The organism is Streptomyces sp. Sge12, assembly GCF_002080455.1.
GTDB lineage: Bacteria > Actinomycetota > Actinomycetes > Streptomycetales > Streptomycetaceae > Streptomyces.
This window is the reverse complement of the sequence record NZ_CP020555.1, coordinates 6,458,227-6,557,500: the sequence shown is the minus strand read 5'-3', so window position 1 is coordinate 6,557,500 and position 99,274 is coordinate 6,458,227. Positions and strand designations below refer to the sequence as shown.

Sequence of the window (99,274 nt, the reverse complement as noted above, 5' to 3'; positions counted from 1 at the left end):
TGGCGCGGCTGCTGGGTGTGCCGATGCCGGGTGTGCCCGACAGCGACGAGCCGTACGTACTGATCGCGCGGGACCTGGCTCCCGCCGACACCGCTCTGCTCGACCCCGCGCTCGTCCTCGGCTTTGTGACCGAGGAGGGCGGGCCGACCAGCCACAGCGCGATCCTCGCGCGGGCCCTGGGCGTGCCGGCGATCGTGGCGCTGCCGGGTGCCGGTGAGATCGCCGAGGGCACGATGATCGCGGTGGACGGCAGCACGGGTGACCTCTTCGTGGACCCGTCCGCGGAGAAGCGGGCCGAGCTGGAGGCCGCGGCCGCCGAGCGCAGGGCGGCTCTGGCCGCCTCGTCCGGTCCGGGTGCGACGTCCGACGGTCACAAGGTGCCGCTGCTGGCCAACGTGGGCGGTCCCGCCGACGTGCCGGCCGCCGTCGAGGCCGGGGCGGAGGGTGTGGGTCTGTTCCGCACCGAGTTCCTCTTCCTGGACGACAGCAAGAAGGCGCCGACCGAGGAGAAGCAGGTCGAGTCCTACCGCAAGGTGCTCGAGGCCTTCCCCGAGGGACGCGTGGTCGTGCGGGTGCTCGACGCCGGCGCCGACAAGCCGCTGGACTTCCTGACCCCGGGCGACGAGCCCAACCCGGCGCTGGGTGTGCGCGGGCTGCGCTCGCTGCTGGACCACCCGGAGGTGCTGCGTACGCAGCTCACCGCGCTGGCCAAGGCTGCCGAGGGGCTGCCGGTCTACCTCGAGGTCATGGCCCCGATGGTCGCCGACCGCATCGACGCCAAGGCGTTCGCGGACGCCTGCCGGGAGGCGGGGCTGAAGGCGAAGTTCGGCGCGATGGTGGAGATCCCCTCCGCCGCGCTGCGGGCGCGTTCGATCCTCCAGGAAGTCGAGTTCCTGTCGCTGGGCACGAACGACCTGGCTCAGTACGCCTTTGCCGCCGACCGCCAGGTCGGCGCCGTGTCCCGACTCCAGGACCCGTGGCAGCCGGCGCTGCTCGACCTGATCGCCATGTCGGCGGATGCCGCCAGGGCGGAGGGCAAGAGCTGTGGTGTCTGTGGCGAGGCTGCCTCCGACCCGCTGCTGGCGTGTGTGCTGACCGGTCTGGGTGTCACCTCTCTTTCGATGGGTGCCGCTTCGATTCCTTATGTGCGGGCGACGCTCGCCAAGTACACGCTGGCCCAGTGCGAGCGTGCCGCGGCGGCCGCTCGTGCGGCGGACAGCGCCGAGGAGGCCCGTGTGGCCGCGCAGGCGGTGCTGTCCGGCGAGTAGCCGGAGGCGTGGGTGGTGTTCCGAGGGGCCTTCGCCGGTGGCGAGGGCCCCTCGGTCCGTCCCGGACCGGTGGGTCAGTGGTGAGGTCCGGGTGCGTCGACCTCGTACCCCGGGCAGTACTCGACGCCGGATTCGGGGGCGACGGGGTCTCCGGTGTCGGCGTCGGTGCAGTAGGCGTTGAAGACGGCCGCGGCCGAGAGGGCGATGAGGCGGCCGCGGTCCAGGCGCCAGCCGTGGACCCGGTCCCCCCGGCCCTCGGCGGTGCTGCGGACCACCAGTCCCCCGGGTCCGCCCAGGGCGAGCCCGGCGGCGAGGACCGTCACGAAGTCGAGGCCTTCCCGGCCCTCGACGCGTGGTGGGGTGTCCGGGTCGTCGGTGGTTTCGGCGTGCAGGACGGCGACGAGTTGCTGTGCCTCGGTCGGGACGCTGCAGACGAAGTGGTGGTGGCCGGGTGGGGCGCCGGCCACGAGCCGTTCGAGTGCGTCGGTGGCGCGCTCGAAGGAGGCCCGGCCGATGTCCTCGCCGCAGTCCGCGCAGCGGCCGACCTCGGTGAGGAGTCCGGTGGCGTACTCCCAGGTGGCCTGGCGGACGGCCTCGTCGACGAGGAGCGGGACGAGCTCGTCGATGGGCTGGCCGGTGTACGGGAGGACGGCGCCGCTGCCGGCCAGCTCGGCGGTGAAGCGGGCGCGGGTCTCGGCGGTGTCCGGGTCGAGGCCGTGCTCCCCGCAGTACTGGGCGTACTCGTCGGGGTCGAAGAGGGCGACGGTGGTGTGGATGCCCTGGGCCGCGAGGGACCGGAGCAGGCCGTCCACCTGGTGGAGGTAGTCCCGGTGGTCGTCGAAGGTGAAGCTGCGGTAGCCGCGCATGGCCGCGAAGTCCCCGGCGTCGGCCAGCAGGCCGACGGTGCCGGGGACCTCGCGGCGCAGCGTGCGGCGCCGGTCGGTGGTGCGGGTCCGGTGCGTACCGGTGTCATTGGTCTTGCGTCGCATGGCTCCCCCTGAGTGCCGCAATCACTTGCTCACTCAGAGTAATGAACGCCACTGACAGTGACCGTTTGCGGCCTCAGCCGCGGGTGCGGGCCAGCTCCTCGTAGAAGTGGAGGAGGTCGATGTTGTCGACGGAGCCGGGGTTGACCGCCTTGGCCAGCGGGGCTCCCTGCAGCAGGCGCTTGACCGGGACCTCGATGCGCTTGCCGGTGAGGGTGTGCGGGATGGCCGGGACCTCGATGATCTCGTCGGGGACGTGGCGCGGGGAGAGTTCCTCGCGGATCGTCGCCTTGATCCGGGCGCGCAGGTCGTCGTCGAGGGTCGCGCCGGGGGCGAGGTGGACGAAGAGCGGCATCCAGTAGCCGCCGTTCGGCTCCTCCAGGCCGATGACGAGGGATTCCTTGATCTCGGGGAGGCGCTCGACGGCCTCGTAGATGTCGGCGGAGCCCATCCGGACGCCCTGCCGGTTGAGCGTGGAGTCGGAGCGGCCGTGGATGATCACCGAGCCGTGGTCGGTGAGGGTGATCCAGTCCCCGTGGCGCCAGACGCCGGGGAACATCTCGAAGTAGGAGTCGTGGTAGCGGCTGCCGTCGGGGTCGTTCCAGAAGTGGATCGGCATGGAGGGCATGGGGTTGGTGACGACGAGCTCGCCGACCTCGCCGATGACGGGCTTTCCGGAGGGGTCCCAGGACTGGAGGTCCGTACCCAGGCAGGCGGCCTGGAGTTCGCCGATGTGCACGGGGAGGGTGGGGACGGCGCCGGCGAAGCAGCTGCACACGTCGGTGCCGCCGCTGACGGAGGCGATCCAGAGGTCCTCGGCGACCTCGTCGTGGAGCCAGCGGAAGCCGTCGGGCGGGAGCGGGGAGCCGGTGGTGGCCACGCACTTCACGGCGGAGAGGTCGAAGTCGCGGGACGGGTGGACCTCGGCCTTGCGGCAGGCCATGACGTACGCGGCGGAGGTGCCGTAGAGGGTGGCCCCGGTGCGCTCGGCGATGCGCCACTGGGCGCCCGTGTCGGGATAGCCGGGGCTGCCGTCGTAGAGCACGACGGTCGTGCCCGTGAGCAGTCCGGAGACGAGGAAGTTCCACATCATCCAGCCCGTGGAGGTGTACCAGAAGAACCGGTCCTCGGGGCCGAGGTCGCAGTGCAGGCCGAGCTGCTTGAGGTGTTCGAGGAGGATGCCGCCCTGCGACTGGACGATGGCCTTGGGGAGGCCGGTGGTGCCGGAGGAGTACAGCACCCAGAGCGGGTGGTCGAAGGGGACCGCCTCGAAGACGGGCTCGGTGTCGCCAGCGGTCAGGGCGGACCAGTCCAGGGCGCCCGCGGGGGCGGGGGTGCCGAGGAGCGGGATGTGGACGACGGCGCGCAGGGAGGGGAGGTCCGCGCGGAGCTCGGCGACGGTGTCGCGGCGGTCGTGCTCCTTGCCGCCGTAGCGGTAGCCGTCGACGGTGAACAGGACGACGGGCTCGACCTGCTGGAAGCGGTCGAGGACGCTGCGGGCTCCGAAGTCGGGGGCGCAGGAGGTCCAGACACCGCCGACGGCGGCGGTGGCGAGGAGGGCGACGGTGGCCTGGGGGATGTTGGGGAGGTAGCCGCTGATCCGGTCGCCGGGGCGTACGCCGAGGGCGCGCAGCTCGGCGGCGAGCGACCCGACCTGGCGGCGGAGCTCGGCCCAGGTGACGGGGACGGGCTCGTGGGTCTCGTCCACGTACAGCAGGGCGGGGTCGTCGGCGCGCGCCGGGTCCTCGGCGGCGCGCAGCGCGTGCTCGGCGTAGTTGAGGGTGGCGCCGTCGAACCAGCGTGCGCCGGGCATCGAGCGGTCTGCGAGGACGGACCGGTACGGGGTGGTGAAGCGGACGTCGAACCATTCGGCCACGGCCTGCCAGAAGGTGTCCAGCTCGTCGACGGACCAGCTGTGCAGCGCGGGGTAGCCGCCGTCGGCGGGGGCTCCGTGGTGCTCGGCGGCCCAGGCCTGGAAGGCGGTGATCCGGGCCGCGGCGATCCGGTCGGGGCCCGGCGCCCAGAGGGGTTCCGGCTGCGTGGCTGAGGTCATGGGTCGGCTCCCGGTCAAGTCTGCGGCTCGCGCTTCGTGTGCGTACGGTGCCACCGCGCGGGGGTGTGGGCGCGGCGGCTCACAGGGACCATGCCATGTGATCGTCCGCTGCACCAGGGTCGGCCTGGCGGGTCGGGTGATCGGCCCGGGGGTGCCGCCGGCGGGTGAACGGCAGTTGAACGCCGTCCCCTCGGCCGGGGGCCGGTGGCAGGGTGAGCGGCATGGACGGTCGTGATCTGGTACGTGCGGTGAAGGACTTGGGTTCGGAGCGCGGTCGGCGCGCGTGGCGCGCGGCCTGGCGCCATCGGCGCTCGGATGCGGTGGGGCTCCCGCGCCGGGGCGCGGAGCGGGCGCGTGTGCCGGGTCTGCTGACGGGTACGGAGGCCCGGCCGGGCGGGGGCGTGCTGCGGTTCGCGCGTTCGGAGCTGCTGGTACGGGTCATGGTGGGCGGCGCGGTGTTCTGGGGCTGGGACGGGGCCGGGCCGACGCCTTCGTACGCGGTGGTGGGCGAGGGGCCGGAGCCGGATCCGCGGGCGGTCCTGGAGCCGGACACCGGGGGCGGCTGGCGGGTGGTGTCGGAGCGGGTGACGGTGGCGGTGTCCCGGCACGGGGCGGTGGAGGTGCGCACGCCGGGCGGGACGGTGCTGCGCCGGGAGGCGCCGCCGCGGTGGTGGGAGCCGGTGGATCCGCGGATGGGCGGGGCGCGGTGGCTGCAGCGCAGCGAGGTGCCGGCGGACGCGCGGTTCTTCGGGCTGGGCGGGCGGGCCGCGGGGCCGCGGCTGCGGGACGGGGCGTACCGGCTGTGGAACACCGATCCGAAGGGGGGCTTCGGGCCGGGGACCGATCCCCTGTACCTGACGATGCCGGTGCAGATGGTGGTCGCGGACGCGGGAACGCATCTGGTGTTCCACGACAACGCGTGGGACGGCCGGGTGCTGCTGCGCGAGGGTGAGGAGGGCGCCGGCTCGGGGGCGGACCGGCCGGGGGCGAGCGAGCTGCGGATGGAGGGCGGGCCGCTGCGGTGCTGGGTGCTGGTGGGGACGCCGGCGCGGGTGATGCAGGGGTGGTCGGGGCTGACGGGGGCGGCCGCGGTGCCGCCGGAGTGGGCGCTCGGGTACCAGCACGCGCGGTGGGGGTTCGGGAGCGCGGAGGAGGTGCGGCGGGTGGTCGCGGGGTACGCGTCGCGCGGGCTCGCGCTGTCGGCCGTACACCTGGACATCGACCACTACGACGGGCACCGGGTGTTCACGGTGGACGCGGAGCGGTTCCCCGATCTGCCGGGCCTGGCGCGGGAGCTGGGCGAGCTGGGGGTGCGGCTGGTGTCGATCGTGGACCCGGCGGTGAAGGTGGGCGACGGGGTGCACGTGTCGGGGCGGGCGGTGGGGGCGCGGGGCGCCTTCGTGCGGGACGCGCGGGGCGAGGAGGTGCGCGGCGAGGTGTGGCCGGGTGAGTGCGCGTACCCGGACTTCACGGATCCGGCGGTGCGCGCGTGGTGGGGCGGGCTGTACGAGGAGCGGCTGGCGCAGGGCTTCGCCGGTTTCTGGCACGACATGAACGAGCCGGTGTCCTTCGCGCCGTTCGGGGACAACACCCTGCCGAGGTCGGCGCGGCACGCGCTGGACGGGGCGGGCGGTGACCACCGGGAGGGGCACAACGTGTACGCGCTGGGGATGGCGCGGGCGGGGTGGGAGGGGCTGGTGCGGCTGCGGCCGGCGGAGCGGCCGTTCCTGTTCTCCCGGTCGGGGTGGGCGGGGATGCAGCGCTACGGGGGCACGTGGTCGGGGGACGTGGAGTCCAGCTGGGAGGGGCTGCGGGCCTCGCTGGCGCTGGTGCTGGGGCTCGGGCTGTGCGGGGTGCCGTACTCGGGCCCGGACGTCGGCGGGTTCGGGGGTTCCCCGTCGCCGGAGTTGTACGTGCGGTGGCTGCAACTGGGGGCCTACCTGCCGCTGTTCCGGACGCACTCGGCGATCTGGGCGGGTCGGCGGGAGCCGTGGGAGTTCGGGCCGGAGGCGGCGGAGCAGGCCGCGGCGGTGATGGCGGAACGGGAGCGCCTGCGGCCCTACTTCGTGACGCTGGCCCATCTGGCGCGGCGGACGGGCGCCCCGTACGTGCGGCCGGTGTGGTGGGGGACGCCGGAGGAGCGGCAGCTGCGGGACTGCGAGGACGCCTTCCTGCTGGGCGACGCGCTGCTGGTGGCGCCCGTGCTGGAGTGCGGGGCGGACCGGCGGGCGGTACGGCTGCCGCGGGGCCGGTGGTACGACACCGCGACGGGGGCGGCGTACGAGGGGCCGGGCCAGATCCTGCTGGACGCGCCGCAGGGCCGGATCCCGGTGCTGGCGCGGGCGGGGTCCGTGCTGCCGGTGCGCTCGGCCTCCGGTGGCGGCACGGAGCTGGAGGTGTGGGCGCCGGCGCGGGGGCGCACGGGGGGCGGGGTGGTGATCCGGGACCCGGGGCCGGGCTTCGGGGCGGGCGAGGTGGAGCGGTACACGGTGCGGTGGGCGGGGGACGCGGTGGTGGTGGAGGACGAGTCGGGGAAGCCGGTGGAGGGGGTCACCGTACGGGGGCTGTAGTCGCGACCCGATCGTGCAACCATCGGTTGCACATCACCTCGGGGTGGACTAGCGTTATATGCAACCGAAGGTTGCGAAAGATGGGGACGGAGACGGCCATGGAGTACGGGAGCATCGAGCGCGAGCTGCACATCGACGCCTCGCCCGAGGTGGTGTTCGAGGTGCTCAGCAGCCCGGAGCACATCCGGGACTGGTGGAGCGCCGAGACCGCCTTCGAACCGGCCGCGGGTGCGACGGGCCGCCTCACGTGGACGGACGCGGACAGCGGCCGGCGCGAGTCCTCTGCCTTCACGGTGGTGGAGGCCGACCCGCCGCGGCTGTTCTCGTTCCGCTGGACCTACGACGAGACGGAGACGGAGGCGGCCGGTCCGGGGCCGGGCAACTCGCTCCTGGTGACCTTCGAACTCGTCCCCGAGGGCGCGGGAACCACGGTCCGCTTCCGCGAGAGCGGCTACCGCGAGCGGGGCTGGGAGGCCGCCGTGCTCGAAGCCCACTACAACGACCACCGGCAGGGCTGGGACTTCTACCTGCCGCGCCTGGTCGCGACCGCCCACCGGCTGGCGGCCGCGCGATGAGCACCGCCGTCGACGACGACCTCTGGTCCGCGATGGGCGACCCGACCCGGCGCCGCATGATCGACCTCCTGCTGGCCGACGGTCAGGGCACCGCGACGACGCTCAGTGCGCACCTGCCGGTGACCCGGCAGGCCGTGACCAAGCACCTGGCCGTGCTCGACCGGGTGGGACTCGTCCGGTCCTCGCCGTCGGGCCGGGAGAAGCGCTATCGGTTGGACGAGGCGCAGTTGGCCCGCGCCGTGGCCCAGCTGAACGCCGTCGGTGAGATGTGGGACGCCCGCCTGCGGCGCATCAAGAGCCTCGCCGAAGCGATCCAGCGGGACAGGAACCAGGACAGGAACCAGGACAGGAGCCGGGACCGGAACACGGAGAAGGAACCCGAGAAGTAGGGGAAAGCAGAGGAAGTAGGGAGATCGAGATGGTGGACATCCTGCACCGGGTGGGCATCAGGGCAACCCCGGAGAAGGTCTACGAGGCACTCACCACGGTCGAGGGACTCGCCGGATGGTGGACGACCGACACCAGCGGGAGCAGCGACGACGTCCTCCGGTTCCGCTTCGGCGACCTCGGCGGCTTCGACATGAAGGTTCTCGACCTGCGCCCGGACGCGCGGGTGCGGTGGGAGGTGGTCGACGGTCCGGCCGAGTGGCTCGCCACCACGGTGGACTTCGAGCTGTCCCGGGACGGGGAGTGGACGATCCTCCTCTTCGCGCACGCGGGCTGGCGCGAACCGGTCGAGTTCATGAACCACTGCAGCACCAAGTGGGCGGTCTTCCTGATGAGCCTGAAGTCGCTGGTGGAGACCGGCGCCGGCGCTCCGCACCCGCACGACGTGCAGATCAGCAACTGGCACTGAGCCGCCACGGGGCCCGGACCGGCAGCAGCCGGCCCGGGCCCTCGCCGCGACCGGCCCGCACGGGGACGGGCTCACGCGGCGACGGGCTCGGGCGGCAACGGGCTCAGGCGTACTCGCCCGCGAACCAGGACGCCGCCGCCCGGGTGTGGAGGGGGAAGGCCAGGGCCGACGGGGTGCGCAGGACGTGCCAGCCCGTGGTCTCGTCCGTCGGCTTCGATTCGGGCAGGTCGGCGGCCGGACGGGTCGGGAGGAGGCCGAAGAGCAGGAGGTGGCCCGCCGGGGAGCTGAGGGCGTCGGCCAGGGCGACCTCCGAGGCCCGGGCCTCGATGCCGGTCTCCTCGCGGAGCTCGCGGACGACCGCGTCGCGCCAGTCCTCGCCGAAGTCGATGAACCCGCCCGGCAGGGCGATGCCGCCGAGGGCCGGCTCGATGGTGCGGGTGATGACCACGAGGCCGGTGCCGTCCGCGTCCTCGACGGGCAGGAGGGTCACGGCCACCGGCAGCGGATTGCGGTAGGCGGTCGCTCCGCAGGCCGCGCAGATGCGGGGCCACTCGGGGGTGGAGTACGGCGCTCCGCAGCTGGAGCAGTGCGAGTCCTTCAGGTGTGCCGGCATCCGGCGATGGTATGCCAAGGGGCATGCGGATGAGGGTTGTTGCGGGGCCGACCACGGCAGCGCGACGCTTCCGGGGGGCCGCCCGGCGACTGTCGCCCCCGTGCGGCCGTGAGTACCGTGCCCGCATGACATTCAGCTCGTACGAGGAGTTCTGGCCGTACTACGTCGCGATGCACTCGCGGGCCGCCACCCGCTGGATCCATCTCACCGGCACGCTCACCGGTCTGGCACTGACGGTCTACGGGGTGGCGCGCGGCCGCAGGCGCTACCTCGCCGCCCTTCCCCTGATCGGGTACGGGACGGCCTGGCCGGCACACTTCCTGATCGAGGGGAACAATCCGGCCACCTTCGGGCATCCCGCGTGGTCGCTGCGCGGGGACGCGCAGATGATCGCGATGATGCTGGCCGGGCGGGACGCGGAGTTGGCGGAGATCGCGCAGAAGTGGCTTGCCGAGAACCCGTGTCAAGGATGCCCGCCCGTGGCAGACTCCTGAGGTTCCAGATTCCTGACGATCCGTCAGGTCACTGACCAGGGAGGGGCATCGTGGCACGCACACGCACACCCGTCGTGAGCGGGTGGTTCACCGAGGACGGGCCGGACGGCGGAGGATTCCGGCTGCTCGGCACCCGCTGCTCTGCCTGCACCGCGGTGTTCTTCCCGCGCGAGGACGCCTACTGCCGCAATCCGCACTGCCCCGGCGGCGGCGACCTCGCCGAGGTGGCCCTCTCCCCCCGCGGCCGGGTCTGGTCCTACACCGACGGGCGCTACCGGCCGCCCGCCCCGTACGTGTCCGACCCGGCCGCGGCCTGGGACCCGTACACGCTGGTCGCGGTGGAGCTGGAGGCCGAGGGGATGGTGGTGCTGGGGCAGGCCGCGCCCGGGGTGGGGGTGGCCGATCTCGCCGTCGGGATGGAGGTCGAGGTGGTCGGGGGCGTGCTGAACGAGGACGCCGGGACCGCCTGGACGACCTGGCAGTTCCGGCCCGTGGGGGGCGCCGAGTGAGCACCGACATCGCCGTCCTCGGGGCCGGCATGCACCCCTGGGGGAAATGGGGCCGCAGTTTCGTCGAGTACGGGCGGACCGCCGCGCGCGCGGCGCTGGCCGACGCCGGCCTCGGCTGGACGGACGTGCAGTCGATCGTCGGCGCCGACACCGTCCGCTCCGGATACCCGGGTTACGTGGCCGGCGCCACCTTCGCGCAGGCCCTCGGCTGGCAGGGCGCGCGGGTGACCAGCGTGTACGCGGCCTGCGCGTCCGGCGCCCAGGCCATCGGGGCGGCCCGCGCGCAGATCCTGGCGGGCCTGGCCGACGTGGTCCTCGTGGTCGGCGCGGACGCCGCGCCCAAGGGGTTCTTCGCGCCGGCGGGCGGCGACCGGCCCGACGATCCGGACTGGCTGCGGTTCCGGGTGCTGGGCGCCACCAACCCGGCCTACTTCGCGCTCTACGCCCGGCGCCGGATGGCCCTGCACGGGGACACCCTGGAGGACTTCGCACGGGTCAAGGTGAAGAACGCGGCGGCCGGGCGGCTCAATCCGCTCGCCCGCTACCGCAAGGAGGTCACCGCGGAGGAGGTCGCGGCCTCGGCCGTGGTCGCCGATCCGCTGCGGCTGCTCGACATCTGCGCCACCTCCGACGGGGGCGCGGCCCTGGTGCTGACCAGCATGGACTTCGCGCGGGCGCGCGGGGTGGCCGATCCGGTGCGGATCCGGGCCGTCTCGACGGTGACGCCCACGTATCCGCGGACGGTGCTGGACCTCCCCGACATGGCGACCGACTCGTCGGTGGCCGTCGCACCGGCGGCCGGGTCCTTCCGGTCCTCGATCGCCCGCGCGGCCTACGAGGAGGCGGGGCTCGGCCCGGACGACCTCTCGCTCGCCGAGGTGTACGACCTGTCCACCGCGCTCGAACTGGAGTGGTACGAGGACATCGGGCTGTGCGGGGAGGGCGAGGGCGCCAAGCTCGTACGGGAGGGGGCGACGGCACTGGGCGGCCGTGTCCCGGTCAACACCAGTGGCGGGCTGGCCTCCTTCGGGGAGGCGGTACCGGCGCAGGCCATCGCTCAGGTATGTGAGCTGACCTGGCAGTTGCGCGGTACGGCAGGGGACCGGCAGGTGCCCGGCGCACGCGCCGGGATCACCGCCAACCAGGGGCTGTTCGGGCACGGGTCGGCCGTCGTCGCCGTGCGCTGAACAGCGTGTGTTGTCCGAACGCTTGACGGCCCCCGGCCGCAGGTTCACACTCGCTCCACAGTCCCGCGCCGCGACCGGGACCCGAGACCCCCCGTGAGAGCTGCGGCCCGTACCCCAGTCGGCGGGGGTACGGGTCGCCTCCATGTCGGACGGGCGGGGACAGCGCCCGTACCGGGGCCCTGTCCGGCCCGGCCCGGGCCCTCTGTCAGGCGCCCGCCGAGAGGCTGCGGCGCCGCTCGCGCGCCAGGGACATCGCGTGTTCCACGACCCCCACCAGCACGTCCTTCACGGACTCCCGGTCCCGGGCGTCGCACAGCAGCACCGGGACCCCGGGGTCGAGGTCGAGTGCTGTCCGTACGGTCACCACGGGGTGCCGGTCGGCTCCGTCGAAGCAGTTGACGGCGACCACGAAGGGGATGCCGCGCCGTTCGAAGTAGTCGATGGCGGCGAAGCAGTCCGCGAGGCGACGTGTGTCCGCGAGGACGACCGCGCCGAGCGAACCCTGCGCCAGCTCGTCCCACAGGAACCAGAAGCGGTCCTGCCCGGGCGTGCCGAACAGGTACAGCACCAGGTCCTCGCGGAGCGTGATGCGCCCGAAGTCCATGGCCACGGTGGTGGTGCTCTTGCCCTCCACTCCCCCGGTGTCGTCGACACCGACGCCCGGCTCGGAGAGCCGTTCCTCGGTGCGCAGGGGTCTGATTTCGCTCACTGCACTGACCAGGGTGGTCTTGCCCACCCCGAAGCCGCCCGCGACCAGGATCTTCAAGGTCAGCGGCTCGACCGGCGACACCGCGTGCATGGCACCGGTGCGGCTAAAGCGCCCGAAGGCCATCGATCACCTCACGCAGAATGGATTCATCGGGCAGTTCTGCCGGCGGTACCGGCCTGGTCACGTGAACCAGTTCCTCGTCGACCAGGTCGCCGATCAGGACACGGACGACCCCGACCGCGAGGTCGAGATCGGCCGCGAGTTCGGCGACCGACTGTGGTCGGCCCCGGCACAGCCCGAGGATGTGGGCGTGTTCCGGGGAGAGGGTCATGTCCCAGACCGGATCGTCGGCCGCCGGTTCGGCGACGACGAGCGCGATCAGGTCGAGGCGGTGCTGTCCCGCATGGCTGGTCCGGCCGCGGGTCATGGCGTACGGACGGACGACGGGACCCGCGTCGTCGTCGAACCAGTGCGCGTGTTCGGGATCCGGGTGGGACGGGTCGTCGTAGGACGGTTCGCCGTACGACGGATCGCCGTAGGACGGATCGTCGGTGAAGCCGGCGGCAAGCTCGCCGGGGTGGTCCTGGCCTGGATCGCTCATGCCCTACGACTCACCCTCCGGCTGGCAGCCCGGTGCGCGGGGCGGTCGCCAGGTGGTCGCCGACGCGCTTGACCATGAGCGTCATCTCGTACGCCACCTGCCCGACGTCGGAGTCGGCGTCGGCCAGCACGGCCAGGCAGCTGCCGTCGCCCGCGGCCATGACGAAGAGGAACGCCTCGTCGAGCTCGACGACGGTCTGGCGGACCCGGCCGGAGTCGAAGTGCCGCCCGACGCCCTTGGCCAGGCTGTGGAAGCCGGAGGCGACCGCCGCCAGGTGCTCGCTGTCCTCGCGGGTCAGGTCCTTGGAGCTGCCGGTGGGCAGGCCGTCGCCGGAGAGGACCACCGCCTTGCGAATGGAGCCGACCCGGTCGACGAGCTCGTCGAGGAGCCAGTTGAGCGGGCCGGAGCCGCGGCCCCTGGTGTCGTTGCCGGTCTGCGGTGCGGTCATCGACCGTCCCCTTCGTTCTCGTTCGCGGGACCGCCGGCGGCGGAGGTGCCCGCCTCGGTCTCGGACTTCTGCTGTGCGTGCTGGTTGCGGCCCGCCGTCCAGCCACGCTGGAGTGCGGACATGCGCGTACGTACGTCTTCCGCGTCGCGGTCGGCCACCTGGTCGGGTGCGGCTTCGGCGGATGCGGCGGACGTGGACTTCTTGAGCTGGGGCGCCAGGCTGGCCTGGCGGACCCGGCGGGGCAGGCCGCCGATGCCGGGGGCGGGTGCGGCGGCCCCGGCATCGGATCCGGCCGCGGGGGCCGGGTCGGGCTGCGGGACCACGGACACCGGGCGGGGCTCCACCCGGCGGCCGTGGTCGGCGACCAGAGTCGGGGTCGGGCGGCGGCGCGGCAGCGGTACGGCGCCCTGGGTGCGGGATCCGTCCGGCCGCGAGGCCTCCATGCGCTGGGTGTCGAGCCGGACCGGGCCGGTGGGCGCCAGCGGCTCGCGGTCGCGGTCGCCGCCGTTGCGGGAACCCGGGCGCTCGGCGTGCCGGTCGGTGTGCGGCCGGTCCGCCGGACGCAGGCCCAGCAGGGCGCTGCGCGGGGTGCCGTTCGGCGGGGTCTCGTCGTCGAGGGTCGCCATGACCGGACGGCCGGCGGCGCCGGTGCGGCTCGTGATCGCCGTGGGGGCGTCGTCGAGCACCCCGGAATCGTCCAGGCCGTCGAGGCGGTCCAGGTCGTTCAGGCCGTTCGGACCGCCGCCCACGAGCGGGGCCTCCAGCTCGACCGGGCCGCGCAGTTCGGCCGCGGGCAGGGGGCGGCCCGAGGGGGTGCGCTCCATGACGGCGGGTGCGGAGCGCTCGGCCGCGCCCCTGCCCAGGTGGCCGGCCTTCTCGGACCTGCCGGGCTTGGCGGCGGCCCGGGCGCCGTCGAACCGCGCGCCGGCGCCGTTGGTCTCGGGGGCCTCGGTCAGCAGGGCCACGGGCAGGAAGACCACCGCGGTGGTGCCCCCGTACGGGCTGGGCTGGAGGACGACCTTGACGTTGTGGCGCTGCGCGAGGCGGCTGACGACGAACAGGCCGAGGCGGTCGGTGTCGGAGAGTTCGAACTCGGGGGTCTCGGCGAGCCGGAGGTTCGCGTCGAGCAGCGCCTCCGGGGTCATGCCGAGGCCGCGGTCGTGGATCTCCAGGGTGAAGCCGTTGGCGACGCGCTCGCCGTGCACCTGGACCGCGGTGTGCGGCGGCGAGAACACGGTGGCGTTCTCCAGGAGTTCGGCGATGAGGTGGGTGATGTCGGCGACGGCCGGGCCGACGATGCCCAGGCGGGTGAGCCGGCGGACCTCGATGCGCTCGTAGTCCTCGACCTCGGCGACGGCGGCCCGTACGACGTCCATCAGCTGGACGGGCTTGCGCCACTGGCGGGAGGGCGCGGCGCCGGACAGGATCACCAGGCCCTCGGCGTGGCGGCGCATGCGGGTGGTCATGTGGTCGAGGCGGAAGAGGTCGGCGAGCTCCTCGGTGTCCTCGGTACGGCGCTCCATGGTGTCGAGGAGGGTCAGCTGGCGGTGCAGCAGCACCTGGTTGCGGCGGGCCAGGTTGACGAACACCTCGGAGACGCCGCGGCGCAGGTCGGCCTGCTTGACGGCGGCCTCGACGGCGGCGCGCTGGAGGGTGTTGAGGGCCTGGCCGACCTGGCCGACCTCGTCCTTCTCGTACTCGAGGTGGGGGGACTCGGTCTCCACGTCCACCTGTTCGCCGGCGGCGAGGCGGCGCATCACGCTGGGCAGCCGGACGCCGGAGGCCTCGTGGGCCTCCTTGCGGAGCCGGGACAGGTCGCGGACCAGGTCGCGGCCGATGCGCACGGAGAGGATCAGGGACACGATCAGGGCGAGGAAGCCGAGGATGCCGGCCGCGGCGGCCTGGACCATGACGTCCCGGGCGACGGGCTCGATGCGCTCCTGGTAGCGGTCGCCGGCGGCGGTGTTCATGGCCGCCAGGTCCTCGAGGACCTTGCCCGCGGCCTCGTCCCACTGGGCGGCGGTGACGGTGCGCGGCTTGTTGACCGCGCCGCCGGCTATGAAGCGCTCCTCGGCGTCGCGCAGGGGCTTGGTCGCGGGGTCCTTCCAGTACTGCTCGAAGCGCTCCCGGTCGTCGGCCGGGAGGGTCACGAGGTTGAACTCGTAGAGCAGGGTGCGGTTGGCGGCGAAGTCGGAGACGTGGCGCACGTCGGGGGCGGTCACGTTGCGCGCGGCGAGCGCGGAGGCGATGACGGCGTCCTCGCGGGAGAGCAGTTCGCGGGCGCGGCTGATGCCGACGAGGGCGCGGCCTTCCTTGTCCACCTCCACGTTGTCCAGGCCGTGGAGGTTCATGAGGAAGTCGTAGCAGGGGTCGACCAGCCGGTTGTAGAGGTCCAGGGCCTGGCTGGGGTCCAGGGCGTTCTGGTCGACGGAGCGGCGCATGGAGCCGATGCCCTGGAAGGCGGAGACGATCGAGCGCAGGCGCTGGGCGCTCTGCGTGCTCAGCTCGTCGATGACCTTGGGGTCGCGGGCGCTGACGCTGATCGCCTCGACGGCTTCGTCGGTCTCGGCCCGGCGCTTGGTGAGTTCGGCCGTGGCGGTGGCGGCCCGGGGGTCGCCGAGGACGACGAGGGTCTGGCGCCGTTCCTTCTGGATGACGCGGGCGACGTCCTCGATCGGGTAGCCGACCTTGTCGATGACGTAGGCCACGTCGAAGAGTTGGATGGCTTCACGGCCGGTGATGACCGTGGCGAAGCCCCAGAGCGCGGTCAGGGAGACGAGCGGCACAAGGAGCAACGCCACGATCTTCCGGCGGATGGACTTCCCGCGAAAGCGCATGGCCTCCCCAGCCTCCCCCAGGTCAACCCCGTTACCGGGGGTCGGTGTTCCGTCATTTAAACGGCGTGAGCCTACTACTGCTGGGGAGCAGCTTCGAAGGCGTGTCCGGACGTTTTCGGCCTGCCTCCGGTGCGAAGATCACCAGTTGTCCGACACTTCCGGTCAAGTGCAGCCCGTTATGTGGCAGATGACACTTGGTGAGGCCTCCCTTCCTGCAACCCGATGGATGGCTGGAATTGTTCGTTCCGCGATCATTTCGGCTCGTGGAGGCATCCGCGATGCGGGAATCTCTCGGCACCGCCGAACGTCTCTCTGTTCGAGGGGGCACGTCGGATCCGGCGTCGTGGGTAGACGTCATGGGTGGACGTGACGAGCGACGTGGTGAGTGACGTGGTGAGTGGAAGCGACGCAAGGACATGGCGGACCGCGCGGTGGGGAGTGAGCGGACCATGAGCAGGTACGAAGTCGGCGGTACGGGAGCGGGAGCGGACGCGGGGGCGGGCGCGACCGGGCGGGGACTGTGGGTCGAGGAGCCGGCCCGGCGGCACCGGATGCCGGATCCGGTACGGACCAGCGCGGTGCGGGCGGTGCTGATCGTGTCCGTCACGCTGACCCAGGCGACGATCACGTTCTTCCTGACCCTGACCGGGTCGTGGCTGGCCCTGCCGATGGCGCTCGGCGCGATAGCGGGGACGATCGTGGCCACCTGGGGGGTGCTGGACGTGTTGATCACCCGCCAGATGTGGAACCAGCGCTACGGAGTCCTGTCGGAGCCGAGCAGCACGGCGCGCAGGCTCCGCCGTGAGGCCCGCCGGGCCTCACGGGCGGACCGGAAGGCCCCCAGGGCCCGGGAGGCCGCCGCGGGCCGAATACCCCGCGAGGACGGCCCTCTGGCGGCCTCCGGGCGCTACTCCACCCGCTGACGCCCGCCCGCGCGCGGCACCACCCGGGCCGCGCCCGCCGGGCCGCGGCGCCCGGACTGCGGCGCCCGGACTGCGGCGCCCGCGGGCGCCGCAGTCAGGAGACGCCGCTGCGGCGGAACATCCGGGTGGCCGTGATCTCGCCGTGGATGGTCTCCTCCTCGGGGGACTGCTGCGGCAGCCCCGGGCGCAGGTGTTCCTCGACGCTGATGTACTTCAGCCCGGCCCGCAGGTCCGCGTCATTGCGCAGCCGGATCACCAGCGGGAACTCGGCGAGCGCCGTGGTGTCGAACAGGCCCGTCGTGTACAGCAGTTGGACGCCGAGCGCGTCGGAGACGGCCCGCTGGAGCTCCAGCAGGTACGTGGCGTTCGCGCGGCCGATCGGGTTGTCCAGGAACAGCGTGCCCGCGTGCCGGTGCTTGTCGCGGCCGCGGTCGTTGCTGCGCAGCGCCGCCATCGTGCAGTACAGCGCGATCGCGGCGGTCAGCAGCTGCCCGCCGGAGAACACGTCGCCCATCTGCCCGACCGGCACCCGCTCGGCGCGCAGCACCGCGTCCGGCTTGAGGATCTCCACCGAGATGCCCTTGGGCTCCAGGGCCGCCTGGACACCCCGCAGCAGCAGGGACATGCCGTCACGGCGCCCCTCGCCGAAGGAGGCGCTGCTGTTCTTCTTCACGGCCGCGCGGGTCGCCTCGTCGATGACCTCACCGAGCCGCTCGGTCAAGGTGGCCTGGTCGGGCTCCTCGAAACGGATCCGCAGGAACTCCTGGCCCGACCATTCGCCGAGCCCCTCCGGCAGCTGCGAGAGCCGCTGCGCGGAGCGGAGCGTGGCCAGGGCCGACTCGACGAGGCCGCGCAGCCGGTCGACGATGCTGTCGCGGTTGCGCTCCAGCTGCGCCAGCTCGTCGGTGAGGACGCGCAGCCGGGGCGCGAAGGCCGCGGCCCAGGCCGCCGCGTGCTCGGGCAGCGCGGAGGCGGGCAGTTCGCGGATCTGCTGGCGCGCGGGGGTGCGTACCTGCTCGTAGCGGGTGGCGTTGGCGTGCCGGACCAGGATGTCGCTCGCCTCGCGCACCGCGGACTCGGCGGCGGAGAGGTCGGCCGAGCAGCCGCGCAGGGAGCGGCGGGCCTCGGTGGCCGACTGGCGGGCCTCCTCCAGGGTGCCCGGGTGGGGCACCGGCTCCTGCTCGTCGTCCTGGTGGGTGTGGTCGCGCAGCAGGTCCCGCAGCAGCGCCGCGGTCTCGTCGAAGCCGCCGGCGCCGTCCTCGGCGGTGCGGTGGGCGCGCAGCAGGTCCGCGTGGGCGGCCCGGGCGCTCTCCACGGCCGCGGTGTGGGCGGCGAGCTGGGCGGTGGCCGTACGCAGCAGGGCCTGGGCCTGCTCGACGTCTTCGGGGACGAGTTCCTCGGGCAGCTCGGTGTGCGCCTCCCCCTCGGCGGGGGCGTGCCGTTCGGCCTCGCCTCGGAGTCGGCCGAGCTGCTCGCTCGCGGTGGACGCGCGGGTCTCCAGCATCTGCACGAGCGCCTCGGCGCGGGCGGCCGCGGCCTGCCGGGAGGGGCCGTCGGCGCCGTCGGTGCCTTCGAGGAGCTGGGCGGCCCGGGTGCGGACCTTGTTGGTGAGGCGGTCCAGTTCGGCGAGGGCGGCGCTCTCGTCGCTCTCGGCGCGGGCCTGTTCGGCGCGCAGGTCGGCGCCGACGCCGACCTTCTCGTAGAGCTGGGAGGCGGCGCGGTAGGCCTCGCGCAGGTCGGGCAGGGGCGCGCGCGGGCCGTCGCCGTCGGGCAGCCGGTCGGGGGCGCCGGCGATCTCGGCACGTTCGGCGCGCAGGGCGCGCGCGGTGCGGCGGGCGTCGTCGGCGGCGCGCTGGGCGGCCCGGCGGTCCTCGTCGGCCGCGCGCGCCCGGTCCAGGCACACCTCGGCGCGGGCCTCGAACTCGGCGGCGTCGTCGGCGAGTTCGCGGAGCTTGGCCTGCCAGCCGGCGCGCTCGCGCAGCCGGAAGGCCAGTCCCGCGAGGGCGTCGGCGACGCGGCGGGCGCGCTGGGCGGTGTCCTGGCGCTCCTCGCGGACGCGGGCCGCGTCGGCGGCGGCCTCGTCGGCCTCGGCGCGCACGGTACGGGCCTCCGCGAGCTCGGCGTCGGCCTCCTCGGCGAACATCCGGGCGGCCGCGGCCGCTTCCGCGAGTTCGGTGAGGCGGCCGGGCGGGCAGCCGGTGCGCCAGGAGGCGAGACGGGCGGCGAGCTCGCGGTCGCCGCCGAGGCGGGCGGCGAGGTCGCGGATCTCGGTGTCGCGGGCGGCGGCGCGGGCCCGCAGCGCCTGGCGCTCCTCGTCGGCGGCGTGCTCGTCGTGCATGGCCGGGTTCGGCGGTACGAGGAACACCCCGGAGTCGGCGTCGTCGCCGGCCGGCGGCAGCGGGGCCAGCAGGGCGGCGGCCGTACCGACGGCGACGGTGGAACGGGGCAGCAGGGCGGCGCCGGAGAGGACCTCGCGGGCCCGGCCGTGGGTGTCGGGGTCGGTGATGACGACGCCGTCGACGAGTTCGGGACGGGCGGCGAGGACGGCGGCGTGGTCGGCGGGGTCCACGGACTGGGCGAGGTAGCGCCAGCCGGGCAGGGCGGGGATGCCGTGCTCGCCGAGGTACTCGACGGTGGCGAGGACGTCCGGGCCGGGCGGCAGCAGTCCGCCGTCGCCGAGCGCGCCGAGGATGCGGGCGTCGTCGGCGGCGGCGGTGCGGAGCTCGAAGAGCTGGCGTTCGGCCGCGGCGACCCCGTCGGTGAGCAGGGTGCGCAGGTCGTCGGCGTTGCGGTCGAGGTCGGCGACGGTCAGCCCGCTGCCGCCGGCGGCCACGGTGTGGCCGGGGGACGCGGTGGCGGTGCCGGGGTGTCCGGCAGCGCCGGAGGAGGTGGCCGCGACGGCCGCGTCGGCCTGCGCACCGGCGCGCGGGTGCGGGAGGAAGGCATCGGGGACCTGCGGGAGGCCCAGCAGCTCCGCCAGGCGCGGCGCGGCGGCGAGGGAGGCCGCGGCCCGGTGCTCCGCGCCGTGGGCGGCCTCGGCCGCGTCGGCGGCGTCCGCGGCGCGGGCGGCGGTGAGTTCGGCGCGGGATTCCGCTGCGGCGGCCTCGCGGGCGGCTTCGGCGGCGGCACGGGCGGCTTCCCGGGACTCGTCCCAGGCGGCAACGGCGCTCTTCTCGGCGTCGGTGGCGGCGAGGGCCGCGCGGGCCGGGTCGGCGTCGGGGGCGGTGTCGTCGAGCCAGCCGGCACGCACGGCCTCGGCGGTCTCCTGCTGGACCTCGGCGAGCCGCGAGCGCAGGTGCTCGGCCTCGCTGCGGGCCCGCTGGGCGGCCGTGGCGGCGGCGGTGGCGTCGCGGTGGGCGTCCTCGCCGGTGGCCTGGAGGGCGGCGGAACGCTCCTCCTCCTCGTTGGCGAGCCGCTCGCCGTGCTCGGCGGCGGTGTGCAGGGCGCGGACGAGCTCGCCGGCGGCGGTGGCACGGGCGGCCAGGGCCGGGGCGGCGTCCCGCTCGGCCTCCAGGATCGCGGCAGCGACCCGGGCGGAGCGGTCGGCGGCGGCGCGGTGGCGCAGCACGTTCTCGGCGGCCTGCCAGGCGGAGTGGAGCGTGCGGGCCTCGAGGAGCTCGCGGCGCTGCGCGGCGGCGGCCTTGTCGGCGACGGTCAGGGCCAGCGAAGCGTGCCGGTAGGCGAGTTCGGCGGAGACGGCCGCACTGCGGGTGCGGGCGGACTCGGCGGCGGTGACCTGGTGGGCGGCGCCGGTGACCTGCTGGGCGAGGTCGGCGGCCCGGCCGCGCTCCTCGGCGGCGCGGGCGGACAGCCGGCGGGCGAGGGTGCGCGTACGGCGTTCGGCGCCCGCGTGGACGTCACGCAGCCGGGAGCGGGCCTGGGCGGCCTCGACGATGCGGGTGAGCAGGTCCACCGAGCCGGCGGTGAAGTCCCGTTCGGCCATCAGCTCGGCGCGGCGGCCGAGCTTGTTGCCGAAGCCGTGGACGAGGTCGGCGAGGCCGTCCGTGTCGCGGGTGTCGGTGACGGCGCGCAGCAGGAGGTCGGTGAAGTCGGAGTCCTTCTTGACCGCGAAGAGGCCGGCCGCCTCGCCCTCGTCGGCGTTCATCTCTCGCTGGTAGCGGAAGAGTTCGGGGTCGAGGCCGACCTCGGTGAGGTGCTCGTTCCAGCGGTCGTGGATCTCCTCGAAGTACACCTCCAGGTGCGGGTACACCTTTCCGGCCTCGGTGAGGGCGTCGCGGAAGCCCTTCATCGTGCGGCGGCGCCCCTGGGCACCGGAGGCGCCTTCGACGGGCGGGCGTACGGAGGTGGCCTCGGCGACGGGCAGGCTGTCGAGGCTCAGGCCGGGGCCGGGACGGAAGGAGTACCAGGCCTCGGCGAACTTGCGCGGGTCGTTCGAGACCTGGCGGCCGCGCCATTCGCTGACCTTGCCGACGACGACGCACTCACCGGTCTGGGTGTGCTGCCACTCCAGGGCGACGTGGCCGCAGTCGTCGGCGAGCAGGAACTTGCGCAGGACGCCGGAGCTGGCGCCGCCGAGGGTGTTGCGGTGGCCCGGCAGCATCACCGAGAAGATCAGCTTGAGCAGTACGGACTTGCCGCCGCCGTTCTCCAGGAAGAGCACGCCGGCGGGCGCGGGGCGGCGCGGCGGCCCCGTGGGCTCGTCCTCGAAGAACTCCGCCTGCGTCGGCGCCGGATGGGGCACCGGCTCGCCGACTCCGCGCAGGTCGAGCACGGTGTCGGCGTAGCGCGCACCGGCGGGCCCGATGGAGTAGAGGCGGATCCGGGACAGCTCGTACATGGCGGCGGACTCTCGTGGTGTCTGGGTGAGGCAGGGCGTACGGGATCGGGCGCGGGGTGCGGGGCCGGGGGCTCAGGCGTGGAAGGGAAGTCCCGCGTCGGCGGCCAGGTCCAGGTCGTCGCCCTCGGGCGGCGGCAGCAGGGTGGCGGAGCCGTCGGTGACGGCGACCACGCCGAGCTCCAGCAGCTCGGCCATCGCCGCGCTGCCCGCCATGTCACGGACCTGGAGCTGGTAGCGGGGGGTGGTGCGGTAGGTGCCACCGGCCTCGTCCCCGGTGCGCTGGAGGAAACCGGAGTCGGTGAGGAAGGCGGCCGCCTTGCCGACGATGCCGGTGGTGGAGCCGGCGAGGCGGCGGGCGTCCTTGGTGGCGCCGGTCGCGCTGCGGCGGGCGTAGACGCGCCAGGCGGCCTCCAGGCCGGGGGCGTCGGAGGCCGGGTCGGTGTTCTCGCCGAGCTCCTCGGCGCGCTCCTCCAGGCGGCGGCAGGTCTGCCGGACGAAGGCGTCGACCCCGTTGACGGTGATGCGGCCGATGTAGCCGTCGTCGGCGAGGTCCTCGGGGCGCGGGAAGGCCAGGGCGGCGACGGCGAGGTTGGCGAGGCCGTGCAGGAAGCGGTCGGCGGAGTCGGCGGCGGTACGGCGGGCGTAGTCGCCCATCCGGACGGCGAAGACGGAGTCCTCGTCGGCGGCCACGGCCATGCCGGCGCGCGGGGACACCTCCAGGACGACGAGGCCGAGGCCGGTGGCGACGGCGTCGGCGAGACGGCCGAAGGCGGGGTCCTCGCGGTAGCGGCGGAGCAGCTCCGCGTACTCGGCGTCACGGGCGGGGAGCAGCTTGGGCTGCAGCCCGAAGGCGACGAGCCGGGCCGCGTCGGCGGCGTCGGCGGGGGTCACCGCCGCGACGGCGGCGGGCGCGGCGGGAGCCGACGGCGCGTCGGGCTCGCTCCACGCGGGGTGCTCGGCGTGGTGGTCGCTCACGGGTGCGTCTCCTCGGCGGTACGGGGCGTACGGGCGGTGCGTGCGGTGCCGCGTGGCGGTGCGGCGGCGGTCGGCCTGTTCAGCCTCGCCGGCGTTTGAGGCGCGGGGTCCGGGGCGGCGCCCCGGGAAACCCGGCTCCGCCGGGCACCGGGCTCCGCCCGGACCCGCGCCTCGAACGCCGGCGAGGCTGAATACGCAGCCGGCCGGGCTGAAGGCGGAGCTAGGGGGGCTGAGGGCGGAGCCGGCGGGGCTGAACAGGCGGTCCGGCGCGGCGGTGCGGGCTCGTGCACGGTCATGCCGCCTCCGCGCGGTCCGCCGCCATGCCGGCGGCGTCCAGCAGCGCGGTGCCGACGATGAGGTCGGCCCCGCCGAACTCGGGGTCGTCGAGCTGCGTGCCGTCGTCCACGGCGAACAGCAGCCGCTCCTCCCCCTGCCGGTAGGCCGTGCCGACGGCCGGGCTCGCCGCGTGGACGGCCAGCAGTGCCACCAGGTACGGCAGGTCCGGGTCGCTGCGGCGGGCCTCCGCGAGGAGGCCGGACAGTCGGCGCGGCGCGTCGTGCGGGAGGTCGAGGAGCTCCATCGCGGCGGCGAGCTGCTCCTCGCTGAAGCGGCTGTCGTCGGGGGTGGCGATGAGGTCCGGCTCGGGCATCTCCGCGCCGAGGTGCTCGCGCTCCACCGGCGGGGTCAGCAGGATCTCGACGAGGTCCGCGACCCGCACCGAGACGGGCGTGCGCAGTCCCGCGCCGGAGGCGAAGAAGGCGGCGGTCACCCGGCCGGCCTGCTCCAGCGGGAGCGGCAGGAGCGGCGCGACGAGCTGCCCGTACAGGTCGATGCCGGAGCGCGGCGCCGGGGCCGCGAAGGCCTGGCGGTCCTGTTCGGCGCGGAACAGCGGGCCGGCGTCCAGCAATCGGGACTGGAGTTGGGTGTGCCGGCGGATGCAGTCCTTGACGATGTCGACGAGCTCGGCGGCGCGGCGCTTGTTCTCCGGCTCCTCCGCCTCGTCGCGCGCCTTGCGGATGTTCGTCAGGATCGCGTTCTCGTGGCGGTAGCGGTCGGCGACGTGGTCCAGGGCCTCGGCGATCATGTCGGGCACGGCCTGGAGCCAGTCCACCGCCCGGACGTTGCGGCGCGTCGCGTCCAGGGTCCGGCGCAAGGTCTCGGCGTACTGGACGGTCCGGTAGCGGGCCTGTTCGGCGGCGAGCTGGGCGTCCGCCAGCCGCCCGCGGCTGATCAGCACCTCCAGCTTGACCTCGGCGGCGATCTGGGCGCTGGTGACGTCGGTGTCGAGGGCGCCGACCAGCACGTTGACGGCCTCGTCGGTGGTGCGCAGGTAGACCACGCCGCCGTGGCCGGGGACCTCTTCGATGAGCTTGAAGTCGTAGTCCCGGCGGACGTACACGCCGTCGGGGCCGAACGTGCCGTAGATCGCGCGGAATCCGCGGTCCACGCTGCCGACGTTGATCAGGTTCTCCAGGACCCAGCGGGCCACCCGCTCGTGCTCGGCCGCCGGGCGGGACGGTGCCTGGGCCGCGACGCGCGGCAGCAGCCTGGCCACTATCTGCTCGTGGTCGGCACCCGTGTCGAAGTCCATGTTGAGGGTGACCAGGTCGATCGCGGCCAGCGCGACCTCCGCCATCGCGTAGACCCCGTACTCGCCGGCCAGATTGGCCTTGCGGACGTCGAGGTCGTGCAGCGGGGCGGTGCAGGCGAGGGCGCGCAGCCGCCGGGCCAGGCCCTCGTCGGCGGCCGGGCCCGGCGCCGGGGACGGAAGGGTCTTCGCCGGGGCAGGGAGAGTCACGGACAAAGACTAGGTCCTGTTGCTGACAACATCCCAAACGGCATGGTTCGGCCGGATCGTCCCCGGCCTCGGGGCCGGCCCCCTGCTCTACGCTCGGCGCATGGCTTCCATGATCGCATCCGCTCCCGTGATCGACCTCAACGCCGACCTCGGTGAGGGCTTCGGACGCTGGACGCTCACCGACGACGAGGCCCTGCTGTCCGTGGTGACGAGCGCCAATGTCGCCTGCGGCTTCCACGCCGGGGACCCGTCCATCATGCGCCGCGTCTGCGAGCTGGCCGCGGAGCGGGGGGTACGGATCGGTGCGCAGGTGTCCTACCGCGATCTGGCCGGCTTCGGGCGGCGCTCCATGGACGTGCCGCCCGGCGAACTCGCTGACGAGGTGGCCTACCAGATCGGGGCCCTGGAGGTGTTCGCCCGGGCGGCCGGCTCCCGGGTGTCCTACGTGAAACCGCACGGCGCGCTCTACAACCGCACCGTGCACGACGCCGACCAGGCCGCCGCGGTGGTCGCGGGCGTCCGGCTGGCGGCCGGGTCCGGTGCCACCGGGGGCCTGCCCGTCCTCGGGCTGCCCGGGTCGCTGCTGCTCGCCGCCGCCGCGGAGGCCGGGCTGGCGCCCGTACCGGAGGCCTTCGCCGACCGTGCCTACACGCCTGCCGGGACGCTGGTGCCGCGCGGCGAGCCGGGCGCCGTGCTGCACGACCCGGACGCGGTCGTGGCGCGGGCCGTCCGGATGGCCGCCGAGGGGACGGTGGCGGCCGCGGGCGGGGCCGAGGTCGAGGTGGCCGCGCGCTCGCTGTGCCTGCACGGGGACACCCCGGGGGCGGCCGTTCTCGCCCGCCGGGTCCGCGAGGCGCTGGGCGCGGCCGGGGTGCGGGTGGAGGCCTTCGCGTGAGGACCCTGGTGGTGGGCGGCGAGGCGCTGCTGATCGAGCTGGACTCGGCGGAGCAGGTCGCCGCGCTCCATGCCGAGCTGCTGCGCCGCCGGGACGCGGGCGAGCTGGGGCCCGTACGGGACCTCGTGCCGGCCGCGCGAACGGTCCTGCTGGACGGGGTGGGGGATCCGGCCTCGCTGGGTGCCCGGATCGCACGGTGGGAGGTACCGCCGCTCGCGCGGGCGCAGGGGCCGCTGGTGACGGTCCCGGTGCGGTACGACGGCCCGGACCTCGCGGAGGTGGCCCGGCGGTGGGGGGTGACCCCGCAGGAGGTGCCGAAGATCGTCGGAGCCATCGAATTCCGGGTGGCCTTCTGCGGATTCGCGCCGGGCTTCGGCTACCTGACGGGCCTGCCGGAGCGTTTCCACCTGCCGCGGCGGGAGTCGCCCCGTGCGGCCGTCCCGGCGGGCTCGCTGGCGCTGGCCGGGGAGTACGCGGGGGTGTATCCGCGCTCCTCCCCCGGCGGCTGGCAGCTGATCGGCTCCACGGACGCGGTGCTCTGGGACCCGGAGCGGGAGCCGGCGGCGCTGTTCGCGCCCGGGGTCCGGGTCCGCTTCACGGAGGGCGACGGCCGTGGCTGAGGGGCTGGTGGTGGTGCGGCCGGGTGCGCTGACCACGGTCCAGGACGGGGGCCGCCCGGGGCACGCGCACCTGGGGGTCCCGCGCTCGGGGGCCCTCGACACGGCGGCGTACGCGCTGGCCAACCGGCTGCTGGGCAATGGGCCGGGCGCGGCGGCGCTGGAGACGACCCTGGACGGGGTCGTGCTGCGGGCCCTGGCTGCGACGGTCGTGGCGGTCACGGGCGCGCCCTGTCCGGTACGGGTATGCGGGCGCCCGGTGGCCTGGGGAGCGCCGGTCCGGCTCCCGGCCGGGGCGGAGCTGGAGGTCGGCCGCGCGGAGTCGGGAGTGCGCAGCTACGTCGCGGTGCGGGGCGGCCTGGGCGTCCCGCCGGTCCTGGGCAGTCGCTCGACGGACCTGCTGTCGGGCCTCGGGCCGCCGGTCCTGTCGGCCGGGATGCTCCTGCCGGTGGCTGCGGCGGGCCCGGATCCGGTTCCGGCGGCGGATGCCTGCGGGCTGCCGGGGGCGCCTTCGGAGCTGGTGCTCCCGCTGCGGCTCGGGCCGCGGGCGGACTGGTTCACGGGGGCCTCGCTGGCCGGGCTGTGGCGTGCGGCGTTCCGGGTGTCGGCGATGTCGAACCGGATCGGGCTGCGCACGGAGGCGGGCCCGGCGCTGGTCCGCGCCCGGGCGGGCGAGCTGCCGAGCGAGGGCATGGTGCTGGGTGCGGTCCAGGTCCCCCCGGACGGTCTGCCGGTGGTGTTCCTGGCCGATCACCCGGTGACGGGCGGCTACCCGGTGGTGGGCGTGGTCCCGCCGGGCCCGGCCCTGGACGCGGCGGCCCAGGCCCGGCCGGGGGTGCCGGTGCGGTTCTCGGCGGCCCGCTGAAACGTTCGAGGGGGCTGATGCCGGCCGTAGTGGGAGGGGAGGCGAGGGTTCTCGTTCGCACTCCTGCCGAACGAAGGCCACCCTTGCGCCCTGGCTGTGCTCCGCGGCCGCACGCCGTCACAGCACTCGGCCCGGCCCCCTCGTGTCAGGGGGCCGGGCCGAGGCGCGTGGTGGTGGGGGCCGGCGGGGCTACACAGCGGACTCCGGGGCGATGCGGCTGCGGACGGCCGACTGGACGTCCTCCTCCTCGGCCGGGTCGGTGGCCAGGCGGCGCAGTCGGGGTGCCACGCGGGCGTCGGCCGTCTCGGCGTGGTGGGCGGCCACCTCGCGGGTGGTCTCCTCACAGTCCCAGAGGCATTCGACGGCGAAGCCCGCCGCGAAGGTGGGGTCGGTGCTGGCCAGGGCCCGGGCGGCCCGGCCGCGCAGGTGGGACGAGGCCGTCTCGCGGTAGATGTGGCGCAGCACGGGGGCCGCGCAGCTGATGGCGAGCCGGCCGGCCCCGTCCACCAGGGCGAACAGGCGCCGGGTGTCCGGGCCCGCGCCGCGGACCGTGGACCGCAGGGCGCCCAGGACCAGGACGGCGTCCTCGGCTCCGCCGCGCGCGGCGAGGGTGGCCGCGGCGGCCTCACCGAGGGCGTCGGGGCGGTGGACCCAGCGTCGGGCCCGTTCGACGGCGTCGGGGCCGCACATGCGCTCGTAGGCGGCCACGGCGGGCTCGTCGGCGGCGGCTTCGATGAGGTCCAGTACGGCCGGGTTGTCCGGTTCGGCGAGGACCAGGTGGTGCAGGGCGGTGGCCCTGGCGGCCTCGCCGTCGGCGCCGGCGGCGGCCGCGAGGATCGCGGAGCGGTCCTCGGGCTGGGCCACGGCGGCCAGGCAGCGGGCTGCGGGGACGTGCAGCGGGGTGCCGCGGCGCAGGCCGTCGGCGGCCCAGTCGAAGACGGCCTGGACGCCCCAGCCGGGCCGGGGCCCGCTCGGGCTCATCTGGCGCTGCCAGCGGTCGAAGGAGCCCTGCTGGCGGGCGGCGCGCAGGCGCTCCCCGTACTGGGGGGTCTCCTCCCACAGGCACCACGGGCGGGGCTCGTAGGCGTCGCGGACGGCGGCGGCCAGCCGCGCCTCGCCCTCCGCCGTGGCGGGGAAGCGGGCGAGGACGGCCGCGGCCAGGGACCGCAGGCCTTCGTCGTCGTCGCGCAGGGCGAGCTCGTCGAGGGCCCAGGCCCAGTTCGCCCCGGAGGCCGCGTACCGGCGCAGCAGCATGAGCGCGTCGTCGCGGCCGTACGAGGCCAGGTGGCCCAGGACGGACAGGGCGAGGCCCGTGCGGTGGTCCTCCTCGTCGACGAGGTCGTCGGCGCTGAAGAGGTGGGCCTCGATCTCGCCCAGCGGACCGGCGAGGTCCAGGTAGAGCCGGGCGTAGTACAAGGAGCGGTTCTCGACCTGCCAGTCCTGGCGCGGATCGCGGAGCACGCACTGGTTGAGGGCCTCGAGGGCCTCCGCCCTGGGTGCCGCGAGTGCGTGCAGCGTGCCGTCGCCGCGGCCCCGCTGAAGGAGCCCGAGCAGGGTACCGCTCGGTGCTATGACTGGTTCGAACATGGGAATGGCCTCAAATCAAGCTGGGGACGCAACCGGGAATCGGGATTCACAGGGCCGCGTAACAGCATGTGAGGACGTCCGCCGTCATGTTCCGCTCGATGTAGACCATTGCCTTCTCACTCTCGTCGGTGCTTCGTGATCATGGAGGCCGGGCCGGCCTCGCACACCCTTCGTGTCTCGCTCGCCCGCTTCTGCCCGTCCCCCGTGCTCGCGAATCGAATCCGACGCCATGATGACCCAGGCGGTTTGTGCGCCGCGACCACATTTATGGCCGCCGTGACCAACCTGTGAGGTCGGGATGTGCGCGGGCCGGGCCGGATCCGAGGCAAAACCGGACTACTTGGCTCCGAAAAGTTCCAGCAGGTCGGCCTTGGCGAACATGCGCGCCGTGTCCACGGCGGAAGGAGTTCCGGCGTTCGGGTCGGCCCCTCCGGCGAGCAGGGCGCGGATGACGGCCTCCTCGCCCTTGAAGACCGCACCGGCGAGCGGGGTCTGGCCGCGGTCGTTGGCGCGGTCGGCCTCGGCGCCGCGGGCCAGCAGGGCGGACACGGCGTCGGCGTGGCCGTGGTAGGCGGCGAGCATGACGAGGGTGTCGCCGCGGTCGTTGGTGAGGTTCGCCGGGACGCCTGCGTCCAGGTAGGCGGTGAGCGTCTCGGTCTCACCCTGGCGGGCGAGGTCGAAGATCTTGGTTGCCAGCTCGATGACGTCCTCGTCGGGGACGCCCTGGGAACCGGAGCCCTCCGCGGCGTGCTCGCTCATGGTTCGTACCGCCTTTCACTCGTTGCTGACATGGTCCACCCGCCCGTCGCGACAGCGAGGACCCGGCCGGGGCCGGGCGGGCAGGGGGGTGCACGGCACTGCGTCCGTACGGGTGAATCGCCAGAGTAGCGCCCTGGCCTGCACATGTCCGGGTCGGGCCGAGGCAATGATCGGCCTCGACCCACCCTGCGCCGGGCGCGCCAGCCGGGCTGAGCCGGTCAAGTGAAAAACCCGCGAATTCACCCGTATGCACCTTTTGTCGCATTGATACTTCCTGTGAGCCTGGAACAACTGATGGTGACTGTCCCCACCCACCAGGAGAAAACCTCATGGTTCTGTCCATCTCAGGCGTGGTCCTGCTCGGCATCATCTGCTTCCTCTTCTTCAAGAAGGACGGGATGAAGCTGACGCACGCGTTCGTCTGCTCGCTCTTCGGCTTCTTCCTCGCCGGCTCCGCCATCGCCCCGAGCATCACGGCGAGCACCGCGAGCCTCGCGAGCCTGCTCGGCGGGATCAAGCTCTAGCCCGGCCATCACACAGCGACGCCAGCGACACCCGAATCACCGTCACACCCACAACTCCAGGAGACGCCCGTGGCCCGGCGCCCACTTCCCCGCATCCTCAGCAGCGGCACCGTGTCGCTGTCCCGGGGCCGCGACCTCGCTCGCACGGCCGCCGACAGTGCCACGGACGTCCTCCATCCGCTCCTCGTCATCGGACGCGGCCTGCGCATCCTGGCCGCGGCCGGGCGGCGCCGGTGGTCCGAGACCCCCAAGGACAAGCGTGGTCCCGCGCTGTTCCTGGGGGCCGCCTGCGTCCTCGTGGTCGCGCTCGTCCCCTACGGCCCGCCCCTCGCCCTGATCACCCTCATGGCGGCGGCGGCCTGGTACGGACGCGACCGCACCCCGGCGAAGACCGGACCGAGCGATGCCGAGACCGAACGGCTCGGCTCCCTCTACGAAGCCCTCGTGCCGTACTTCTCCATCCCGGAGGACCCGAATCCGCTCTTCGCCCACGGCGGGGACTGGGACAAGGCCTTCAGCGGCTACGAGTTCGACGAGGCGGGCCGCATCACCCGGCTCCACATCCGCTACCCGGCCTACTTCACCGACGGCGAGGCCACCTCACGGGCCCGGATCGAGGCACTGCTGCACGCCAAGTCCGGGCGCGGACGGGAGTATCTCTTCGACTGGGACGAGGAGGGCAACCAGCTCGACCTCAAGGTGCTGGCGGCGCTGCCGACGGGCATCGCCGCCCAGCCGTTCGTCACCTCGCCCGGCGAGACCGTACTCGGCTTCACCGACGCCGGCAGCGTGCAGCGCACCCTGCCCGTCCAGGAGGGCGACGAGCCCCGCGACGTACCGCCCGTGATCTGGCGCACCGGGCCCCGCTCCACCGAACCCCACCTGCTGGCCGTCGGCCAGCCCGGCAGCGGCACCTCCACCCTGCTGCGCTCCGTCGCCCTCCAGGCCCTGCGCCACGGGGGCGACGTACTGATCGTCGACGGCGGCGGCAGCGGCGAGTACGCATGCCTGGCCGGCCGCAGCGGCGTCCTCGCCGTGGAGTGCGGGCCGACCGGGGCGCAGGCCACGCTGGAATGGGCCGCGCAGGAGACCGAACGGCGGCTCATCGCCACCCACCGGGCCCGGGAGGTCGGCCGGCCGGCGCCCGAGGACACCCGGCGGCCGCTGTGGATCCTGCTGGACCAGCCGACCGTGCTGGCCCACCTCTCCGTCGCCGAGGGCGGCCCCGACCCGCTGGCCCAGTTGCAGGTGCCGCTGCGGCACGGACGGCCCGCGCACGTCACGGTGGTGGTGGCCGAGCAGTTCGGGCACCTGGAGCTGCTCCACGACGCCGTCTGGCAGCACACCCGTGCCCGCGTCGTCCTCGGGCCCGCCGCCGTCCAGCAGGTCGCGGACGTACTGGGACTGCCGCCGCACACCACCCCGACGGCCCAGGTGCCGCCGGGACGCGGGTACGCCCGGCTCGGCACCGGGCCCGTGCACCGGCTCCAGGTGCCCGCCACCCCGGACCCGTACGACGAGGCCGCGCAGCCGGCGTACCGCCAGGCCGTGCTGGAGCTGCTGCCGGGGCGGCCCGCGCCGGGCGGGGGCGGTGGGCGCGACCACGGCGCGCCGGACAAGCCGCTCCAGGGACACCCGCCGGCGCAGGGCTCGGCCCTGGGCGCCCCGGAGGTCCCGGCCGACGCCCCTTAGGCCGGTGCGGCGGGCCCGGGCGCGCGCCGGGGCATTCCTCGGGCGCCGAACGCGGCCACGGGCCGGAGCGTGAGGGGCGGTTGCGTTCGGCGCCCTGCGCGGACGCCCCGGCACGCACCCGCCCCCGTCCCAACCGGCGGGCAGCGGGTCCGGCGCCCTACGCCACGAAGGTGCGGGGCGGCTCGGCCCCGCTGCCGCCCGCGCCCGTGCCGACCAGCCGGGCCGCCGCGGCCAGCCGGGAGGCGGCCTCCTCGGCCACCGGCCCGCCCACGGTGAACGGCAGCCGGACGTACCCCTCGAAGGCGCCGTCCACGCCGAACCGGGGCCCCGAGGGCACCCGTACGCCGACCCGCTCCCCCACCTCGGCCAGCCGGGAGCCGGAGAGCCCGCCCGCGCGGGCCCACAGCGTCAGCCCGCCCCGCGGGACCTCGAACTCCCAGTCGGGCAGTTCCCGGCGCACCGCCGCGACCAGCGCGTCGCGGTTCTCCCGGGCCTGCCGGCGCCGGATCCCGACGGCCTCCTGCCAGCCGCCGGTCCGCATCAGCCAGTTCACCGCGAGCTGTTCCAGCACCGGGGTGCCCAGGTCGGCGTAGGCGCGGGCGGCGACCAGGCTGCGGATGACGTCCGGGGCGGCGCGGACCCAGCCGATCCGCATGCCCGCCCAGAAGGCCTTGCTGGCGGAGCCGACGGTGATGACGGTGCTGCCGGCCGGGTCGAAGGAGCACACCGGGCGGGGCATCTCCAGGTCCGGGTCCAGCTGGAGCTCCAGCATGGTCTCGTCGGCCACCAGGACGGTGCCGGCCGACCGGGCGGCCTCCACCATGGCGCGGCGCTGGTCCTCGGAGGCCAGGGCCCCGGTCGGGTTGTGGAAGTCGGCGACCACGTAGGCGAGGCGCGGGGCCGAATCGCGCAGCACCTGCCGCCAGACGTCCATGTCCCAGCCGGTGAGGCCGTCGGCCATGGCGACGGGGACGAGGCGCACCCCGGCGGCGCGCATGAGCTGGAGGATGTTGGCGTAGGAGGGGGACTCGACGGCGATCCGCTCCCCGCGCCCGGCGAAGAGGCTGCAGATCGCGTCGATGGCGCCCATCGCGCCGGTGGTGACCATGATCTGCTCGGGCATGGTGGGAATGCCCTGCTCGGTGTAGCGGTCGGCGAGCATCCGGCGCAGCGCGGGCAGGCCCGCCGGGTAGTCCCCGTGGGTGTGCGCGTACGGCGGCAGCTCCTCCAGGGCGCCCTGGACGGCCTTGGTGAGCCAGGGCTCGGGGGCCGGGAGCGCGGCGCAGCCGAGGTCGATCATGGAACCGAGGGACTCGGGCGGCAGCGGCTCCAGGCCGCGGGCCGGCAGCGGGTTCCCGGCCGGGACGGAGGTCCAGCTGCCGGCGCCGCGGCGGGACTCCAGGAACCCCTCCCCGCGCAGGGCCTCGTACGCGGCGGCGACGGTGGTGCGGCTGAGCGAGAGGGCGACGGCCAGCTCGCGCTCGGCGGGCAGCCGGGCGGCGACCGGGACGCGGCCTTCGAGGACCAGGAGCCGGATGCCGTCGGCGAGGGTCCGGTAGGCGGGCAGCTTGCGCGCGCCGGGGGCGCTGGGGCGCTCCTGCTGGGAGGTGATGAGGCGGGCGAGCTGTGCGGCACCGACCGCTGAGGTCCATTCGGCCATGCTGTCCGGTCCACCTTCGTCGCATTGGCCTCGCCCGACCGGGGGCGGCGCCGGTATTGGATTGCTTCCGCGCCCACAGCCTGTCACGCCGGAGGCCACCCGGGCCAGGGTGGGGTGTGCGTATGCACGGTGGCGGCGGCCGGGTGGTCGGGGAGACGCGCCGTTCATCAGGCAGCCATGCGGCCGCACCCGTCCCACGGGCAACAAAGGGCATACTGCCGCCGTGACGCACGTACGCCTTCGCCATCCCTATCTGGACCACCCGGCTCCGATCCCCTTCGCACACCGTGGAGGTGCCGCGGACGGTCTGGAGAACACCGCCGCCGCCTTCCGCCGGGCCGCAGAGGCGGGCTACCGGTACTTCGAGACCGATGTGCACGCCACGGTCGACGGGAAGCTGGTCGCCTTCCACGACTCCACCCTCGACCGGGTCACCGACGGCCGGGGCCGGATCGCCGAGCTGTCCTGGAAGCAGGTCCGCGAGGCGAAGGTGGCGGGCACCGAGCCGCTGCCGCTCTTCGAGGAGCTGCTGGAGGAGTTCCCGGACGCCCGCTGGAACATCGACGTCAAGGCCGAGTCGGCGCTCCACCCGCTGGTCAACCTGATCGCACGGGCCGGGATCTGGGACCGGGTCTGCGTGGGCTCCTTCTCCGAGAGCCGGGTGGCCCGCGCCCAGAGGATCGCCGGTCCGCGGCTGGCGACCTCCTACGGCGTGCGCGGCGTGGTCGGCCTGCGGCTGCGCTCGTACGCCATTCCCGCGGCGCTGCGGGTGGGCGCGGTGGCGGCGCAGGTCCCGGAGACCCAGGCCGGCATCCGCGTGGTCGACCGCAGGTTCGTACGCACCGCACACGAGCGGGGACTCCAGGTGCACGTGTGGACCGTGAACGAACCGGAACGCATGGAGGCTCTCCTCGACCTGGGTGTCGATGGCATCATGACCGACCGGATCGACATCTTGCGCACGGTGCTGGACCGCCGCGGGGCCTGGGCCTGACTCGCCCTTCGTCCCCCGCGCGGGCCCGGAGGCCGCTGCCGTACGGGACCAGCGAGGGGGACACCGCATGAGTGCGGAAGAAAGCAGCAGGACCGAGGAAGCGGAACCCGGGGCGGAGGACGGCAGAGCGGCGGCCGCCGTGCCGGTGCAGACCCCGGCGGCGAACGGGACGCCGACGGCCGAGACCACTGCCACGGCTGCGACCACTGCGACAGCTTCGACCGCCGAGCGCAAGCGCGAGCAGCGGGGCTGGTACTTCTACGACTTCGCCGTCTCGGTCTACTCGGCGAGCGTGCTGACCGTCTTCCTCGGCCCCTACCTGACCGCGGTGGCCAAGGCCGCCGCGGACTCGGAGGGCTTCGTGCACCCGCTGGGCATCCCGGTGCGGGCGGGCTCCTTCTTCGCGTACTCGGTCTCGGCCTCGGTGATCCTGGCCGTCCTGCTGATGCCGCTGGTGGGCGCCGTCGCCGACCGGACCGGGCGCAAGAAGCCGTTGCTGGCGGCGGCCGCCTACACGGGCGCCGCCGCGACCGCCGGGATGTTCTTCCTGGGCGGTGAGCGCTACCTCCTGGGCGGCCTGCTGCTGGTGGTGGCCAACGCCTCGCTGTCCGTCTCGATGGTGCTCTACAACGCCTATCTGCCGCAGATCTCCACCCCCGACGAGCGGGACACCGTCTCCTCCCGGGGCTGGGCCTTCGGCTACACCGCGGGCTCGGTGATGCTGGTGGTGAACCTGGTCCTCTTCCAGGGCCACGACTCCTTCGGCCTCACGGAGGGCGAGGCCGTCCGGATCTGCCTGGCCTCCGCGGGCCTGTGGTGGGGAGCCTTCGCCCTGATCCCGCTGCGCCGGCTGCGGGACCGGGCCGTGGTCCGGGAGCCGGGGTCGGCTCCGGCCGTCAGCGGCTGGAAGCAGCTCGTGGCCACCTTGAAGGACATGCGGCGCTACCCGCTGACCCTGTCGTTCCTGCTGGCGTACCTGATCTACAACGACGGCGTGCAGACGGTCATCTCCCAGGCCTCCATCTACGGCTCGGAGGAGCTGAAGCTGGAGCAGTCCACCCTGATCGGGGCGGTGCTGCTGGTGCAGATCCTGGCGGTGGCCGGCGCGCTCGGCATGGGCCGCCTCGCCCGGATCTACGGAGCCAAGCGGACGATCCTGGGCTCGCTGGCGGCCTGGGCGGTGACGCTGGCGGCGGGCTACTTCCTGCCGGCCCGGACCCCGGCGTGGTTCTTCGCGCTCGCCGCGATGATCGGACTGGTACTGGGAGGCAGCCAGGCGCTGTCCCGTTCCCTGTTCTCCCACCTGGTGCCGGCGGGCAAGGAGGCCGAGTACTTCTCCGCGTACGAGATGAGCGACCGGGGCCTGAGCTGGGTGGGGCCGCTGGTGTTCGGCCTGACGTACCAGCTCACGGGCAGCTACCGGGACGCGATCATCTCGCTGGTGGTCTTCTTCGCACTGGGATTCGTGCTCCTGGCGCGAGTGCCGGTGCGGCGCGCGGTGGAGGCGGCAGGCAATCCTGTACCGGAGCGGATCTGAACGCGGGTCCGCGAGTGCGCACCGCCCGCATCCACGAACGAATTCCGAACGAATTTAGACGTTGAAGCAAAGGGCCGGTAGTGTACGCCTTTGGCCTGCCAGGCGGACCGTTACTGCGCGCTCAAGAAGCGTGGACGTTGGGTGACATCTGCTGCCAGATGTGACAAAACGGGCACTGGTGGGTACAACAAGGGGCGGCACGACGGGCGACGCACGACCCGGAGCGGGAATCTATACCGCCGACCGGACGTTGACCGGATGACGACGACAGCGACACCTGTCCTGTGGGCGACAAGCCCGGGAGGCACGATTCATGAGTGAGCGAGCTCTCCGCGGTACGCGCCTCGTGGTTACCAGCTACGAGACGGACCGCGGCATCGATCTGGCCCCGCGCCAGGCGGTGGAGTACGCATGCCAGAACGGACATCGATTTGAGATGCCGTTCTCGGTTGAGGCAGAAATTCCGCCGGAGTGGGAGTGCAAGGCGTGCGGCGCCATGGCACTCCTGGTGGACGGGGATGGGCCCGAAGAGAAGAAGGGCAAGCCTGCGCGAACGCACTGGGACATGCTCATGGAGCGACGCACCCGCGAGGAGCTGGAGGAAGTGCTGGCCGAAAGGCTTGCAGTCCTGCGTTCCGGCGCCATGAACATTGCCGTGCATCCGCGGGACAGCCGCAAGTCCGCCTGACAGCCGGACGGATCCACACAAGCCGAGGGGCCCCGCCACACATCGTGTGGCGGGGCCCCTCGGCTTTGCTCCGTGCCGGCCCTGCGGCTTCCCGGTTCTTCCCGGTTCTATGGGGTCAGCGGCGGGCGGTAGGCCGTGTCCGGGCCGTCCTGCTGCCCCGGCCGGTCCTCGCGGACGACCTCGCCCTGGACGATCTTGCCGTCGGGGTAGTGGATCCGGGCCTGCTGGAAGGCGTCACCGACGCTACCGGCCGGGGCCGAGGTCATCTTCCGCTCGAGCGAGCGGGCGGCCCTGCGGCCGATCCAGGCCCGGACGGGCGGCAGCAGCAGGACCAGGCCCGCGGCGTCGGAGATCAGGCCCGGCATCATCAGCAGCAGGCCCGCCAGCATCGTGAGGCCGTTGCCCTGGCCGGGCTGCTGCGGCGTGGGCTGCTGCCCCTGCTGGGCCTGCTGGAAGGTGTTCGCCAGGTTCTTGAAGGCACGCCGCCCGGCCCGCTTGATGACCACCGCGCCCAGCACGATGCCACCCACGAGCAGCGCCGCCACGGCGAGCCCGCCGGCCACGTCCGCGATCACGGTGAGCAGCCAGATCTCGAGGATCAGCCAGGCGGCGATGGCCAGGGGAAGGAAGGTACGGGCGGGCGAGCGCCGCCGGGGGGCCGTGGAAATGCCGGTCGTCATACCACCCAGTGTGCCTGGGGCCGCATAAAAGCGACCTCAGCCGGAGGTACCGGACAACCCCTAGGGGCTGACCGGCGCCGCTGGGCCTGTGGCTGACCGGCACCGCCGGGCCTGCCCGACGGGCGAGGCCCCCCCTTGCCCTGCGGCCTGCCCTACGGCTTGTCCTGCGGCTTGTCCTCCGGCCGGCCGGTCGCCCGGCCCAGCAGCTTCGACGCCTGGGCCTTGAGGCCCCACTGGGTGACCCGCCACAGGGCCTCCACCACGATGTCCTTGCTCATCTTGCTGTCACCGAACTCGCGCTCGACGAAGGTGATGGGCACCTCCACCACGCGGAAACCCTTCTGCACGGCCCTGCGGGCCAGGTCGACCTGGAAGCAGTAGCCCGCGGAGGCCACCTCGTCCAGGCCCAGGCCCTCCAGGGTCTCGCGGCGGAAGGCACGGTAGCCGCCGGTCACGTCCCGGATCGGGACGTTCAGCATCAGCCGCGAGTAGGTCGAACCGCCGCGCGAGAGGAACTCCCGGCTCTTGGGCCAGTTGACGACCCGGCCGCCCGGCACCCAGCGGGAGCCCAGCACCAGGTCTGCACCGGCCAGCGCGGTCAGCAGCCGGGGCAGCTCCTCGGGCTGGTGGGAACCGTCGGCGTCCATCTCGACGATCACGCCGTAGCCGGCCTCCAGGCCCCACACGAAGCCCGCCAGGTAGGCGGCGCCGAGCCCTTCCTTGCCCTTGCGGTGCAGCACGTGGACGTGGTCGTCGCCGACCGAGAGCTCGTCGGCGAGCTTGCCGGTGCCGTCGGGGCTGTTGTCGTCCGCGACCAGGATGTGGGCCTCGGGCACCGCCGCGCGGACGCGCCCGACGATCAGCCCGATGTTCTCCGCCTCGTTGTAGGTCGGAATGATCACCAAGGCTGTACCGAGCGGCCCGTAGGTCCGCTGTCCGCCGTCGCTCACTGAGTCCCCTTTTGTGCTCTTGCACGTCCTGTACGTCTGGTCGCAGAGGATGACTTTAGAACAGGGAGAACAGGGATCGGGGCCCGCGGTCCTTCGGGCCGGTCGGACTCCCGCTGGCTGCGGGCCGCCGTGACCGTTGTCTACTGGACCGCCGGACCCCGATCCGGGGCCACCCGCCGCCCGGCGAAACCTTCCCTCGCCCCCGAGGCGCGGGCGCGCTGCGCAGACGGAACCGTCCGGCACGGACTTCCTGTGGTGGACCCGGCCGAACCTATCCGGGTCCGACCGCCCGTACCGAACCGAGGCCCGTCGGATCACCCCTGTGGGCGTACGAATACCTCCCGCCCGCCGACGACGGTGGCGAGGCACACCGGCAGTTCGGAACCGGGCGTCAGGTCGGGCAGTCCGGGCGTGCCCGAGCGGGGGTCGGTGGACCAGCGCGCGACCCGGTCGTCGGGGGCCTGGACGATCAGGTCGCCCGTCTGCCAGACCGCGTAGTCGGCGGGTGCGCCGGGAACGAGGACGCCCGCGTCGTCGCGGCCCAGCGCCCGCCAGCCGCCCCGCGTGTGGGCGGTGAAGGCGGCCCGTACGGAGATGCGGTGCTCGGGGGTCCGGTGGAAGGCGGCCGCGCGGACGGTGCCCCACGGGTCGAGCGGGGTGACCGGGGCGTCCGAGCCGAAGGCCAGCGGGACACCGGCCCTCAGCAGGGCCGCGTACGGGTTGAGGGTGCGGGCGCGATCGGCGCCGAGCCGGTCGGCATACATGCCGTCCTCGCCGCCCCAGGCCGCGTCGAAGGCGGGCTGCACGGAGGCGGTGAGCCCCAGCTCCGCGAACGCGGCGATGGTGGCGGGGGTCATCATCTCGACGTGCTCCACCCGGTGCCGGGCGGCGCGGACGCGGGCCAGGCCGACCTTCTCGGCGGCCGCCCGGACCCCCTCCACCACGGCGGTGACCGCGGCGTCGCCGATGGCGTGGAAACCGGCCTGGAGCCCCTCCTCGGTGCAGGCGGCCACGTGCTCGGTGACGGCGTGCACATCGAGGTATTCGGTGCCGGTGTGCGCGGCGTCGGCGTACGGGGCGTGCAGGCACGCGGTGTGCGAGCCGAGGGCGCCGTCGACGAACAGGTCGCCGGCCGCTCCGACGGCCCCGAGCTCCCTGGCCAGTTCGAGGTCCCGGTCGCCCCAGTACCCGAACACGCGCGGTCCGGGCCGCTCGGCGGCCAGGGCGAGCAGCCCGGTGAAGTCGTCGGCGGAGGAGATCTCGGGCCCGCCGCACTCGTGGACGGAGCCGATCCCGAGGGAGGCGGCGCGGTCGAGGGCGGCCCGCTGGGCCTCGGCGCGCTGCACGGGCGTGACGGCGGCCAGCGCGGCCCTCCGCACGGCGTGGTGGTCGTCGGCGGTCAGCGGCCGGTCGCCGTCGGGCCGTACGCCCGGCACGAGGGCGAGCAGGGCCGTGGTGACCACGGCCGAGTGCACGTCGACGCGGCTGAGGTAGAGCGGGCGGCCGCCGGCGGCCTCGTCGAGCTCCGCGCGGTACGGGGCCCGGCGCTCGGGCCAGCGGGCGGCGTCCCAGCCGTGCCCGAGGAGGACCCGGTCGGCCGGACGGCTCGCGGCGTACGCGCGTACGAGGTCCAGCGCGGCGGACAGGGAGCGCGCGCCGGTGAGGTCCAGGCCGGTCAGGGCCAGGCCCGCGGAGGTGGTGTGGACGTGGGCGTCGGTGAAGGCGGGCGTGACGAGCGCGCCGCCCAGGTCGACGACCTCGTCCACGCCCTGCGCGAAGGCGTCGGCGGCGCCCTCGGAACCGACCCAGGCGATACGGCCGTGCTCGACGACCATCGCGGTGGCGAAGGGGTCGGCGGGGCTGTGGACCTCGCCCCCGCGGAGGAGGACGGTCCTGGTCGGTGCTCCGGCGGCGTCGGCGGAGTGGGCGGTGCGGTCAGTCATGCCGACCAGTGTCCCGCGTCGCCCACCCCGGCCCGACCACCGGGTCCCCGCCGGGCGCGGCCCGGACGCGGGGTGAAAGCGGGCCGGGACGGCTCGGGCGGGACGCGGGCGGGGCGCGGGCGGGACGCGGGCGGGGGCGCGGGTCAGACGCGCGGCGGGCGGGCCTCGTAGGGGGTGGAGAGGACGACCGTCGTGCGCGTCGCGACGTGGGCGAGGGCGCGCAGCCGGCCCAGGAGGTCCTCCAGCTCCAGAGGAGTGGCGACGCGGACCTTCAGGATGTAGTTCTCGTCGCCCGCCACGCTGTGGCAGGCCTCGATCTCGGGGACCCCGGCCAACCGGTCGGCGATGTCGTCCGGGGCGCTCGGGTCGAAGGGCTTGACCGAGATGAACGCGGTCAGCGGCAGCCCCACGGCCTCCGGATCGACCACGGCCGCGTACCCGCGGATCACTCCGCGCTGCTCCAGACGTCGTACTCGCTGATGGACTGCCGACGTGGACAGTCCGGTGGCCTTGCCCAGATCCGTGTAGCTCATCCGCCCGTCCCGCACGAGCAGATCAACGATCTGGCGGTCCAGCTCCTCCATTGCGCTCATAGCCGCTCAACTTACGGCCCAAGGGCGCTCCAGGCCCAGTGCTGTCCGCCCACTGGAGGCATCTGCGGCAGGCATGTGACGAAGGCCACAGGGGTATGCAGGTGGAGGCCTGTCTGTTGTGGTTACTCGTGACGCTCGACGGGAATTGGTTGCTGTGGCCGAGGCCGAAGAACCTGCCCGCCCGGCCCACCCAAGGGGGAGTACATCCATGCTGAATACCAAGCGCGCCGGTCGCACCGAACCGGAGCCCCTGGAACTGCTCGATTCCGCGGACGGCACCTACCCGGACGACGGCGCGGACGGCGAGTACCTCGACGAGATCGAGGGATTCGAGATCCACCACGCCATCTGCCCCGACTGCGGCCAGTCGATCGCCCTCGTCGCGGACGAGGAGTACCTGCCCCAGCACGCCCTCTGCCTGACCCCGTGGAACCCCTTCGGCCTCACCGTGTGCGCGGGCACCGGGCGGCCCGCGAGCGACGCGCTGCCCACCGTGGGCATGATCCAGCCGGTGGAGGCGCAGGAGCTCGAACCCGTCGTCCTGTCGACCCTGCCCCAGGGGCTGGACTGGCGGACGCAGCCCTTCTCGCACGTCGGCGGTCCGGGCTCGCGCCCGGTGCGCGTGGTGAGCCCCGTACTGCCGCGGCCGCAGACGCAGACGCGCCAGCAGCACGCCCAGGCGGCCTGAGGCCCGGGCGGCCCGCCGGCCGCCGGGCCCCCTGCCACCCCTGCCACCCCTTACACCCCCACTCCCCCTCGAGCCGGCTCCCCTGCTCCGCGCGCGGCCCTACCAGTACGTTCCCTGCACCATGGCGGCCAGGCTGGCGTGGTGCAGGATCAGGCCGTCGGGATCCGCCGGGACCTCGACCTCGCCGAAGTGGGCCTGCCGGTAGGCGATGCGGAGCATCACGATCCCGTGCCGCAGGGCCGCGTAGAGGGTGTGGAACTCCATGTCCCGGGGCGTGTGCCCGGTGAGTTCGGCGTACCTGCGCTCCAGGTCCTCGCGGCGCAGGAAGTCCGGCAGGCCGGGCTGGCCGAAACCGACGGTCAGGTCCTGGAAGAACCGGTGCAGGTAGACCGTCCAGCCGAGGTCCACCTCACGGGGGGCGTAGCCGGCCATCTCCCAGTCCAGGACGGCCACCGGTGTGAAACCGTCGTAGATGACGTTGCCGATGCGGGCGTCGCCCCAGTTGAGGACGGCGGGGCCCTCGTCCTGCGGCCACAGCTCCTCCAGGCGTGCGAACGCCCGCTCGATGAGCGGCGACGGGGCGAGCCCGCCCACCACCCAGGAGTAGTAGGCGCGTTGGGCGTCCACGTGCCGGCGCAGGGGGGTGCCCTCCCCGTCGGGGAGCAGGAACTCGGCCTCCTTGGACGGGAACTGGTCGTGCAGGCGGGCCAGCAGCGAGATGCTCGCCTCCTGGAGGACGGCGCGCTCGGCATCGGTCGCGGCGTGCAGCCAGTTGCCCTCGTAGGTGTACGGCATCACATCGGGCGGGACCCGCCCCTCGGCACGCGCCATCACGAAGAACGGCGCCCCCAGCGGCCCCGGATCCTCCTCCAGCCACTGCACGCGCGGTACGGGCACGTCCGTGTGCCGGGCGACCAGGCTCATCACGCGGTGCTGGCGCGGCATGTCGTAGGTCGGGAAGACGGTGTAGGCGGCCGGGTCGGCGGCGAGCCGCAGCGCGCAGGCGCGCAGCGGGGCGTCGGGGTGCTCTATGTCGAAGAGCAGGGTCTCGCTGGACATCCCGTTGGACCCGGGGACGGAGACGTTGGTGACCTTCGCGCCGGGGAGCCTGGTGTCCAGCCAGGCGGCGAGACGGCGGCCGAGCTCCTCGGGCTCCCGGGTGGAGGTACGCGGACGTGGTGCGGTGGCCATGGTCGATCCCCTTTCCTTCTGGTCGTACCGGGCCTACTGGGCGACGGAGGAGTAGTCGGCGAAACCGGTCGGGTCGTGGCGCCCGAAGCTGCCGTGCTCGAAGATGCCGTGGCCGATCTGCCCGTCGAGGGTGAAACGGGCCGAGTGGTCGGTCACCCCGAAGGCGGCCATCGGGTGGGCCGCGGGGTCGGAGAGGTCGTAGACGCGGCGGTCGGTCCAGCCGCGGCCCTGCCAGGTGCCGTGCTGCCAGTCGCCGGCGGGCGGATAGCCGGCGCCGACGGCGAGCGGGGAGGAGTTCAGGATCTCCACGGCCAGCTCCAGGGGCTTGCGGGAGGGGTCGGTGAGGTGGACGACGGCCCGCTCGGGGTGCCGGCTGCCGGGCCGGTAGCGGATCTCGGTGTGCGGCCAGCCGAGTTGGACGTCGTGGCGGCCGCTGCCCTCGGGGAAGACCTGCACGGCTTCGTTCAGGGTGCGGTGGCCGTCGGCGTCCTCCTGGACGATGACCATGACGAAGCGGTCCTCGAAGCGGACCGGGATCCACAGCCAGTGGAAGCCCTCGGGGCGGTACTCCTCGGCAGCGCGGCCGCCCTCCTCCCCGGGGATCGGGCGCACGCCCCAACTCCGGTCGCGGGTACCGGTCCACTCCCCCGGCGTGAGGACGAACTCCTCGCTCTTGGCCCGGATCGTGCCGGTGGCCCGGCCGGCCTGGACGAAGCGGCGTCCCTCCAGCATGAGGCGGTCACCGCGCCGCTGGACGTGGTGCGGCTCCCAGACGGCAGGGAACTCGGCGGTCCAGGTGATGTCGTACGAGAGCCCGTGCGGGTCTGCCGGATCGGGAGCGCAGCGCAGCGTGAGCTGTTTGAGCGGCACGTCGACGGTGATGGACAGGGGTCCCACCGAGAGGTTCATCCGGTCGTCGGTGAGGGCGTCGGAGGCCCGGACGGCGATGAGCTCGTCGCCGATGCGGAGGGTGGCGTAGGCGTCGATGACCCCGGCGTTGGGGTACACGCCGAGGCCGAGGATCAGGACGGCGCGGCCGGCGTGGTCGAAGACGTGGAAGATGCAGCGGTCATAGGCGTTCCGGTCACCGCTGACGACGTGCTTCATCGACAAGGGGGCCTGGTGGATGGGGTATTCGTCGAGCGCGACGGGCCGGTCGGCGGGCATGGCGAACCTCCTGGACGGGCAGCTTCGGGGCGCGAAGGGGCGGCTTGGGGGGGCGGCTTGGGGGCGGCTCAAGCGGATATGACGGTACGTCAGAAACAGCCCCGGGGGCCACCCTTCTGGCACGCCATGACAGCCCGGCGCACTTCGCCGTGCCCTCCGGGGGCGGGGGGGGCGCCGGCCGGGCGGGGTCGAAGGCGGCGGCGGGCTTCGGGGGCGGCAGCCGACCGGGCGGGGCCGAAGGGCGGCGGGGGGACTTCGGAGGCGGGAACCGACCGGGCGGGGTCGGAGGGCGGCGGGGGACTTCGAGGGCGGCAGCCGACGGGCGGGGCCGAAGGGCGGCGGCGGGGACTACGGAGGCGGGAACCGACCGGGCGGGGGCCGAAGGGCGCGGGCGGGGACTCCGCGGGCGGCAACCGACCGGGCCACGTCGGAGGGCGCCGGGGGACTTCGAGGGCGGGAACCGACCGAGCGGGGTCGGATGATGCGGGGCGGCATTGGCGGGCGGGAGCCACTCGGCCGGTAGTCAGAGATGCGTATGGGGGTTTCCCGTCAGTCTCATCGTCTCTCCGTGTCGGGCCGGTCCCTCAAGGGCGCTCCCTTCGGTCGCGTCGCTTCGCGATGGCCTTCGGCCACCCTTGACCGACCGTCCCGCCCCGGACATACGAAGACTGCCGGGAAACCCCCAAAGGAACGGGCCGGGCGTTCCTTTCCAGGGACGGGCACATCAGAGACCCGCGAGCAGACCGGGCGCAGGCACGCCCCCGAGACGGGCCCACCCGAAGCCACCTGCCGGGCCGGGGGAAGCGCAGCAAATCGCTACGCGCTTCTCGCCTCTCAGCGTCTCCAGCCCGTCTTGGGTCGGACATAGGCCGCCCACGACCGTTGGCCCATCTCATTCACGCGTCCGACGACCACCTTGGGCTGGGCATAAGCCGCCCACGGGCGGTTGGCCCTCCTCGGTCACGCGTCCGACGACCGCTGTGGGCGGGACATAGGCCGCCCAGGGCGATTGGTGCTCCTCGGCCCCGCGTCCGGCGACCGTCCGGGGCTGGACATGGACCGCCCACGACCCGCTGGCGCTTCTCTATCACGCGCCCAACGACCGCCTGGGCTGGGCATAAGCCGCCCACGACCCGCTGGCGCTCCTCGGTCACGCGTCCGGCGACCGTCTCGGGTCGTTGGGAGGGGCTGACCGCCGATCCTTCGGCTATTTCGTCGTGGATGCGGGTCAGCGCCGGACCGAGCCCACAAACAGGGGCACATACGGGAGCAATTGGGGCAAACTGTGGGCCCTTTGCGGCATCCACGTGCCCTGACCCGCATCCACGACGAAATAGCCGCTGTCCCACGCTTTTCCACCCCGGATGGGCGCCAGGCGCGGTCGTCGAGAAGCATCAACGGCCCGTGGGCGGCCTATGCCCGGCCCAAGGCGGTCGTCGGACGCGTGTCGAGCCTCGAACCGAGGTCGTGGGCGGCCTATGTACAACCCCGGACCGCCGTCGGACGCGTGAAGGAGAAGCGCCCACGGTCGCGGGCGGCCTCTGTCCAACCCAGTGCGGCCTTCGGACGCGTGACCGAGGAGCGCCAATGGGTCGTGGGCGGCCTATGTCCAGCCCCAGACGGGCTGGAGACGCTGAGAGGTGAGGAGCGCGTAGCGATTGGATGCGCCCACCGACCCGGCAGGCGGCTTCGGGCGTGCCCGCCTCCGGGGCGTGCCATGCCCGGTCCGCTCGCGGGTCTCTGACGTGCCCGTCCCTGGAAAGGAACGCCCGGCCCGTTCCTTTGGGGGTTTCCCGGCAGTCTTCGTATGTCCGGGGCGGGACGGTCGGTCAAGGGTTGAGCGCAGCGAAATCGCGAAGCGACGCGACCGAAGGGAGCGCCCTTGAGGGACCGGCCCGACACGGAGAGACGATGAGACTGACGGGAAACCCCCATACGCGTCCCTGACTACCGGCCGAGTGGCTCCCGCCCGCCAACGCCGCCCCGCATCATCCGACCCGGCCCGGTCGGCTCCCGCCCGCGGAGTCCCCGCCCGCGCCCTTCGACCCCGCCCGGCCGGTTCCCGCCTCCGAAGTCCCCGCCGCTCTTTGGCCCGGCTCGGTTGGCTGGCGCCCTCGAAGTCCCCCCGCCGCCCTTCGACCCCGCCCGCCCGATCGGCCCCCGCCCCCGGCGACACCTCGAACGGATAGGCGCACCCCGGCGGCGATTACCCGGGCCTTCGGTTCCGCGTTGGCCGGGTATGACCATGCTTCAGTCTTCAACGGGCCGAAGGCGTCGCCCGGTGCCGCCGGGTTTCGAAGAATCGGTTCAGCGGCCGCGCGAGCAGCAGCCGCAGCAGCCGCAGCAACCCCAACCGGCGCCGGATCCGCCGATCTACCGCGATCTGCTGGCGCGGTGGGCCGACGCCGGCCGGACTCTGCCCGGCCGGCGTGATCCGGAGTGGTCGCGGCTCACGTCCTCCCCGGTCTGGCCCACCAAGAGCAGCGGGCTGTACTGACCGCGGTCAGCGCGTCTCCGGGCCCGCCAGGTGGCGGGCGATGACCATGCGCTGGATCTGGTTGGTGCCCTCCACGATCTGGAGCACCTTCGCCTCCCGCATCAGCCGCTCGACGGGGAAGTCCGCCGTGTAGCCGTATCCGCCGAGGACCTGCACCGCGTCCGTGGTGACGGACATCGCCGCGTCCGTGCAGAACAGCTTGGCCATGGCCGCCTGGCGGGAGAACGGCTTGCCCGCGTCCCGCAGCCGCGCGGCCGCGAGGTACAGCGCCCGGCCCGCCTCGATCTTGGTGGCCATGTCGGCCAGCATGAAGCGCAGCCCCTGGAAGTCCGCGATGGGGTGACCGAACTGCTTGCGGTCCAGGGCGTAGGCCAGCGCCTCGTCCAGCGCGGCCTGGGCCACGCCGATGGCGCAGGCGGCGATGCCCAGGCGGCCCGCGTCGAGCGCGGCCAGGGCGATGGTGAAGCCCTGCCCCTCCTCGCCGATGCGGCGGGAGTCGGGGATCCGTACGCCGTCGAAGTGCAGCTGGGCGGTGGGCGAGCCCTTCATGCCCATCTTCTTCTCGGGCACGGCCGCGGTCAGGCCCGGGGCGTCCCCGGGGACCAGGAAGGCCGTGATCCCCTTGGGGCCCGGGGCGCCGGTGCGCGCGAGGACGGTGTAGAAGTCGGCGACGCCGCCGTGGGTGATCCAGGCCTTGGTGCCGGTGATGAGCCAGTCGTCGCCGTCGCGGACGGCCTTGGTGGTGAGCGAGGCGGCGTCGGAGCCGGCGGCCGGCTCGGAGAGGCAGTAGGCGCCCAGCAGGCCGCCGCCGAGCATGTCGGGCAGGTGGGCGCTCTGCTGCTCCTTGGTGCCGTAACCGGCGAGGCCGTGGCAGGCCAGGGAGTGCACGCTGACGCCGAGCCCGACGGTGAGGCGGGCCGCGGCCAGCTCTTCGAGGACCTGGAGGTAGACCTCGTAGGGCTGCTCGCCGCCGCCGAATTCCCCGGGGTACGGAAGGCCGAGCAGGCCCGCCTCGGAGAGCAGGGTGAAGACCTCCCGCGGGAACCGGCCGGAGTCCTCCTCCTCGGCCGCCCTGGGGCGGATCTCCCGCTGCGCGATCTCGCGTACGAGGGCGAGGAGGTCCCGGGACTCCTCGGTGGGCAGCTGTCGGTCCACCGGCTGCGGGGCGCGGTCTGTCATGGCGGCGCTCTCCTCCCTGGTCGGGCACGGCGGCGGCGCGTGAGGTGTGGGACGCGGCGCCGGGTCTCGGTATTCCCACAGCCGATGTTGCCCTCCCGGATCACGGAAGGGGCTGTTCAGAGGCTGCGGCGGGTTGAGTATGCCCGATCAGGGGCTTCCCGTCACCGGTGCAAGATCACCTCGCCGGTCGGACGGCTCCTCGGCTGTGGGAGGTGCCGGACACTCCGGGACGAACTCCTCGATCACTGTCAGTGTCGCGCGCAGCTGGCGCACCAGCAGGGCTCCGAGCGCGGTGCGGTCGGGCTGGTCCGGGGCGCCCAGTGCGCCTGTCCAGTCCAGGGTGGTCCCTTCGACCGCGGAGAGCCAGCCCACGAGGGCGAGGCGGGCGATCGGCGGGAGGGTGCGGCGTCCGTAGGCGCCTTCGGCGATCGTGGCGACGAGCTCCTCGCGGACGGAGTCGCGGATGGCGAGCACCTCGGCGTCGGATCCGACGCCGCCGGTGACGATCGTGCGGTAGGCGGCGTGGTGGTGCTCGGCGTAGTGGAGGTAGCCGTCGATGGTGCGGCGGACCCGCTCCACGCCGGGGAGGTCGGTGTCGCCGCCGGCGCGGGCGACGAGTTCAGCCAGGGAGTCCTCGACGATGGCGAGGTAGTAGCCGCGCTTGCTGGTGAAGTAGTAGTAGATCAACCCCTTGGCGACGCCCGCCTGTTTGGCGATGTCGTCCATGGAGAGCGCGTCGTACGAGGTGTCGGCGAACAACTTGCGCCCGGTGGCTATGAGTTCGGCCTTGCGTACCTGGGATCGGCCGGTCGCTCCACGCTGTTGACTATTATTCAAATTCAGCCCTAGCCTCGAACTGCCACAGAGTGCCCGCAGTATGGCAGACCTGTGTGCCGAGCCCTTTTTTTCGCACTCCCCCTGCGCACCGCACGACGTACGGGAGGATCAGCCGTCAGCGACGGGCTGCGGCTTGCGGCCTCGTGATCCCGGAGGGCCGGGAGGGGCTCAGAGCCAGCCGATCTGGGTGACGAACATGGCGACGACGACCACGAGGGTCCAGCCGAGCACGTGCTCCAGCCAGGAGGAGTCGTCCTTGGGACCTCCGGTACGGACGAGGTTCCGGGGGGCGGCGGTGGGGGCGGCGCTGTCGGCAGTCATGGTGTCCAATGTGCCAGCGTTCGCGGCTTTCACGGTAGATACGCCATGGGTGGCATGCGTCACGCAAACACCGACAGAGGCAGCCAAAGGCGGACAGGCAGACAGACCGGCAGACAGGGCGGCCACGGGGCCGGGACGGCAGACGGCCGGGTCCCGGCCTCCTCGGTCGGGACCCGGCACGCTCACGCATCCGGCTTCCGGCGCCCTGCTCCGGCGCTTCCTCCGGCCCCCGGTCAGACGCGGGACTCGCGGTTGCGGCCCGCCATGGCGGCCATCGCGAGGCCGAGGCACAGGGCGAGACCTCCGGCGATCACATTGCTGACCACCGTTCGCGTCGTGTCCATCTCGCCGGCGATGGCCCACGGGGCGATGATCGTCCACGCACCGAGGGCGACCGCCGTCCACGCCATCGCGTGGGTGCGCTCGTAGGCGGAGCCCAGACCGCCCATGCACAGGCAGAAGGCCAGGCCGGCTATCAGGTTGTTGATCGCCAGCGGGGTGAGGTCGCTGAATCCTGCGATCCACGGCGAGGCGGCCAGGTACAGGCCCGTGATCAGGGCCAGCGCTTCGACGGCCTGCGCGCGGGGGGTGCTGGTCACCCGCTCGAACCGGGTGCGCATCTCGGCGAGGTCGGGGTGGTGTTCGATGCTGGGATGGGTGGTCATGGCTGGCCGCCTCCTACTGAGAAGCCTTTATGTGCCATTTACCCCACTATGTTCCGCTTACCCGTGCCGCTTGGTCAACGGGGAATTTCGCGGCCCCCTCACAGCACCCCCACCGCCCGCAGCGCGCGGATCTGCGCCCGGTTCGGGAGGGCCGGGGCGTAGAGGTAACAGATGCCCCCGGAGCCCGAGGTGACCTTGCCGGAGACGCCCGTGCGCTTGGTGCGCAGCCAGATGTTCTCCCACTCGGCGCGCCGGTAGACGCGGCGCACTGCGGGGTTGTCGGGCGAGTTGGGGTCGTTGGCGATCACGTCCCCGGCCGCGGTGAAGCCGATGACGGTCATCAGGTGGCCGGCGGTGCCGTAGCCCGCGCCCGTGAGTTCGTCCGGGCGGAAGGACTGGGAGGTGATGGCCGGGAGGCCGGCCCGGACCAGGGTCTCCAGGTCGGCCAGGGAGGTGAGGCGGGTGACGACTCCGGCGAGGCCGCGATAGGTGGCGGCGTAGGCGGCGTTGAAGGGCCAGTTGCCGCAGCCCTTGTATGCGGCGTCGTAGGTGGAGCGGGCCGCGTGGCAGACCTGCGGGTCGGCGTACCCCGGATTGACCCAGGTCAGGGAGGAGGGGGCGGCCTTGCCGCCCCAGTACTCGATGATCATCTGGGAGGAGGTGGGGCTGCACCAGGCCTCGCCCCCGTTGTCGTACTCGGGGTACTGGCCGGCGTGGATCTCCTGCGAGTAGCGCGGGACCTTCAGCTCGTGCGCGGTACGGGCGGAGGGCGCGGAGGGGGTGACGGTGAAGCGGTCCGGCACGTCGGAGACCATGGCGCCCGCGAGCCATACGGTGGGTCCGCGGCCGGCGCCCGGGCGCCGGTGGAGGGTGAGCCGGAGCTGCCAGGCCGCGATCCGCAGGCCGGCGGCCGCGGCCGGGCTGTCGAGGGCCAGGGTGTCGGTCCAGACCGTGGACCTTCCGTCGGTCTGGCCGTCCACCGAGGTGCGGCGGATGTCGCCGTCGCCCGAGGCCCAGCGGCCCATCACGTACCAGGGGGTGGTCGTGCCGTCGGTGTAGGTGCCGCGCAGTTCGATCTGGATCCAGGTACCGGCCGGGGTACGGGCGTTCCAGGAGGCGATCGCCTCGGTGGCGGGCACGCCGGAGCGGTGCACCGGGGAGGTCCAGGTGGCGTACTCCCAGGTGGCCTTGCGCCCGGTGTGCGGGTCGGCGTACTCGGTGCGGCCGACGGCCGCCGCGATCTCCAGGCCGGGGCGGGAGCCGCCGACGGCGGTGGTGCCCCGGTGGGTGCCGGCGAGCCAGTGGGCGTAGGAGTACCAGAAGCGGTTGTCGACGGTGGGGCCCGGCACCCGTGGCGCCGCGGGGGTGGCCGCCGAGGCGCTGCCGCCGGGGACGGTGGCGGCGGTGGCCGCGGCGGCGACCGCCAGTGCGGCGACGAGTACGGCCCTGCGCGGCGTGGGTTCGGTCATCGCGGGTTCCCCCAGGGTGGGTCGGCGTTCCGGTGGCACTTCGGCGGCTCGTGGGCGTCTTCGGCGTGGGCGGCTCGTGGGCGTCTCGTGGGCGGCTCGTGGGGCGGCTCGTGGGCGTCTCGTCTTGGGCACGTGGACGGCACGTGGGTGGCATCACCCTTCCAGTTCCCGGCGTCGGCGGCCCGAAGCCACGGCTCGTGTCGGGCTTGTCTACGCTGGTCGGGTGGAGCCACAGCAGTCACTTGAGTCACTCGCACGGGAGCTCGCGGCCGCGGCGCCCTCGCTCGGCCCGGTACGCCTGATCGGGATCGACGGGCACGCGGGGTCCGGGAAGAGCACCTTCGCGGGACGGCTCGCCGAGCTGCTGGGGGCGCCCGTGCTGCACCTGGACGACGTGGCCACCCATGCGGAGCCGTTCGGCTGGGAGGAGCGGCTGCGCGCGCAGGTGCTGGAGCCGCTCGCCGCCGGCCGGCCCGCGCACTGGGCCCCGTACGACTGGGTGGAGCGCCGCTTCGGGCCGGAGCGGGTGCTGGAGCCGGTACCGGTCTTGCTGGTGGAGGGGGTCGGGGCCGGGCGGCGGGCGTTGCGCCCGCGTCTGGCGCGGCTCCTGTGGATGGAGACGCCCCGCGAGGAGTCCTGGCAGCGGGGGCGAAACCGGGACGGGCGTGAACTTTCCGACTTCTGGGACGGATGGGAGCGCGCGGAGCGCGCGCACTTCTCCAACGACCCTTCGCGCCCCTTCGCCGACACCCTGGTACGCCAGAGCGGTACGGGATACGAGTGGTCTTCCGGGACCCGAGCGACGGCGGGAACCTCCACTTCCGTCACTGCGCGTGACGAACTCCCCCGGGCCTGAACGGCCCCGGAATCCGGCGCCGCCGAGCCCCGGCCGACCCGCTTGACCCGGGGCCCGCACCGGCCTTACGTTCTCAATGCGAGGCCTTCACAGGCCGGCGCGGACACGAAGCCCCCGATTGTTCCCCCGTGATCGGGGGCTTCGTTCTGCCCGCGACCCCCTCCCCCGCGGTGTCGCACGGGGCGGATCCGCCCCGATCATTCACCCTGAGTCACCGGACGCCCGAGGGGCGCACGCCGGAACCGGGCCCGTCGCGCCCTACGTAAGGTGCGTGACCGCGGGTACGATGCAGCCCTGATTTCATCGGCGCAGTGGGCAACTCATGTGCTCGTCACAGGGGTTGCCGCGCACCACGGGGGCAGGCTTGTGGGGGACGTGATGGATTTCGGCACGCCGGGCAGCATGCACGCCCCGGCCGAACTCGCCTGGCTCCGCGGGGTCGACGCCTGCACGATGGGCGCCTATCCGCAGGCCGAGGAGGAGTTCCGGGCGGCCGTACGACTCGACCCCTCCATGGCCGACGCCTGGCTGGGCCTGCACGCGCTCCGGGTCGACACCGGCAACGCGTTACTTCGCATGTACGCCCACCGGGACCGGTTCGGCGAGCAGCGCGCCCGGCACCGGCGAACGCTGAACTCCTGGTACTGGCTGGGGTGGTGGGTGCAGCCGGTGCTGGAGAGCCGGCGGGACCTGCTCCTCGCCCACGCCTCGCACTGGCTGGACGGCCGCCATGTGCCGGAGCTGGACCAGGCGCTGGCCGCGCTGCCGCCGGTGGACACCGACGCGCAGGTGCGGTTCCTGCACGCCTGCCGCGCGTATCTGGTCAAGGACTGGGAGCAGCTGGTCCGGCACACCGAGCCGCTGGTGCACGATCCGCTGCTGGGCATCGAGGCCGGGCTGTTCGGCGGGATGGCGCGGGTCCGGCTGGAGATGTACGGGCAGGCGGAGCCGATGCTGGCGGCGGCGCTGATGCGGTGCCGCAGCGAGCAGCCCCAGCGCAAGGAGCTGCGGTACTGGCTGGCGCGGGCGCGGGAGGGCACCGGGCGCTCGGCGGCGGCCCTGCCGCTGTACCGGGCGGTGCACCGGGTGGACCCCTCGTTCATGGACACCGCGGCCCGGCTGACGGCCATCGAGGACGGCGACGACACGGACGGCGTGGCCGATCTGGCGGGCCTGGCCGGGTACGCCGGGTACGGGGGCTACGCCGGGCACGGCCCGGCCCCGGCCGGCGGGGACTTCGCGGCGGTCGCGCTGGGCGGCGGGCCCGTCCAGGACATCGCGGCGGACGGCCAGGTGGAGCCGGATCCGCTGGCTCCACCCCCTCCCCCGACGGGGCGGGTGGAGGGGGCGCGGCGCAAGGTGCCCGTCCCGCCGCAGGGCGCGGCCGAGGGGCTGCCGGCCGGGCCGGCGGATCCGGCGGCTCTCGCCGAGGCCCTGGCGGAGCTGGAGCGGATGGTGGGCCTGGAGCCGGTCAAGCGGCAGGTGAAGGCGCTCTCGGCCCAGCTGCACATGGCGCGGCTGAGGGCGGGCCAGGGGCTGCCGGTGCAGCCGCCGAAACGGCACTTCGTGTTCTCCGGGCCCTCCGGTACGGGCAAGACGACGGTCGCCAGGATCCTGGGCCGGGTCTTCTACGCGCTGGGCCTGCTCGGCGGTGATCATCTGGTGGAGGCCCAGCGGGCCGATCTGGTGGGCGAGTTCCTCGGGCAGACCGCGGTGAAGGCGAACGAGCTGATCGATTCGGCGATCGGCGGGGTGCTGTTCGTGGACGAGGCGTACTCGCTGTCCAACTCGGGCTACAGCAAGGGCGACGCGTACGGCGACGAGGCCCTCCAGGTGCTCCTGAAGCGGGCCGAGGACAACCGCGACCACCTGGTGGTGATCCTGGCGGGCTACCCGGCCGGGATGGACCGGCTGCTCGCCGCCAATCCGGGGCTGTCCTCGCGCTTCACCACCCGGGTGGACTTCCCCAGCTACCGGCCGCCGGAACTGACGGCGATCGGCGGGGTGCTGGCGGACGCGAACGGGGACCACTGGGACGAGGAGGCGCTGGAGGAGCTGCGCAGCATCAGCGGGCACGTGGTCGAGCAGGGCTGGATCGACGAGCTCGGCAACGGCCGGTTCTTGCGGACCCTGTACGAGAAGAGCTGCGCGTACCGGGACCTGCGGCTGGCCGGCTTCGCGGGTGAGCCGTCGCGGGACGACCTGGCCACGCTCCGGCTGCCGGACCTGATGCAGGCGTACGGGGAGGTCCTTTCGGGCCGCGGCCCCCAGGAACGGCCCGATCCGCCGCCCCTGTAGCGGTCCGCCGCCTCCTCGCGGAGCCGGCGAACCCGGCGGACCCCGCCGTCAGTGCTTCGAGCCGCGGCCGCAGACGAGCTGGTACTCCGCGGTGCCCGTGTTGGCGCACCAGAGGTGCGGCCGGTCCGGCACGAAGGCGTACGCGGACAGCTTCATGTTGATCGGCCGGCAGGCCTGCTTGCCCTTGTACGGGGAGTACTCGGGGCATTTTCCGTTGTCGAGCTGCTGCATGTGGGCGCGGAGCGCGTCCAGGCCCATGTCCTCGACGCCCGGGTTGGTGGACGGCATGAAGCGGTTGGCCGACCATGAGCCGCCCATGGTGGCGAAGAGCGCGATCGCGCAGATCAGGCCTGCGGTCAGCCGGGACATCACGCGCGGCGAGATCCGGGCGGCCCGGTCCGGAGCGACCTCCTCCAGCGTGCCGCGGATCCAGCCGAAGACGCGCTCGTACGTCAGTATCACGCCGAGGACGGCCAGGACGATCAGGCAGTAGAAGATGATCCACGTGGTGCGCGGGTACAGCTGGACGGCCTGGGTCTGCTCCATCCGGGAGGCGAAGTGGAAGCGCAACAGCCAGGCGCCGGCCAGGACGAAGCCCGCGGTGCGGACCAGGAGGTTGCGCAGGCCGAGGCCCACGCCGATGCCCACGCCCAGGAGCAGCAGGATTCCGAAGCCGGTCTGGCCGGCCAGCTCGCCCGACGCGGGGAAGTTGTGGTAACTCAGTTCGCCGGTGCGGTCGGACGCCCAGCCCAGCACGTAGGCGGGGTCGAGGTAGGTGTTGATGTACGCGTAGCGGTCCTTCGTCGTGGCGCCGATTCGGACCAGCTGGTACAGCAGCGGCGCGCCGATCACGGCGGCGGTGACCAGTACGGTGCCGAGGAGGATCAGCGCACGCTTGATCGCGACCCGGCCCCTGCGCCACGGGAACAGCAGCAGGCCGAGGACGAACGCACCGGGCGCGGCCCAGAGGTACCAGCCCGAGTACCAGAGGAACATCACGCCGAAGGCGGTGCCGAAGCCGAGGCCGCGCAGCACCAGCGAACGGGTCGGGAGCTGCTCGGCACGGCGGACCTCACGGAAGCAGGCCGCGAGCAGCGGCAGCAGGACGAGCATGGAGCCGTGGCTGTACGGGCGGATCGGGTCGAGGAAGACGAGCGAGGCGGGCACCGCGATCGCCATCGCCCAGAACGGGCGCAGCAGCATGCGCCACGCGAGGTAGGCCATCGGGCCGACGAGTGCACTGAGGATCAGCTGCAGGTCCTTGAGGGCGTGGCCCACACCGGCGATGCCGTGGTGGAATGCCTTGGCCCAGAGCGCGAGCAGAGCGGGGAACAGCGGGGGGTAGACCCCCGGCAGGCTCTTGTGGCGCATCATGTCGTTGGCCATGCCCATGAGGACGCCGGGGTCGCCCTCCTGGCCGCCGAGGCCCCACGGTGTGCCGTTCAGGGCGACGGCCGTGCCGCCCGCGACGATACCGGTGGCCAGGCCCACGAGGGCCGCGCACACCAGCCGCTGCGCGACCCGGTAGTGGCGCAGCGTGCCCCGGTGGGCGAGGAGGAGCAGCAGCGCGAGGACGGGGAGGCCGATCAGCGCCACGTACTGCTGGACCTTGGCGAGGCCGCTGACCTGGCCGATCCGGCTGACGGGGTCGACGTCGATGCGGGTGCACAGCAGTATGAACCCGAGGGCGACGGCGACGCTGGCCACGGCCTCCCCCAGCGGAAGGAACCAGCGCTTCTCCGTCCAGCGGTCGAAGCGGCCGACCGGGCCGGCTGTCGACGTCCCGCCGGACGAGGCGCCTCTGGCGCCGTCCGACGTAGGGGAGGGGGCGACGACGTACTTCGGTGCTAACTCCGTCATGTCACATCGCTTCCGTGAAGCGGCGCTCTGTTGCAGGTCGGGCCTTGCTCGACGGGACGAGCGAGGCCGGCGGGACGCGCCGGCAAACCGACACCAGGCCCCGCCCGCCGACCTGCTGGTCGAGCGGGCGGGGCCTGGTAGGGCCGACGCCGTAGTCTTCCGTGCCGCTGCCCGTGAAGTCCAACCGGGCGGCCGGGGGCGGATCGACCGGGCGGCTACAGGCGGGCGAACGCCGGGCGGTGGGACGGGTCGCGGACTTCGCCGACCAGCATTTCCAGGACGTCCTCCATGGCGACCAGGCCCAGGACCCGTCCGCCCTGGTCGGCGACCTGGGCCAGGTGGGTGGCGTCGCGCCGCATCACGCTGAGGGCGTCGTCGAGCGGAAGGGTCGCCGACAGGGTGGTCATCCGGCGCCAGACCCGCTGGGGCACGGCCCGCTCCCGGTCCTCCAGGTCCAGTACGTCCTTGACGTGCAGGTAGCCCATGAAGGCGCCGCTCTCCGCGCGGACGGGGAAGCGGGAGTACCCGGTCCGCACGGTGAGCTGCTCGATCTGGCGCGGGGTCACCTCCGGGCCGACCGTGACCAGCCGGTCCGGGCCGAGGAGGACGTCGGTGACGGGGCGGCTGCCCAGTTCCAGTGCGTCCTCCAGCCGCTCCTGCTCGACCGGCTCCAGGAGCCCGGCCTGCCGGGAGTCCTTGAGGAGCCGGCCCAGCTGGGCGGAGGTGTAGACGGCCTCGACCTCGTCCTTGGGCTCCACCTTGAAGAGCTTCAGGACCAGCTTGGCGCAGGCGCCGAGCGCGGTGGTGACCGGCCCGCAGAGGCGGGCGAAGGCGACCAGGCCGGGGCTGAACCACAGGGCGGTCTTCTCGGGGGCGGCCATGGCCAGATTCTTCGGCACCATCTCGCCGATCACCAGGTGCAGGAAGACCACGGCGCTGAGCGCGAACGCGTAGCCGAGGGGGTGGATGAGGCCCTGCGGTACGTGGACGGCGTGGAAGACGGGCTCCAGCAGCCGGGCCACGGTGGGCTCGGCGACCGCGCCGAGGGTGAGCGAGCAGATGGTGATGCCGAACTGCGCCGCGGCCATCATGCGGGGCAGGTTCTCCAGGCCGTGGAGGACCTGGCGGGCTCGCTTGGACTCTGCGGCGAGGGGCTCGATCTGGCTGCGCCGTACGGAGACGAGTGCGAACTCGGCGCCGACGAAGAAGCCGTTGGCGAGGACCAGCAGCAGGGCGAAGAGGAGCTGGAGCGCGTTCATCGGGCGGCGCCTTCCAGCTCGGCCCGCTCGGGTTCGAGCGCGGCCGCGCCGCCGGTTCCGGGAGCCGGCCGGTACGTACCGGCCGCGGGTACCGCCGCGAGCCGGACCAGCCGGACGCGCTCGGCGCGGTTGCGGCCGACGCGGCGGACGGACAGCTTCCAGCCGGGGAGCTCGGCCCGGTCCCCGGGGGCGGGGATCCGGCCGAGGAGGTCGGCGACGAGCCCGGCGACGGTCTCGTACGGCCCCTCGGGCACTTCGAGGCCTATCCGGCGCAGGGTCTGCACCCGGCAGCTGCCGTCGGCCTCCCAGGAGGGGCGGCCGTCCTCCGCCGGTACGGCGGCCAGTTCGGGGCTGTCGTCCTCGGCGAAGTCGTGCTCGTCGCGGACCTCGCCGACGAGCTCCTCCACGATGTCCTCCAGCGTGACGACTCCGGCGGTGCCGCCGTACTCGTCGACGACGACGGCCATCGGCTGCTCGCTGCGCAGCCGCTCCAGCAGCGGCTGCACCGGCAGGGAGCCGGGCACCAGCAGCGGGGCGACGCAGATCCGGCTCACGCTCGTGCGGTCGCGCTCCGACTCGGGCACGGCGAGGGCGTCCTTGAGGTGGACCACGCCGGTGATCTCGTCGATGCGGTCGCGGTAGACCGGGAACCGGGACAGGCCCGTGGCGCGGGTCAGGTTGAGCACGTCGGCCGCGGTGGCCGTGTGCATCAGGGCGCTGACCTTCACCCGGGGGGTCATGACGTGCTGGGCCGTGAGCTCGCCCAGCGAGAGGGTCCGTACGAAGAGGTCGGCGGTGTCCTGTTCGAGGGCGCCGGCCTGGGCCGAATGGCGGACGAGGGAGACCAGTTCGCCGGGGGTCCGGGCGGAGGCCATCTCGTCGGCGGGTTCCACGCCGAGGAGCCGTACGAGGCGGTTGGCGACGGCGTTGAGGCCGGCGATCACCGGTCGGAAGGCCCGGGAGAAGGCGTGCTGGGGGCCGGCGACGAAGCGGGCCACCTGGAGCGGCCGGGAGACCGCCCAGTTCTTCGGGACGAGCTCGCCGACGACCATCTGGACGGCGGAGGCGAGCAGCATGCCGATGACGACGGCGACGCCGGAGACGGCTCCCTCGGGGAGGCCGGTCGCGGTGAGCGGCCCGGCCAGCAGTGCGGCGAGGGCGGGCTCGGCGAGCATGCCGACCACGAGGGAGGTGATGGTGATGCCGAGCTGGGTGCCGGAGAGCTGGAAGGACAGCTCCCGCAGGGCCTTGACCACCGTGCGGGCACGGCGGTCACCGTCGGCTGCGGCGCGTTCGGCCTCGGCCCGCTCCACGGTGACGAGGCCGAATTCGGCGGCCACGAAGAACCCGTTGGCGAGGATGAGGGCGAAGGCCGCCGCGAGCAGAAGTAGCGGGATGGTCATGCCGCCGCCTCCGGGGGGAGGGCGGCGCGGGTACTACCGGACGATCCGTCCATTGCTGGAGGGAGTCACTCCTCAAGTCGCAGGTGCCCACGGGCCACGAGGTCCCGGGGCCGGTGGGAGGGCGCACAGCTGCGCCCCGCCACCAGGGTAGTCATTGAGATCCCGGCCGCAACGGTACGCAGCCACGAGGATCGGCCGACTCAGTGGTCGTGTCCGCCCGTTCCGCGCGCCTCGGCCAGGGCGCGCAGGGCGCGTGCGTCGCCGATCGCCTGCTGCTTGGCCACGCCCGGCTGGATGCCGAGGACGGGCAGGCTGGTGCCGTCGCTGAGGTCGAGGAAGACCCACGGGTCGCCGGGGCGGAGGTTGACCCGCAGGATCTGGGCCCACTCCAGGCGCCGGGTGGTGGTCAGGTTGACGACGGTGACGCCGCTCTCGTCCGCGACCACCTTGGGGCGGCTGAGCAGGACGAGTACGGAGCTCAGCAGGACGGCGGTGAAGACGAAGCTGATCCGCTCGCCGGGGCTGAGGTTCTCCAGCAGCAGGGCGATGGCCGTGATGGTGGTGAACATGGCGAGGCCGACGCCCAGCAGGACGACCCGGGTGCGGGTCGGCCGGAAGGTGACCGGCAGGGCGGGCGTGACGGGCTGGGCGGCGGACTCGGCCATGGTGCGTTGCCTTCTGGAGGTGACGTGCGGGTCGGGCGGTCGGCGTGCCGGGTGGCGGCACGCCGGGCCCTTCCTAGAGGCGGCAGGCGTGGATGGAGGTGGTGAGGATCGCGCGCGCGCCGAGCTCGTACAGGTCGTCCATGATCCGCTGGGCTTCCTTGGCGGGGACCATCGCGCGGACGGCGACCCAGCCCTCATTGTGCAGCGGGGAGACGGTCGGCGACTCCAGGCCGGGGGTGAGGGCGACCGCGCGCTCCAGGTGCTCGGCGCGGCAGTCGTAGTCCATCATCACGTAGCTGCGGGCCACCAGGACGCCCTGCAGGCGGCGCAGGAACTGCTGGGCGCGCGGGTCCTCGGGGTCGGAGGCGTTGCTGCGGATGACGACGGCCTCGGAGGTCATGATCGGCTCGCCGATGATCTCCAGACCGGCGTTGCGCAGGCTGGTGCCGGTCTCGACGACGTCCGCGATGATCTGCGCCACGCCGAGCTGGATCGCGGTCTCGACGGCTCCGTCGAGGTGGACGACGGAGGCGTCGATGCCCTGCTCGGCGAGGTGCTTGGCGACGATTCCCTCGTACGAGGTCGCGATCGTCATCCCGGTGAAGTCCTCGGGGCCCTTCGCGGTGCCGGGCTTGGTGGCGTAGCGGAAGGTGGAGCGCCCGAAGTTCAGCGGGAGGATCTCCTCGGCGCTGGCGCCGGAGTCGAGCAGCAGGTCGCGGCCGGTGATGCCGATGTCGAGCTTGCCGGAGGAGACGTAGATGGCGATGTCCTTGGGGCGGAGGTAGAAGAACTCCACCTCGTTCTCGGGGTCGACGACCACGAGCTCCTTGGACTCCTTGCGCATCCGGTAGCCGGCCTCATGGAGCATCGCCGACGCCGGTCCGGAGAGTGAACCCTTGTTGGGGACGGCGATGCGCAGCATGGGGCTTCCTTTGGTGCGTGGATACGGGATTGCGGGCGGGGTGTGCGTGCCTGGCTCAGAGGTGCGCGTAGACGTCGTCGAGGGAGATCCCGCGCGCCACCATCATCACCTGGACGTGGTAGAGCAGCTGGGAGATCTCCTCGGCGGCGGCTTCCTTGCCTTCGTATTCGGCGGCCATCCAGACCTCGGCGGCCTCCTCGACGACCTTCTTGCCGATGGCATGGACGCCCTTGTCGACGAGCTCGGCGGTGCGAGAGGTGCTGGGGTCGCCGTTGGCCTTGGCCTGGAGCTCGGTGAAGAGCTCTTCGAAGGTCTTGGAGGATTCGTTCGCCATGATGGTCCTCAGAATACGGGGTTCCCCCGCGCCACTCAGCGCCAGGGTTCGCTGACGGTCCGCAGGGTCATGGCGGTGGAGACGGCGGCGGTGACCGCTTCGTGCCCCTTGTCCTCATTCGACCCTTCGAGGCCGGCGCGGTCCAGCGCCTGCTCGTCGTTGTCGCAGGTCAGTACGCCGAAGCCGACGGGGACTCCGGTGTCGATCGACACCTGTACCAGGCCCTGGGTGACGCCCTGGCAGACGTAGTCGAAGTGCGGGGTGCCGCCGCGGATGACCACTCCGAGGGCGACGATGGCATCGTAACCGCGACCGGCCAGTACCTTCGCCACGACCGGGAGCTCGAAGCTGCCGGGGACCCGGAGCAGGGTGGGCTCGTCGATGCCCAGCTCGTGCAGGGCCCGCAGGGCCCCGTCGACCAGTCCGTCCATGACCTTCTCGTGCCACTGGGCCGCGATCACGGCGACTCGGAGGTCTCCGCAGTTCTTCACGCTCAGTTCGGGTGCGCCCTTGCCGCTCACAGCTCTGCTCCTCGGTGGTTCGTGTCGGTGGATGACCGGTGGTGGAAACCGGTGGTGGAAACCGGTGGTGGACATGCGTCCGGGTGGTGGTGCGTGCCTACTGGTTGCCGCAGGCGGAGGTGGTGACGGGCCCGTCCAGCCAGGGCAGGTCGTGGCCCATCCGGTCCCGCTTGGTGCGCAGGTACCGCAGGTTGTGCTCGCCGGCCTCCATCGGCATCGGCTCGCGGCTGGTGACCGCGATGCCGTGCCGGACGAGGGCGTCGGACTTCTCGGGGTTGTTGGTCATCAGGCGGACGCCGTGCACGCCGAGGTCGGCGAGGATCTGGGCGCCGGCGCCGTAGTCGCGAGCGTCGGCGGGCAGGCCGAGCTCCAGGTTGGCGTCGAGGGTGTCACGGCCGCGCTCCTGGAGCTCGTACGCGCGCAGCTTGGACAGGAGTCCGATGCCGCGGCCCTCGTGGCCGCGCAGGTAGACGACGATGCCGCGGCCCTCGGCGTTGATGCGTTCCATGGAGGCGTGCAGCTGGGGGCCGCAGTCGCAGCGCTGCGAAGCGAAGATGTCGCCGGTCAGGCACTCGGAGTGCATGCGGACGAGGATGTCGGAGCCGTCGCCGATCTCGCCGTGGACGAGGGCGACGTGCTCGACGCCGTCGACCGTGGAGCGGTAGCCGTAGGCCGTGAACTCGCCGAAGGCGGTCGGCAGGCTGACCTCGGCCTCGCGGCGCACGGTGGGCTCGGCGGAGCGGCGGTAGGCGATCAGGTCCTCGATGGAGATGATCGTCAGGCCGTGCTTGCGGGCGAAGGGGATCAGCTCGGGCAGGCGCAGCATGACGCCGTCCTCGCCGGCGATCTCCACGATGGCGCCGGCCGGGCGCAGGCCCGCGAGGCGGGCCAGGTCGACGGCGGCCTCGGTGTGGCCGTTGCGGACCAGGACGCCGCCGGGCTTGGCGCGCAGCGGGAAGACGTGGCCGGGGCGGACGAAGTCGCCGGGCTCGGAGACCCCGTCGGCGAGCAGGCGCAGGGTGGTGGCGCGGTCGGCGGCCGAGATGCCGGTGGAGACGCCGTGGGCGGCGCTCGCGTCGACGGAGACGGTGAAGGCGGTCTTCATCGACTCGGTGTTGTTCTGGACCATCTGGGGGAGCTCGAGCCGGTCCAGCTCGGCGCCCTCCATGGGGGCGCAGATCAGGCCGCGGCACTCGCTCATCATGAACGCGATGATCTCGGGGGTGGCCTTCTCGGCGGCGATGACGAGGTCGCCCTCGTTCTCGCGGTCCTCGTCGTCGACGACGACGATGGGGCGGCCCGCCGCGATGTCGCGGATGGCCTGCTCGACGGGGTCGAGGCGGAAGGTCTCTTCGGGGATGTCGGGCACGGGCTTGAGGCTGGTCATGCCGTTGCTCCTTCCAGGGCCGGGGCGGGGGTGGTGCGGGAGCGCTGGTACCAGTCGTAGGCGCCCCACAGCACGAGGGCGAAGTAGACGACGTAGACGAGGCCGGAGAAGGCCAGTCCGTTGTTGAAGGCGAGCGGGACGCCGACCAGGTCGACGAGGAGCCAGGCGAACCAGAACTCGACGAGGCCGCGGGCCTGGGCGACCATCGCGACGATGGTGCCGACGAAGATGTACGCGTCGGCCCACGGGCTCCACGAGAGGTTCGGGAAGAGCGTGAAGAGGCCGCCGACGGCGAGGGTGCCGAGCGCCGCGCCGGCCAGGAGCAGCCCGCGCTCCTTCCAGGTGGCGGTGCGCACGGCGATGGAGCCGTCCTGGGCCTTCTGGCGGCCGAGCTGCCAGGCGCGCCAGCCCCACACGGCCACGCCGATGACGAGGAGCTGCTTGCCGACGCCGCCGGCGAGGTGTGCGGAGGCGTAGGCGGCGATGAGGATCAGGCCGGAGAGGAGCTGGGCGGGCCAGGTCCATATGGAGCGGCGCCAGCCGAGGGCGAGCGCGGCGAGGCCCATCAGGTTGCCGATCATGTCGGACCAGATGACCTTCTGGCCGAAGACGGTGAAGGCCTCCGCGTTGAGCCAGGTCAGGGCATTCACCGGGCTTCTCCCGTCGTGTGCAGGGGGTTCACGCCGGCGGCCAGGAGGCGTTCGACGTACTTGGCGAGGACGTCGACCTCCAGGTTGACGGGGTCGCCGCTCTGCTTGTGGCCGAGGGTGGTCAGCGCCAGGGTGGTGGGGATGAGGCTGATGGTGAACCAGTCCGCGGCGGCCTCGACCACGGTGAGGCTGACGCCGTCGACCGTGATGGAGCCCTTCTCGACCACGTAGCGGGAGAGGTTCGCGGGGAGGGCGACCTTGACGATCTCCCAGTGCTCCGAGGGGGTGCGGGAGAGGATCTCGCCGGTGCCGTCCACGTGGCCCTGGACCAGGTGGCCGCCGAGCCGTCCGCCGAGGGCCATGGGGCGCTCCAGGTTGACCCGGGAGCCCTTGGCCAGGGCGCCGAGGCTGGAGCGGTTCAGGGTCTCCTGCATGACGTCGGCGGTGAACTCGCCGTCCGCGGTCTCCACGACGGTCAGGCAGACGCCGTTGACCGCGATGGAGTCACCGTGCTTGGCGCCCTCGGTGACGAGGGGGCCGCGCAGCCGGAAGCGGGAGGCTTCCTCGAGCTGCTCGACAGCGGTGACCTCGCCCAGTTCTTCGACGATTCCGGTGAACACTCAGTGCTCCTTGGTGGCGGGGGTGGCGGGGACGGGGACGGGGACTGCGGTGATGCGGAGATCGGGGCCGGTGCGGACGGCCTCGGTGATGTCGAGGCGCAACGCGCCGGAGATGTTCTTGATTCCGGCGTCGGCGAGGGCCGCGGGGCCCGCGCCGAGCAGGGCGGGCGCGAGGTAGCCGATGACGCGGTCGACGGCGCCGGCCTCGAGGAAGGCGCCGGCCAGGGTGGGCCCGCCTTCCAGCAGGACGGAGCGCACGCCGCGCAGGTTCAGGCGGGTGAGGAGGTCCTGGACGTCGATGCGGCCGTCGTGCAGGGGCAGCCGGAGCAGTTCGACGCCGGTCAGGTGCCGGGTGTCGGCGTCCTCGCCGACGACGAGCAGAGTGGGCGCGGCGTCGTCGAGGATGCGGGCGGTCGCGGCGATCGTGGCGCGCGTGTCGAGGGCGATCCGCAGGGGCTGCACGGCGCCTTCGACGCCGCGGACCGCGAGGTGCGGGTCGTCGGCGCGCAGGGTGCCGCCGCCCACGAGGACGGCGTCGCTCTCGGCGCGCAGCCGGTGGACGTCGGCGCGGGACTCGGCGGAGGTGATCCAGCGGCTGCTGCCGTCGGCGGCGGCGCTGCGGCCGTCGAGGGTGGCGGCGTACTTCCAGGTGACGTGCGGCCGGCCGAGGCGTACGGAGGTCAGCCAGGCGGCGTTGCCCTCCTCGGCCTCGTCCGCGAGGAGTCCGGCCGCGGTGTCGACGCCGGCCGCGCGCAGGGTGGCGGCGCCGCCGCTGGCCTGCGGGTTCGGGTCGGAGACGGCGTAGATCACGCGGGCGATCCCGGCGTCGGCGAGGGCGCGGGCGCAGGGCCCGGTACGGCCGGTGTGGTTGCAGGGTTCGAGGGTGACGTAGGCGGTGCCTCCGCGGGCCGCCGGGCCTGCGGTGCGCAGGGCGTGGACCTCGGCGTGCGGGCCGCCGGCCCGCTCGTGCCAGCCTTCGCCGACGACGGCGCCGGAGGCGTCGGTGATGACGCAGCCGACGACGGGGTTGGGGCTGGTGGAGCCGAGTCCGCGGGCGGCGAGCTCGATGGCTCGGCGCATGGCACGGGTGTCCGCGTCGGGTGCTGCGTGCGCGGCGTGTGTCGCCACCGGGTCCTCCTGCCTCATCGGGCACGGACTCCGGGGCCTGTCGGGATACGACAGATGAAGCGGTACAGCGCACGGGGGACGCCGAGGCCGGAAAAACGGTTCGACCGGGCACATCCACAGGGATATGCCGACGAACCGCCGACGGCGGCGTACCGGTGACTGGCCCGCCGCGCACTGCCTCCCATCCGGACTTTAACCGTCGGTCCAGGAATCTCACCTGGTCAACCGGCCGCTGGCTGCGGACGGGTCGCGGACTATAACCGCCGGTTCGGAATTACACCGACCCCGGAGTGCGCTGCTACTGGTACTCCAGCCAGTCTGCCACGCGCGATCGCCCGCCATGCGGGTGATGTGGTGTGGCCTGGCTCACAGCGCGTCGCCACCCGTGTGGACTTTGTCAAGTGGGACGGGGTTGGTCCAGACCTATTGACGAGGTGGTCTAGTCCTCTTAACGTTCCCTTCATCCTCCCGGGAACGGCCCGTCGGATGTGCGCACATCACGGGCCAACACGCTTGTGCACCAACCCTGTTGATTCACGTTGTGTCCAGTTGTGTCCTGCATCCTCCCCTCCCCAGGAGGCACAATGCCGTCCCCCACACGTACGAGAGCGATGCTCCTGGCATCCGGCGCCGCAATCGCCGGACTCCTGGTGGGCGGAGTCTCGGCGGGCGTCTCGCACGCGGCCGACAACGAGAGCTGTCGCCCCGACGGGCTGTACAAGACCGCCGGTGTCGACGTCCCGTACTGCTCGGTCTACGACTCCGAAGGCCGCGAGAAGATGGGCGCCGACCACCAGCGTCGCGTCATCGGCTACTTCACCGGCTGGCGCACCGGCAAGGACGGCACCCCCGCCTACCTCGCCAACAACATCCCGTGGTCCAAGGTCACCCACCTGAACTACGCCTTCGCCCATGTGGGCGCCGACAACAAGATCTCCGTCGGCTCGAACGGCGTGAACAACGCCGCCACAGGAATGACCTGGCCCGGCGTCGCGGGCGCCGAGATGGACCCCGCCCTCCCCTACAAGGGCCACTTCAACCAGCTGACGAAGTTCAAGAAGCAGTACCCGAACGTCAAGACGCTGATCTCGGTCGGCGGCTGGGCGGAGACCGGCGGCTACTTCGGCGACGACGGCAACCGCGTCGCCTCCGGCGGCTTCTACTCGATGGCCACGAACGCCGACGGCTCGGTCAACCAGGCCGGCATCGACACCTTCGCCGACTCCTCGGTCGAGTTCATCCGCACGTACGGGTTCAACGGCGTCGACATCGACTACGAGTACCCGACCACCATGAAGGACGCCGGCAACCCGCTGGACTGGCAGCTGGCCAATGCCCGCCGCGCCGGTCTGGTCCAGGGCTACGCGGCCCTGATGAAGTCGCTGCGCGAGAAACTCGACCGCGCCGGCGCCGCCGACGGCAAGCACTACCTGCTCTCCGTCGCCGCCCCCTCCTCCGGCTACCTGCTGCGCGGCATGGAGACCTTCCAGGTCCAGAAGTACCTGGACTACGTCAACATCATGTCCTACGACCTGCACGGCGCCTGGAACGAGTACGTCGGGCCCAACGCCTCCCTCTTCGACGACGGCAAGGACGGCGAACTCGCCGCGGCCGGCGTCTACTCCACCTCCCAGTACGGCGGCATCGGCTACCTCAACACCGACTGGGCCTACCACTACTTCCGCGGCTCGATGCCGGGCGGCCGCATCAACATCGGCCTGCCCTACTACACCCGCGGCTTCAAGAACGTGCAGGGCGGCACCGACGGCCTGTGGGGCAAGGCCCCCGCGACCACCTGCCCGGCCGGCGCCGGCCTGACCAAGTGCGGCGACGGCGCGGTCGGCATCGACAACCTCTGGCACGACAAGGACACCAACGGGGTCGAGTCCCCGGCGGGCTCCAACCCGATGTGGCACGCCAAGAACCTGGAGAAGGGCGTCGTCGGCGACTACGTCACCAAGTACGGCTTCCCCGCGAACACCACGCTGACCGGCAGCTACGTCCGCAAGTACGACTCCACCCTGGTGGCGCCGTGGCTGTGGAACGCGCAGAAGAAGGTCTTCCTCTCGACGGAGGACGAGCAGTCGGTGGCCGCCAAGGCCGACTACGTGGTCAACAAGGGCATCGGCGGCACGATGGTCTGGGAGCTGGCGGGCGACTACGCGTACAACGCGGCCAAGGGCCAGTACGAGATGGGCGACACGCTCACCGACACGATGTACCAGAAGTTCAAGTCGGCCTCCCCCTACGGGGCGAAGAAGGCGGGCGCCACCGCCCTGCCGACCCAGGCCGTGGACATCAAGACCGAGTTCACCGAATTCAAGCTCGGCGACTCCAACTACCCGCTCACCCCGAAGCTGAAGATCACCAACAACACGAACGCCACGCTGCCCGGCGGCACCGAGTTCCGGTTCGACTACGGCACCTCGGCCCCGAACAACGCCTCCGACCAGTCCGGCTTCGGCACCACGGTGATCAGCAGCGGCCACACCGGCAACAACGTCGGCGGCCTGAAGGGCGACTTCCAGCGGGTCTCCCTGAAGCTCCCGGCCTGGCAGACCCTGGCCCCGGGCGCCTCCGTGGACCTGGCGTTCAACTACTACCTGCCGGTGTCCACCCCCTCGAACTGGACGGTGACCGTCTCCGGCACCACCTACGCCCTCGCGGGGGACCTGGCGCGCGGCACCACGCTGGTGCAGCCCGGCTCCACCCAGCCGCCCACGACTCCCCCGACCACCCCGCCCACCACTCCCCCGACCACGCCTCCGACGACTCCGCCGACCACACCTCCGGGCGGCACCTGCACCAACCCGGCGTACGTGGCGGGCACGGTCTACAACAGCGGCAACCTCGTCTCCCACAAGGGCCGCAACTGGAAGGCCCAGTGGTGGACGCAGAACGAGGAGCCCGGCACCACGGGCGAGTGGGGTGTCTGGAAGGACCAGGGCGCCTGCTGACCCCCTGAGCCCGATCCCGTGATTCCCCGATGCGGTGATTGCTGACCGAACGTGAGGACCCGGTGGCCCGGCGGCCACCGGGTCCTCGCACGTTCCGCGGAACCCGGCCTCGTACGCTGCTCGGGTGATCACACACGTCACCGCGTCCGACGCGGACTTCGAGGAGAACCGTCCCCGGATGTTCGGCATCGCCTACCGCATGCTCGGCTCCGCGGCGGAGGCCGAGGACGCCGTGCAGGACGCCTACCTGCGCTGGGCGTCCGCGGACCGCGCGGCCATAGAGCACCCGGGCGCCTGGCTCGCCAAGGTCGTCACGAACCTGTGCCTCACCACCCTCACCTCGGCGCGGGTCCGGCGCGAGGAGTACGTCGGCCCCTGGCTGCCGGAGCCCGTCCTCACCGGTGACGGCACACTCGGCCCGCTGGAGTCCGCGGAGCAGCGGGACAGCGTGTCCATGGCCCTGCTGGTGCTGCTGGAGCAGCTCACCCCCGTCGAGCGGGCCGTCTACGTCCTGCGCGAGGCCTTCGCCTACAGCCACCGCGAGATCGCCGCCGTCCTGGACCTCACCGAGGTCAACTGCCGGCAGCTCTACCGGCGGGCGGCCGGCCGGGTGGCCGCCGACCGGGCGGCCGCGCAGGAGCGGCGCTCCGCGCCGGACCCCGAACGGTGGCAGAGCCTCGTGGAGACCTTCATGACGGCGGCGCGCGGCGGGGACCTGGCCCGGCTGGAAGGGCTACTGACCGCCGACGTCCGGTTCGTCTCCGACGGCGGCGGCGTGGTCGGTGCGGCGCTGCGGCCGATCCTGGGGCGGGACAAGGTGGCCCGGTTCGCGATCGGGGTGCTCAAGAAGTTCGCAGGGGACCTGCCGGTCAGCCGCGCGGAGGTCAACGGAGCGCCGGCACTGCTCTTCGGCGGATCGGCCGTACTTCTGGTGGAATTCGAGAACGGGCTGGTCAGCGGGCTCAGCACGGTACTCAACCCGGAGAAGCTGGAATTCCTCCAGCGTCAGCTGTCACGTTCCTGAGGGCTGTCCGGTCTCCGCTGGTGAAGTCACCACATCGGCGAAAGGCGGACGCATGAGCACCATCCTCGTCACCGGAGGCACCGGCACCCTGGGCAGGCCGGTCGTCGCCCGGCTCCGGGACGCGGGCCACGAGGTCCGCGCACTGAGCCGGCACGCCCCGCAGTACCCGGTCGACCTGCTGACCGGCAACGGGCTGGACGCGGCGACGGCGGGCGCGGAAGTCATCGTCCACTGCGCGAGCGACACGCGCGGCGGGGGCAAGAACGACGTGGCCGCCACCCGGCACCTCATCGACGCGGCCCGGCGGGCGGGCACCGTCACCAACATCGTCTACATCTCGATCGTCGGGGTGGACGTGGTGCCGTTCGGCTACTACCGGGCGAAGCTGAAGGTGGAGCAGCAGCTGGAGCGCTCCGGGCTCGGTGTGACCATCCTGCGCACGACGCAGTTCCACGACCTGGTGGCCCAGGTCGTGGACATGGCGGCGAAGCTGCCGCTGCTTCCGGTGCCGGTGCCCGGCGGGGTGCGGGTGCAGCCGGTCGCCGTCGGGGAGGTCGCGGAGCGACTGGCCGAACTGGCGGTCCCCACCCCGGCGGGCCGGGTCGCGGACATGGGAGGCCCGGAGATCCACACCCTGCCGGACCTGGCCCGCACCTACCTGGCGGCCACGGGCCGCCACCGCCGGGTGCTCCCGGTCCCGCTGGCGGGCAAGGCCTACGCCGCCTTCAGGCGGGGCGGCAACCTGACCCCGTCCCACGCGGTGGGCCGGGGCACGTTCGCGCAGTTCGCGGCGGAGGCGGGCGCGGCGGCGGGGCGGGACTGACCTACCCGCCGAACAGCACCGCCTGCGCGGCCTCCCGCGCCGCCAGTTCGGCTCCTGCCAGGACCGCCGGGTCGCCCAGCGTCGTCGCGCGGATCTCCGTCGGGACCGGGGTCAGTCTCGCCAGGCGGCGGGCGACCCTCGCGGCCAGGGCGGGGCCGCCTGCGCGGCCCAGTTCGCCCGCCAGGACCACGCAGCCCGGGTCCAGGACCGCCGCGGCGGCCGCCGCGCCCAGCGCGAGGCGTTCGGCCAGGGCTTCGAGGAAGGCCTCCCCCGCGGCCCCGGCCACGGCCTCCTCCGCCGGGCCCGCGAAGCCGTGTGCGCGCGCCAGCGCGGTCACGGCTTCGCGGCCCACCAGGGCGTGGAACCCGCCCCCGCAGTCCTCGGCCGACGGCAGGCCGCCGGTGCCCGGCACCGGGAGGAAGCCGATCTCGCCCGCTCCGCCGGAGGCGCCCCGGCGCAGCCGTCCGTCCAGGACCACGGCGGCACCCACGCCCGCGCCGAGCCAGAGCAGGACGAAGGAGTCCAGGTCGCGGGCGACGCCCAGGCGCTGCTCGGCGAGGGCGGCCAGGTTGGTCTCGTTCTCGACGACGACCACGGCGGACAGGCTCCGCTGGAGGGCGGCGACCAGGTCCCGGTGCCAGGCCGGCAGGCCGGAGGTGTCGCGGAGCTCGCCGGTGGCGGGGGCGACCAGGCCGGGGGCGCCTATGACGACGGTGTGCAGTTCGGTGGCCCCGGCCTCGTGCGCGGTGCGCAGCAGGGCCGCCACCGCGTCCTCGGGGGCGCCGACGGGCAGGGCGGCTTCGGCGAGGGGGCGGCCGAGGAGGTCGGTGACGACGGCGGTGACCCGGTCGGTGCGCACGTCGAGGGCGGCGAGGTGGGCGCGGTCGGCGACGATCCCGTACAGCTTGGCGTTGGGGCCTCGGCGCTGTTCGCCTGATTCTCCGGCGACCTCGACGAGTCCGGCTCCGGTGAGCCGGTCGACGAGGTCGGCGACGGAGGGACGGGAGAGGCCGGTCATCGCCTTGAGCTGGGTGGCGGTCAGGGGCCCGGATTCCTGGAGCAGTTGGAGCGCGAGGCGGTCGTTGATGGCCCGGGCCGTGCTGGGCGAGGCGGGGGACGGTACCGGGGCGGGGGCAGGAGTCACGGCGCCCATCCTAGGAGTCGGGCCGTTATCTATCAGGCAGGGTCCCTGATAGTTTAATTCCCATGACCGGGGACACCGACCTCAGCCCGGCGCGCCTGCGCCATGCCCGCTACGCCATCGCCGCCGTCTTCTGCATCCACGGCGCCGTCACCGGCTCCTTCGCCACCCGTATCCCCTGGATCCAGGAGCACGCCCTGCTCAGCCCGGGCACCCTGGGCATGGCCCTCGCCTTCCCCGCCCTCGGCGCGGCCCTCGCGATGCCGCTGGCCGGCCGGATCAACCACTGGCTCGGCGCGCGCCTCGCGCTGCGGGTGCTGCTCTCGCTGTGGACCCTCTCGCTGATCCTGCCGAGCCTCGCCCCGAACCTGCCGACCCTGTGTTTCGTGCTCTTCGTCTACGGAGCCACCGCCGGGATGTCGGACGTGGCGATGAACGCGCTGGGCGTGGAGACGGAGAACCGGCTGGGCCGCTCGATCATGTCCTCGCTGCACGGCATGTGGAGCGTGGGCGCCCTGCTCGGCTCGGCCGCGGGTACGGTCGCCGCGCACACCGGGGCCGACGCCCGGCTGCACCACCTGGTCGCCGCGCTGGCCCTCACGGCGGTCGGCCTGTTCGCCGTAGGGGGTGTGCTGGACCTGAGGAGCGACCAGGAGGCGCCGGCGCCGCCGCACTTCGCGCTGCCCCCGAAGTCGGCCCTGCTGATCGGGGCGGTCGGCTTCTGCGCGGTGTTCGCAGAGGGCGCGAGCCTGGACTGGTCGGCGGTCTACCTGCGGGACGTCCTGCACACGGACGCCGGCCTGGCGGCCGCCTCCACCACCGCCTTCGCGCTGACCATGGCCGTGGCCCGGCTGGTCGGCGACCGGGTGGTGGACCGGTTCGGGGCGGTGCGCACGGTCCGGGCGGGCGGCGTGCTGGCCACCCTGGGCGGACTGATGGTGGTCGGCATCCGGCATCCGGCCGGTGCGCTGGCCGGGTTCGGGCTGATCGGGCTCGGTATCGCGGTGGTGGTCCCGCTGGCCTTCGCGGCGGCGGGGCGCAGCGGTCCGGCTCCGGCCCAGGCCATCGCGGGTGTCGCGACGATCACGTACACCTCGGGGCTGATCGCGCCGTCGGCGATCGGCGCGGTCGCGGACGCGACCTCGCTGGTGGTGTCCTTCGGGCTGGTCACCCTGCTGGCGTTCGCGCTGATCGCGGGCGCCGCGGTGCTGCGCCAGGGGCCGCCGGTGGGGCAGGCTGGGGCCGGTCCCGCCGGGGCCACGACGAAGTCCGGCGCGACCGACCTCGACGAACCTGCGCAAACCCGGCCGTAATATATCGACCGGCCGCAGTGGCACGTACTCCGTGCGCTGCGGCCTCGATGTGTGAGCAGCAGCCGGAGAACGGAGTGGAACATGGGCCTCGGCGTGGGCTGGACCCTGCACGGAGACGGGCGGACTCCCGCCCCCGGCGCGGTGGTCCGGCCGGAGGAGCGGCTGTCGTGGCCGCGGACCGCCGGGCTGGGCGCCCAGCACGTCGTGGCGATGTTCGGCGCGAGTTTCGTCGCTCCGGTCCTGATGGGCCTGGACCCGAACCTGGCCATCATGATGTCCGGCGTGGCGACGGTGATCTTCCTCCTCGCCACGCGCGGCCGGGTCCCGTCGTACCTGGGCTGCTCGCTGTCGTTCGTCGGTGTCGCGGCGGCGATCCGGGCCTCGGGCGGGGACAGCGCGGTGGTCACGGGCGCCGTCTTCGTCGTCGGCGTGGCGCTGTTCCTGGCGGGTCTGGCGGTCCAGCGGTTCGGTGCCCGGATCATCCACGCGGCGATGCCGCCGGTGGTGACGGGCGCGGTGGTGATGCTGATCGGCTTCAACCTGGCGCCGGTGACGGCGAGCACGTACTGGCCGCAGGACCAGTGGACGGCGCTGCTGACCATGCTGTTCACCGGAGCGGCCGTCGTCTGCCTGCGCGGGTTCTGGTCGCGCATCGCGATCTTCCTGGGGCTGCTCTTCGGGTACGGGATCTCCTGGATCTTCGACCTGCTCTTCGGCAGGATCCACTCGACGGTGGGCGGGGAGGCGGCCGTCGACCACTGGCGGCTCGACCTCTCCGCGGTCGGCAAGGCGGACTGGATCGGCCTTCCGTCCTTCCACGCGCCCGCCTTCGAGTGGTCGGCGATCCTGATCGCCCTGCCCGTGGTGATCGCGCTGATCGCCGAGAACGCCGGGCACATCAAGGCCGTCGGCGAGATGACCGGCGACCCGCTCGACGACAAGCTGGGCACGGCCATCGCGGCGGACGGCGCCGCGTCCATGCTGTCCACGGCGGTCGGCGGCCCGCCGAACACCACCTACTCCGAGAACATCGGCGTCATGGCGGCCACCCGGGTCTACTCCACGGCGGCCTACTGGGCGGCCGCGGGCTTCGCGCTGCTCTTCGGTCTGTGCCCCAAGTTCGGCGCGATCGTCGCCGCGATCCCGGGCGGCGTGCTCGGCGGCATCACCGTCATCCTCTACGGGATGATCGGCCTGCTCGGCGCCCAGATCTGGATCACCGGCCGGGTGGACCTGCGCAACCCGCTGAACCTGGTGCCGGCCGCGGCGGGCATCATCATCGGCATCGGCGGCGTGAAGCTCCAGATCACCGACACCTTCGAGCTGGGCGGCATCGCCCTGGGCACGATCGTGGTGATCACCGGCTACCACGCCCTGCGCTACCTCGCGCCCGCGCACCTCAAGCAGGAGCCCCTGCTCGACGAGGGCACCTCCGGGTACGACGACTACGGGAACGGCTTCGGGGGCGGCTCCGGGGACGGCCAGGACAAGCCCCGTTGACGGTGTTTCGCCCGAACCGGGGAAGCGTACGGCCAAGTTCCCCGGATCCGCGCCGGCGCCTGCGACTCTGCCCCCATGGATGCGGTGCTGGCGCGGATGCGCGCCCTGGAGGAGCGGCTCCCGCCGCAGGACGGCGTCGCCGTCTTCAACCGGGTCTACTTGACGGTGACGGAGACCCTGCACCGGCGGATCGAGCACGGCGGGTTCCCGGCGCCGCGGCGGGCGCAGACCCTCAGCGTGCGGTTCGCGGAGCGGTATTTGACGGCGGTGGAGGCGGAGCGCGCCCCGGCCTGCTGGCGCCCGCTGCTCCAGTACCGCCGCCATCCCGGGATCCGGCCGCTCCAGCACGCGCTGGCCGGGATCAACGCGCACATCGGCCACGACCTGGCGCTCGCCGTGGTGGCCACCTGCGGTGAGCTGGGCTGCGAACCACGGGCCCTGGAGGCGGACTTCGACCGGGTCGGCGACACCCTGGTCTCCCTGGAGGAACACATCCGGGAGGACCTGATGCCGGGCCCGGACCTCCTGGAGATCGCCGACCCGCTGACCCACCTGGTCGGCTCGTGGAGCCTGGAGCGCGCCCGCGCCGGAGCCTGGTCGGCGGCCCGCCTGCTGTGGACGCTGCGCCGGGTCCCGGAACTGGCCGAGGAGTTCACGGACTCCCTCGACGCGGGCGTCGGCCTGGTGGGCCGCTGCCTACTGACCCCGCGGGGCTGAGACGGCGCTGCGAAAACGGCGGGGCCGCCTCCCCCACACGTCGTGGGAGAGACGGCCCCGCTGCTGTACCGGCCGTGCGGGCGATGCCGTCAGGGCTGGTAGATGTCCTTCCAGCCGTTCCAGTGGCCGCCGGCCGTGCGCGTGGTCTGACTGATGGTGCCGTTGGCGATGGCGGTCAGCCGGAAGCCGTCTCCGACCGGGGTCGCGAGGAGCTTGCGGGTGTAGCCGGGGTTGCCCACGACCGCGGTCACGTCTCCCCATGCGGTCCAACTGCCGTCGGCCTTGCGGGTGGTGTGGTGGATGCGCCCGTCGGAGGCGGCAGTGAGCTGGAACTCCCCGCCGGTGCCCGCGGCGGCCGAGGCCTCTATCGAGGTCAGCGGCTTCGCGACGGGCAGCTGCGTGAAGGCGGACCAGTTGCCCGGGCTGCTCTGACCGCCGTGGTAGGCCAGGCCCGCCGAGAGGATCGCCAGCTGCGGCTGGCCGTTCACCGCGGCGAGGGTGATCTGGTCGATCTGCGCGGGGGTACCCGGGACGAGCCGCCAGGGGTCCCAGCGGTCGGGATAGCGGGTCGTCAGGTAGACCTTGCCGTCCGCGACGGCGGCGACCACCATGTTCCAGCCGTCCTGGGCGGCGGCGATCCGGGTCACCCTCGGCAGGCCGCCGGCGGCGGCGGCGGCGTCGCCCCAGCGCTGCCAGTCGCCGGGGAGCCGCACGGCGTGGTGGATCTTTCCGTCGGCCAGGGCCAGGACGTGGAGCTGGCTGTCGGCGCCGATGGTGGCCACCTGCTCGACGTTCGGGAGCTCGCCCGCGACCGGTGTGGTGTCTTCGACACTGCCTCCGGTGAAGCCGTGCCACACACGTCCCTCGACGACCGCGACCATGTGGCCGCCCTGCGTCGTGGTGGCATCGGAGAGGGAGGTGGCCGTGTTGTTGTCGTCCCACTGGATGCCGCTGTTGAGCGTGGCCTCGGAGTCGTTGCCCGCCTTGTCCGTGGCGTAGGCCTTGATCTCGTAACGCCCCTCACCCATCTTGGGCAGCAGCACCGCGGCCTTCCCGTGCCAGGCTTCCACCCGTCGGGTGGGCTGGTCCGTGTTGATCCCGAACCGGTACGTCTGGACGTGCTCCCCGCCCGTGGCGCCTTCCGCGGTGAAGGTGGCGATGCCCTTGACGGGATCGATCGCGATCGTCGGAACCGGCGGGGTGGTCCGCTTCACCGTGAACCGGCCGCCGCCCTGCCATGCGGACGCGCTCGTACCGTCGTCGGCCTGCACTTCCCACGCGTAGGACTCGTCCCAGGGCAACCACGTGTCGGGGATGCGGAAGTCCGCGATACCACCACTGGGGACGCTGACGGTGGATTCGTTGAACCAGCCGCCACGGTCGACGTAGTGGACACGGAAGCGGGCGGTCACGTTCCCGCTGTCAGGATCCGAGATGCGGGCGCGCAGGTGCACGCCGGTGGCGAGGTTGGTCTTGCCGATGTAGCCGTGAGCGGTGGGCTGCGGGGTCATCTGCAGCTCGCCGGGGGTGTCCGGCGTCTGGTTGTACTCGATGGAGAGGGTGGCGCTGTTGAGGAACTTCTTCCAGCCGAAGGTGTCGGACTCGTTCTCGGCCTTGAGCCCCAGCGTGACGTCGCGCCAGCCGGCCGCGGCCGCTTCCCGCATCTTGTTGGTGACGTCGAACTCAACGCCGCCGGCCGGGCAGTTGGGACCCCAGCCCTTGGCCGTGTTCACCGTGGCCAGGTGCTGGTCCCAGCCCGGCTGGTTCCGCCATGTGGTGCTGGAACTGATCGCACCGGTGAACCAGAGCTGGACCGGCCGGGCCTGGCAGGACCAGGACCATTCGAGCTGGGTGGAGAACGTGCCCCGGATGACGTTCTTGCCGGCGAACCCGGCCGTGTCCATCCGGTACAGCGACCGGGAGAGGCCGTTGGACTCGTTCTCGTAGCCGACGCGGGCCAGTTCGTTCTTGTTCCAGTACGCGGTGTCCTGGAACTTCTTGTACACACGGGTCCAGGCGATCCGGCCGCCACTCATCCACGGGTCGATGAAGACCGGGTAGACGGTGTCCTTGCCCTTGAGGATCTTCTGGTCCGGGACCACCGTCAGGGTGGTGCCGTCCACCTTGGTTGCCATCGGGGCCTGCTTCGCACTCAAGCCCGGCTCCCACGCGGTGGAGGCGCTGCCGTCCTTGGCCACGGGGCCGCTGCTGTCCTGCGCCGCGGCGGCGCTCCGGGCCAGCGAGGAGACCTTCTGCTGGCCGGCGGTCGGCGTCGACTCCCACATGGTCGGGGTCGGCCCGCCGAAGACGATCCGCCCGGCGGCGTCCTTGGCCGTCAGGTTTCCGTGGCCGTCGGCGGCGACGGCGAGGTTCTTCGTCCGGAGGCCGAAGCCGATCTCGGCGAGCTTCGGATTCGCGGCCGCCTCGGCCGACTTGACCTCGAGGACCTGGGAGAAGCCCTCGATACCGGCGCGGACCTTCAGGTCCACTCCCGGGAGCACCTCGGGGTAGGTGGCGGTGTCCGCGTTGATGCGCGGCTTCGGCAGAGCCTGGGGCCAGGTCAGGGATATCTCCTTGTCCCCGTCGGTCAGGCTGACCAGGGGACCCGTTCCGCCGCCGGACAGCGAGAGCGGAAGGAGCGAGGCCTTCGGAGTCAGGACCCCCTTGGCCGAGACCTGGAGGGAGGCGTCGAGGTCGACCCACTTGCCTCCCCTCTTGACCCACTTGGGGCTGGTGTGGCGTTCAAGGGTGAAGGTGCCCGACGGGTTCGCGAACGTGCGGGTGTCCTCCGTCCGCTGCTCCAGGACCTCCACCGGCTTCCCGCCGGAACGCGCGGCGTTCTGGGCCTTTTGTTCCGGCGTCACGCCCTTCGCGTCCGCGGCGGGCGCAGCTTGGGGCGCGGAAGTCGCGTGGCCGGGCGTCAGGCTGACGCACAGACCGGTGAGCGCCAGCACGGCCAGGGCCTTCGGCCAGGCGTGTGGTCTTCGTGGGCTCCTCGAGGGAGGGGCGGAGTGCATGGCGAAACCATCCAAGGGTGACGGCGATCGGATTGGGCGACCGCCTCGTCGGCGGCACACGTGAAGAGTTCGGGGGCTCCGCGTGCTGGCGGGTGGATGACCGAGGGCGAGCCGAAGATCACACACACCCAGAACCTTACGGAACTAGATCATACTTATACTCATCCTTGACCTTCCTCTGGGTTTACGGGCAAGTCGGAAGGGGTTCGTCCGGTTCCACTATGGGACTATCTTGACTTATGCATGACCATGACAGGATTGATCGTTTACTGTGTGCGTGATAGGTGCGTTGGTCGTCAACGCGCCTCATTCTGCATAGAGGAATTGCGTGAGTCCGTCGCAAATACCCAGGAGATCCGAGCCCCATTGGAGCTCCGACAACGTCTGGAACTGGCCCACATACATTCGCCGTTCCGCCCAGGCCATTGCCATTACCGTCAGCTCCGCCCTGCTGATCTCGGCAGGTGTGAGCACCGCGGCCGCGGCCACCGAGAAGTTCAAGGTCCGCGGCACCCAGAGCGAGCCGGTACTCGCCGGCGCCTCGGTCCCGGTCAAGTCCGCGCCGAAGAACGAAGCAGCGCAGAACGCCCAGAAGAAGGCTCCCAAGGTCACCTGGCCCAAGGGCGGCGAAGCCCTCCTGGAGCCCGGCTCCCCCGTGGCTGCCCGCGCGCAGGCTGCTGCGCCCGCCCGTAGTGACGTAGGCGGGCTTCCCGTCGCAATACGTTCCACGGCCACGGCAGTTCCGTTCACCCGGGCGGGAGCATCGGCCGCTCCGGCCGCCCCGGCCAATGTGAAGGTCTCGGTCAAGAATCAGACCCACGCCGAAAAGGCCGGCATCAACGGTGTGCTGATGGCCGTGGAACCGGGCGCGGGCGCGCCTTCGCCCGGCACCGTCGAACTCGCCGTCGACTACTCCGCGTTCGCGGGGGCGTTCGGCGCGAATTTCGCGAGCCGCATGCGCGTGGTGCAGTACCCGGCCTGTGTGCTGACCACGCCCGAGAAGGGCGAGTGCCAGACCGGAACTCCGGTCGACAGCGGGAATGACGTCAAGAACAAGACGCTGACCGCCCACATCTCCCTGGCCGGCACCGGCACCGGCACCGGCACCAAGTCACCTCAGCAGCTGTCCGCGCGGAGCGCCGCAGCGGCCGCTCCGATGGTCCTGGCCGCCGAGGCCGGCGCCTCCGGCACCGGCGGGGACTTCAAGGCGACGCCGCTCGCCCCCACGTCGAGCTGGCAGTCCGGCGGGGCCTCCGGTGACTTCAACTGGACCTACCCCATGTCCACCCCGGAGGCTCCCGGGGATCTCTCTCCCGAGCTCGGGCTGAACTACTCCGCGCAGAGCGTGGACGGCCGCATGGCCGCCAGCAACACCCAGCCCTCGCAAGCGGGCGACGGGTTCGAGCTGACCTCCGGCGGCTTCATCGAGCGCCGCTTCCAGCCGTGCTCCGACGTCCCCGGCTCCGGAGTGGCGTACAAGGACGGCAAGGGCGACCTCTGCTTCGCCTCCGAGAACGCCATGCTGTCCCTCAACGGCTCGGGCACCGAGCTGGTCAGGGACGACGCCACCGGCACCTGGAAGGGCGTCAAGGACGACGGCTCCAAGGTCGAGTACCTCACCGGTGCCGTCAACGGGGACGCCGAGGGCGGCTACTTCCGTCTGACCACCGTCTCCGGCACGGTCTTCACCTTCGGCCTCAACCGGCCGGGCAACTGGAAGGCCGGCGACCAGGAGACCAACTCCGCCTTCACCGTCCCGCTGTACGGCAAGGACGGCGGCAAGCAGCGCGCCTGGCGCTACAACCTCGACCACGTCTCCGACGTGCAGGGGAACGCCATGGTCTACTACTACGCCAAGGAGACCAACCGCTACGGCGCGGACAAGAAGCTCCAGGGCGTCGAGTACACCCGGGGCGGACACCTCAGCCGCGTCGAGTACGGCCTGCGGACCGGCGCCGAATACGGCACCAAGGCCCCGGCCAAGGTGATCCTCGACACCGCCGAGCGCTGCCTGCCCGGTGCGGACTGCTCGGACGCCAAGTTCACCAAGGAGAACGCCAAGAACTGGCCCGACGTCCCCGTCGACCAGTTCTGCGCCCCCGGCAAGGAGTGCAAGAACCAGCACTCCCCCACCTTCTGGACCCGCAAGCGGTTCTCCGCCATCACCACCCAGGTGCTGACCCGGGGCGCTTACAAGGACGTCGACCGCTGGGACCTGACCCACTCCTTCCCCCAGACCGGCGACGGCACCAGCAACGGCCTGTGGCTGGCCTCGGTCAAGCACACCGGTAAGACCAACGGCGAGCTCAGCACCCCGGAGATCACCTTCTCCGGCCAGCAGCTGGCCAACCGCGTCGACGGCCTGGAGGGCCTGCCGCCCTTCATCCGCTACCGGATCAACGCCATCAGCACCGAATCCGGTGGTCTGATCGGCGTCACCTACTCGGCTCCCGAGTGCAACCGCGACGGAGTCCTGCCGGCCTCGGACGCCGACAACACCCTGCGCTGCTACCCGGTCAACTGGTCCGCGCCGGGGCAGCCCATCGGCCCGGACGGCCGGCCCAAGCCCTACAAGGACTACTTCCACAAGTACGTCGCCACCCAGGTCGTCGAGAACGACCTCGTCGGCGGATCCCCCTCGACCGTCACCCGGTACGAGTACTCCGGCGCCCCGGCCTGGGCGTACGACACCTCCGAGTTCCTCCGCGACACCGAGCGCACCTGGAACCAGTGGCGCGGCTACGGCAAGGTCATCACCCGCACGGGCGACGGCGCCGACCAGCGCACGCGTTCGGAGAACGTCTACTTCCGGGGCCTGGACGGCGACCGCACCGCCTCCGGCGGTACCCGCAGCGTCAAGGTCGCCGACTCCGAGGGCAACCAGATCACCGACCACCTCTCGCAGGCCGGTGTCACCCGCGAAACCCTCACGTACAACGGCGACGGCGGCGCGCTGATCTCGGCAACCTCGTACGAGCCGTCGATCAGTGCTCCGACCGCGACCCGCAACCGCACCGGCACGACCGCACTCACCGCTCAGCGCTTCAACAACGGCGCGGAGCGCACCCGTACCGCCGTCCAGGGCGGCTTCCGGCGCACGGCGGTGGAGAAGTCCTACAACGAGCACGGGCTGATCACCCAGGTCAACGACCTGGGCGACACGTCCACGAGCAGCGACGACCAGTGCACCCGCACCGAGTACGCCCAGAACGCCGGGAAGCACCTGCTGGATCTGGAATCCCGCGAGGAGACCGTCTCCGTCGCCTGCAACGCCGCCGTCCAGCGACCGGTGCACGTCGTCTCCGACGAACGCACGCACTACGACGGCAAGGGCTTCGGTGAGGCCCCGGTCAGGGGCGACGCCACGCGAGCCGAGGAGCTGGCCGAATACGTCGCTGGTCAGCCCCGCTATGTGACCACCGGCACGGAGAAGTTCGACCAGTACGGCCGCTCTGTGGAGACCACGGACGCGCTGGGCAACACCGCCAGGACCGAGTACACCCCGGCCACCGGTGAGATGCCGCACCAGGTGGTCACGACCAACCCGCTCGGTCACACCGAGACCGACATCATCGACCCGACCCGCGGCCTCACCCTGACCGAGGTCGACGGTGACGGACGCCGGGAGGAGTCCGAGTACGACGCGCTGGGCCGCCTGGTCAAGGGCTGGGAAGTCGGCCGGACCCGGGACCAGAAGCCTGACGTCGAGATCTCCTACCTGCTCCGCAAGGACGGCCCCTCCGCCGTCACCACCCGCACGCGCCTCGCCGACGACACCTACACCGTCAACCACGAGCTGTACGACGGTCTGATGCGCTCGCGCCAGACCCAGGCCACGCGCTCCGACCTCAACCAGAACGACGAAGCACGCTCCGGCCGTGTCGTCACCGACACGGTGTACGACTCCCGTGGCCTGCAGGTGAAGGAATCCGGCCCGTACCTGGAGAAGAGCAACCCCGGCACCACGCTGGTATCCGTCCCTGACAACCAGATCATCCGTCAGCACGGTTACCTCTACGACGGCGCCGGACGCAAGACCGTCGACCTGTTCTACAGCCTCGGCACCGAGAAATGGCGCACGACGACCACCTATGAAGGTGACCGCCACCACGTCGTCCCGCCCGAGGGCAGCACGGTCACCACGACCATCACCGACGCCCGGGGCAAACCGGTGGAGCTGCGGCAGCACAAGGGCCGACAGGTCGGCGGCGACTTCGACAGCACCCGCTACAGCTACGATCCCGGCGGTGAGCTGACCCAGGTCGTCGACCCGGTCGGAAACGTCTGGCAGTACGAGTACGACCTGCGCGGCCGCAAGAGCAAGGACCGTGATCCCGACCGCGGCACCACCACCTACGCCTTTGACGACGGCGACCAGCTGCTCTCCACCACCGACGCCCGCGGTAAGAGCATCCACGTCTCCTACGACAGGCTCGGCCGACCGCTGGAACAGCGAGACGGGACTCCGACCGGACCGAAGCGCGCCGAGTGGACGTACGACACCCTCTCCAAGGGACAGTTGACTTCCTCGACCCGCTACACCGACGGGAAGCCGTACACCACTTCCGTGCTGGGCTACGACAGCAGCGGAGCCCCGACCGGGTCCAGGACCACGATCCCGGACGGGCAGGGCAAGCTCTCCGGAAGCTACGAGTCCAGGGTCGACTACAACAGCGCTGGCGACCCGCTCTCGGCACACCTCCCCGCCGCCGGCGGTCTTCCCGCGGAGAAGCTGGACTTCGGCTATAACGCGGCGGGCCTGCCCAGCACGGTCAAGGGTGCCGCCGAGTACGTCAGCAGCAGCCGCTACACCCCCTTCGGCGAAGTCATGCAGTACATGCAGGGCGCCAAGGGCAAGCGCATGATCCACACCAACTACCTGGACGACTCGACCCGCCGGGTCACCAAGTCGTTCGCGGACCGTGAGGTCGCACCGTCCGCGCTGTCCGAGGTCGACTACGCCTACGACCCCGCGGGCAACATCACTTCTCTCAGCGAACTGCGCGAGGGGACGACCCGCGACACGCAGTGCTTCTCCTACGACTACCTGCGTCGTATGACCGAGGGTTGGACCGCGAAGACGACCTGCGCGGGCGGACCGTCCGCGGCCACCGTCGGCGGTGTGTCGCCGTACTGGCACTCGTACACGTTCGACCCGACGGGCAACCGCACCAGCGAGACCAAGCACGACGTGGGCAACGGCGAGACCCGCCACTCCTACGCCTACCCGGCCGCCAAGGGCAACCAGCCGCACACCCTGAGCGGCGTGGACATCGTCGAACCGACGGGGACCCGCAAGGACTCGTACGCATACGACGCCACCGGCAACACCACCCTCCGCAAGGTCGGTAACTCCGAGCAGAAGCTCGAATGGGACGCCGAGGGGCAGCTCACCAAGGTCACCGAGGGCACCAAGGTCACCGAGTACGTCTATGACGCGGAGGGCAACCGCCTGCTGCGCAAGGACCCTTCAGGAACCACGCTCTACCTGGCCGGCACCGAGGTGTCCCTTGCCGCGGACGGCACTACCAAGGCCACCCGCGGGTACAACTTCGGTCAGTCGACCGTCGCCGTCCGCTCCTCGGACGGGAAGGTCTCCTACCTGTCCGCGGACCACCACAACACCGCGACCATCGCGGTGGATGCCGGCGGGACAATGACCGCCGCCCGGCGGGACATGACCCCCTACGGCGAGACCCGGGGCTCGGCGCCCCAAGCCTGGCCGAACCAGAAGGGCTTCGTCGGCGGCACGGTCGACGCCTCCACGGGACTGACTCAGCTGGGTGTCCGCTCCTACGAGCCGGCCACCGGGCGATTCCTGTCGGTCGACCCACTGATCGACGCCAACGACCCGCAGCAGATGAACGGGTACGCGTACGCCAACAACAACCCGGTGTCGATCTCCGACCCGGACGGCAAGATCGTTCCTCTCCTCGCCGCGATCGCCCTCCGGATAGCGGCCCAGGCGATCGCCAGGGAGATCGCCCGCCGTGCCGCGATCGAGGCGGCCAGGAGGGCCGCCGCCGAACTGGCCAAGCGTCTGGCGATGGAGGCCGCGAAGAAGGCGGCTCAGGAAGCTGCCAAGAAGGCGGCCGAGGAGGCCGTCAAGAAGGCGGCCGCTGAAGCAGCCAAGAAGCTGGCGGCGGAAGCAGCCAAGAAGCAGGCAGCGAAGCAGGCGGCTCAGCAGGCGGCCAAGAAGCAGGCAGCGAAGCAGGCAGCGAAGAAGCCTGCGCCGAAGGCAGCTCCGAAGCAGCAGGCCGCAGCAAAGAAGGCGCCCTCCGCGAAGCAGGCGGCAGCGCCAAAGAAATCGCCGCAGAAATCACAGAATCCCACACCGAAGAAGTCTCAGCAGAGCCAGACCAAGGACTATCCGAGCACAAAGTCGAAGCTCTCTGAGCACCTCCGGCAGACCGAGAAGTACGGCAAGGACTCAGTCAGAGACCTCCCCGATGGCAGGATCCGGTACTATGGGAAGGTTGATCCGGCCAAAAACCCTGGCGAGATGATCGGCCGACGGCTCGTACGGGAATGGAATCCGGTCAACGGAAACAGCCGCACTTGGCATGAGACCTTGGACGGGGCGGGACGGATTCGACAGGTCCGTCCGGACATAAAATTCACGGGCGGGAAGAAAGTCCACTACGTGTTCGACATACTCGGGAAGTTCACAGGAAAGTGGTAGCTGACGATCTGCCGACCTTCGAGGTCGCGCTGAAGATGATCGAGTCCCTGATTTCAGGCGAGTCCACCAGGGAAGACGTGGCGGATTGGGCCATGGTCTGGGTTTCGGAGCGCGAGCAGGAAATTTCTGACCTGTCGCTCTGGGATGTCCTGTCAACTTTGTCCGGGGCTGACATGAAGATTTCCCCCGACGAGTACATGCATGGCATGGAGGATTTCACCGCTTGGCTCGACGAGGCACAGAAGGCAGCCGATTCGGCCTCGGAGTGAACCCCGGCGACGGGTGAACCTGCCCGACACTTGCGCAGAAGCCCTGCCGGATCCTCCGGCAGGGCTTCTGCCGTTCCCGGCGCCGGGAACGGCGACGGCGACGGCGACGGCGGACATGAGAACGGGCCGTTCCCCGCGCTGCTCGCGCGGGGAACGGCCCGTGGCCTTGATGCCCTCGGGGTCAGTCCTCGGGGAGTTCGACCGGGGCGATCTCGTCGTAGACGTCGCCCGGGCCCGGGTTGGTGGAGTCCGTGGACCCGCCGAGGTGGTGCATGACGCCCCAGACGGCGTTGAGGGCGGTCTGGACCGCGCCCTCGGCCCAGCCGGCCGTCCAGGAGATGTCGTCGCCCGCGAGGAAGATGCCGCGCTTGTCCTCGGGGAGGCGGTCCTGCATGAAGTGGGTGAACAGGCGGCGCTGGTAGCGGTAGTGGCCCGGGAGGTTGGCCTTGAACGCGCCCATGAAGTAGGGCTCGTTCTCCCAGGACACGGTGACCGGGTTGCCGATGATGTGGCGGCGGATGTCGACCTTCGGGTAGATCTCGCCGAGGGACTTCAGCATGACCTCCATCCGCTCGTTCGCGGACAGCGGCAGCCACTTCAGGCTGTCGTCGCACCAGGTGTACGAGAGGCAGATGACGGCGGGCTTGTCCGGGCCGTTGTCCAGGAGGTACGTGCCGCGGGTCATGCGGTCCGTGAGGGTCATCGACATGACGTCGCGACCCGTCTCCTCGTCCTTGTCGAGCCAGAACGGCCGGTCGACGGGGACGAACAGCTTGGACGACTCCATGTAGTGGGTGCGCTCGATCGCCGTCCAGTGGTCGATCGGGAACAGCGTGTCGTCGCACTCGATCTGCGACAGCAGCATCCAGGACTGGGCCGTGAAGATCGCGGCGCGGTACGTGCGGATGTCGCCGGAGGAGTCGGTGACCGTGATGCGGTTGCCGGCCGTGCGGTGCAGGCGGGTGACCGCCGGGCGCGGGGTGCCGTCGTGCAGGGTGGACAGGGACGTGCCCTGGGCCCAGTGCACGATCTTCTCGGGCTCGCGCTCCCACAGGCGCATCGGCAGCTGCTGGGAGCCGCCCACGATGCCGCGGTGGTGGTCGTCGGCCTCGGTGTAGACGACGCGCAGGATCTCCAGGATGGAGTTCGGGAAGTCGGTGTCCCAGCCCCCCGTGCCGAAGCCGACCTGGCCGAAGATCTCGCGCTTGCGGAAGGACTTGAAGGCCTCGGACTTGCAGAGGAAGCCGTAGAAGGTCTCGTCGTCGAGCTTCTCGACGAGCTTGGCCCAGATCTCGCGGATGCGCGGGACGTCCCGCTCGCGCATCGCGGTGTTCATGTCGGAGAAGTCGGCGCCCTCGTCGAGGCAGGCGTTCCACGCGGCGGACACGTCGCGGTAGATCTGCGGGAGGTCCGCGATCGTCTCGGCGTAGTGCGTCTCGCCCTTGAGGTCGACGACCGTCGAGGGGGTCGACTCGGCGAGCGGGTTCGGGAAGGGCTCGGTGACCAGGCCGACGAGGTCGATGTAGTGCTGCAGGGCCGTGGAGGACGGCGGGAAGCGCATGGCGCCCATCTCCGCGGTCAGCTCCTCGGTGCCGGCGCCCTCGAAGCCGACGGTGCGCAGGCGGCCGCCGATCTGGTCGGCCTCGTACACGACGGGCTTCAGGCCCATCTTCATCAGCTCGTACGCCGAGATGATGCCGGACAGCCCGCCGCCGATGACGGCGACCTCGGTGCCGAGCTCGGTCGCCGGTATCTGGCCGAGGCCGGCCGGGTGGGCGAGGAAGTCGTCGTAGGCGTACGGGAAGTCCGGGCCGAACATGGTGATCGGCGGCTGTCCGTCGCTGTGCGGGACGGCGGTGGTGGGCACCGTGGACGTCATGGGGGTACGTCTCCTTGCGGCAGGGCTGGGGGAAGAGAGGTCTTAGACGAGGGAGGCGTAGAGCCCGGGTCGGCGGTCGCGCAGGTACGGGTTGTTCTCGCGCGAGGCCGACAGCAGCTCGGGATCGGCCTCGCCGAACACCAGCTCCTCGCCGCGTCCGGCCCGGGTCCGGGTGACCCCGTCGGGGCTCGCCAGGCAGCTGAGTCCGACGAACTCGAACTCGCCTTCCGGGCCGGTGCGGTTGACGTACGCGATGTACATCTGGTTTTCGAAGGCCCGTACGGGCACCAGCTGTTCGGCGACGAACTGGAACGGGTGCATCTGCGCGGTCGGCACCAGGAGGAGGTCGGTGCCGGCGAGCGCGTGCGCCCGGACGTTCTCGGGGAACTCCACGTCGTAGCAGATCATGATGCCGATGCGGAGGCCGTTCAGGTCCGCCTGGACGACGGGGATGTCGCCGGGGGTGAAGGCGTCCTGTTCGAAGCAGCCGAAGAGGTGGGTCTTGCGGTAGTTCGCCAGCGCCGTGCCGTCGGGGCCGATGAGCTGGGCGGCGTTGTAGACGGCGCCGTCCGCGCTCTCGGGGTAGCCGTAGAGGACGGCGACCCGGTGGCGGCGGGCGATCTCGCCGATGGCCTGTGCGCTGGGGCCGTCGGCCGGTTCGGCGAGGCCGGGGATGTCCTGGAGGTCCAGCGCGTAGCCGGTCAGGAACATCTCCGAGGTCACGAGCAGCCCGGCCCCGCTCTGTGCGGCGCGCGCCGCTGCCTCGTCGAGCGCCTTGAGGTTCTCGGCGGTGTCGCCGAGAACGCCGGAGCTCTGGAGGAGGGCGGTGCGCAGCGGGGGCATGGGCTACCTCTGTGACAGGCGGGGAGGGGGTCATAAAACGGTACGTTCGCGCGTTCGACCCCGACAAGCCGTGAGCGTTGCGCTCAGCGCATCGATTCGTTGCGTGTTCTGCGGCCGACACGGCGATTCGTTGCGCGGACGCCCCGCGGCCCCCGTCATGGCCCCCCTGCGACCCCTGGGCGACCCCTGCGCGGCCCCCGGCCGGCCCCCGCTACGCGCCCGTGCGGAAGGCCGGGTGGCCGGCGAGGAAGCGCAGGTCGTCGAGGATATCTGGGGTGTGGTCGGAGACGACGCGGCCGCTCCAGGTGTCGACGAGGGCGGGGATGGTGAGGGCGCCGTCGAAGTGGTGGCCGGTGGCCTCGTAGGCCAGGCGCAGCGCGGTGTACCCGGTGCTGTCGGGGTCCGCGCCGAGGACGGTGGCGGTGATCGAGTCGGCCAGCCCGAGGGCGGTGAGGGCGGTGGTGACCTGCTGCGAAGGCAGACAGTCGGCGCGGAGGTAGAGGTGGTAGCGGTGCGGGACCGGTGAGAAGCCGGCGCCGATGCGGCCGCGGGGGGCGGGGGCCGGGCCGGTACGGGGCGAGGCGGTGCGGGTGCGGGGCAGGACGGGGTGCGACATGACTCTCCCGGGGTGGAGGACTGCACGGCGGGGCCCCGGGCGGCGCGGTGCGCACGCCCGGTCCGGGTCACTCGTCTCTGTGGGGGGTCAGCCGCGCGGGCCGAATGCGCTGCACACCCGCAGGAGGTCGATGTGCAGGCGCCGGGTGAGCCGCCAGCTCCGCAGGGCCCGGGGGTGCGTGTGCGGACGGGGGTACGGGTGCCTGTGCGGGTCCGCCGTTGCGGCTGTGTCCACGTCCGCCCACCCCCCGTCCTGTCCTCGGCCGCCCCCGACCGGTGCTGGTTAGGCTTCCGGTGGCGGGCCCGGTCCGTCGTGGCCGTCCCCCGCAGTCTCGTGGCGGCGCCCGGGGCCGTCAAGAAGGCGGTCGGGCCCGGTCGCCGTCGCCTTCCGGAAGGAGTCCTTTCCCATGTCCCCCGAGACCGGCACGCTGTGCGGCAGTGAAGTACTCGAGAACCCGGTCTGGGCCGCGCTGACGGGCCCGCACCGCGGTTTCGCCGCGTTCGGGCCCGCGGGTCTGGCGGCCCGCTACGCGCTGGACACGGCCCCCTTCTCGGCTCTCGCCGATCCCGAGGACCCGCGGGCGTGGGCGGACCTGGCCGCGCTGGCCGGCCCCGGGGAGGAGGTCTGGCTGACCGGGCTGCCGACCCCGCCGCCGGGGTGGCAGACGCTGGTGACGCTCGCGGGCGTGCAGCTGGACGGCCGGGCGGTACGGGCCGAGGCCGCGCCGGAGGCGGTGCCGCTGGGGCCCGGTGACGTACCGGAGATGCTGGAGCTCGTGGGGCTGACCAGGCCGGGCCCGTTCCTCGACCGGACGGTCGAGCTGGGCACGTACCTCGGGATCCGTCACGAGGGCCGGCTGGTGGCGATGGCCGGGGAGCGGATGCGGCCGGCGGGCTGGTCGGAGATCAGCGCGGTGTGCACGCACCCGGACCACCGGGGCCGGGGTCTGGCGGGCCGGCTGGTGCGCGCGGTCGCGGCGGCGGCCCGCGAGCGCGGGGACAGCCCGTTCCTGCACGCGGCGGCGTCGAACACGGGGGCGGTGCGGCTCTACGAGTCGATGGGCTTCACCCTGCGCCGCAGCCCCTTCTTCCTGGGCCTGCGCACCCCCTGAGCGGGGTGCGGGTGCGGGCTCGGGCCGGCGCGCGCCCGAGGCCGCACCTCAGGCCGGTGCGCCCGAGGTGAAGCGGCGGAGCAGCGGGGAGAGCACGAGCACGGACTTGGTGCGTTCCACGAAGGGCTCGCCCGCGATGCGCTCCAGGACCCGCTCGAAGTGGCGCATGTCGGAGGCGAAGATCTGGACGAGGGCGTCCGCGTCGCCGGTGACGGTCGACGCGGACACCACCTCGGGGTATCTCTCCAGTCCTCGCCGGATGTCGTCCGGCGAGGTGTTGTGGCGACAGTAGATCTCGATGAAGCCCTCGGTCTCCCAGCCCATGGCGGCCGGGTCCACGCGCACGGTGAAGCCGGTGATGGCGCCTTCGGCGCGCAGCCGGTCCACGCGCCGCTTGACGGCGGGGGCGGAGAGCCCGACCTCGGAGCCGATGTCCGCGTAGGAGCGGCGGGCGTCCTCGGCGAGGGCGTGCACGATGCGTTCGTCGAGATCGTTCAGTCGCACGGGGGGTGAATCACTTCTGTTCAGCGGCCTCCTCGGCCGTGACGGCCGGGGCGGCCACAGTGGCCAGGCTGGAGCGGCGCATGCCGTAGAAGAAGTAGATCACGAGCCCGGCGAGCATCCAGCCACCGAAGACCAGCCAGGTGATTCCCGGCAGCTCGGTCATCAGGTAGGCGCAGAGCAGGAAGCCGATGATCGGGGTGACGGGGAAGAGCGCGACCTTGAAGGTGCGGTTCATCTCCGGGCGGGTCTTGCGCAGGATGATGACGGCCACGTTGACCAGGGCGAAGGCGAAGAGCGTGCCGATGCTGGTGGCGTTCGCCAGCTCGCCCAGCGGGATGAAGGCGGCGAGCAGCCCGCAGAAGAGGCAGACGATGATCGTGTTGACGCGGGGCGTGCCGGACTTCGGGTCGACCTTGGCGAAGGCCTTGGGCATCAGGCCGTCGCGGGACATCGCGAAGAGGATGCGGGTCTGGCCGTAGAGGACGGCGAAGACGACGCTGGCGATGGCGACGACGGCGCCCGCGGCGAGGATGACGCTCCAGAAGGAGTGTCCGGTGACGTTCTCCATGATCTGGGCCAGGGCGGCCTCGCTGCCCTCGAACTCCTGCCACGGCATGGCGCCGACGGCGACCAGGGCGACGAGGCAGTAGATCGCGGTGACGATGGCGAGCGAGAGCATGATCGCGCGCGGCAGGTCCTTCTTCGGGTTCTTGGCTTCCTCACCGGCGGTGGAGGCGGCGTCGAAGCCGATGTACGAGAAGAAGAGCATGGAGGCGGCGGTGCTGATGGCGGTGACGCCGAGCGGGGCCAGCGGGGTGTAGTTGCCGGCCTTGATGCCCATGAAGCCGATGACGCAGAAGAGGACCAGCGTCACGATCTTGACGGCGACCATGATCGAGTTGATCCGGGCGCTCTCCTTGGCCCCGCGGAGCAGGAAGACCATGCAGAGCAGGACCACGACCAGGGCGGGCATGTTGATGTAGCCGCCCTCGCCCAGCGGGGCGGAGAAGCCCTCGGGGATGGTGATGCCGAGGGTGCCGTCGAGCAGCTCGTTGAGGTACTGGCCCCAGCCGACGGCGACGGCCGCGACGGAGACGCCGTACTCCAGGATCAGGCACCAGCCGCAGACCCAGGCTATGAGCTCGCCCATGGTGGCGTAGGCGTAGGAGTACGAGGAGCCGGAGACGGGGATGGAGCCCGCGAGCTCGGCGTAGGAGAGCGCCGAGAAGAGCGCGGTCAGGCCCGCGACGATGAAGGCGATGAAGACGGCCGGGCCGGCGATCGGGGTGGCTTCGCCGAGGACGACGAAGATGCCGGTGCCCAGGGTCGCGCCGATGCTGATCATGGTCAGCTGCCACATGGTGAGCGACCGCTTGAGCGCGCCGCCCTCGCCCTGGCCGCCCTCGGAGACCAGCTGTTCCACCGGCTTGCGGCGGAGCAGCGGGTTGGCGGGCCTGCGGGCCTCGGAGGCGAGCGGTGGCGCCTGGCCGTGGTCGAGCACGAGGGGACTCCTTGTCACTGCGGATCGGGGAGGTCAGGGGAGGCGTCGACCGCGACGATCCGGAGCAGGGCAGGGCCCGTCGAAAGAAGGGTCTGCGCCAGGGGGGACCGCCGAGCAGGCGATCCGCGCCACTCCACGTACAGCGAGTGAGCCTACGAGCTGAGTGATACCGCCCGTAATGCACCATCCTTGCACATTGGCGCACGATCGTTGCGCGGATCGGTCACTGACAGTCGTTTGTTGCGTAGGGATGATCGATCGCTGCGCTGGCCGCTCCGTACCCCTTTTCTTGACACTTCGTCAGATCTGCCGCAGCGTGCCGCCATGGATCTGGACGTGCTCTACGAGATCGACGTGCCGAGGCCGTGGCCCGGGGCCCATCCGCACGGCCAGCGCAGCGCCGAGCAGCGGGCCTACCGGGAGGCCGTGGAGCAGATCCGGCTCGCCGACCGGATGGGGTTCCGCACGGTGTGGGCGGTCGAGCACCACTTCCGCGAGGGGCGCTCGCACTGCCCGGCCCCCGAGGTGCTCCTGGGACACCTCGCCGCGCTGACCGAGCGGATCCGGCTCGGCTTCGGCGTGACCCTGACCCCCTTCGGCTTCACCCCGCCGCAGCGCATCGCGGAGAAGGTCGCCACCGTGGACGTGCTGTCCGGGGGCCGCGTGGAGTGGGGCACCGGGCGCTCCACCCCGATGGAGCAGGCGGCCTTCGGGGTGGACCGGGAGCGGTCCCGCCAGGACTGGCGCGAGGCGATCGGGATCGTGACCGGGATGTGGCGGGAGGAGTACTTCGAGTACGCCTCCGAACGGTTCCGCTTCCCGCGCCGGATGGTGACCCCGAAGCCCGTGCAGGACCCGCACCCCCCGGCCTGGATGGCGGCCACCTCCCCCGGCTCCGCCGAGGTGGCCGGGGCCGCCGGGCTCGGGCTGCTGTCGTTCTCGATCATGCAGCCGCTGGAGGCCATGGCCCGGCAGGTGGCCGCGTACCGGGCTGCCGCCCGCGACCCGCGCCCGCTCACCGATGTGACCACCGACCGGGTCAGCGCCTACACCCTCGTCCACGCGACGGCCCCCGGCGCCCGGCCGGGCCCCCGCGTGTGGGACTCGGTGGCCTGGTGGTACGCGAACCTGGCCCGGTTCACGCTGGAGTGGGAACTGCCGCACCTGCCGGCCGAGGAGCGCGAGCGGGCTTTCCCCCTGCTGGGCCCGATCCTCGAAGGGGACGTACCCGTACGGGAGTTCAGCGACGGGGACATGATCCTCATCGGGGACGCCGAGACGATCGTCGGCAAGGCCAAGCGGTACGCGGACCTCGGCGTGGACCAGCTGATCTGCTACGTGCAGTGGGGCTACCTGGAACACCGCGAGATCCTGCGGACGATCGAGATCCTGGGCAAGGAAGTCATTCCGGAACTGGCCCGCTACGTGCCCCGGGCGACCGGCGCATGAACCCCGAACCGCTCGACTCCTCCCCCGTGCCCGACTACGCGGCCCTGCACCGCCTCGACGGCCGCCGCCTGGTCCTGCTCGGCGCCGGCAACGGCATCGGACGCCAGAGCGCCCACGCGCTCGCCGCCGGCGGCGCCCGCGTGCTCTGCGTGGACCTCGACGGGGACCGGGCCGCGGCCGTCGCCGCCGAGACCGGAGGCCTCCCGTACCGCTGCGACGTGACCCGCCGCGACGACGTGCGCGACCTCTTCCTGGAGGCCCCGGGACTGCTGGGCGGCCCGGTGGGCGGGGTGGTCGACATCGTCGGCGCGGCCCGGTACGCGGCCCTGTCCGAGCTGGACGACGCCGGCTGGGACTGGCACTTCGACATCGTCCTGCGGCACGCCCGGCTGGCCGTCCAGTACGGCGGCGGGGCCGTCGCGGCCGCCGGCGGCGGCCCGCTGGTCTTCGTGGCCTCCGTGTCCGGGCTGACCGCCGCCCCGCGGCACGCGGCGTACGGGGCCGCGAAGGCCGCGCTGATGGCATTGGTGCGCTCCGCGGCGGTGGAACTGGGTCCGCGCGGGGTACGGGTGAACGCGGTGGCACCGGGGGTGGTGTGGACCCCGCGGGTCGCCGCGCTGCTGGGCACCGAGGGGCGGCGGCGCAACGCGGAGAACGCCCCGCTGGGCCGGGTCGCCGAGACCGCGGACATCGCGGCCGCCCTGTACTTCCTGGCCTCGCCGCTGGCCTCGTACATCACGGGGCAGACACTCGTGGTGGACGGCGGGGTGGGCGTGAAGTTCCCGTACCCGACGATCGGAGGCGACCTGTGAGACCACCGGAGCCGGTGGGCGGCCCTGACGAGCCGTCGCCGTGGCAGGACGCGCAGCCCTTCCTGCGCGGGGTCGCCTGGCTCGACCGGGGGCGCCCGGTGCGCGCCGACCCGGCGGACACCATGCGCCTGCCCTGGGACACCGGCGAGCGCTCCACCCTGCCCATCGGGGTCCGGCTGGAGTTCACCACCGAGACCGCGCGGGCGGTCGAGATCCGCTACCGGGCGACCGTGCCCGGCCCCACCGACGCACTGCGGGACCTGGCGCACGGCTTCGCGCTGTGGGACCGGCACGGGGTGGTCAGCGAGGTGTTCACCGATCCGGCCCCGGAGGCCGTCGTACGGATCGGCCTGGGCGGCGGAAGCGGCCCGTTCACCGTCCACCCGCCGGAGACCCAGTCCCCGCTGATCCTCGGTCTGCGCGGGATCGGCGGCCCGCTCGCCCCGGCGCCGCCCGCCCCGCGCTGGGTGGTGCACGGCGACTCCATCACCGAGGGCTGGTGGTCCACCCGCCCCGCGCACGGCTGGCCCGCCGTCACCGGCCGGGCGCTCGGCTGGGACACCGTCAACCTCGGCTATGCGGGCGCCGCGCGCGGTGAACTGACCACCGCCGAGCAGCTCGCGGGCCTGCCCGCCGACGTGCTCACCCTCGCCTTCGGCACCAACTGCTGGTCCCGGGTGCCCTTTTCGGCGCCCCTGCTGTACGAGACCACGCGCGCCTTCCTCGAACTGGTCCGCCAGGGCCACCCGCGGACCCCGATCCTGCTGGTCTCCCCCGTCCTGCGGCCGGACGCCGAGCGCACCCCCAACAAGCTCGGCGCCACCCTGGGCGCCCTGCGCGACGCGATGGAGCGCGCCACCCGGGACCGGATCGCCGCCGGGGACGACCGGTTGGCCGTGCTCCCGGGCCGGGACCTGCTCGGTCCCGAGCACCTGGCGGACGGGCTGCACCCCAACGACAGCGGACACCAGGTGCTCGGCCTCGCTGTGGCCACGGCTCTGCGGCGCACCGGGTTCGGCGTGGGGTGAGTGAAACAGCCCACACCGGCCGGGTTGAACAGATCCCGCCCACCGCGGCGTGTCCTGGGCAGAGTTGACGCCACCCCGGTGGCGGACACGAAGGACACCGAAGTGGGAGAGATCAAGATGGGCATCAAGCGCGGAACCACCCTGGCCACGGCCGCGATCGTCGTCGTCCTGGCGGCGACGGCCTGCGGCCCGACGGACGACAAGGCCGCGGACACGACCAAGCCGGTCGGGGCCGCAGCCGCCCAGGACTACGGGCAGGCCCCGGCCGCCGCCGACGGCGCCGCGGGCGCCAAGCCGGCCGGGCAGCTGACCGCCGCCCCCGACGACAAGCTCGGCCAGATCCTCACCGACAGCGCCGGTCTCACCCTGTACCGCTTCGACAAGGACACCGCCAAGCCGCCGAAGTCCAACTGCGACGGGGACTGCGAGAAGACCTGGCCGGTCGTCGCCGCGGGCGATGTCACCGCCGCCGCCGGCATGGACCCGGCGCTGCTGGGCGAGGTCGTACGCACCGACGGCAGCAAGCAGCTGACGGTGGCCGGCTGGCCCGCGTACCGCTTCAACAAGGACACCAAGGCCGGTGACGTGAACGGCCAGGGCGTCGGCGGGGTGTGGTTCGCGTTCGGGCCCGACGGGAAGAAGGCCGCGAAGGCGGACGCCGCGGCCCCGGCCCCGGCCCCCGAGGGCGGCGCCGCCGAGGCCGACGGGAAGCTGTCGGTGGCCAAGGACCCCAAGCTGGGCGACCACATCGTCGACGGCAAGGGCATGACCGTCTACCGGTTCAAGCCGGACACCCAGTGGCCGATGACCTCCAAGTGCGTGGGCGACTGCCTCGCCAAGTGGCCGGTCGTCGCGCCGCTGGAGAAGGCCAAGGACAAGGGGATCGTCGAGAAGAACTACACGGTGCTCAACCGCCCGGACGGCCAGAAGCAGCAGAGCGTCGACTGCTGGCCCGTCTACACCTTCACCGGTGACAAGAAGCCCGGCGACGTCAACGGCCAGGGCGTGGGCGGCACCTGGTACGCCGTGTCCCCCGACGGCAAGCTCATCACCGTCCAGTAGTCCCCGCCCCCGACTCCCCCCACCCCGTTCGCGCGGCCCCGCCCACATCCCCCCTGGGCGGGGCCGCGCCCTTTGCCCGTTCCACCCGCACGCGGTCCTCTCTAGACTCGGCCGCATGCTGCGCGTACTGGCCGTCGACGACGAGAAGCCGCTCCTGGAGGAACTCCTCTACCTGCTGCGCTCGGACCCCCGGGTGCGCAGCGCGGAGGGTGCCTCGGACGCCACCGAGGCCCTGCGCCGGGTCACCCGCGCGCTGGAGTCCGGCCCCGGCGGGGCCGACGGCATCGACGTGGTCTTCCTGGACATCCACATGGCCGGGCTGACCGGGCTGGACATCGCCCGGCTGCTGGCCGGGTTCGCTCGGCCGCCGCTGATCGTGTTCGTCACCGCCCACGAGGGTTTCGCCGTGCAGGCCTTCGACCTCAAGGCCGTGGACTACGTACTGAAGCCCGTGCGCCCGGAGCGGCTGGCCGAGGCCGTCCGGCGGGCCTGCGAGCAGCTGGGCCGCTCCGAGGAGGCCGCGGCTCCGGCGGCGGCCGCCGAGGTGCCGGTGGCGGGCGCGGCGGTGGCGCCGCGCCGTCCGGTCACCGAGGTCACGGTCGCCGACCGCGCGTCCGACCAGATCGCCGTCGAACTGGGCGGGGTCACCCGCTTCGTGGCGATCGCGGACATCTCCTACGTCGAGGCACAGGGCGACTATGCGCGCCTGCACACCGACGAGGGCAGCCACCTGGTCCGGATCCCGGTGTCCACGCTGGAGGAGCGCTGGGCGGCGCGCGGGTTCGTACGGATCCACCGCCGGCACCTGGTGGCGCTGGCCCGGATCGACGAGCTGCGGCTGGAGGCCGGGACCACGAGCGTGCGGGTGGGGGCGGCGGAGCTCCAGGTGAGCCGTCGGCACGCGCGGGAGCTGCGCGACCTCCTGATGCGGCAGGCGACCGGCTGAAACCGGCCGCCGCGCGGGCGCCGCGGGGCCTTCGTCCGCGACCGTCCGGCGCTCCGCGGTGCCGTTCGTCGCGCCGGGAGGGGCGTACGGCGATCCGCCGGAGCCGTCGGCCGCACCGCTCGTCCGATCGGCCCTCGCGGATCGCGGCCCCTGCGTATCGTGGATCTTCCGGCGCGGGAGGAGCGAGATGTCCGAGATCCAGGCGCTGGTCGACGCCCTGAGCGGGCTGCCCCGTGCCCGGCCCGGCGGGCCCGCCGAGGCCGAGGTGCTGCTGGCGCGGCTGCGCAGTGCCGCCGCCCGCTGGGCGGACGTCGTGTACGAGGCCCGCGAGGGGGTCCGCGAGCAGGTGCCGCCGCGCGCGGAGGCCGCCCTGACGCTGGCGTTCCGGCGCGCGGAGGAGTCGTACGTGGAGCTGGAGATCGCCCTGCGCGACTGTGCGGAGCACCGCGACCCGGCTCTGTGACCTGTTCGGCGACCTGCTCTGCGCCCTGCTCTGCGACGGGTCCGGCGGGCGGTCCGAATCGGGCCTGTCGCCCGGTCAGGGGGCGTGCATAGACTCCGGACACCCCTCCCCAGCCGAAGGACCGACCCGGTGAACCAGACGTACGCGCTGACCGCGGTCGCCGTCGTCGTCCTGGTCACGGTGCTGGTCGGCGCGCTGGGCCTGCGGATATCCCGGACCACCTCCGACTTCTACGTCGCCTCGCGCACGGTGGGGCCCCGGCTGAACGCGGCGGCCATCAGCGGCGAGTACCTCTCGGCCGCGTCCTTCCTCGGGGTGGCGGGGCTGGTGCTCCTCCAGGGGCCCGAGATGCTCTGGTATCCGGTCGGCTACACCGCCGGGTACGTGGTGCTGCTGGTGCTGGTGGCGGCCCCGCTGCGCCGCTCCGGGGCGTACACGCTGCCCGACTTCGCGGAGGCGCGGCTGGAGTCGCTGGTGGTGCGCCGGATCGCGGTGCTGTTCGTGGTCGGGGTCGGCTGGCTGTACCTGCTGCCGCAGTTGCAGGGGGCCGGGCTGACCCTGGAGATCCTGACCGGGGCGCCGCACTGGGTCGGGGGGCTGGTCGTCGCGGGCGTGGTGACGGTGGCGGTGGCGTCCGGCGGGATGCGCTCGGTCACCTTCGTCCAGGCCTTCCAGTACTGGCTGAAGCTCACGGCGCTGCTGGTGCCGGCCTTCTTCCTGCTCGCGGCGTGGGCCGGGGACGGCGCGCCGCGGGCCACCTTCGACGCCCCGGCCGTCTTCCGGGAGCACACCTCGGTGACGGTCGCGGAGGACGTGCGGCTGTCCGTGGCGCAGCCGCTGACGGTGACGGTGACCGGGCAGGTGGACGGGCGCGGTTACGTGGCCGCCCCGCTGACCCTGGCCGCCGGTGAGCACGCCGTGCGGGCCCACGCGCGGCTGGAGTTCGCCGCGGACACCCCCGTTCCGGACACCCGTACGCAGGCCCGGCCCGGGGTGTCCACCTGGTCGGTGCCGATGTCCGGCGGGCTGCGCGAGTACCGGCTGTACGCCACGTACGGGCTGATCCTGGCGACGTTCCTCGGCACGATGGGCCTGCCGCACGTGGCGGTGCGGTTCTACACCAGCCCCGACGGGCGGACCGCGCGCCGCACCACGCTGGTCGTGCTCGCGCTGGTCGGGGTCTTCTACCTGCTGCCGCCGGTGTACGGGGCGCTGGGCCGGATCTACGCACCCGAGCTCGCCCTCACCGGCGATGCGGACGCGGCGGTGCTGGTGCTGCCCGAACGGATGCTCGGCGGGCTGCTCGGCGATCTGCTGGGCGCGCTGCTGGCCGGGGGCGCCTTCGCGGCGTTCCTGTCGACGGCGTCGGGGCTGACCATGGCGGTGGCCGGGGTGCTGCACCAGGACGTACTGCCGGCGCGTGGGGTGCGCAGCTTCCGTTCGGCGGCGGTCGTGGCGATCGCGGTGCCGCTGGCCGGGAGCGTGGCGGCGACGCAGGTGCCGGTGGCGGACGCGGTGGGGCTGGCCTTCGCCGTGTCGGCATCCTCGTTCTGCCCGCTGCTGGTGCTGGGCATCTGGTGGCGCGGGCTGACCCCGCCGGGTGCGGTGGCCGGGCTGGTCACCGGCGGCGGGGCGGCGCTGAGCGCGGTGCTGGCGACCCGGGCCGATCTGGCCCCGCCGGGCTGGATGCACACGCTGCTGGCGTGGCCCGCGGCGTGGTCGGTGCCGCTCGGGTTCCTGACGATGGTGGTGGTGTCGCTGGCCACCCGGTCGCGGATCCCGGCCGGGACGGCGGCCACCCTGGCACGGCTGCACCTGCCGGAGGTCGTGGCCGGGGAGCGGGCCGGGGGTCCGCGGTGACCGGGGTGACGCCGGCCCTGGCGACCGTACTGGCCCTGGCGGCTGCGGTGCTGCTGCTGGGCGCGGGCTGGGCGGCGGGCCGGTGGCACGCCCGCCACGGGGAGCGGGCGGCCGGGACGGACCTGGGGACGCCGGTGGAGCGGGCCACCTTCCACACCCTGCACACGGCTTCGCTGGCCGCTCCCCCGCTGCGGGCCGGGCTCACGGAGGACGCGGCCCGCAAGGCGGCCCGGCGGTTGCGGTCGCTGCTGGGCACGGAGGCGCTGTGCCTCACGGACCGGGAGTCGGTGCTGGCGTGGGACGGTCCGGGCGCCGACCACCACGAGCGGCGGGCGATGGCCCGGGTGGCGGTGATGCTGGCGTCGGGGCGCAGTCAGAGCGTGCGGACGGAGTGCCAGCGGCCGGACTGTCCGCTGAAGTGGGCGGTGGTGGCCCCGCTCACCGGCGAGGACGGGGTGCTGGGCGCGCTGGTGGCGTACGGGTCGCGGGAGTCGGCGGTGCTGGTGCGGGCCGCGACGGAGGTCGCGCGGTGGGTGTCGGTCCAGCTGGAACTGTCCGAGCTGGACCGGTCGCGGACGCGGTTGATGGAGGCGGAGATCAAGGCGCTGCGGGCGCAGATCTCCCCGCACTTCATCTTCAACTCCCTGGCGGCTATCGCCTCGTTCGTCCGGACGGATCCGGAGCGGGCGCGGGAGCTGCTGCTGGAGTTCGCGGACTTCACCCGGTACTCCTTCCGGCGGCACGGCGATTTCACCACGCTGGCCGACGAGTTGCGCTCCGTCCAGCAGTATCTGGCCCTGGCCGGTGCCCGGTTCGGCGACCGGTTGAAGGTGACCCTTCAGGTGGCTCCGGAGGTGCTGCCGGTGGCGCTGCCGTTCCTGTGCCTGCAGCCCCTGGTGGAGAACGCGGTCAAGCACGGGCTGGAGGACTCCACCGAGGAGTGCCGGATCACCATCACGGCGCGGGACGCGGGCTCGGAGGCGGTGATCACGGTGGAGGACAACGGGGTCGGGATGGATCCGGCCCTGCTGCGGCGGATCCTGGCCGGGGAGCGCGGCGGCTCCTCCGGGATCGGGCTGCCCAATGTGGACGAGCGGATCCGGCAGGTGTACGGGGACGACTACGGTCCTGTGATGGAGACGGGCGTCGGGGCGGGCATGAAGGTCACCCTGCGCATTCCCAAGTACCGTGCGGGCGTGCACAGTTCACCCTCGGAGCATCGGCCTCCGCGGCACTGACAGGGCGCCTCGCCGGGATCCGCCCCGAGGCCGGGCCCGGGCGCGGGGCCCGGACCCGGAAGGGACTGCGGCTAGCTCCAGCTGGCGTGCAGCGGCTTGCCCTCGGCGTAACCGGCGGCGGACTGGATGCCGACCACGGCCTTCTGCTCGAACTCCGCGAGGGAGCCGGCACCGGCGTAGGTGCAGGAGGAGCGGACGCCCGCGATGATCGAGTCGATCAGGTCCTCGACACCCGGACGGGCCGGGTCGAGGAACATCCGCGAGGTGGAGATGCCCTCCTCGAAGAGACCCTTGCGGGCCCGGTCGTACGCCGACTCCTCGCTCGTGCGGTTCTGCACCGCGCGGGCGGAGGCCATGCCGAAGGACTCCTTGTAGAAGCGGCCGTCGGCGGACTGCTGGAGGTCGCCCGGGGACTCGT

The 99,274-nt window shown here is 72.7% G+C and carries 80 protein-coding genes and 1 riboswitch (2 of these 81 running past the window's edge); of the genes, 37 read left to right on the top strand and 43 right to left on the bottom strand.

Annotated elements, in window-relative coordinates; genetic code table 11:
* A protein-coding gene (ptsP, locus tag B6R96_RS29495; RefSeq protein ID WP_030389920.1) for a phosphoenolpyruvate--protein phosphotransferase crosses the window boundary here: on the top strand, positions 1-1,268 show its 3' portion. The gene continues 403 nt to the left of window position 1, outside the view; the window shows 1,268 of its 1,671 coding nt (coding positions 404-1,671); its start codon lies off the left edge, out of view; the stop codon is at positions 1,266-1,268.
* Positions 1,269-1,342: 74 nt separating this feature from the next.
* On the opposite strand, the gene B6R96_RS29490 is transcribed toward ptsP, so the two are convergent.
* Both B6R96_RS29490 and B6R96_RS29485 read right to left on the bottom strand, forming a co-directional pair.
* Positions 1,343-2,257: a hypothetical protein gene (locus tag B6R96_RS29490; RefSeq protein ID WP_081524108.1), complete on the bottom strand. Its 915-nt coding sequence runs from the start codon at positions 2,255-2,257 to the stop codon at positions 1,343-1,345.
* A gap of 73 nt (positions 2,258-2,330) precedes the next feature.
* Positions 2,331-4,307 (bottom strand): acetoacetate--CoA ligase, encoded by a 1,977-nt coding sequence (locus B6R96_RS29485; RefSeq protein WP_081524107.1) that lies wholly within the window; start codon positions 4,305-4,307, stop codon positions 2,331-2,333.
* 221 nt (positions 4,308-4,528) lie between these two features.
* Here B6R96_RS29485 and B6R96_RS29480 point away from each other — a divergent pair, with 221 nt between their 5' ends.
* The 4 genes from B6R96_RS29480 (at position 4,529) to B6R96_RS29465 (ending at position 8,308) form a co-directional block, all read left to right on the top strand.
* The gene (locus tag B6R96_RS29480) at positions 4,529-6,877 is read left to right on the top strand and encodes a glycoside hydrolase family 31 protein (RefSeq protein ID WP_081524106.1); all 2,349 of its coding nucleotides are present in this window, start codon (positions 4,529-4,531) and stop codon (positions 6,875-6,877) included.
* Between the two features lie 80 nt (positions 6,878-6,957).
* The gene (locus B6R96_RS29475) at positions 6,958-7,452 is read left to right on the top strand and encodes an SRPBCC domain-containing protein (RefSeq protein WP_237291546.1); all 495 of its coding nucleotides are present in this window, start codon (positions 6,958-6,960) and stop codon (positions 7,450-7,452) included.
* Entirely contained in the window at positions 7,449-7,841 is a 393-nt protein-coding gene (locus B6R96_RS29470; protein ID WP_081524104.1) for an ArsR/SmtB family transcription factor, read from the top strand. The genes B6R96_RS29475 and B6R96_RS29470 overlap by 4 nt, the downstream gene beginning before the upstream one ends.
* Before the next feature lie 29 nt (positions 7,842-7,870).
* The gene (locus B6R96_RS29465; RefSeq protein WP_053704707.1) at positions 7,871-8,308 is read left to right on the top strand and encodes an SRPBCC family protein; all 438 of its coding nucleotides are present in this window, start codon (positions 7,871-7,873) and stop codon (positions 8,306-8,308) included.
* A 103-nt stretch (positions 8,309-8,411) separates the two neighbouring features.
* On the opposite strand, the gene B6R96_RS29460 is transcribed toward B6R96_RS29465, so the two are convergent.
* Positions 8,412-8,921 (bottom strand): NUDIX domain-containing protein, encoded by a 510-nt coding sequence (locus B6R96_RS29460; protein WP_030389927.1) that lies wholly within the window; start codon positions 8,919-8,921, stop codon positions 8,412-8,414.
* Between the two features lie 125 nt (positions 8,922-9,046).
* Between B6R96_RS29460 and B6R96_RS29455 the strand changes: the two genes are divergently transcribed.
* Genes B6R96_RS29455 through B6R96_RS29445 form a run of 3 tightly spaced genes read left to right on the top strand, consistent with a single transcriptional unit; the run spans position 9,047 to position 11,111 of the window.
* A complete protein-coding gene (locus B6R96_RS29455) occupies positions 9,047-9,415 on the top strand; it encodes a DUF962 domain-containing protein (RefSeq protein ID WP_053177066.1) in 369 nt (122 codons plus the stop codon).
* A gap of 50 nt (positions 9,416-9,465) precedes the next feature.
* A complete protein-coding gene (locus B6R96_RS29450) occupies positions 9,466-9,924 on the top strand; it encodes a Zn-ribbon domain-containing OB-fold protein (protein ID WP_081524103.1) in 459 nt (152 codons plus the stop codon).
* Entirely contained in the window at positions 9,921-11,111 is a 1,191-nt protein-coding gene (locus B6R96_RS29445) for a lipid-transfer protein (protein WP_081524102.1), read from the top strand. Before B6R96_RS29450 ends, B6R96_RS29445 begins: the two co-directional genes overlap by 4 nt.
* Before the next feature lie 205 nt (positions 11,112-11,316).
* On the opposite strand, the gene B6R96_RS29440 is transcribed toward B6R96_RS29445, so the two are convergent.
* The 4 genes from B6R96_RS29440 to B6R96_RS29425 are packed head-to-tail and all read right to left on the bottom strand — an operon-like array spanning position 11,317 to position 15,706.
* Positions 11,317-11,943, bottom strand: coding sequence for a GTP-binding protein (locus B6R96_RS29440; protein WP_030389931.1), 627 nt, complete (start codon positions 11,941-11,943; stop codon positions 11,317-11,319).
* Positions 11,924-12,421, bottom strand: coding sequence for a DUF742 domain-containing protein (locus B6R96_RS29435; protein ID WP_063782810.1), 498 nt, complete (start codon positions 12,419-12,421; stop codon positions 11,924-11,926). The genes B6R96_RS29440 and B6R96_RS29435 overlap by 20 nt, the downstream gene beginning before the upstream one ends.
* Before the next feature lie 10 nt (positions 12,422-12,431).
* On the bottom strand, positions 12,432-12,869 hold the full coding sequence (locus tag B6R96_RS29430; protein WP_030016314.1) for a roadblock/LC7 domain-containing protein: 438 nt from the start codon (positions 12,867-12,869) through the stop codon (positions 12,432-12,434).
* On the bottom strand, positions 12,866-15,706 hold the full coding sequence (locus tag B6R96_RS29425) for a nitrate- and nitrite sensing domain-containing protein (protein ID WP_053177070.1): 2,841 nt from the start codon (positions 15,704-15,706) through the stop codon (positions 12,866-12,868). Before B6R96_RS29425 ends, B6R96_RS29430 begins: the two co-directional genes overlap by 4 nt.
* 449 nt (positions 15,707-16,155) lie before the next feature.
* Between B6R96_RS29425 and B6R96_RS29420 the strand changes: the two genes are divergently transcribed.
* A complete protein-coding gene (locus tag B6R96_RS29420) occupies positions 16,156-16,629 on the top strand; it encodes a hypothetical protein (protein ID WP_081525310.1) in 474 nt (157 codons plus the stop codon).
* 94 nt (positions 16,630-16,723) lie between these two features.
* Here B6R96_RS29420 and B6R96_RS29415 read toward each other — a convergent pair whose 3' ends face one another.
* The 3 genes from B6R96_RS29415 to B6R96_RS29405 all read right to left on the bottom strand — a co-directional run bounded on the left by B6R96_RS29415 (position 16,724) and on the right by B6R96_RS29405 (position 24,200).
* Positions 16,724-21,427 (bottom strand): hypothetical protein, encoded by a 4,704-nt coding sequence (locus tag B6R96_RS29415; RefSeq protein WP_081524101.1) that lies wholly within the window; start codon positions 21,425-21,427, stop codon positions 16,724-16,726.
* A gap of 72 nt (positions 21,428-21,499) precedes the next feature.
* The gene (locus tag B6R96_RS29410) at positions 21,500-22,402 is read right to left on the bottom strand and encodes a hypothetical protein (protein ID WP_081524100.1); all 903 of its coding nucleotides are present in this window, start codon (positions 22,400-22,402) and stop codon (positions 21,500-21,502) included.
* A 292-nt stretch (positions 22,403-22,694) separates the two neighbouring features.
* Positions 22,695-24,200: a hypothetical protein gene (locus tag B6R96_RS29405; RefSeq protein ID WP_030389937.1), complete on the bottom strand. Its 1,506-nt coding sequence runs from the start codon at positions 24,198-24,200 to the stop codon at positions 22,695-22,697.
* Between the two features lie 100 nt (positions 24,201-24,300).
* Between B6R96_RS29405 and B6R96_RS29400 the strand changes: the two genes are divergently transcribed.
* Genes B6R96_RS29400 through B6R96_RS29390 form a run of 3 tightly spaced genes read left to right on the top strand, consistent with a single transcriptional unit; the run spans position 24,301 to position 26,577 of the window.
* Positions 24,301-25,095, top strand: a complete 795-nt coding sequence (locus B6R96_RS29400) for a LamB/YcsF family protein (protein ID WP_078972310.1) — start codon at positions 24,301-24,303, stop codon at positions 25,093-25,095.
* Positions 25,092-25,715: a 5-oxoprolinase subunit B family protein gene (locus B6R96_RS29395; protein ID WP_081524099.1), complete on the top strand. Its 624-nt coding sequence runs from the start codon at positions 25,092-25,094 to the stop codon at positions 25,713-25,715. The genes B6R96_RS29400 and B6R96_RS29395 overlap by 4 nt, the downstream gene beginning before the upstream one ends.
* Positions 25,708-26,577, top strand: a complete 870-nt coding sequence (locus B6R96_RS29390; protein WP_107475602.1) for a biotin-dependent carboxyltransferase family protein — start codon at positions 25,708-25,710, stop codon at positions 26,575-26,577. Before B6R96_RS29395 ends, B6R96_RS29390 begins: the two co-directional genes overlap by 8 nt.
* A 189-nt stretch (positions 26,578-26,766) precedes the next feature.
* Here B6R96_RS29390 and B6R96_RS29385 read toward each other — a convergent pair whose 3' ends face one another.
* The gene (locus B6R96_RS29385; protein ID WP_053704716.1) at positions 26,767-28,164 is read right to left on the bottom strand and encodes a hypothetical protein; all 1,398 of its coding nucleotides are present in this window, start codon (positions 28,162-28,164) and stop codon (positions 26,767-26,769) included.
* 336 nt (positions 28,165-28,500) lie between these two features.
* The gene (locus B6R96_RS29380; protein ID WP_051779809.1) at positions 28,501-28,923 is read right to left on the bottom strand and encodes an ankyrin repeat domain-containing protein; all 423 of its coding nucleotides are present in this window, start codon (positions 28,921-28,923) and stop codon (positions 28,501-28,503) included.
* Positions 28,924-29,252: 329 nt separating this feature from the next.
* Here B6R96_RS29380 and B6R96_RS29375 point away from each other — a divergent pair, with 329 nt between their 5' ends.
* Both B6R96_RS29375 and B6R96_RS29370 read left to right on the top strand, forming a co-directional pair.
* A complete protein-coding gene (locus tag B6R96_RS29375; RefSeq protein WP_030031218.1) occupies positions 29,253-29,447 on the top strand; it encodes a hypothetical protein in 195 nt (64 codons plus the stop codon).
* Positions 29,448-29,516: 69 nt separating this feature from the next.
* Entirely contained in the window at positions 29,517-31,139 is a 1,623-nt protein-coding gene (locus tag B6R96_RS29370; RefSeq protein ID WP_081524098.1) for an ATP-binding protein, read from the top strand.
* A 157-nt stretch (positions 31,140-31,296) separates the two neighbouring features.
* Here the strand turns inward: B6R96_RS29370 and B6R96_RS29365 are convergent, their stop codons facing one another.
* Positions 31,297-32,799 (bottom strand): SCO1417 family MocR-like transcription factor, encoded by a 1,503-nt coding sequence (locus tag B6R96_RS29365; RefSeq protein ID WP_030389944.1) that lies wholly within the window; start codon positions 32,797-32,799, stop codon positions 31,297-31,299.
* A gap of 223 nt (positions 32,800-33,022) precedes the next feature.
* Here B6R96_RS29365 and B6R96_RS29360 point away from each other — a divergent pair, with 223 nt between their 5' ends.
* The 3 genes from B6R96_RS29360 to B6R96_RS29350 all read left to right on the top strand — a co-directional run bounded on the left by B6R96_RS29360 (position 33,023) and on the right by B6R96_RS29350 (position 36,018).
* Positions 33,023-33,793, top strand: a complete 771-nt coding sequence (locus B6R96_RS29360) for a glycerophosphodiester phosphodiesterase family protein (RefSeq protein WP_030389945.1) — start codon at positions 33,023-33,025, stop codon at positions 33,791-33,793.
* A gap of 67 nt (positions 33,794-33,860) precedes the next feature.
* A complete protein-coding gene (locus B6R96_RS29355) occupies positions 33,861-35,330 on the top strand; it encodes an MFS transporter (RefSeq protein WP_107475601.1) in 1,470 nt (489 codons plus the stop codon).
* A gap of 313 nt (positions 35,331-35,643) precedes the next feature.
* Entirely contained in the window at positions 35,644-36,018 is a 375-nt protein-coding gene (locus tag B6R96_RS29350; protein ID WP_007262928.1) for an RNA polymerase-binding protein RbpA, read from the top strand.
* Positions 36,019-36,125: 107 nt separating this feature from the next.
* Here B6R96_RS29350 and fxsA read toward each other — a convergent pair whose 3' ends face one another.
* The 4 genes from fxsA to B6R96_RS29330 all read right to left on the bottom strand — a co-directional run bounded on the left by fxsA (position 36,126) and on the right by B6R96_RS29330 (position 40,175).
* Positions 36,126-36,698, bottom strand: coding sequence for an FxsA family membrane protein (fxsA, locus tag B6R96_RS29345; RefSeq protein WP_081524097.1), 573 nt, complete (start codon positions 36,696-36,698; stop codon positions 36,126-36,128).
* Positions 36,699-36,850: 152 nt separating this feature from the next.
* Positions 36,851-37,648, bottom strand: a complete 798-nt coding sequence (locus B6R96_RS29340; RefSeq protein WP_030389948.1) for a polyprenol monophosphomannose synthase — start codon at positions 37,646-37,648, stop codon at positions 36,851-36,853.
* A gap of 314 nt (positions 37,649-37,962) precedes the next feature.
* The gene (locus tag B6R96_RS29335; protein ID WP_081524096.1) at positions 37,963-39,591 is read right to left on the bottom strand and encodes an amidohydrolase; all 1,629 of its coding nucleotides are present in this window, start codon (positions 39,589-39,591) and stop codon (positions 37,963-37,965) included.
* Between the two features lie 143 nt (positions 39,592-39,734).
* A complete protein-coding gene (locus tag B6R96_RS29330; RefSeq protein ID WP_030030904.1) occupies positions 39,735-40,175 on the bottom strand; it encodes an Lrp/AsnC family transcriptional regulator in 441 nt (146 codons plus the stop codon).
* Between the two features lie 217 nt (positions 40,176-40,392).
* Between B6R96_RS29330 and B6R96_RS29325 the strand changes: the two genes are divergently transcribed.
* Positions 40,393-40,872, top strand: a complete 480-nt coding sequence (locus B6R96_RS29325) for a hypothetical protein (RefSeq protein ID WP_030389950.1) — start codon at positions 40,393-40,395, stop codon at positions 40,870-40,872.
* Between the two features lie 99 nt (positions 40,873-40,971).
* Here B6R96_RS29325 and B6R96_RS29320 read toward each other — a convergent pair whose 3' ends face one another.
* The 7 genes from B6R96_RS29320 to B6R96_RS29290 form a co-directional block, all read right to left on the bottom strand.
* Positions 40,972-42,063, bottom strand: coding sequence for a phosphotransferase family protein (locus tag B6R96_RS29320; RefSeq protein WP_081524095.1), 1,092 nt, complete (start codon positions 42,061-42,063; stop codon positions 40,972-40,974).
* Positions 42,064-42,096: 33 nt separating this feature from the next.
* Entirely contained in the window at positions 42,097-43,230 is a 1,134-nt protein-coding gene (locus B6R96_RS29315) for a hypothetical protein (RefSeq protein ID WP_081524094.1), read from the bottom strand.
* Between the two features lie 2,503 nt (positions 43,231-45,733).
* Positions 45,734-46,906, bottom strand: a complete 1,173-nt coding sequence (locus B6R96_RS29305) for an acyl-CoA dehydrogenase (RefSeq protein WP_081524092.1) — start codon at positions 46,904-46,906, stop codon at positions 45,734-45,736.
* Positions 46,907-47,053: 147 nt separating this feature from the next.
* Positions 47,054-47,743: a TetR/AcrR family transcriptional regulator gene (locus B6R96_RS29300; RefSeq protein ID WP_053702166.1), complete on the bottom strand. Its 690-nt coding sequence runs from the start codon at positions 47,741-47,743 to the stop codon at positions 47,054-47,056.
* A 168-nt stretch (positions 47,744-47,911) separates the two neighbouring features.
* Positions 47,912-48,064, bottom strand: a complete 153-nt coding sequence (locus B6R96_RS36995; protein ID WP_106977581.1) for an SCO1431 family membrane protein — start codon at positions 48,062-48,064, stop codon at positions 47,912-47,914.
* 233 nt (positions 48,065-48,297) lie between these two features.
* Positions 48,298-48,729, bottom strand: coding sequence for an SPW repeat protein (locus B6R96_RS29295; RefSeq protein ID WP_030388531.1), 432 nt, complete (start codon positions 48,727-48,729; stop codon positions 48,298-48,300).
* A 98-nt stretch (positions 48,730-48,827) separates the two neighbouring features.
* A complete protein-coding gene (locus B6R96_RS29290) occupies positions 48,828-50,198 on the bottom strand; it encodes a peptidase C39 family protein (RefSeq protein WP_081524091.1) in 1,371 nt (456 codons plus the stop codon).
* 223 nt (positions 50,199-50,421) lie between these two features.
* On the opposite strand from B6R96_RS29290, the gene B6R96_RS29285 reads away from it, so the two are divergent.
* Complete coding sequence (locus B6R96_RS29285) at positions 50,422-51,054, top strand: uridine kinase family protein (protein ID WP_030388529.1); 633 nt, start codon at positions 50,422-50,424, stop codon at positions 51,052-51,054.
* Between the two features lie 378 nt (positions 51,055-51,432).
* The gene (locus tag B6R96_RS29280) at positions 51,433-53,352 is read left to right on the top strand and encodes an AAA family ATPase (protein ID WP_053169649.1); all 1,920 of its coding nucleotides are present in this window, start codon (positions 51,433-51,435) and stop codon (positions 53,350-53,352) included.
* A gap of 48 nt (positions 53,353-53,400) precedes the next feature.
* Here the strand turns inward: B6R96_RS29280 and B6R96_RS29275 are convergent, their stop codons facing one another.
* From B6R96_RS29275 to ribD, 11 genes are all read right to left on the bottom strand, one after another.
* On the bottom strand, positions 53,401-55,212 hold the full coding sequence (locus tag B6R96_RS29275; protein ID WP_081524090.1) for a hypothetical protein: 1,812 nt from the start codon (positions 55,210-55,212) through the stop codon (positions 53,401-53,403).
* Between the two features lie 215 nt (positions 55,213-55,427).
* Positions 55,428-56,471: a hemolysin family protein gene (locus B6R96_RS29270; RefSeq protein ID WP_053702162.1), complete on the bottom strand. Its 1,044-nt coding sequence runs from the start codon at positions 56,469-56,471 to the stop codon at positions 55,428-55,430.
* Positions 56,468-57,874 (bottom strand): hemolysin family protein, encoded by a 1,407-nt coding sequence (locus B6R96_RS29265; RefSeq protein ID WP_078971903.1) that lies wholly within the window; start codon positions 57,872-57,874, stop codon positions 56,468-56,470. Before B6R96_RS29265 ends, B6R96_RS29270 begins: the two co-directional genes overlap by 4 nt.
* Before the next feature lie 200 nt (positions 57,875-58,074).
* Entirely contained in the window at positions 58,075-58,539 is a 465-nt protein-coding gene (locus B6R96_RS29260) for a PH domain-containing protein (protein ID WP_030388524.1), read from the bottom strand.
* Between the two features lie 73 nt (positions 58,540-58,612).
* Positions 58,613-59,461: an ATP phosphoribosyltransferase gene (hisG, locus tag B6R96_RS29255; RefSeq protein WP_030388523.1), complete on the bottom strand. Its 849-nt coding sequence runs from the start codon at positions 59,459-59,461 to the stop codon at positions 58,613-58,615.
* Positions 59,462-59,516: 55 nt separating this feature from the next.
* The gene (locus B6R96_RS29250) at positions 59,517-59,795 is read right to left on the bottom strand and encodes a phosphoribosyl-ATP diphosphatase (protein WP_030388522.1); all 279 of its coding nucleotides are present in this window, start codon (positions 59,793-59,795) and stop codon (positions 59,517-59,519) included.
* A 35-nt stretch (positions 59,796-59,830) separates the two neighbouring features.
* Positions 59,831-60,316 (bottom strand): 6,7-dimethyl-8-ribityllumazine synthase, encoded by a 486-nt coding sequence (gene ribH, locus B6R96_RS29245; RefSeq protein ID WP_007262951.1) that lies wholly within the window; start codon positions 60,314-60,316, stop codon positions 59,831-59,833.
* 97 nt (positions 60,317-60,413) lie between these two features.
* The gene (locus B6R96_RS29240; RefSeq protein ID WP_030388521.1) at positions 60,414-61,703 is read right to left on the bottom strand and encodes a bifunctional 3,4-dihydroxy-2-butanone-4-phosphate synthase/GTP cyclohydrolase II; all 1,290 of its coding nucleotides are present in this window, start codon (positions 61,701-61,703) and stop codon (positions 60,414-60,416) included.
* Complete coding sequence (locus B6R96_RS29235; RefSeq protein WP_030388520.1) at positions 61,700-62,353, bottom strand: nicotinamide mononucleotide transporter family protein; 654 nt, start codon at positions 62,351-62,353, stop codon at positions 61,700-61,702. Before B6R96_RS29235 ends, B6R96_RS29240 begins: the two co-directional genes overlap by 4 nt.
* Positions 62,350-62,973, bottom strand: a complete 624-nt coding sequence (locus tag B6R96_RS29230; protein ID WP_030388519.1) for a riboflavin synthase — start codon at positions 62,971-62,973, stop codon at positions 62,350-62,352. The genes B6R96_RS29235 and B6R96_RS29230 overlap by 4 nt, the downstream gene beginning before the upstream one ends.
* Positions 62,974-64,053, bottom strand: a complete 1,080-nt coding sequence (gene ribD, locus B6R96_RS29225; protein WP_237291712.1) for a bifunctional diaminohydroxyphosphoribosylaminopyrimidine deaminase/5-amino-6-(5-phosphoribosylamino)uracil reductase RibD — start codon at positions 64,051-64,053, stop codon at positions 62,974-62,976. It lies immediately after the preceding gene.
* A 215-nt stretch (positions 64,054-64,268) separates the two neighbouring features.
* A riboswitch (FMN riboswitch) is annotated at positions 64,269-64,399 on the bottom strand.
* A 286-nt stretch (positions 64,400-64,685) separates the two neighbouring features.
* Between ribD and B6R96_RS29220 the strand changes: the two genes are divergently transcribed.
* The 3 genes from B6R96_RS29220 to B6R96_RS29210 all read left to right on the top strand — a co-directional run bounded on the left by B6R96_RS29220 (position 64,686) and on the right by B6R96_RS29210 (position 68,905).
* Positions 64,686-67,058, top strand: coding sequence for a chitinase C-terminal domain-containing protein (locus tag B6R96_RS29220; RefSeq protein ID WP_081524088.1), 2,373 nt, complete (start codon positions 64,686-64,688; stop codon positions 67,056-67,058).
* Between the two features lie 124 nt (positions 67,059-67,182).
* A complete protein-coding gene (sigJ, locus tag B6R96_RS29215; protein WP_081524087.1) occupies positions 67,183-68,082 on the top strand; it encodes an RNA polymerase sigma factor SigJ in 900 nt (299 codons plus the stop codon).
* Between the two features lie 52 nt (positions 68,083-68,134).
* A complete protein-coding gene (locus B6R96_RS29210) occupies positions 68,135-68,905 on the top strand; it encodes an SDR family oxidoreductase (RefSeq protein ID WP_081524086.1) in 771 nt (256 codons plus the stop codon).
* Between the two features lies 1 nt (position 68,906).
* Here B6R96_RS29210 and B6R96_RS29205 read toward each other — a convergent pair whose 3' ends face one another.
* On the bottom strand, positions 68,907-70,058 hold the full coding sequence (locus tag B6R96_RS29205) for an ROK family transcriptional regulator (protein WP_081524085.1): 1,152 nt from the start codon (positions 70,056-70,058) through the stop codon (positions 68,907-68,909).
* Positions 70,059-70,111: 53 nt separating this feature from the next.
* Here B6R96_RS29205 and B6R96_RS29200 point away from each other — a divergent pair, with 53 nt between their 5' ends.
* From B6R96_RS29200 to B6R96_RS29190, 3 genes are all read left to right on the top strand, one after another.
* Complete coding sequence (locus B6R96_RS29200; protein ID WP_107475600.1) at positions 70,112-71,359, top strand: MFS transporter; 1,248 nt, start codon at positions 70,112-70,114, stop codon at positions 71,357-71,359.
* 81 nt (positions 71,360-71,440) lie between these two features.
* Positions 71,441-72,859 (top strand): uracil-xanthine permease family protein, encoded by a 1,419-nt coding sequence (locus tag B6R96_RS29195; protein ID WP_081524084.1) that lies wholly within the window; start codon positions 71,441-71,443, stop codon positions 72,857-72,859.
* 75 nt (positions 72,860-72,934) lie between these two features.
* Positions 72,935-73,576 carry a DUF5995 family protein gene (locus tag B6R96_RS29190; RefSeq protein ID WP_052875826.1) on the top strand — a complete coding sequence of 214 codons (642 nt, stop codon included), beginning with the start codon at positions 72,935-72,937 and terminating at the stop codon, positions 73,574-73,576.
* A gap of 89 nt (positions 73,577-73,665) precedes the next feature.
* On the opposite strand, the gene B6R96_RS29185 is transcribed toward B6R96_RS29190, so the two are convergent.
* The gene (locus B6R96_RS29185) at positions 73,666-76,440 is read right to left on the bottom strand and encodes a DNRLRE domain-containing protein (RefSeq protein ID WP_159396378.1); all 2,775 of its coding nucleotides are present in this window, start codon (positions 76,438-76,440) and stop codon (positions 73,666-73,668) included.
* Positions 76,441-77,059: 619 nt separating this feature from the next.
* On the opposite strand from B6R96_RS29185, the gene B6R96_RS29175 reads away from it, so the two are divergent.
* Both B6R96_RS29175 and B6R96_RS29170 read left to right on the top strand, forming a co-directional pair.
* A complete protein-coding gene (locus B6R96_RS29175) occupies positions 77,060-83,275 on the top strand; it encodes an RHS repeat domain-containing protein (protein WP_081524081.1) in 6,216 nt (2,071 codons plus the stop codon).
* Positions 83,269-83,544 (top strand): hypothetical protein, encoded by a 276-nt coding sequence (locus tag B6R96_RS29170; RefSeq protein WP_081524080.1) that lies wholly within the window; start codon positions 83,269-83,271, stop codon positions 83,542-83,544. Before B6R96_RS29175 ends, B6R96_RS29170 begins: the two co-directional genes overlap by 7 nt.
* A gap of 181 nt (positions 83,545-83,725) precedes the next feature.
* Here the strand turns inward: B6R96_RS29170 and B6R96_RS29165 are convergent, their stop codons facing one another.
* From B6R96_RS29165 to B6R96_RS29155, 3 genes are all read right to left on the bottom strand, one after another.
* Positions 83,726-85,423 (bottom strand): flavin monoamine oxidase family protein, encoded by a 1,698-nt coding sequence (locus B6R96_RS29165; protein ID WP_030388506.1) that lies wholly within the window; start codon positions 85,421-85,423, stop codon positions 83,726-83,728.
* 42 nt (positions 85,424-85,465) lie between these two features.
* Positions 85,466-86,266, bottom strand: a complete 801-nt coding sequence (locus tag B6R96_RS29160; protein WP_081524079.1) for a carbon-nitrogen hydrolase family protein — start codon at positions 86,264-86,266, stop codon at positions 85,466-85,468.
* Between the two features lie 211 nt (positions 86,267-86,477).
* Positions 86,478-86,882, bottom strand: coding sequence for a hypothetical protein (locus tag B6R96_RS29155; RefSeq protein ID WP_081524078.1), 405 nt, complete (start codon positions 86,880-86,882; stop codon positions 86,478-86,480).
* A gap of 406 nt (positions 86,883-87,288) precedes the next feature.
* On the opposite strand from B6R96_RS29155, the gene B6R96_RS29150 reads away from it, so the two are divergent.
* Positions 87,289-87,993 (top strand): GNAT family N-acetyltransferase, encoded by a 705-nt coding sequence (locus B6R96_RS29150; protein WP_081524077.1) that lies wholly within the window; start codon positions 87,289-87,291, stop codon positions 87,991-87,993.
* Between the two features lie 48 nt (positions 87,994-88,041).
* On the opposite strand, the gene B6R96_RS29145 is transcribed toward B6R96_RS29150, so the two are convergent.
* Positions 88,042-88,497 (bottom strand): Lrp/AsnC family transcriptional regulator, encoded by a 456-nt coding sequence (locus B6R96_RS29145; protein ID WP_030027017.1) that lies wholly within the window; start codon positions 88,495-88,497, stop codon positions 88,042-88,044.
* A 10-nt stretch (positions 88,498-88,507) separates the two neighbouring features.
* A complete protein-coding gene (locus B6R96_RS29140) occupies positions 88,508-89,998 on the bottom strand; it encodes an amino acid permease (RefSeq protein ID WP_081524076.1) in 1,491 nt (496 codons plus the stop codon).
* 324 nt (positions 89,999-90,322) lie between these two features.
* Here B6R96_RS29140 and B6R96_RS29135 point away from each other — a divergent pair, with 324 nt between their 5' ends.
* The 8 genes from B6R96_RS29135 (at position 90,323) to B6R96_RS29100 (ending at position 98,856) form a co-directional block, all read left to right on the top strand.
* Complete coding sequence (locus B6R96_RS29135; RefSeq protein WP_081524075.1) at positions 90,323-91,447, top strand: LLM class flavin-dependent oxidoreductase; 1,125 nt, start codon at positions 90,323-90,325, stop codon at positions 91,445-91,447.
* Positions 91,444-92,259, top strand: a complete 816-nt coding sequence (locus tag B6R96_RS29130; protein WP_081524074.1) for an SDR family NAD(P)-dependent oxidoreductase — start codon at positions 91,444-91,446, stop codon at positions 92,257-92,259. The genes B6R96_RS29135 and B6R96_RS29130 overlap by 4 nt, the downstream gene beginning before the upstream one ends.
* Positions 92,256-93,287 carry a GDSL-type esterase/lipase family protein gene (locus B6R96_RS29125; protein ID WP_081524073.1) on the top strand — a complete coding sequence of 344 codons (1,032 nt, stop codon included), beginning with the start codon at positions 92,256-92,258 and terminating at the stop codon, positions 93,285-93,287. Before B6R96_RS29130 ends, B6R96_RS29125 begins: the two co-directional genes overlap by 4 nt.
* 117 nt (positions 93,288-93,404) lie before the next feature.
* The gene (locus B6R96_RS29120; RefSeq protein ID WP_053702177.1) at positions 93,405-94,349 is read left to right on the top strand and encodes an SCO0930 family lipoprotein; all 945 of its coding nucleotides are present in this window, start codon (positions 93,405-93,407) and stop codon (positions 94,347-94,349) included.
* A gap of 115 nt (positions 94,350-94,464) precedes the next feature.
* Positions 94,465-95,295 carry a LytR/AlgR family response regulator transcription factor gene (locus B6R96_RS29115; protein ID WP_030388496.1) on the top strand — a complete coding sequence of 277 codons (831 nt, stop codon included), beginning with the start codon at positions 94,465-94,467 and terminating at the stop codon, positions 95,293-95,295.
* Positions 95,296-95,482: 187 nt separating this feature from the next.
* Positions 95,483-95,758 carry a hypothetical protein gene (locus B6R96_RS29110; protein WP_081524072.1) on the top strand — a complete coding sequence of 92 codons (276 nt, stop codon included), beginning with the start codon at positions 95,483-95,485 and terminating at the stop codon, positions 95,756-95,758.
* Positions 95,759-95,887: 129 nt separating this feature from the next.
* On the top strand, positions 95,888-97,618 hold the full coding sequence (locus B6R96_RS29105; protein ID WP_081524071.1) for a sodium/solute symporter: 1,731 nt from the start codon (positions 95,888-95,890) through the stop codon (positions 97,616-97,618).
* Positions 97,615-98,856 carry a histidine kinase gene (locus tag B6R96_RS29100; RefSeq protein WP_081524070.1) on the top strand — a complete coding sequence of 414 codons (1,242 nt, stop codon included), beginning with the start codon at positions 97,615-97,617 and terminating at the stop codon, positions 98,854-98,856. The genes B6R96_RS29105 and B6R96_RS29100 overlap by 4 nt, the downstream gene beginning before the upstream one ends.
* A gap of 71 nt (positions 98,857-98,927) precedes the next feature.
* On the opposite strand, the gene B6R96_RS29095 is transcribed toward B6R96_RS29100, so the two are convergent.
* Positions 98,928-99,274: the 3' portion of a GuaB1 family IMP dehydrogenase-related protein gene (locus B6R96_RS29095; protein WP_203351673.1), read on the bottom strand. Its footprint extends 1,096 nt past the window's final position; the window shows 347 of its 1,443 coding nt (coding positions 1,097-1,443); its start codon lies beyond the right edge, outside the window; its stop codon occupies positions 98,928-98,930.

What these genes read in the sequence shown, in the direction of transcription:
- B6R96_RS29490 (WP_081524108.1), bottom strand. Translation starts at nt 2,257, where the DNA reads ATGCGACGCAAGACCAATGACACCGGTACGCACCGGACCCGCACCACC.
- B6R96_RS29485 (WP_081524107.1), bottom strand. Translation starts at nt 4,307, where the DNA reads ATGACCTCAGCCACGCAGCCGGAACCCCTCTGGGCGCCGGGCCCCGAC.
- B6R96_RS29480 (WP_081524106.1), top strand. Translation starts at nt 4,529, where the DNA reads ATGGACGGTCGTGATCTGGTACGTGCGGTGAAGGACTTGGGTTCGGAG.
- B6R96_RS29475 (WP_237291546.1), top strand. Translation starts at nt 6,958, where the DNA reads ATGGGGACGGAGACGGCCATGGAGTACGGGAGCATCGAGCGCGAGCTG.
- B6R96_RS29470 (WP_081524104.1), top strand. Translation starts at nt 7,449, where the DNA reads ATGAGCACCGCCGTCGACGACGACCTCTGGTCCGCGATGGGCGACCCG.
- B6R96_RS29465 (WP_053704707.1), top strand. Translation starts at nt 7,871, where the DNA reads ATGGTGGACATCCTGCACCGGGTGGGCATCAGGGCAACCCCGGAGAAG.
- B6R96_RS29460 (WP_030389927.1), bottom strand. Translation starts at nt 8,921, where the DNA reads ATGCCGGCACACCTGAAGGACTCGCACTGCTCCAGCTGCGGAGCGCCG.
- B6R96_RS29455 (WP_053177066.1), top strand. Translation starts at nt 9,047, where the DNA reads ATGACATTCAGCTCGTACGAGGAGTTCTGGCCGTACTACGTCGCGATG.
- B6R96_RS29440 (WP_030389931.1), bottom strand. Translation starts at nt 11,943, where the DNA reads ATGGCCTTCGGGCGCTTTAGCCGCACCGGTGCCATGCACGCGGTGTCG.
- B6R96_RS29435 (WP_063782810.1), bottom strand. Translation starts at nt 12,421, where the DNA reads ATGAGCGATCCAGGCCAGGACCACCCCGGCGAGCTTGCCGCCGGCTTC.
- B6R96_RS29430 (WP_030016314.1), bottom strand. Translation starts at nt 12,869, where the DNA reads ATGACCGCACCGCAGACCGGCAACGACACCAGGGGCCGCGGCTCCGGC.
- B6R96_RS29425 (WP_053177070.1), bottom strand. Translation starts at nt 15,706, where the DNA reads ATGCGCTTTCGCGGGAAGTCCATCCGCCGGAAGATCGTGGCGTTGCTC.
- B6R96_RS29420 (WP_081525310.1), top strand. Translation starts at nt 16,156, where the DNA reads ATGAGCAGGTACGAAGTCGGCGGTACGGGAGCGGGAGCGGACGCGGGG.
- B6R96_RS29415 (WP_081524101.1), bottom strand. Translation starts at nt 21,427, where the DNA reads ATGTACGAGCTGTCCCGGATCCGCCTCTACTCCATCGGGCCCGCCGGT.
- B6R96_RS29400 (WP_078972310.1), top strand. Translation starts at nt 24,301, where the DNA reads ATGGCTTCCATGATCGCATCCGCTCCCGTGATCGACCTCAACGCCGAC.
- B6R96_RS29385 (WP_053704716.1), bottom strand. Translation starts at nt 28,164, where the DNA reads ATGTTCGAACCAGTCATAGCACCGAGCGGTACCCTGCTCGGGCTCCTT.
- B6R96_RS29380 (WP_051779809.1), bottom strand. Translation starts at nt 28,923, where the DNA reads ATGAGCGAGCACGCCGCGGAGGGCTCCGGTTCCCAGGGCGTCCCCGAC.
- B6R96_RS29375 (WP_030031218.1), top strand. Translation starts at nt 29,253, where the DNA reads ATGGTTCTGTCCATCTCAGGCGTGGTCCTGCTCGGCATCATCTGCTTC.
- B6R96_RS29365 (WP_030389944.1), bottom strand. Translation starts at nt 32,799, where the DNA reads ATGGCCGAATGGACCTCAGCGGTCGGTGCCGCACAGCTCGCCCGCCTC.
- B6R96_RS29355 (WP_107475601.1), top strand. Translation starts at nt 33,861, where the DNA reads ATGAGTGCGGAAGAAAGCAGCAGGACCGAGGAAGCGGAACCCGGGGCG.
- B6R96_RS29350 (WP_007262928.1), top strand. Translation starts at nt 35,644, where the DNA reads ATGAGTGAGCGAGCTCTCCGCGGTACGCGCCTCGTGGTTACCAGCTAC.
- fxsA (WP_081524097.1), bottom strand. Translation starts at nt 36,698, where the DNA reads ATGACGACCGGCATTTCCACGGCCCCCCGGCGGCGCTCGCCCGCCCGT.
- B6R96_RS29335 (WP_081524096.1), bottom strand. Translation starts at nt 39,591, where the DNA reads ATGACTGACCGCACCGCCCACTCCGCCGACGCCGCCGGAGCACCGACC.
- B6R96_RS29330 (WP_030030904.1), bottom strand. Translation starts at nt 40,175, where the DNA reads ATGGAGGAGCTGGACCGCCAGATCGTTGATCTGCTCGTGCGGGACGGG.
- B6R96_RS29325 (WP_030389950.1), top strand. Translation starts at nt 40,393, where the DNA reads ATGCTGAATACCAAGCGCGCCGGTCGCACCGAACCGGAGCCCCTGGAA.
- B6R96_RS29320 (WP_081524095.1), bottom strand. Translation starts at nt 42,063, where the DNA reads ATGGCCACCGCACCACGTCCGCGTACCTCCACCCGGGAGCCCGAGGAG.
- B6R96_RS29315 (WP_081524094.1), bottom strand. Translation starts at nt 43,230, where the DNA reads ATGCCCGCCGACCGGCCCGTCGCGCTCGACGAATACCCCATCCACCAG.
- B6R96_RS29305 (WP_081524092.1), bottom strand. Translation starts at nt 46,906, where the DNA reads ATGACAGACCGCGCCCCGCAGCCGGTGGACCGACAGCTGCCCACCGAG.
- B6R96_RS36995 (WP_106977581.1), bottom strand. Translation starts at nt 48,064, where the DNA reads ATGACTGCCGACAGCGCCGCCCCCACCGCCGCCCCCCGGAACCTCGTC.
- B6R96_RS29295 (WP_030388531.1), bottom strand. Translation starts at nt 48,729, where the DNA reads ATGACCACCCATCCCAGCATCGAACACCACCCCGACCTCGCCGAGATG.
- B6R96_RS29290 (WP_081524091.1), bottom strand. Translation starts at nt 50,198, where the DNA reads ATGACCGAACCCACGCCGCGCAGGGCCGTACTCGTCGCCGCACTGGCG.
- B6R96_RS29280 (WP_053169649.1), top strand. Translation starts at nt 51,433, where the DNA reads ATGGATTTCGGCACGCCGGGCAGCATGCACGCCCCGGCCGAACTCGCC.
- B6R96_RS29275 (WP_081524090.1), bottom strand. Translation starts at nt 55,212, where the DNA reads ATGACGGAGTTAGCACCGAAGTACGTCGTCGCCCCCTCCCCTACGTCG.
- B6R96_RS29270 (WP_053702162.1), bottom strand. Translation starts at nt 56,471, where the DNA reads ATGAACGCGCTCCAGCTCCTCTTCGCCCTGCTGCTGGTCCTCGCCAAC.
- B6R96_RS29265 (WP_078971903.1), bottom strand. Translation starts at nt 57,874, where the DNA reads ATGACCATCCCGCTACTTCTGCTCGCGGCGGCCTTCGCCCTCATCCTC.
- B6R96_RS29260 (WP_030388524.1), bottom strand. Translation starts at nt 58,539, where the DNA reads ATGGCCGAGTCCGCCGCCCAGCCCGTCACGCCCGCCCTGCCGGTCACC.
- hisG (WP_030388523.1), bottom strand. Translation starts at nt 59,461, where the DNA reads ATGCTGCGCATCGCCGTCCCCAACAAGGGTTCACTCTCCGGACCGGCG.
- B6R96_RS29250 (WP_030388522.1), bottom strand. Translation starts at nt 59,795, where the DNA reads ATGGCGAACGAATCCTCCAAGACCTTCGAAGAGCTCTTCACCGAGCTC.
- B6R96_RS29240 (WP_030388521.1), bottom strand. Translation starts at nt 61,703, where the DNA reads ATGACCAGCCTCAAGCCCGTGCCCGACATCCCCGAAGAGACCTTCCGC.
- ribD (WP_237291712.1), bottom strand. Translation starts at nt 64,053, where the DNA reads ATGCGCCGAGCCATCGAGCTCGCCGCCCGCGGACTCGGCTCCACCAGC.
- B6R96_RS29220 (WP_081524088.1), top strand. Translation starts at nt 64,686, where the DNA reads ATGCCGTCCCCCACACGTACGAGAGCGATGCTCCTGGCATCCGGCGCC.
- B6R96_RS29210 (WP_081524086.1), top strand. Translation starts at nt 68,135, where the DNA reads ATGAGCACCATCCTCGTCACCGGAGGCACCGGCACCCTGGGCAGGCCG.
- B6R96_RS29205 (WP_081524085.1), bottom strand. Translation starts at nt 70,058, where the DNA reads ATGGGCGCCGTGACTCCTGCCCCCGCCCCGGTACCGTCCCCCGCCTCG.
- B6R96_RS29200 (WP_107475600.1), top strand. Translation starts at nt 70,112, where the DNA reads ATGACCGGGGACACCGACCTCAGCCCGGCGCGCCTGCGCCATGCCCGC.
- B6R96_RS29195 (WP_081524084.1), top strand. Translation starts at nt 71,441, where the DNA reads ATGGGCCTCGGCGTGGGCTGGACCCTGCACGGAGACGGGCGGACTCCC.
- B6R96_RS29190 (WP_052875826.1), top strand. Translation starts at nt 72,935, where the DNA reads ATGGATGCGGTGCTGGCGCGGATGCGCGCCCTGGAGGAGCGGCTCCCG.
- B6R96_RS29165 (WP_030388506.1), bottom strand. Translation starts at nt 85,423, where the DNA reads ATGACGTCCACGGTGCCCACCACCGCCGTCCCGCACAGCGACGGACAG.
- B6R96_RS29160 (WP_081524079.1), bottom strand. Translation starts at nt 86,266, where the DNA reads ATGCCCCCGCTGCGCACCGCCCTCCTCCAGAGCTCCGGCGTTCTCGGC.
- B6R96_RS29155 (WP_081524078.1), bottom strand. Translation starts at nt 86,882, where the DNA reads ATGTCGCACCCCGTCCTGCCCCGCACCCGCACCGCCTCGCCCCGTACC.
- B6R96_RS29150 (WP_081524077.1), top strand. Translation starts at nt 87,289, where the DNA reads ATGTCCCCCGAGACCGGCACGCTGTGCGGCAGTGAAGTACTCGAGAAC.
- B6R96_RS29135 (WP_081524075.1), top strand. Translation starts at nt 90,323, where the DNA reads ATGGATCTGGACGTGCTCTACGAGATCGACGTGCCGAGGCCGTGGCCC.
- B6R96_RS29130 (WP_081524074.1), top strand. Translation starts at nt 91,444, where the DNA reads ATGAACCCCGAACCGCTCGACTCCTCCCCCGTGCCCGACTACGCGGCC.
- B6R96_RS29120 (WP_053702177.1), top strand. Translation starts at nt 93,405, where the DNA reads ATGGGCATCAAGCGCGGAACCACCCTGGCCACGGCCGCGATCGTCGTC.
- B6R96_RS29115 (WP_030388496.1), top strand. Translation starts at nt 94,465, where the DNA reads ATGCTGCGCGTACTGGCCGTCGACGACGAGAAGCCGCTCCTGGAGGAA.
- B6R96_RS29110 (WP_081524072.1), top strand. Translation starts at nt 95,483, where the DNA reads ATGTCCGAGATCCAGGCGCTGGTCGACGCCCTGAGCGGGCTGCCCCGT.